Below are 115,343 nucleotides of genomic sequence, written 5' to 3'. Positions count from 1 at the left end.
GCGCCTGCGCACGATCCTGACGAAGCGCTACGGCACGCCCGTTGACCTGGCGATCTCGGTCGATCCTGAGCTCATCGGCGGCTTCCGCCTGCGCGCGGGCATGACCGCCATCGACGCCTCGTTGGCCAGCCGAATCAGTGCAGCGCGCGACGCGATCGCCAGCTAGCACCTCCCGAACACACATTTATTTCTTTTACCAAGTTAGGAATCCTCATGGCTGACCTCAGCATCTCCCCGGAGGAAATCCGCGGAGCACTGGACTCCTTTATGGAGTCCTACCGTCCGGCGGACGTGGCCACTGAAGAGGTGGGTCACGTCATTGAAACGGCCGATGGTATCGCGCACGTCGAGGGCCTGCCCGGCACCATGGCGAACGAGCTGCTGCGTTTCGAGGACGGCACGCTGGGCCTGGCCATGAACCTCGACCAGCGTGAGATCGGCGCCGTTGTCCTCGGTGATTTCGGCGGCATCGAAGAGGGCCAGGTCGTGCATCGCACGGGCGAGGTCCTCTCCGTCCCCGTCGGTGACGGCTACCTTGGCCGCACGGTCGATCCCCTCGGCCGGCCGATCGACGGACTCGGCGAGATAACGGACCTGGACGGGCGTCGCGCGCTCGAACTGCAGGCCCCCGGCGTTATGGCGCGTAAGAGCGTCCACGAGCCCCTCGCCACCGGCCTGAAGGCCATCGACTCGATGATCCCGGTTGGCCGCGGCCAGCGTCAGCTCATCATCGGTGACCGCAAGACCGGTAAGACCGCGATCGCGCTCGACACAATCCTCAACCAGCGTGAGAACTGGAAGAGCGGCGACCCGAACAAGCAGGTGCGCTGCATCTACGTGGCGATCGGCCAGAAGGGTTCGACCATCGCCTCTGTGCGCTCCACGCTTGAGGACGCCGGTGCCATGGAGTACACGACCATCGTCGCCTCCCCGGCCTCGGACCCCGCCGGCTACAAGTACATGGCCCCCTACACGGGTTCGGCCATCGGCCAGCACTGGATGTACCAGGGCAAGCACGTTCTCATCGTCTTCGACGACCTGTCCAAGCAGGCCGAGGCCTACCGTGCGGTGTCTCTGCTGCTGCGTCGCCCGCCGGGCCGTGAAGCCTACCCCGGCGACGTCTTCTACTTGCACTCCCGCCTGCTGGAGCGTTGCGCGAAGCTGTCGGACGCCCTGGGTGGCGGTTCGATGACGGGTCTGCCGATCATCGAGACCAAGGCGAACGACGTGTCGGCCTACATCCCGACGAACGTCATTTCGATCACCGACGGCCAGATCTTCCTGCAGTCCGACCTGTTCAACTCGAACCAGCGCCCCGCCGTCGACGTGGGTATCTCCGTGTCCCGTGTTGGCGGCGCGGCCCAGCCCAAGGCCATGAAGAAGGTCGCCGGTACGCTCAAGCTGACGCTCGCGCAGTACCGCTCGATGGCAGCCTTCGCCATGTTTGCCTCCGACCTGGATGCTGCGACCCGCCGTCAGCTGACCCGCGGCGAGCGCCTCATGGAGCTCCTCAAGCAGCCCCAGTCCACGCCCTACGCGATGGAAGACCAGGTCGCCTCGATCTGGATGGGCACTAAGGGCTACCTCGATGACATCGAGGTCGAGGACGTCCTGCGCTTCGAGCGTGGCCTGCTTGACCACCTCCACGCTAACTCGACCGTGCTCGACACGATCGCGGCGACCGGTGACCTTTCCTCCGAGACGGAGGAAGCACTGAAGAACGCCGTCGAGGAGTTCCACCACCAGTGGATCAGCGCCGGACGTGGCACCGCCGAACTCGAGGACGGCGAGGTCGTGGCTGAGCGTACCCGCGAGGAGATCTCGCGCGGTCGCACGAGCGAGAAGGCCTAAGCGATGGGTGGACAGCAGAGGATCTACAAGCAGCGTATCGCCTCGACGACGACGCTCGCGAAGGTCTTCCGCGCCATGGAGATGATCGCTGCGTCTCGCATTGGCGCGGCGCGGCGCGCTGCCACCGAGGCAGGGCCTTACGAGAAGGCCCTGACACAGGCGGTCGCGGCGGTCGCGGTCCATACGGACCTCGACCACCCGCTGACCGAGGAACGCGAGGACACCAGTCGCGTCGCCGTCCTGGTCGTGGCATCGGATCGCGGTATGGCCGGAGCCTACTCGGCGACCATCCTGCGCGAGTCGGAGAAGCTCATCGCGGACCTGCGTGAACACGGCTACCAGCCCGTTCTGTACACCTTTGGACGCAGGGCCTCGGCGTACTTCCGCTTCCGCGGCGTCGCGATCGAACGCGAGTGGGAAGGTGAGTCGGATTCGCCGTCTCCCGAGACCGCGCGCGAGATGGCGACCATCTTGCTCGAGCGTTTCCTGGACCCGGACCCGGATACGGGCGTTGGCGCGCTGCACCTCGTGTACACGCGCTTCAAGACCGTCATGAGTCAGGTGCCCGAGGTGCGCCAGATGCTGCCCCTGACGGTCGTTGATGCCCCCGAGTCGGATTCGGAGCGCGCGACAGAACGAGGCTTTGCGGACGACCCGTCCTCGGCCCAGCCCGAGTACGAGTTCATCCCGTCTGCGGAGGCGGTACTGGACACGCTGCTGCCGATGTACGTTCAGGCTCGTATCCATAACGTGCTGCTTCAGTCTGCGGCGTCTGAGCTTGCATCACGCCAGCGCGCCATGCACACCGCAACGGACAACGCGAACGAGCTCATCACCAAGTACACGCGTCTGGCGAACTCGGCCCGCCAGGCGGAAATTACCCAGGAAATCACCGAAATCGTGGGCGGGGCCGACGCTCTTAACGCGAGCTAAGCCCTTCGAGACACGGAGTAACACCATGACTGATACACATGCAATTGCCGAGGGACGCGTCGCCCGCGTCGTCGGCCCTGTCGTCGATGTCGAGTTTCCCCCGGACCGCATCCCGCCGCTGTACAACGCGCTGACCGTTGACGTGAACCTGGCTGGCCAGGGCGAGGGCGAGTCGACCTTCACGATGACACTCGAGGTCGCCCAGCACCTCGGTGACAACCTCGTGCGTACCATTGCGCTCAAGCCCACCGACGGCCTCGTGCGTGGCGCCCCCGTCACCGACACCGGCGCGCCGATCACCGTACCCGTCGGCGACGTCACCAAGGGCCACGTCTTCAACGTGACCGGCGACGTGCTCAACCTCGAAGAGGGTGAGACACTCGAGGTGACCGAGCGCTGGCCGATCCACCGTCAGCCCCCGGCCTTCGACCAGCTTGAGGCTCGCACCAAGATGTTCGAGACCGGCATCAAGGTCATCGACCTGCTGACCCCCTACGTGCAGGGTGGCAAGATCGGCCTCTTCGGCGGTGCGGGCGTCGGTAAGACCGTCCTCATCCAGGAGATGATCCAGCGCGTGGCCCAGGACCACGGCGGCGTCTCCGTGTTCGCCGGCGTCGGCGAGCGTACCCGTGAGGGCAACGACCTCATCGGCGAAATGGAAGAGGCGGGCGTCTTTGACAAGACTGCCCTCGTCTTCGGCCAGATGGACGAGCCGCCGGGCACGCGTCTGCGCATCGCCCTGACGGGCCTGACCATGGCGGAGTACTTCCGCGATGTTCAGCATCAGGACGTCCTCCTGTTCATCGACAACATCTTCCGCTTCACCCAGGCGGGCTCCGAGGTTTCCACGCTGCTGGGCCGTATGCCCTCCGCTGTGGGTTACCAGCCCAACCTGGCCGACGAGATGGGTCTGCTCCAGGAGCGCATCACCTCGGCTGGCGGTCACTCGATCACCTCGCTGCAGGCGATCTACGTCCCCGCCGATGACTACACCGACCCGGCTCCGGCGACGACCTTCGCTCACCTGGATGCGACGACCGAGCTTTCCCGTGAGATCGCTGCCAAGGGTATTTACCCCGCCGTGGATCCGCTGGCCTCGACCTCGCGTATCCTTGACCCGGCCCTCGTCGGCCGCGAGCACTACGACGTCGCCACGCACGTCAAGGCCATCCTGCAGAAGAACAAGGAACTGCAGGACATCATCGCCATCCTCGGTGTCGACGAGCTGAGCGAGGACGACAAGGTCACCGTCGCGCGTGCGCGCCGCATCGAGCAGTTCCTGTCCCAGAACATGTACATGGCCGAGAAGTTCACGGGCGTGCCCGGCTCGACCGTGCCGCTGTCGGAGACCATCGAGGCGTTCAAGCGCATCGCCGAGGGCTACTACGACGATGTGCCGGAGCAGGCGTTCTACAACTGCGGTGGCATCGACGATCTGGAGCGCAACGCCCACGAGCTGGCCAAGGAAGCCTGATGGCATCGGGTAAGTCCTTGCAGGTCGAGGTCGTCTCTCATGAGGGACGGCTGTGGCACGGCGCCGCGTTGTCGGTTCAGCTGCCGACGGTGGACGGAAGCCTGGGTGTGCTGCCTGGGCGTCAGCCGTTGCTCTCCCAGATGGGCGAGGGCATTGTGACGGTGACATGCTCCGACGAGGTCGTGTCTTTCCAGGTCACTGGGGGATTCGCCTCAGTCGACTCCGATTTCGTCACGGTCGTGGCTGATCACGCTACAGTGACAGAACAGTAATTCGACGCAACGCGAGGAGGACCTCATGAGCCTGATGACAATTGTGATCTGGTGCGCGGTTCTCCTCGCGTGTGTCGGGGCGGTCCTGTGGGTGTACATGAATGTGCGCGCCCGCAGGATCGTTTCGCGTTTGGGTGCGTTCCGCTGTTGGTCGCGCCCGGACGTTCATTCGGGGTGGACGGCCGGCATCGGCGTGTATGGCGTCGAGGAACTCTCCTGGTATCGGCTGGTGGGATTTACTTTCAAGCCGGTGTATTCGATCCCGCGTCGAGGTATGGAGGTCTCGGCACCGATCGCGCACTCGGCCGACGGTTCCGTCGTCGAGGTGCGCCTGGCGTACGGTGAGCATCGTTACGAGGTCGCCGTGGAACGCTTGACATATAACGGATTGGTCTCCTGGGTGGAGTCCGGTCCTCCGCGCCTGGTCTGAGCAGGATTGGTAAGCTCGCGGGGTGCGTATTGTTATTGCTACTTGCACCGTTGATTATTCCGGTCGTCTGAGTGCCCACCTGGATCCCGCCAAGCGCGTCATCATGCTCAAGGGGGACGGCTCGGTTCTCATTCATTCCGAAGGCGGTTCTTACAAGCCTCTGAACTGGATGACCGCTCCCTGCACGGTCTCCACGGGGGAGCCCGGCGAAGACGAGGAGGGCGTCGAGCAGGTCTGGACGGTTCAGGCCGACAAGACGGATGACAAACTGATTATCCGCATCCACGAGGTCATCGCGGACGTATCTGAGGATCTCGGAGTGGACCCCGGCCTCGTGAAGGACGGCGTCGAGGCGCACCTTCAGGAGCTTCTTGCCGAGCAGGTGCCCCAGATCCTCGGCGAGGGCTGGGAGCTGGTACGCCGCGAGTTCCCAACGCCCGTCGGGCCGGTGGACCTCATGGTGCGCGACGCCGACGGCGCTCACGTGGCGATCGAGGTCAAGCGCCGCGGCGGCATCGACGGCGTCGAGCAGCTGACGCGCTATTTGGCGCTGCTCGGGCGCGATCCTCTCCTCGGCGACGTGACCGGAATCTTCGCTGCCCAGGAGATCACGAAGCAGGCGCGCACTCTCGCCGAAGATCGTGGTATCCGCTGCGTGGTCCTGGACTACGACGCGATGCGCGGGGTGGACGACCCCGAGTCACGACTGTTCTGATGGTGCTTTCTCGGCGGGCGAGCCTCGGGCGAATCGTTGCCCAGGGCCTAGTCTCGGCGACTGCGGCGCGCTCACCGCTGGATGCCGTCGAGAACCTGCTGGCACTGCAAGGTCAGCAAGCGAGTGCGATCCCATGGGCGATTGGCGTGCGCTGCACGGGAGTGTCGCGCGCTCGCGTCGAGGAATCATTCGCACGTGGTGAGCTGGTTCGCTCCTGGCCGATGCGCGGCACCGTTCACGTCACGAGCGCCCGCGACCACCATTGGCTGCGCCGGCTGCTGCGCCACCGGCGTGCGGCGTGGGAACGCCAGGCGCTTTCTCTGGGCCTCACCGATGCTCTCGTCGAACGTGCGGCACAGGTTACGTGTGACCTGCTGGAGACCTCACCCCTGGGAGTGAGCCGTGCGGATTTGGTGAATGCGTGGGAGAGCAGTGGGATCGACACTGTGACGGCGTCTTCTTCACAAACAGGTCTGCGGCGTCGCCACCTCATCATGCGCCTGCATTTGGATGGTGTGCTCACCGCCGGGCCTGTGCGCGCGGGTGAGCATCTGATCGTTGACGCGCGCTCACTTCCGGCCGCCCCCGGGGTCGCGAAGGGAGAGTCCGGGCACGAAGAAGCCCTCGCGGTCTTGGCAGCGCGTTACGCTTGGGGACACGGTCCCATCGACGAGGCCGACCTGGCTAGATGGACCGGGCTGACTCTCACCGAGGCACGTCGAGCGTTGGCTGGAGCGCGTGTGGCGGGGGAGAGTGTCGGCCTTCCTCTTGCAGAATATGGAGGCGGTCTGGCTCGCGCAGATCTCGCAGATCTCGTGGAAGACTTCCGCGCTGAGGCGGAGGCGATGCACGCTCTTCCTTCATTTGATGAGCTACATGTCGGCTACAGGGACCGTTCCTGCCTGACGGACGAGGCCGGGGAGGCGTTGATCTGTCCGGCGAAGAACGGCATGTTCCGTCCAATCGTCGTCGAGGGTGGTCGAGTGGTGGCCGTGAGAGCGCCGGGGCGCGAGATTGTGATGGTGAAGGGATGCGAGTCGGGGCAACGACCTGCTGCGCGTGCGTTCGACGACTGGGAGAAATGGTTGTCCGAGACACAGCAGTGAAGTGTCAGGTGTGCCACAATTAATGCATGACTACTTCTGTGTTGCGTGGCCGTCTGGTCCGGGAAGATTCCGTCGTTGAGGACGGCATCATCGAGTTCGACGGCACCACTATTACCCGTGTGTGTCCCGTTTCCGAGTACGAGGGCGAGACGCCCGAGGCCAGCGATGCGACCTACCTGCCCGGCCTCGTCGATGTGCACTGCCACGGCGGCGGCGGAGAGTCCTTCCCCAACGCCGAGACCGCTGAGGAAGCCCTTGTTGCTGTCCTCGAGCATCGCCGTCACGGCACGACGTCTCTCGTCGCGTCCTGCGTGACCGCCTCCGCCGAGGTGCTGCGTGCGCGCGCAAAGACCCTGGCCCAGCTGGCTCGAGCCGGCGAACTCGCCGGCATCCACTTCGAGGGGCCCTTCGTGTCTCACGAGCGCTGCGGCGCCCAGGATCCGACGTACATCGTCGATCCCGACGCGGACCTGACGCGCACCCTCATTGCGGACTGCCAGGGGTTTGCGCTGTCGATGACGCTTGCCCCCGAGAAGCCGAACGCCTACGGCCCCGGATCGGTGGCCGAGGCCCTCATCGACGGGGGAGCGATCCCGTCCTGGGGCCACACGGATTCCAACTCCGTGAAGGCCCGCGAGGCGCTGGCCTATTCGCGCGAGCGCTTCTCGCAGGTCGAAACCAAGCGTGGCCCGCGTGCGACGATCACCCACCTGTTTAACGGCATGCGTCCGCTGCATCACCGCGACACCGGCCCGATCGCCGAGTTCCTCTCGGATGCCGCACGCGGAGGAGCTGTCGCCGAGCTGATCTGCGACTCGATCCACGTCGATCCCTCCCTGGTTCGCGACGTGTACGAGCTCGTGGGACGCGAGCACGTCGTGCTCATCACCGATGCGATGGCGGCCGCAGGCATGGCTGATGGTGAGTACACGCTCGGCCCCCAGGACGTCATCGTGAAGGACGGCGTGGCACGGCTGGCGCAGGGAAACGCCATTGCGGGTGGCACCGCACACCTGATGGACTGCGTGCGCGTGGCCGTCACTCGCGGCGGCATCCCGCTTGTGGATGCCGTGTACATGGCGTCCGTTCAGGGTGCCACGATCCTGGGCGACGATTCGATCGGTTCGCTCGCGGCTGGAAAGAAGGCCGATATTGTCGAGGTCGACGCTGACCTCGCCGTGCGCCGCGTGTGGCGTCGTGGCACTGTGGTTGCGTGAGAGGCAAACGAAGCAAGAAACGACCGTGGGGCGAGGCGCGTCGACTGCAGATGGACCGCCTCGCCTCCGTGCCGCGCACGGAGCGGGGACCGGACGGCCTGGACTATCAGGTGCGTCGTCTGCCCAGCGCTGCGAAGCAATACACCTGCCCGGCCTGCCTGCGTCCGATCCCCGTGGGTGCAGCGCACGTCGTCGCGTGGCCTGAAGAAGCGCCTTTTGGTTTGCCTCAGGGAGTTGAGGGGCGTCGGCACTGGCACTCGGAGTGCTGGCGTCGTGGTCTGCGTCCGCTGTGATGTGCGGATGTGATGCATCACTGCCCGGGCCGCGGATTCTGCCGTGCCCGCAGTTGGCACGTAAAGTGGGGACTGAAGAATGCCCGCAGTGTGGGCATTGGATGTGAGGAGCAACCGTGGAACTCTTTAAGCGATACATAGCGGCATCGTCAATGGGCGTTGTCGCTCTTGTATGCGTGCTCGTCGGGCTACTCGGCGTGACCGTCCTGCGGCCGCCGACGCATCAAGCGTCGTCCGTCGATTCTGCGACGGATCTGATTATGACGCGCGGTAACGTGCTGTCAATCGTGAAGGATGACGTGACTGTCACCGCGACGTCGAAGTCTGGCGCGCCCGTGACCCTGAGCATCGGTACGACGCAGGACGTGAAGGGCTGGATTGGCGACGCCGCCTACACGGAGGTCATTGGCGTCGAGTCGGATCGCACGAAGCTGAAGGCCGAATCCCACGATGCGGTATCGACCGGTAAGACCGCTCCTGCTGCTCCCTCCAAGCCCGCCCAGTCGGGTGCTCAGTCCGGGGTCCAGTCTGGCGCCCAGCCCCTTGCGGATCCGACCTCTGCTGACCTGGTGACGCAGCTGGCCTCCTCCGACATGTGGTTCAGTCAGGCTAGTGGTGAGGGTACCGTAAGCCTGGACCTGGAGAACGTGCCCTCCGGTCGTTCCGCTCTGGCTGTATCTGCGGCCGGTCCCAATGACCTCACGCTGACCCTGACCTGGAAGGTCGAGCAGACCAACACCCTCGCCATCATCGCGTTCCTGGCCGCGTGCGTTTTTGCGCTGATTGCCCTCGCACTGTTCCTCACACGTTGGCAGCTCCTGCGCCTGCGCAAGATTCGTGCGGCGCGTATAGAGGAACGTCGCAAGGCTGACGCCCTCGAGACTTCCTCGATCAACTCCGCGGCCGTCGCCGAGCGCGTCGCTGCCGCCCGCGATTCGGCCGCTGCGCCCGCTCCCGTTAAGGAGCCTCAGGCCGTGGATGAGGTCGATGCGTCGAATGAGTCTCCTGCTGAGGCTGGTGGCGCAGAACCCAACGAGGAGAAGACTCAGTGGGGTGCCGCGGCCTACGCGCCTGCAGCCGATGAGTCCAGCGAGAATGCGTCCTCCGAGGAGGATGCGGCCGAGGGGTCTCCCGTCGAAGACGAAGTAATCGAGACACCCGCCGAGACCGCAAACGATGGTGCCGCCGACGACGCAAAGAGCTCCGACGATGCGGCGACCAACGAAGCTGCTCAGGACGAAGACTCTCCCGACCCACTCGCGCACACCGCCGAGCGCCGCGGACGCCACGGCCTCGACAACGGGCCGATCGATCAGGATCCGCCGGAGCGCGCCACGACCGACACCGGTGTCATCGACCTGTCTGGTATCCGGGGAGGACGCACGCTGCCCTCGCGCCGCGCCCTGCGAGAAGCCCGTAACAACGGCGAGCAGACTGTCGTGGTCGATGGCCAGGAGTTTAACACGGGCCTGATCCCGATCACCCGTCCTCGCGCCGCAGAGCCGGCCGCCCCGACCTCGGCACCCGACGACGACGCATCGAAGACCGGTGGCTGGACATCGATCATGTCCGGCTGGCTCAAGGACCGTGAGGAAGGTAAGTGATGAAGAGAAAGACCGTCGCGGTGGCGACCGCCGCGCTGCTCATGGCTTCGACGCTGGGACTGAGCGCGTGCTCCAACGAGATCGTTGCACAGTCGGGCGAGGAGGCGCAGAGCGCCGCGAACCTGGACTTGGAACGTATCTCCTCGGTCCTGGATGCAACCGGACAAGCGATGACGACGGCCGATGCGTCGCTCAACGCTTCCGACCTGTCGGGGCGTGTGGCCCAGGGTGCGCTGGACTATCGCACTGCGCAGTACGCGCTGGCCACGGCCTCGGGACAGGCTCCCCAGGCGTTGGACTTCACCCCGGCATCCCTGGCCATCACGAACTCTGATTCGTGGCCGCGCGCGATCTTCAATATCTCCGCATCCTCTACGACGGCACTGCCCGTCGTGCAGGTGTTCGTCCAGGACTCTGCTCGTTCGGATTATCAGCTGACGAACTTCGCTCGCCTGCTAGGCGGCACGCAGCTGACCTTGCCCCCCGTGGGCACCGGCTCGGCCTATGTCACCGGCACTTCCGATGGCTTTGTCGTTGCTCCTGAGACTGCTCTCGCGCAGTACATCACGATGCTGAACTCGGGTACCCAGGACACGTCGCAGTTCCTCGCCGACGAGTTCACGAAGACTTATCTGTCTGCCGTGAGTGACCTGAACTCGTCGGTCAGTGCCGCGGGCAGCGTGACCGCCGCGGCGACCGCGACGGATCACCCGATATCGGGCCTGGTGTTGCAGGACGGCTCGGCTCTCGTGGCCGCTAACTTCAAGTACACGCTGACCTACCAGCGCACGGTCGCGGGCGCGACCATGAACCTGGGTGGTAAGACCGCGACCATGAGCCCGGGCGGCACGACGGTGGAAGGCACCGCCACCGCGGAGTATATCGCTACCGTTCTCATGCGGCTCCCCTCAAAGACCGCGGGCGGAACACCTCAGGTTGTCGGCGGTGAATACACGATCGTGTCCGTGGCCCTCGACCCCTCGACGAGTCCGGGCTGATTTTCACCCACAGCGCACAGCTCGTCCCCGCGGCTCTACGTCGCGGGGACGACGCATATCATCGTTCCTAGCAACACTGTCGTCACGAAGAGGACACCATGAACACGCCTGACCCTCGCTCCGCATCCGAGGCAGTCCCGACTCCCGTCGACTCGCATGGAGCCGTCGATCTGTCGGCTCGCGCGAGTGCGCCTGCCGCCGCGGGCTCCGACGCGCCCGCAGCCGCGGGGGAGGGCCTGCACATCCCGCTGATCACCACCACGGACGAGGAGAACTTCCAGGACGTCATGTCCACCTCGCAGGCCGTGCCGGTCGTCCTGGTCATGTGGTCTGCGCGATCGCTCGAGTCCAAGCCGACCCTGGCGATGCTTGAGGAGATCGCCCGTGAGCAGGCGGGAGCATTCCAGCTGGTCGAGGTCGATATTGACCAGGCCCCGGCGATCGCCCAGGCATTCCAGATCCAGGCAGTGCCCACGGTCGTTGCCCTCGTGGGAGGGCGTCCGGTTCCGCTGTTCCAGGGGGCTGCTGCAAAGGAGCAGGTGCTTCCCATCGTCTCGCAGATTCTCGAGGCCGCAGCGCAGATGGGCGTCACCGCGCGTATCGCCGTGGCCGCCGAAGACACGGTCGCCCCGACCCCGCCCGAGCACGAGGCCCCGCTTGCCGCAGAGGAGAACGGTAACCTCGACGAGGCGATCGCCCTGTGGGAGCATGTCATCGAGTTGAATCCCCGCGACGAGGAAGCGAAGTCCCACCTGTCCCGCGTGCGTTTCGCAGCGCGCGCCTACGGTGAACAGAACACGGATGACCCTGCGGCCCGAGCCGACGCGCTCTTCGCCGCAGGCGACGCCGCCGGAGCTTACGAGGTGCTTCTCGATCTGCTCGCCGCCTCTACGGACGCGAAGGAGCGCGAGGCGCTGCGCCTGCGTCTCCTGGACCTCTTCCGCGTGGCAGGCTCGTCTCCCGAGGTCTCCAAGGCTCGCACGCGCCTGGCGATGCTTCTCATGTGAGAGCGTCGTCGAGCCCGGCTGCGCGCCGCGGCACCTACGCGGCCTGATTGGGGGACGGGTGAGGCCGGAGTGGGTGGTCCTGCTCCGGCCTCGTCGTATTGATCGATGCGTTTAGCGTGCCTGGGAGGCGGGTGCCAGCCACACGACGACCTCGCGGTTGCCCTTATTGTCCGAGCCCTTGCGTAGGTAGGAGATCAGGTTGTGGTCGCCGTCGGAGGCGTCGATCCACTCAAAGCCCGTGTAGTCGTCGTCCCACATGGCCGGGGAGGACGCGTAGATCCTGTTGAGACGCTCCACCAGAGCCGCGACATTCGCGTGGTGACTAGACAGATTTCTTCATGATGCCTTCTTGACAGTTTCTAGAAAGTCTCTTTACAGTATCAATGACGATGACGTTCGAAGAAGGGAGGGCTGGAATGGGGATAGCAATGCAGCCCTTTGTTAGCGTGTTTGTCATTGGCGTGATGGTGTTCGCGCCCGCAAGTGCTTCGGCAAGCGTGGCTTCGCCTCTCGACGTGCTGAATAACTGTGCGTACTACTCGGAGAGTGGATACTGTGTCGACTCGTACCCCAATCAGTGGACATGCCACAACATGTGGAATCGTCCGCATGAGGATTATCAGATTGCGCAGTGCCTGGCTTGGCTGGGCTATGGCTCGAGGGGATGAGACCGGTGAAGTGGTTCATTATCGCTGCCGTCTTCGTTATAGTCGTCGCGTGGTACGGGTGGCGCTCCACGCACAACGAACTGACGAAAAGGATCAACCGTGAGACCGACCCGGATGCCCGCCGCGAACTCATCAAGCTACAGGGCCAGATCGATCGTGGGCGGGCGGGCTTCTAAACTCCGCCCACGCTCATGCTGCCGTGCGCCGCGGCACCTACGCGACGTGAATGGGGGACGGGTGAGGCCGGAGCAGGTGGTCCTGCCCCGGCCTCGTCGTATTGGTCTATGTGTTTAGCGTGCCTGGGAGGCGGGTGCCAGCCACACGGCACCCAGCGGGGGTATGCGCAGTGAGGCGGAGACCGGACGGCCGTTCCAGGGAGTGTCTTCGGCGATGATGGTGCCGACGTTGACCACGCCTGAGCCGCCGAACTCTTCGGAGTCGGTGTTCAGGATTTCGACCCACTCGCCGCCGAAAGGCAGGCCCACGCGGTAGCCCTCGTGTGGGTTGCCGGCGAAGTTGGAGATGCACACGACGACCTCGCGGTTGCCCTTATTGTCCGAACCCTTACGCAGGTAGGAGATCAGGTTGTGGTCGCCGTCGGAGGCGTCGATCCACTCAAAGCCCGTGTAGTCGTCGTCCCACATGGCCGGGGAGGACGCGTAGATCCTGTTGAGACGCTCCACCAGAGCCGCGACACCCGCGTGGCCCTCCTGATCCAGGAGCCACCAGTCGAGGGAGTAGGACTCGTTCCACTCCTGCTCCTGGCCGATCTCCTGTCCCATGAAAATGAGCTGCTTGCCCGGGTGGCTCCACTGGTAGGCGTACAGGGAACGCAGGCCTGCCAGGCGCTGCCACTTGTCGCCGGGCATCTTCGAAATCAGTGACCCCTTGCCGTGCACGACCTCGTCGTGCGACAGCGGCAGCACGTAGTTCTCGGAGAAGGCGTACACGAGGGAGAAGGTGAGCTCGCCGTGATGCCAGCGGCGGTTGACCGGGTCCTCGCTCAGGTAGCGCAGGGTGTCGTTCATCCAGCCCATGTTCCACTTCATGCCGTAGCCCAGGCCACCGCCCGACGTCGGGGCGGTCACGCCCGGCCACGCCGTGGACTCCTCGGCGATCATGATGATGCCGGGGTGGCGGCGGTACGCGGTCGCGTTGGCTTCCTGGATGAACTCGATGGCCTCCAGGTTCTCGCGGCCACCGTACTGGTTGGGACGCCACTGGCCGTCCTTGCGCGAGTAGTCCAGGTACAGCATCGAGGCCACGGCATCGACACGCAGGCCGTCGATGTGGAAGTCCTCGAGCCAATACAGGGCGTTGGCGACCAGGAAGTTACGCACCTCGCGGCGGCCGAAGTTGAAGACGTAGGTGCCCCAGTCGGGGTGCTCGCCGCGCAGCGGATCCGGATCCTCGTACAGCGGGGTGCCGTCGAAGCGGGCCAGCGCGAAGTCATCCTTCGGGAAGTGGGCGGGCACCCAGTCCAGGATGACACCGATGCCCTCGCGGTGGAAGGCGTCCACCAGGTAGCGGAAGTCGTCCGGGGTGCCGTAGCGCGAGGAAGGCGCGTAGTAGGAGGTCACCTGATAGCCCCACGAGCCGCCGAAGGGGTGCTCGGCCAGCGGCATGAACTCCACGTGCGTGAAGCCCATCTGCTTGACGTAGGGGACCAGCTCGTCGGCCAGCTCACGGTAGCCCAGGCCCTGACGCCACGAACCGGCGTGGACCTCGTAGATGGACATGGGGCCCTCGTGGACGTTGCGCTCACGGCGCGCGGCCATCCACTCGGCGTCGGTCCACTCGTGGAAGTAGTCGGTGACGACCGAGGCCGTGGCCGGGGGAATCTCGGTGGCGCGAGCCAGCGGGTCGGCCTTCTGGAACCAGTTACCGCCGGGGCCCTGGATCTCAAACTTGTAGCGGGCACCCACGCCGACCTCGGGAACGAAGATCTCCCACACGCCGGACGAACCCAGCGAACGCATGGAGGTCGCCGTGCCATCCCAGTAGTTGAACTCGCCGACGACGCGCACGGCGCGGGCGTTGGGTGCCCACACGGCGAAGGAGGTGCCGGTGGTCTCGCCCAGCTCGTCGGAGTAGGTCTTCACGTGAGCGCCCAGGACCTTCCACAGGTCCTCGTGGCGGCCCTCGGAGATCAGGTAGGTATCCATCTCACCCAGGGTCGGCAGGTAGCGGTACGCATCGTCGCGAACGTTCGTGTCCTCGCCGTACGTGACTGACACGCGATAGGTAGGGATCTCCTTGCCGGGTAGGGCTGCCACCCAGATGCCGCCGCGCTCGTGGCTGGCGGCGTAGGCACCGGTGGGCGTGATGATGTCGACCGCGTCGGCAAGGTGCGCGGCGACACGAATAGTGACGCCGGCATCGCTCAGGTGAGCGCCAAGAACGGAATGCGGCGAGTAGTAGGAGCCTGAGGCAACGGCGTCGAGGATGTCGTCATTGACCGGGATCGGCGTAAGTTCGCGGCTCATGGATTTTCCTTACTCCTAAGGTGTGTGAACCACTCAGTTCACTGGTGTTCGTAGTCTACCGTCTGACCGGCAACATAGGGAGCCGGGTCTCATTTTGATGGGGGTTTGATAGGGGCGTCGTGTGCCCGACGAGGCCATGGGGTGCGCCGGGCACACGAGCCTTGTTAGGCCTGCGCCCAGGGGGACGTGTGGGCGGGCTCGACCTTGAAGACGTGGCCGAGTCGCGTCACGGGGGATAGGGACACCCAGTTGGATGCGCCCCACACGTAGGAGCGTCCGTCCAGCTCGTCGACGACAGTAATGTGACCGCCCGGGGTGGACAGGCCCATCGCCTCCAAATCGAGCTCGACGGAGCCGTCCACGCCCTGGTGCGGATCCAGCGAGATCACGCAGATCACGGTGTCGGGCTTGCCGTCCGCCGTGAACTTGCCGGGCACCTGGCGTGAAAACGCGATCAGGCGATCCGAGGAGGTGGGGTGAATGCGGATCTGGTGGAGTTGGCGCAGCGCCGGGTGCTTGGCGCGAGCGGCGTTGAGCAGTGTGAACAGGCGAGAGATACCGATCTCGTCCGCGTCCTCCCAACGGCGCGGGCGGAACTCGTACTTCTCGTTGTCGTTGGGTTCCTGGTAGGTGCCGCGCGGCTTGTTCTCGACGAACTCGTAGCCCGAGTAGATGCCCCAGGTGGGCGCGCCCAGCGCGGCGAGCATCGCTCGGATCGCGAAGATCGCGGTGCCGCCGTCCCACATCTGCGGGGTGAGGATGTCGTGCGTCGTGGGCCAGAAGGACGGGCGCATGAGGTGCGCGGTCTCTTCCGACACCTGCTTGAGGTACTCCTCGATTTCCTGCTTGTGGGTCCTCCACGCGAAGTAGGTGTAGGACTGGTCGAAGCCGACCGCGCCGAGGGTGCGCATCATGGCGGGGCGTGTGAAGGCTTCGGCGAGGAAGAGCGTGCCCGGGTACTGCGCCTTGATGTCGGCGAGCAGGCGCTCCCAGAAGGGGATGGGCTTGGTATGCGGGTTGTCGACGCGGAAGATCGTCACGCCGTGGTTGATCCACAGCTCGATGACGTCGCGTACGGCCTGGTAGATGCCCTCCGGGTCGTTATCGAAGTTCAGGGGGTAGATGTCCTGGTACTTCTTGGGTGGGTTCTCCGCGTAGGCGATCGTGCCGTCGGCGCGGGTCGTGAACCACTCGGGGTGCTCGGCGACCCACGGGTGGTCGGGGGAGCATTGGAGAGCCAGGTCGAGTGCGACCTCCAGGCCGAGGCCACGAGCGCGCTTGACGAAACGGTCGAAGTCGGCGAAGTCGCCCAGCTCAGGGTGGATGGCGTCGTGGCCACCCTCGGGGGCACCGATGCCGTAGGGTGAACCCGGATCGCCGGGGGCGGCTTCCAGGGAGTTGTTCTTGCCCTTGCGATGCGTCGTGCCGATCGGGTGGATCGGGGTTAGGTAGACGACGTCGAAGCCCATGCCGGCGATGCGTGGCAGATCCTCGGCGGCACCGGCGAGCGTGCCGGACACCCACGTGCCGTCGGGGCGTTGGAAGGCACCCGCTGAGCGTGGGAAGATCTCGTACCACGCGCCCGCCAGGGCCTTTGTGCGGGCCACGTCAAGCGGGTAGACGCGCGAGGAGTCCAGCAGGTCGCGCAGCGGGTGGTCGCGGAAGATGAGGCGCACGCGAGAGGAGATACCCGCGGAGAGGCGCTGCTGGGCGGAGTGGCTGGTGTCGCGCAGGCGACGTGCCGCGTCGTTCAGGACCTCGATGTCCGAGGCCGGGGGGCGATCCTGGGAGGGGCTGCCGTAGGCGGTACCTTCCGCCGCGCGCTCCATGAGTAGGGCACCCTCCTCGAGCATGAGCTCGACGTCGACGCCGGCACCGACCTTCACGGTCGCGTCGTGGCGCCACGTGGCGTAGGGGTCCGACCAGGAGTCCACGCGGAAGCTCCACGCGCCGGGGGTGTCAGCGGCCACCCACGCCTCGTACCTGTCGAGACCGGGGGCAATGTCCACCATGCGCGTGCGGGAGTATTCACCTCCGTTCGGGCGCAACAGGACGGCCTCGGCGGCGAACGCGTCGTGTCCTTCGCGGAACACGGTCGCACGAATGGGGAAAGGTTCGCCTTCGGTGGCCTTGGCGGGAAGCGTGCCGTCTTCGATGACGGGGAACACTTCGATGATCGGGATACGGGGCAACAGTTTCTCGCTCACGAGACACACACTAGCCTATGGATACGCGCACGTGAAAGTGAGTCCAACGTCTCGGCACCACGAACGATGCTCAGATGATCTGTCAAAGATTCAACTGCTGTTCAAAATAGCGGTATTTCGCCCAAAATGACGGAGGATAGCCCCTGGATGTCCAGGAACTACCCTCCGCGAAGAAGCGATACGCTCAGGAGCCGCCGCTACTCTGTAGTCCAGCGAAGATGGTGCTGCCGAAAAGGATGAATATCGCGACGGACGCGATGATGCCGATGATCTGCCAGATGAATACGGCGCGCGCGAAGTTACGCTTCGAAGGCGAGCCGCCAGAGCCCAGGGCGAGAATCAGCAGATAGATGAAGCCGATCACCGGCATGCCGACCAGGAACAGGGTCAGCATCCATCCGCCGACGGAGTCGTCGGGGTGCTCGGGGAACCGGTTGTATGCCAACAGCGTCTCTACAAGTTCGGGGGTCAGTAGACCATCTGCATGGCGGTGCGGACCTCGGACAGGGTCTGATCCGCCTGTTCGTTGGCGCGTTCGTTGCCAGCGTGCAGGATGGACAGCAGATAATCCTCGTTGGCGATGAGCTCGGCGCGGCGCTCGCGCAGGGGAGCGAGCATCTCGTTGAGGGACTCGGTGACGAGGTTCTTCAGCATGCCTGCGCCAGAGTCGCCGATGCGGTCCGCGATCGCCTCGGGGGCCTCGCCCGTGGCCAGGGAGGCCAGCATGAGGAGGTTGGAGACCTCGGGGCGTCCCTCTGGGTCGAAGGTAATGCGGCGCTCCGCATCCGTCTTTGCCTTCTTGAGGATCTTCGCGGTCTGGTCGGCGCTCATGCGCAGCTCGATCGTGTTGCCGCGGGACTTCGACATCTTCTGGCCGTCCGTGCCCAGCAGCAGCGGGACCTCGGATAGGAGAGCCTCGGGGCGGGGGAACACGGGGCGTTCCGGGGTGGCGCGGCCGTAGCGCTTGTCGAAGCGCTGGGCGATCAGTCGAGCCTGCTCCAGGTGGGGGAGCTGGTCCTGGCCCACGGGTACGATGTTCGCTTTGCAGAAGAGGATGTCGGCGGCCTGGTGGACCGGGTAGGTCAGCATGAGGCCCGTCATCGCGCGGCCTTCGGTCGCCTCCAGCTCGGCCTTCACTGTCGGGTTGCGGTGCAGCTCCGACTCGGTGACCAGGGAGAGGAAGGGCAGCATCAGCTGGTTGAGGGCCGGAACCCCCGAGTGGTTGAAGATCGTAGACCGCTCGGGGTCGATGCCTGCGGCCAGGTAGTCGGCGACGAGGCCGAGGACGCGCTCACGGATCGGACCCACGCCGTCACGGTCGGTGATCACCTGGTAGTCGGCGACCAGAACCCAGGTCTCGACGCCGCGGTTCTGCAGCAGTACGCGGTTACGCAGTGTGCCGAAGTAGTGGCCAAGGTGCAGATGCCCCGTCGGGCGGTCGCCCGTGAGGATGCGGAATCGCGAGGGGTCCTGGTCGATCGCCAGGTCAATCTCGGCGCTGCGGGCCTTCGAACGGGCCAGCGAGGCATCGGAGGTTGCGGTTTCCAGGGCATCTTCACTGCGAGTCATGTGTCAATCCTAACGAGTGGGGGGAATGAATGAAACTTCGGGGCGCTCAGTGTTCGGGCTGGAACGCGACGTCGGACAGGAGGATTGTCACGGACAGCGCTTCGATGGAGAGCGTGGAGCGCGGGGTGACGTGTTCGACCTCAAGGGAGAGGTCGCCCGGGTCGTGCGTCTCGCCGACGCCGCCCTGCGCGGGGGTGCGCCATGCGGTCGAGTATGCGATCAGCCAGTCCAGTTCGTGGCCCGCTGGCAGGGTGACCTCGGCACCGTCGAGGTTCGCGTTGATGATGATGAGCGCGTCGCGGTCGCCCCACGTGACGCCGGAGCGCAGCATCTGGAACGTGCGGTGACGCGCGTCCGTCCAGCCGTAATCGGGCATCGGTGTGCCCGAAGCGGTGTACCAGGACAGGTCGGGGATCGTGTCCCCGCCGTAGGGCGTGCCGGTCGCGAAACGGTCGGGGCGCAGCACCGGATGCGCCTTACGCAGCGCGATCAGCCACGAGGCCGTGTCGATCTGCTCGAGCTGTCCCTCGGCAAGGTCCCAGTCGACCCACGAGATCGGATCGTCCTGACAGTAGGCATTGTTGTTGCCGTACTGGGTGCGGCCGAACTCGTCCCCGCCCGTCAGCATCGGAGTGCCCGACGAGACGAACATCGTCGCCAGGATGTTGCGCTGAGAGCGCGCACGCAGCTCCGCGACCGTCATGTTGGACAGGATCGCGTAGGGCGTCATCACGTTGGGGTGCGTGGCGTTGACAGCCAGTGTTCCTTCGACGCCGTGGTTCCACGAGCGGTTATCGTCGGAACCGTCGCGGTTATTCTCGAGGTTCGCGGTGTTGTGCTTACGGTCGTAGGCAGTCAGGTCCGCGAGGGTGAAACCGTCGTGGGCGGTTACGAAGTTGATCGAGGCGCGAGGGCCACGCAGGCGGCCCAGGCCGTGCTCGAAGACATCCTGGGAGCCGGACAGACGGGTTGCCAGGTCGTTCGGACCGGACACGATGTGGCCCGAGGCCTGGGCGCGCACGTCCGCCAACCAGAAGTTACGCAGGGCACCACGGTAGTGGTCGTTCCACTCGGAGAAGGGGACCGGGAAGTTGCCGGTCTGCCAGCCGCCCGGACCCACATCCCAGGGCTCGGCAATCAGCTTCGCGTGCGTCAGGACGTCGTCCGTGGCCATCGCGATGAGGAGTGGGTGCATCGGGCTGAATCCCGTCGCAAAGCGTCCCAGGGTGGCCGCGAGGTCGAAGCGGAAGCCGTCTACGCCCATCTCGCGCACCCAGTAGCGCAGCGAATCGAGCACCATCTGAATGGTCTTCGGATGGTCCATGTTCAGGGTGTTGCCGGTGCCCGTCACGTCGATCGTCTGGACCGGACGCGAGGTGGTGTGACGGTAGTACATGTCGGAGTCCAGGCCGCGCCAAGACAGGGAGGGGCCGGCGTCGCCGCCCTCGCACGTGTGGTTGTAGACGACGTCAAGGATGACCTCGATGCCGGCCTGATGGAGGAGTGAGACCATGCCTCGGAACTCGTCGACGACCGCCTGGGCACCGCGTCCGCGCGAGGCCTCGGTCGCGTAGGAGGGCTCGGGGGCGAAGAAGGAGAGCGTCGAGTAGCCCCAGTAGTTCGTCAGGCCTCGTTCGGTCAGGAAGGGCTCGTCGCACTTGGCGTGCACGGGGAGCAACTCGACGGCGGTGACGCCGAGGTCCTTCAGGTAGGACACGGAGGCCGGGTGGGCCAAGCCCGCGTAGGTGCCGCGCAGCTCAGGGGGCACGCCGGGCATGTTCTTCGTGAAGCCCTTGACGTGGATCTCGTAGATGACGGTGGTGTCCCACGGCACGCGGGGCTGCGGGGCGATCGGGAAAGACGGCTCGACGACGACCGATCGCGGCATGTACTGCGCTGAATCGATGGGGGAGCGGCGCAGAGGATACTCGGAGGGATAGAGATCGTCGTCGACGCAGTGCGCGTAGACAGCAGGCTTCATGTCCACGAAGCCCTCCACGCCTCGGCCGTAGGGGTCAAGGAGAAGCTTGCGTGAGTTATAGAATCGGCCGCCGTCAGGATCCCACGCGCCGTGCACGCGGAAGCCGTAGCGGGTGCCCGCACCATAACCGGGAATATGACCGTGCCAGACGCCCGTCTTTGGGCCGAGCAGGGGGAAGCGGGTCTCGGCCCCGACCTCGTCGAAGACGCACATGTCCACGCCGGAAGCGCCCCTGGCAACCACGGCGACATCGAGACCGTCGCCCGACGGGAAAACCCCAAGACGGGTGGGAACGGGATTAGGCTCGGTGACGCGCACGGTGGGGACGGTGGGCGAGCCGGAAAGCTCGGACATAAAAAAGTGCCTCTTTCTCACAGTCGATTGGCTGCACCAAAGCCTGATAGATGCAGCCATCCTCCATCATACGTGACCGTCAATTAAGCGGTTGGATTAGGCGGGTGGGCCAAGGGTATGAAGAGCGGCACGTGCCGGTGAGGCAACCCTCATATATATGGGCGTGACGCTCGGAATGTGGCACGCTAGAAGTCATGAGAATTGTCGTGTGTGTGAAGCATGTCCCCGACATGCAGTCCGAACGCCGTTTCGAAGGCGGCCGCCTGGTACGCGGTGAGGACGATGTGCTCAACGAACTGGATGAGAATGCCATCGAGGCCGCTGTCCAGCTCAAGGAAACCGAAGAGGACGCGGGTCGCGAGGCCGAGGTTGTCGCGCTGACGATGGGTCCCGAGGACGCCGAGGATTCCCTTGTGCGCGCCCTCCAGATGGGTGCCGACCGTGCCTACATCGTCTCAGACGAGTTCCTTGAGGGCTCTGACGTCATCACGACCGCCTCCGTCCTGTCCGTTGCGATCGCGAAGATCAGCGAAGAATGCGGCCCCGTTGATCTCGTGATCACCGGCATGGCCTCGCTGGACGCGATGACCTCCATGCTTCCCGGCGCGCTGGCCGCCAAGGCTCACATGCCACTGTTGGGACTGGCGCGTTCCCTGAGCGTCGACAGCGGTGCCGTCACGATCGAACGTGCCGTCGACGGCTACACCGAGACCGTGCGTGCCGCGCTGCCCGCCGTCGTCTCGGTGACCGATCAGATCAACGAACCGCGTTACCCGGCCTTCGCCGCCATGAAGGCAGCCCGCAAGAAGCCTCTGGATCAGTGGGGCATCGACGACCTCGTCGAGGTTCCCGGTGGCGAGGCCCTCGTCATGCGCCGCGCGCTCACCGCCGTCACCCATGGCGAGGAGAAGACCCGCGACGGGGCGGGCACGATCATTCAGGACGCCGGTGAGGGCGGGCGCGCTCTGGCCGACTACATCCTTTCGGTGGTGAAGTGATATGACGCAGCAGCAGATGAGTTCCCCGATCCTTGTTCTGGCCGATCAAGCGGGCGATCACCTGACGCCCCTGGCCCGCCAGGCGCTCACGCTGGCCGCGTCGCTGACCTCCGCCGACGTCGTCGCCTTGTCTCTGGCCGCCACCCCGGATGTGGCCGCGCTGTCTGAGCTGGGTGCGACCCAGCTGCTGCACGCCGACCTGGGCCAGGCCGCGCGTTCATCGGTCGTCGCCTCCGACGCGCTTATTTCCGCGCTGGCGACCGACAACTTCGGCCTGGTGCTGCTGTGCTCGGACTACCGTGGCCGTGAGATCGCAGGCCGCGTTGGTGCCCTCACCGAGGCCGGGGTCGTCTCCGGTGCCTCCTCCGTCGGTTTCGAGGGCGGAGTCCTGCAGATCGGCAAGACCGCACTGGGTGGTTCCTGGTCGATGCGTATCGTCCTTGAGGGGCAGACCCCGATCGTCGGCATCGCCTCCGGAGTCATCGACGAGGCAGAGGTGGCCTCTCCCGTTGCCCTGACTCCGCAGGCGCTGTCGGTCGAGCTGAGCCCCGAGGCCTGCGCGATCGAGGTGATCTCCTGCGTGCCCGACGAGGAGGAGGGCGTGAGGCTCACCGAGGCTTCCACCGTGGTGTGCGGTGGTCGCGGCGTGGACGGCGATTTCGAGCTGGTTCGTTCCCTTGCCAACGCGCTGGGTGGTGCCGTGGGCGCAACCCGCGTCGCCTGTGACGAGGGCTGGGCTCCGCGAGCTGAGCAGATCGGCCAGACGGGACTGACCGTCACCCCGAACCTGTACATCGGTTTGGGCGTCTCCGGTGCCATCCACCACACGGTGGGTATGCAGTCCTCCCAGCACATCGTCGCCGTGTGCGACGACCCGGATGCCCCGATCTTCGAGATCGCGGACTTCGGCGTGGTCGGCGACGTGACCGAGGTCGTGCCTGCTGCTCTGGCCGCCATCGAGGAGGCGCGCTCCCAGGCGTGAGCGTCTACCTCGACCACGCGGCCACCACGCCGCTGCGCGAATGTGCCCTCGATGCGTGGACGCGCGCCCAGCGTGACCTGGCCGCAAGCCCTGGTAATCCCGCCGCCCTCCACTTCGGAGGGCGGCGGGCCCGTCGCATGCTCGACGACGCGCGAGAGCAGGTTGCAGCCGCCCTCGGTGCCGACATTCACGAGGTCATCTTCACCTCCGGTGCTACCGAATCGGATGCCCTGGGCGTCATGGCTGCCGCCCGAGGGATGCGCGGCCGCGACGGAGCTCGCGAGCTGATCGTCGTCTCGGGTCTCGAGCACGACGCGGTCGCCCATCAACGTGAGGTTGCCTCGCGCGAGGGCTTCGAATGGGAGGTCCTTGCCGTGGATGCGGCAGGGGTGTCGGAGCTGCCCGAGACCATGAACGGCGGCGCTCCCTCATCCTGGGATGGACGACTCGCGCTTGGCTCCATGACCCTCGTGTCCTCAGAGATCGGCACGATCCAACCCGTCGCGTACTTTGCAGCCCTCGTTCACGCCAGTGGAGGCCTCGCACACTGCGACGCTGCCCAAGCAATCCCGACCCTGGACGTGTCCTTCGCTGATCTCGGCCTGGATCTCATGAGTGTGGGTGGACACAAGGTCGGCGCGCCCGCGGGTGTTGGCGTTCTCGTCGCCCGTCGCGGCATCCCCATGACGACCGACCGTCCCGGCGGCGGCCACGAGCGCTCAATCCGGTCGGGCACGCCCGACGTCGCGGGTGCCTGCGCGCTCGCCGCAGCCCTGACCGAGGTGGTCTGCGAGCGCGACTCCTTCGCCGCCCGCGCGGCAGCCCTGCGCGCTCATCTGCTGGCCCACCTGCCCCACGGCGTGAGTTCGACGGTGGGGGAGCCGGCCTCGTCGAGCGCTATCATCCATCTGTCCCTGCCCACTGCGCGCCCCGAGGCCGTCCTCATGGCCTTCGACATGGCAGGCATCGCCGTATCCGCCGGGTCTGCCTGTCATGCGGGGGTCACACGCCCCTCCGAGATCGTCATGGCGATGGGCCGAAGCGAGGAACAAGCCCTCGGTGTCCTGCGCGTGTCCCTCGGCCACGCGACGACCCGTGACGACATCGACGCCTTCCTGGCGGCGCTGCCCGCCGCGATTCGCGCCGGCGCGGCACTGGAGGGCATCGCCCACGTGCGCAACGAACGAAACGAGGAACGCTAGATGCGAGTTCTGGCAGCACTATCTGGCGGCGTGGATTCCGCCGTCGCCGCCGCGAAGGCGGTCGAGGCCGGGCACGACGTCGTGGGTGTCCACATGGCCCTGTCCTCCCAGCCTCAGGAATGCCGCATCGGCTCGCGCGGCTGCTGCTCGATCGAGGACGCCGGGGACGCGGCGCGTGCCGCCGAGATCATCGGCATACCGTTCTACGTGTGGGACCTAGCCAGCGAGTTCGAACAGACCGTCATCACGGACTTCATCGCCCAGTACAAGGCTGGGCGCACCCCCAACCCTTGCGTGCGATGCAACGAGTTCGTAAAGTTCCGTGAGCTGGCCACCCGCGCTCGCGCCCTCGGATTCGACGCGGTGTGCACCGGCCACTACGCCGCCGTCGTCGACGGGGAGGCCGGACCGGAGCTGCACCGTGGTGCCGACAACCTGAAAGACCAGTCCTACGTGCTGGCCGTCATGGGCCCCGAGGAGCTGTCCCGCGTGGTCCTGCCGCTGGGCGACGCCCCGAACAAAGCGTGGGTGCGATCCGAGGCCGAGCGACTGGGCCTGGGCGTGTCCAACAAGCCCGATTCTTACGACATCTGCTTCATCCCGGACGGAGATACGCAGGGCTTCCTGCGCTCGCACCTGGGAGTATCCGAGGGTGACATCGTCACGCCGGACGGACAGGTGCTGGGGCGCCACGAGGGCTATTGGAACTATACGGTTGGCCAGCGTAAGGGCCTCGGCATTGGTGCTCCCGCGCCCGACGGCCGCCCCCGCTATGTCCTCGAGACGCGGCCCGGGAGTAATCAGGTTGTCGTGGGTGCCTCCGAGCTTTTGACGATTTCGCGCATCGCGGCCACGGATGCCGTCTGGCTTGCCTCCGACGACGACGGCTCCGACCCCACCGACCTTTTCGTGCAGCTGCGCGCACACGGAACGCCCGTTTCCGTGGCGTCGTTGGCACGCGACGTGGAAGGCGGAAGAATCAGGGTCGTTCTCGAAGGAAGTGCGCGAGGCGTTGCTCGCGGCCAGTCGATGGTCGTTTACCGGGGGACTCGAGTCCTCGGCGAGGGCACCATTGACGCGACCGGGCGCTGAGCGAGTCCCGGATGTACCTCGCGCGGACGTGGGCGAGGGCATTCGGACGGTCTGGCGTACATCCGTTAGACTAGGCTACGCGCGCGAGTGGCGGAATTGGCAGACGCGCTGGATTTAGGTTCCAGTGTCTTTGACGTGTGGGTTCGAGTCCCATCTCGCGCACAGTTGCCCGTGCCCGGTCGCTTCTTGAGGCTCCGCGTACGCGAGCCGGGCGGTGCCCGCGGGCCGCCTCTGAAGGGCATCGAAGCGGGGTGAGTCGCTATACTCGCTGTAATGGAGCGCAGTCCCGTGTACAACCACGTCCCCGACCTGTGCGTCCTGGGACTGAGTGGCGTGGCCATAGCCTTGCCGTGGTTTTTCCCGTGGACCATTCTTTTCCCTCTCTCACTGAGGCTGGTCGGGGGGATCCTGATCGTCGGCGCGGCTCTCATTGGCGCCGTGACGCTGGGTGCGCTGCGGGCCGCCGCGACCTCGACCAATCCGGTCGATGCGCCGACCCAGATGCTCACCACGGGAGCGTTTCGTCTGTCGCGTAACCCGCTCTACCTGGCCTATGTCCTCGCCGTCCTAGGCTGCGCGCTACTGGGTGGGTCCTGGGCCGCGCTCGCCTGCCCGCTGGCCTGTTTCTCGATTCTCAACTGGCTCATCGTCCCCATCGAGGAGCGCGCGATGCTCCGGGCATTTGGCCAGGAGTACGAGCGTTACCGCCGCGAGGTTCGGCGCTGGCTGTAACTGGGGGCTGCGTGGAACGGGCGCTCGCATGAGGTGCGCCCGGTCCGGTCGCGCCGGGCGAGGTCACGCCGATACACTGGCGCTCATGAATGCTTTGGAAACTGGCTGCAAGGCCCCCGACTTTACCGCTGAGACCACTCAGGGCACCCTGTCTCTGTCCGACCTGCTCGCTTCTTCGAAGCGTGGTGTCATCATCTACTTCTACCCGAAGGCCTCCACTCCCGGCTGCACGAAGCAGGCATGCGATTTTCGTGATTCCCTGGCCTCGCTGACCGGTTCTGGATACTCCGTCATCGGTGTGTCCGCCGACTCGATGGCTGCCCTCGAGCGCTTTACCGAGAAGCAGTCGCTTACTTTCCCGCTCGCCTCCGACCCGGATCACGAGATCCTCCAAGCCTACGGTGCGTGGGGTGAAAAGAAGAACTATGGCCGTACCTACGTGGGCATCATCCGCTCGACCGTCGTCGTTGACCCTGACGGTACGGTGGCTATGGCGCAGTACAACGTCAAGGCGACGGGTCACGTGGGTCGATTGCGGAAGACTCTCGGCATCGACTAATGCCCTTGCTTTTTCAGTAACTTGCAAGTATGGTAGTTGAGAAATAAACCGCTTGTTACTGATGGAGGGTTCATGGGGGGCGCTACGCCTGATGCGTATCGGATCGGCACGGGACAGGTGGTGCGGGACTATCCGGCCGATGCTGCGCCTGTTCGCCTGCGCACGCAGCCGAGCCTGCCTACGGTGGCCCGCGCCCCCGAGTCATCTCTCGTCGAACAGGTTGTGAGCGCCGAAGACGCAGTGGTTCGGGGAAAGGCCCCGGGTTCACCTCGCCCGTCGAGGAAATCTCGACCGTCGAAGGAAGCTGCTACGGTGGCGCAGCAGGCCGCGGTCGTGCGCGACGTGGTTTCCCCGCAGGCTGGGCGCGTCGCCCAGCCTGCCACTCCCGTTCGCGAATATGCGCATCGGGACGAGGCGGCGGCGACCTACGGGACAGATCCACGCCCCGGCGTTCCCGTCCACCGCAACTGGCATCGCACGACTATGCGTGTTGTGGGCGCGCCCGAAGATCGAGATGGCGGGCAGCGTCGTGCGCTTGCCGAGGCTGCGTCGCCGTCGGAGCAGGGGGGTGTTCAAAGCTCTCGTGTCGGAGGTGCCTCTCGGCGCCAGGCCGAGGCTCGTCGTGCCAGCCAGATTGAGTCGCGCCTGGATCGTCGCGAGCGTACGACGCATCGCGGGCGTGCCATTGTCATCTTCGCGCTCGGCTTCGTGTCCGCCCTCCTCATCGTAGCCGCCGTGCTGGGAGGCCTGTTCTACGCGCGTTCATCCTCCGTTTCGGGTCTGGCCGGTGCCGTCGATTCGTGCCATGCCGGGGGTGTGCATGCTCGCCTGGCCAGCGACGGCACCTCCCTCACCCTCGAAGCGTTTTCCGATCGTGGCGACAGCCTGACAACCCCGATTTTTCAGTGCGTTCTCGCCAAGCTGGAAGCTCCTTCCTCCGTGCGTGAACGCATGTATGCAACGCGTGCGATCGACGGAACCCGATCGGAGGAGTGGGGCTCCTATAAGGCCACCTGGACGTACGAGACGGAGCAGGGGTTGACCGTCATCGTCAGCTCCAGGTAGGCGCTGAGCTGGCTCAGAACAAGGTCGTTCTCTGAGATTTACTTCGCAGTATTGGCGGTATCTCGTAAAATAGGGGGGGTATTTCAATGCGTGAAGGAGAAACTCGTGTCCGATTCGCAGCCCTCAGCCCCTGCGGCACCCATCGCCCCCGCCGGAGACGACATCGCCCTGGCGATTCGAGGCCTCGTCAAGATCTATGGTAACCTCGTCGCCGTCGCTGACCTGTCCCTCGATATCCCCACCGGATCCTTCTATGGGATCGTTGGCCCCAACGGTGCTGGTAAGACGACGACGCTGACGATGGCCACCGGCCTGCTCACCCCTGACCGAGGCACCGCCTACGTGCATGGTGTTGACGTGTGGGGCGACACTCAGCGAGCACGAAGCCTCCTCGGTGTCATGCCCGACGGCATGCGCCTGCTTGATCGTCTCTCCGGCCCGGACTTCCTCGTCCACGTCGGAATGCTGCGCGGCCTCGATGCCGCCACCGCCCGCGAGCGCGCCCAGGAACTCCTCGCAGCCCTTGACCTGAGCGAGGCCGGCAAGAAGCTCATCGGCGACTACTCGGCCGGCATGACGAAGAAGATCGCCTTGGCCGCAGCCCTCATCCACTCCCCGCGCCTGCTCGTCCTCGATGAGCCTTTCGAGGCCGTGGATCCCGTGTCTGCGGCCAACATCCGCCAGATCCTCACCGACTACACGCATCGCGGCGGCACCGTCATCCTCTCCTCACACGTGATGGCCACCGTCCAGCAGCTGTGCACGCACGTCGCCATCATCGACAAGGGGCGCGTGCTCGTGGCCGGAACCACCGACGAGGTCGCCCAGGGTGGCGACCTGGGCGAGCGCTTCACCTCCCTGGTCGGCGGCGTCCACTCGGAGGAGGGCCTGTCGTGGTTGGGCAACTGATTCGCCTGAAGTTCCAGATCATCTGGAATACGATCCGTCGCCAGACCGCCATTTTGGTGCTGGCGATCCTGGGCGTGCTGTACGTGGCGTCCGTGGTGGCAAGCGCCTACGTGGGTCTGGCGTTCCTCGCCCGCTCCGACGCCGCCGCCCAAGCGGCTCCGCTCTTTGCTTTTGCTGGCCCTCTCGTCGTGGCCGCCTGGCTTGTGATCCCGATCCTTTTCGCCTCCATGGATAACTCGGTGGACCCGGTCCGCTTGGCACCTTTCGTTGGGCCGAGCAAACGCCTCGCCACAGCACTGGCGGCTATGACCGCGATCGGCCCAGGAGGTGTCATCTCTGCCCTCGTACTCGGCCTACCGACGTGGTTTGCCCTGTGGCGCGCCCAGTGGCTCGAGGCGATCGGCTGGCTGCTCGCCTCCGTCGTATCCCTCGGCATCGCGGTCCTGTGGGCGCGCGCCGTCGGAACATGGTTCGCAGTTCGGCTGAATACCTCGGGAAAGAAGGATCTGGTCACGCTCGCTGGCGTCACCGTCTTCATGGTGGTCGTCACTCCGATGGGCTACTGGATGAGCCTCCTGGGTCGCAACTTTTCAGTTGATGCCTTTCAGGCAGGCGTCAACGTCGCGCTGTGGACTCCCTTCGGTGCTCCCTTCGGCGTCGTCGCCTCCCTCGTAGAGGGAGCGTGGGTGGCGGCACTAGTGCGCGCAGCCGTCAGCGTGATCACCGCCTACGTGGGATGGCGCGCGTGGGTGAAGGTCCTGGGTCCGGTCATGAGCGGATACGCGAACAAGGTGTCGGCCGATGCTCAGCGAGCAATCGACGAGGGGCGCCACCTCGTCGACGATTCCATCGAGGTGGCCGAGCGTACCCAACGCGTCGCGCAATCGCGTTCCGCGGGGCTTCGTAGCGTTGACTGGTTTACTCGCCTTGGCCTCGGGCATCGTAGCGCATCCCTCGCTGCGCGTACCCTGCGCTACTGGATCGTCGATCCGCGTCTGAACATGAACTGTGTCCTCGCTGTGATCTTCCCGATCATGGGGATTCTCATGGGACGCATCGATCTTGGCGCTCAGACGGTCGTGTTCACGGGAGTGTTCTTGTACCTGGTGCCCATCACGTTGGGCCTGTCCACCGGGGCGCTCATGCAATACGACTCCACGGGTGCGTGGATTGTCATTTCCTCGGGGATGAGTGGGCGCGAGGAACGTCGGGGGCGCCTGATCGGTACTCTCCCGGCCCTCCTTCCTCAGGTTCTGGGATACCTGATTCACGATGTCGCCGTTGGAGCGAGCGTCCAGGACTTCCTGTTCCACCAGGTGATGGGCGTCGTGTTCTTTGCTGGAGCGGCCGCCACGACCCTCATCGTCAATGCGCGGTGGGTCTACCCGGTTCAGCCGCCGGGCACCTCGCCCCTGTCCACCAAGGGAACGGGGTCCTTCCTCATGACGATGCTGATGCAGCTCGTTGGCTTCGCGGGCACCGCTCTCCTTCAGGTGCCCTCGTACGTTCTCCTGGCGCTGGCGGCCTTTGGGGTCCTTCCCCAGTGGGTGGCGTTCGTCGTTGCCGTTGTCTGGTCTGTCATCGTCCTTGAGGCGGGTGTGCGGATCGGAGGGCGAGTGTGGGATCGTTACGCCGTGTCAGCGCTGACAACGATCCGCAGCTGGCCCGGGCACTGATCGCGTGCCTGCACGAGGCCGGGGCTATCCACTGGGTTTCCCCGGCCTCGGTTTTGTGCGACGAGAGTTCTAATGTCATTGTCCTGCGTGTTATCGCAAGCAACTAAGAGGCGAATCTGCGCTCTGTGCCCATCATTGAGGGATTGACATCGAGCTCAAACGAGGATCATTGGTCGTGTGCCGTTGGATAGTTCTCATGGGCCCGTGGGCGGAGGGGAGCATCGTTGGGTGAGTCAGATGTGACTTGTTAATCAGATGATCCTCTTCATTGAGTCTTTCTACAACGAGAGCGCTGTTCGAATGACAATGACATGTCCAATGTGGCATCGGCAATATTTCTCACATGATGATACTGATGTTCATGTTGCTTGAGTTGATCGTCGAGTTTCTGTATCTTTGCTCGAACTTGTTCTCAAATACGCGCTAGATAAGGATGCCTGTCCCAGCGTCGAACAACTTTTACAGAGTGCGCGACAAGAGCAGAGCTTAAGAAGGTAATGAGGAGAAAAACGGAGCTTCCGTTGCGGATATAGTGGCCGAAAGACGCCGAGAGGCCTGTGAGCCCTGCTGCGATAAGTAGTGCGTATTTGATTTCCCTCTGCGTACCGCCTTCCATTTGAGACAACAATCCTATGTTGACTGGGTGTACAGGGTGGTCAGTGTAGTAATCGGATGCGCACCTGCGTCTTTCTAAATACAAACGTATTGTTCTCCGAAAGCTCATGGTGAAAAGTAAAAATGTTAGTAGAGTCAAGAGGTGAGGCTGATTCTTGAGAAGTTGTGCTAGAAATCCAACTGACGATAGGCCGATTGGCTCCAGGAAGATCCATGCAGGGACCAGAGTGGAGGCCACTACTTCAGACTCGGCCCATTTTTTCATCAGTTGCAAGTGACGTCTGTGTTCTCCGGCGGTGTTGTCTATTTGTTGTTGTGCCCAACTTGCGGCTCGCATCATGCGGCGTCGATATGAGAGTTGGGTAGCAGCAGCCCCAGCAGCCAGGAGACCAGTTGCTGCGGTGATAGCGGGAAGCAGAGTATCGAGAGAAAGAGCGTTGATGTCCATGTGCGTGCGACGTTGTGCGACGTGGCCAAGTGGCGTCTGTGATGTTCCTGGTTCGCATTGTAGCTTCTCCGAGTCGCGAACTGAGTGAGGTTGTGGATTGCGTGTCGTTGCTCCTTCTGGGAAGGTGGATCTCGTTGCAGCATTGGGTGGGCGTACATTGATGAGTCTTGGAGCTGATGGTTGAAGTGTGCCTCTGTGACACTAGAATCTTCACAACGTGGATAAGCAGACGGCAGCCGGGCAGCGTTGTGGGCACGGTCTGAGTCTCGGTGTACAAGTTATCCACCTGTGCCCATATCGTCCGTACGCTTCGTAGTCTCCGGCTCTTCGTGTTTTGCAGTACTTCTGGTCGCAGCGATGTACTTCATTGACAGCTGTGGAGGCTGTAGAATCCATGAAAGTTCTACCTTGCGGCGCGGCACCGTGTTGCATTGGTGCACTTGGTAAGACAGACGCCTGACGGTAAGGTTGCGAGCTCATCGTGCGATGGAGACCTTGTGTGCCCTCCGTCGGTGAATGACGCGGATAGGTTGCCCGCTTGCGGATAGCTGAGGAACCTATCGGCGTGGGCGTCAGCTATCCGCGCTAGCCTCGGATCACGCTGGTGTGAGACCGCGTTGGTGCGGTAATGCTGGTCTGCCGTCGCCCACGCGTAAGGCGATGCGATCGCTCGCGGAGTGATCGCGCGGGATGCTGTCGTGGTGGCGTGGAGCCGAGGAATCGTGCGAGGGCTGTCGCGGCGCTGCTTTGGAAGCCGCGTCACGATGTGGGGACAAGACTGCATTTTAGATAGGAGAACAACCCTTCCAGAGGTGGCGCTGCTATCCAGTACAGAAGCTCCTATCCAGAACGCACCGCTGCGCAGGCTCGGTGGGTGTGTGGATGCAAAGGGCATGGCTGCGACAGCGAGGCTGAGCTGCACGTGGGCCTCTTAAGTTGCACGTAAACCCGATATCCCGCACGTAAACCCGATATCCCGCACGTAAACCCGATAGGTTGCGTGCTGGTGACCCCGCCCACGTGCGAATCAAGAGGCCCACGCGCATGTCTAGGGGTTAACGTGCGAATCAGCGGGTCAAGTAGCGTCTCGCATAGTGGTGTAACCGTGTGGTGGTCGGCTCGTTTGATATGGGTGCGGTCACCGTGTGATCCTTCGAGAAAGCTCTCTACTTCTGACTCGAAACGATTTGGAGGCACAACGATGACCGCTCCTCATATTATCGACCCTGCTGGCATGCTTGGCGAGGCGTTGTCCCAGGCATCCCCGGATTTGATGCGTTCCTTGCTCCAGCATGTCATTAACGCGTTGTTATCAGCGGACGCTGATGCGGTGTGCGGGGCCCAGTGGGGTCAACAAGATCCGCAGCGTCAGGCCAGGCGCAATGGGTATCGCCACCGGCCCTTGGACACCAGGGTCGGCACCATTGACGTGGCGATCCCCAAGCTGCGCTCAGGTACCTACTTTCCAGAGTGGTTGTTGCAGCGCCGCAAACGCTCCGAAAGCGCCTTGATTACAGTGGTTGCTGGCTGCTACCTAGCAGGAGTGTCTACACGCCGTATGGACAAGCTCGTCAAAACCCTGGGGATCACAGGACTGTCCAAGTCCCAGGTCTCACGGATGGCAGCCGACCTGGACGAGCACGTGGATCAGTTCCGCAACCGGCCCCTCCACGATGCCGGGCCTTTCACCTTCGTTGCCGCTGACGCGCTCACCATGAAAGTGCGCGAAGGAGGACGCGTCGTCTCGTGCGCGGTTCTGGTTGCCACTGGAGTCAACAATGACGGACATCGCGAAGTGCTGGGGGTACGCGTATCTACCAGTGAGACCGCTCCAGCCTGGAAGGAGTTCTTCTCTGACCTGGTCGCCCGGGGCCTCACTGGCGTGCGCCTGGTGACCAGTGACGCCCATCTGGGCCTGGTTGAAGCCATCGCCGCCAACCTGCCCGGAGTCACCTGGCAACGATGCCGCACCCACTACGCCGCTCATCTCATGTCGGTCACCCCCAAAGCACTATGGCCCGCCGTCACAGCGATGCTGCACTCGGTGCAGCCAGCCTGACGCCGCATCGGTCAACGCTCAATACGACCGGCTCTTGGACTACCCCCGCGATAAGCTCCCCGCTGTGTGTGATCACCTCGATCAAGCCAGGGCAGATGTCCTCGCGTTCGCGTTCTTCCCCACCGGGGTGTGGACCCAGATCTGGTCCAATAACCCCAATGAACGCCTCAACCGCGAAATCCGCCGACGCACCGACACCGTGGGAATCTTCCCCAACCGCCACGCAATCATCCGCCTGGTCGGAGCCGTCCTAGCCGAACAAAACGACGAATGGGCCGAAGGCCGACGCTACCTCAGCCTCGACATCCTCACCAGATCACGACTCACACCACAACCCACCCAACAAGAGGACACCCCACTCCAACTCAGCGCATAACCCAACCCGAAGGACACAAAACGATTACACCACTCCACAGGACTTGACCGCGGGTCACCGCGCGCCGGGACACGTCAGCTGGTTGCATGGTCGGAGATCTAACGGGGCAGCAGCCGTGGTAGGAGGAAAACGAGGCGGGGCGGTGGGCCTTGTGAGAGGCTAGCCGGCGCAGCAGGGAGAGCAGATAGGAAAAACCGGCGACTTGAAGGCCGCCGGTTGTTTGTGCGTCATGGGGGACTTGAACCCTCAACCCGCTGATTAAGAGTCAGCTGCTCTGCCAATTGAGCTAATGACGCGGGAACTCTCACCAGGCGAAGCTGGGAAAGCTGTGCGTCATGGGGGACTTGAACCCTCAACCCGCTGATTAAGAGTCAGCTGCTCTGCCAATTGAGCTAATGACGCGGGGGTTTTGCAACCGAGAATTAAATATACAGGCGCACCTCGCCCTGTGCAAGTCAATGAAGGGTGCCGTGTCCTATGTCGCACGAGTGGCGGGCCCGTGGTGCGCTGCCGCATACAATTAGGGTGTCAGACGAAAGGGGAATGCCATGTCGGACGCGTCGAGCGCATATTCAGCGGTCGTGGAGGACATCCTGAAGCTCGTGTGGGGTGCCGAGGAAGCCGGCCGCGACGGCGTCAAGCCTAAGGACGTCTCCGAACACATGGGGGTCGTACCCTCGACTGCGACCGAGAATATCCAGCGCCTGGCCCGCCAAGGCCTCGTCACCCACGAGCGATACGGCCGTGTGCGCCTCACCCCGCAGGGGCGCGCCGTCGCCCTGGGAATGGTGCGCCGCCATCGCCTGCTTGAAACATACCTGCACGAGGCCCTGGGATTCTCCTGGGACGAGGTGCACGAAGAAGCAGAGATTCTCGAACACGCTGTCTCCGACCGTCTTCTCAACCGCCTCGACCGCGTACTCGGCTACCCGAGCCGCGACCCGCACGGGGACCCAATCCCGCGCGCCGACGGAACCAGTGACGATGTCGCCGGATACCCGCTCGACACGCTCGAGGTGAGCGCAGGGGGAGTTATCGATCGACTGCCCGACCGTGATCCCGATGCGCTGCGCGCATGGGAGGAGGCAGGCCTCGTGCCCGGCGCTCGCATCACCGTCGTTGCCTCCGGGGGCGAGGGTGTGACGGTCCTCCTCGAAGACGGGAACATGCTCATCCTCGATCCGGCCCAGGCCTCGGGCGTTGTCGTGCGAGATTGACGCGACCGAGATGTAACCGTCCGCGAGACAATCGCGAAGCACTCACGCGCGTCCGGCTGATGTGAGGCGCTCAGGCGTGGCTCGATTTCCAGGCCTAGATACGTTCTTGCCCGCCCGGCCCACGAATGAACCCAGCGGGCCGGAGGGAGCCTTGTACAATCTCGACGACCGCAGCGGGGAGCCGCGACAGGGGAGCGGGATCGCTCAGTCGAGAGCGGCGGACTTCATCGACGAAGGCACGTGAGCGCCGTGACCAGCCGCCAGCAGAGCCTCACGCAGCGTCGTGATCGCGGCATCGAGCTCGTCGTCGCTCGCCGGTGCCGCCTTCGAGAGCAGCACGTCGGACTCGTCGCGCAGAGGGATGACGTGCAGGTGCGTGTGCGGCACCTCGAAGCCTGCGATGACGAGGCCCGACCGCGCCACGCCGAAAGCCGACTTCTGGGCCAGCCCGATTGCGCGTGCCACCTTCATCAGGTGCGCGGCCACGTCGGAGGGAGCGTCGGTCCAGGACTCGTAGGGAGTGCGAGGAACGACGAGGACGTGCCCGGGCGAGGTCGGTTCGATCGTCGCGAAGGCGACGCACAGATCGTCGGCCCACACGAAGCGACCGGACCAGGTGCCGGAGATGATGTTTTCGAAGACGGTGCTCATGCGACTATTGTCACCCATTCGCGTCTGCTTCGGTAGGTGAGCGCGTCCGGCGGGGCGGGCGGGCGTGAACTACCCTGGTGGGGAATATTGTTACGCGACCCATCGTTAAGCGAGGAACGCATAGATGAGCGAAAATCCGCACAGTGCCCCTGCTCAGCGCTATACCGCTGAGCTCGCAGGTCAGATTGAGACGAAGTGGCAGGACCGCTGGGAGGAGCTGGGCACTTTCCACGCGGACAACCCCACGGGTGATCTGGCCGGGCCGCTGGCCTCCCGCAACCCCTACTTCATCCTCGATATGTTCCCCTACCCCTCGGGTAAGGGCCTGCACGTGGGTCACCCGCTGGGCTACATTGCGACCGACACGCTGGCGCGTTACCGCCGCATGTTGGGCGACAACGTCCTGTACACGATGGGTTACGACGCCTTCGGCCTGCCCGCCGAGCAGTACGCCGTTCAGACCGGCCAGCACCCGGCCATCACCACGAACCAGAACATCGCGAACATGCGCCGCCAGCTGCGCCGCATGGGCCTGTCCCACGACTCGCGCCGCTCCTTTGCCACGACCGACATCGAGTACGTGCACTGGACGCAGTGGATCTTCCTGCAGGTCTTCAACTCCTGGTTCGACCCCGAGGCCACGGCGCCCGACGGCTCCCAGGGCGCGGCGCGCCCGATCACCGAGCTGATCGCCAAGCTCGAGTCCGGCGAGATTCGCCCCGAGGACGGCTCTGACTACAACTCGCTCGATCGCGCCGCCCGTGCGAAGGTCATCGACTCCTATCGCCTCGCCTACGTGTCTGAAGCTCCCGTCAACTGGTGCCCCGGCCTGGGCACGGTTCTGGCAAACGAAGAGGTCACCGCCGATGGCCGTTCCGAGCGCGGCAACTACCCGGTGTTCAAGCGCAACCTGCGCCAGTGGATGATGCGCATTACCGCCTACGGTAAGCGTCTCTCCGACGACCTCGACACGATCGACTGGCCCGAGAAGGTGCGCACCATGCAGCGCAATTGGATCGGCCGCTCCGAGGGAGCGACCGTCCGCTTCGACGTGCCCGGCGCGCGCGAGGCCGGTGCCTCCCTCGACTCCCTGGATGTCTATACGACGCGTCCAGACACGCTGTTCGGCGCGACCTTCATGGTCGTGGCTCCCGAGCACCCGATCCTCGGAGGAACCGTCGGCGGCGACGCGGCTGACGAGGCCGCCCTCACCGTGCCCGCCGCCTGGCCCGAGGGTACGAAGGACGCGTGGACGGGCGGCGCTGCCTCCCCGAAGCAGGCCGTGAGCGCCTACCGCGCCCAGGCCGCAGCGAAGTCCGAGGCCGAGCGCGCAGACGACGAACGCACCAAGACCGGCGTGTTCACCGGCCTGATGGGCATCGACCCCGTCAACGGTCGCGCGGTCCCGATCTTCGTCGCCGACTACGTCCTGTGGGGCTACGGCACCGGCGCCATCATGGCCGTGCCCGCCCACGACGACCGCGACTGGGCCTTCGCGCGCGCCTACGACCTTGACGTTGTGCGCACGATCGGCCCCGCTTCCGACCCCTACGGTCACGACCTCGAGGCTGGCGCGTACACGGGTGACGGCGTGGCCGTGGACTCCGCGAACGACGAGATCGACCTGAACGGCCTGGCCAAGGACGAGGCTAAGGCCGCCATGATCGAGTGGCTTGTCGCCAAGGGCCTGGGCCACGCCACCGTCACCTACCGCCTGCGTGACTGGCTTTTCAGCCGCCAGCGCTACTGGGGCGAGCCTTTCCCGATCGTGTGGGACGAGGATGGTGTCGCGCATGGCCTGCCCGAGGACATGCTTCCCGTCGAGCTGCCCGAGGTCAGCGACTACAGCCCGCGCACCTTCGACCCGGACGACGCCGACTCCTCGCCCGAGGCCCCGCTCGGCCGCGCCGAGGAATGGGTGAATGTCACTCTGGACCTGGGCGAGGGACCCAAGAAGTACCGCCGCGAGACCAACACGATGCCCCAGTGGGCGGGCTCGTGCTGGTACGAGATGCGCTACACCGACCCGACGAACTCTGATCGTTTCGCCGGTGAGGAAAACCTCGCCTACTGGATGGGCCCGCGCGAAGGCAAGGTCAGCGGCGGCACCGACATGTACGTCGGCGGCGTCGAGCACGCCGTGCTGCACCTGCTCTACTCGCGCTTCTGGCAGAAGGTCCTCTTCGACCTGGGCCACGTGCCGGACTCCGAGCCCTACCACACGCTCTTCAACCAGGGCTACGTCCAGGCCTACGCCTACACGGACGAGCGCGGCCAGTACGTGCCCGCCGACGAGGTTGAGGGCGACGAGACGAGCGGCTTCACCTACAAGGGCGAGCCCGTTAATCGCGAGTACGGCAAGATGGGCAAGTCCCTGAAGAACATCGTCACGCCCGACGAGATGTACGACGCCTACGGTGCCGACGTCTTCCGTGTGTACGAGATGAGCATGGGGCCCCTCGATCTGTCGCGCCCGTGGGAGACCCGCGCCGTCGTCGGCTCCCAGCGCTTCCTGCAGCGCCTGTGGCGTAACGCGGTCGACGAGGAAACCGGCGATCTCACGGTCACGGACGAGCCCGCGGACGACAAGACTCGTCGCCTCGTGGCCCGTACGATCGCCGAGGTCACCGAAGATTATGAGAACCTGCGTATCAACACCGCGATCTCCAAGCTCATCGTCCTCAACAACCACCTGACCAGCCTGGACGCCGTCCCGCGCGACGCCATCGAGCCCCTGATCCTCATGCTTGCCCCGGTCGCCCCGCACCTGTGCGAGGAGCTGTGGAGCCTGCTGGGTCACGAGGATTCCCTCGCCCGCGTTCCTTTCCCGGTCGTCGAGGATTCCTCGCTCCTGGTCGAAGACACGGTCACCGCCGTCGTCCAGGTCAACGGCAAGGTGAAGGCGCGCATCGAGGTCGCCCCCTCCATCTCCGAGGCCGACCTCATCGCGGCAGCCCTGGCCGAGTCCCCGATCGTGAAGGCCCTCGACGGCAGCGAGCCCCTCAAGGTGATCGCTCGCGCGCCGAAGCTGGTCAACGTCGTCGTCAAGAAGTGAGGTCACATGCCTGAAGGCGATGCAGTCCGTCGCCTAGCCGGTACCCTCGACGAGCTTTTCGTCGGGGGTACCGTCTCGGCTTCGTCCCCGCAGGGGCGCTTTGCGTCTTCCGCGGCCCTCCTGGACGGGTGGGTCATGCAGCGGGTTCGCGTGCACGGCAAGCACATGTTCATTGGCTTCGTCCCGCCCACCCCGGGGGAGACATACGAGGCCGGGGTGGCCCTCCTGGAAGGTGCCGCTGCAGGCAGCGGGGAACCCCTTCTCGGTGAGGAAGCCCCCTGGCCCGATCGGTGGGTACACATCCACCTGGGCTTGTACGGATGGTGGCGTTTTAACGGCGACGAGACCGTCGTTGACGAGGGCCACGGCGTCGCCCACCGCATTCCCAACATCCCGAAGGGGGAGTGGAACGGTCATTCCGAAACCCGCTGGGGCGAGGGATTTGGAGAGGCCAAGGCGGGGGAGTGGGAGCCGCCGGAGCCGGTCGGAGCCGTGCGCCTGCGCCTGTTCAACGACCACGCTGTCGCCGACCTGGTGGGGCCGAACCGCTGCGACCTGATCACCGACGAGGAGCGTATCAAGGCGGAGGCGAAGCTGGGACCGGACCCCTTGGATGCCGGGGCCCGAGATGATCGCGAGGCGATGGATCGTTTCGCCAGCGTCGCCCACGCCAAGAAGCGCGCGATCGGCGAGATCGTCATGGATCAGTCGATCATCGCGGGCGTGGGAAACATCTACCGCGCCGACGCGCTGTTCCTTGCGGGCATCTCTCCGCACCGAAAGGGAGCCAACATTTCGCTCAAGCGCCTGCGCGAGCTGTGGGTCCTCGTCTGCGACCTCATGAACCGCGGCCTGGCCGCTGGTCGCCTCGACACGATGGACCCGCAGGAGGCACCCAACCCGCCCATCGAGGGCGACGAGGAGGCCTCGCGTTGGTATGCGTACCACCGCACCGATCGGCCGTGTCTGCGGTGCGGGACGCCGATCCGTGAGGCGCTCATGCAGAACCGACGCCTGTTCTGGTGTCCGTCCTGCCAGCGCTGAGGGCACAACGCGACGCAGGAGGGGAGTGCGGGCCGGCAGGCTCGCACTCCTCGCCTTCTATCAGGCGATCTCTTCGAATCCGAGGACCGAGTAGAGTTCGTGTGCCCCGCCGTGGCGCGTATCGAGACGCAGGGTGAGGGTGTCGAATCCCCACTGCGAGCATCGCGACGCAACCTCGGACACGAGGGCGGTTGCGATGCCGCGCCTGCGGTAGTCGGGGGCGACGATCAGGTCGACCACGAAGGGGCCGTCCGGCGCGTCATCCCAGGGGGATTCGCGCACGACGAGGATCGCTCCGATGAGCGTCCCTCCGTCCCACGCGCCGATGAACGAGTCTTCCGTGGTGGCCCCGAATGCGCCCTCAAACGTCAGGCGTAGCTCTTCGGAGGTTTCCAAGAGCGCCTCTGGCGTGACGGCGTCGTCGTACGCCTCGAGGGTGAGCACCGCGAGCGCGGGGATGTCGAATGTTGTGAGCGTGGCGATCTCAATACCCTGGGGCCGATTCGCCGCTGACAACGCGTCCAGTGGGGCATGTAGAGTTCGAGCTTCCATAAACCAACTATAGGTGAGGGTGCTCACTTTGTCACGGCTCTTGAATGTTATTCGTGAGCCGTGGGCGAGACAAGGGCACGCATCTCAGATGTAGAGGGCTGGTTCCTCGAACATGCAGTTCGGATCGACAATCAGGTCGCGATCGTGGGTGTCCTTTTCGGGCTTGGGAAGCAGGCGCGCGGGCACTCCGATCGCGACGTTTCCGCAGGGCACGTCCTTGACGACGACCGCATTCGCGCCGATCTTGACGCCCGTGCCCACGTTGATGGGGCCGAGGACCTTCGCTCCGGCACCGATCATGACGTGGTCGCCGACGGTGGGGTGGCGCTTGCCCGGCCTCATGGCTACTCCACCCAGGGTGACGCCGTGGAAGATAACGACATCGTTGCCGACTTCGGCCGTCTGGCCGATGACGACGCCCGTTGCGTGGTCGATGAAGACGCGTCGACCGATCCGTGCCTCGGGGTGAATGTCAACGCCGGTGAACGCGCGGGCGAGGGAGGACAGGGCCCGGGCGGGGGTGCGGGCACCATGGGTCCACAGTGCGTGCGAGACGCGGTGTGTCCACAGTGCATGCACACCCGGGTAGGTCAGTGCGATCTCCAGGGCGGAGGTGGCCGCAGGGTCGCGGCGATGCGCCGTCACAAGGTCCTCACGGAAGAGCCCGAGCGCCTTGGTGGGCAGGGCGCGCGACAGGGTCTTCGACAGGGCGTTAACGGTGAGCTTCACTGGTTCCTCCTGGATGGTCGGCTAGGCGGGAAACGCTCAGGTGGCCCCGGATATTCCATCCGGGGCCACCTTAGCGCGTTACGAGGAAAACATCAGTCCTCGAGGCCCGCGAAGAGCGCGGTCGAGAGGTAACGCTCACCCGTGTCGGGCAGGAGCGTGACGATCTTCTTGCCGGCCAGCTCAGGGCGAGCAGCGACCGCAGCGGTGCCGGCGAGGGCAGCGCCCGACGAGATGCCCACAAGCAGGCCCTCCTCGGCGGCGGCGCGGCGCGCGAACTCAAGCGCGTGGGCGGTCTCTACGGAGATGACCTCGTCGACGATGTCCGCGTCGAAGGTCTCGGGCACGAAGTTGGGCATGAGGCCCTGGATGCCGTGTGGGCCGGGCGTGCCGCCGGTCAGCAAAGGAGACTCGGCGGGCTGAACGGCGATGATGCGCACGTGCGGGTTCTTGGCCTTGAGGACCTTCGCGACGCCCGAGATGGTGCCACCCGTGCCCACGCCGGCAACGAAGACGTCGACCTGGCCGTCGGTGTCAGCCCAGATTTCCTCGCCCGTGTGCGCCACGTGCGCGGCGGGGTTTGCGGGGTTGGCGAACTGGGAGGCGATGATGGCGCCGGGACGCTCGGAGGCGATGCGCTCTGCCTCTGCGACGGCTGCGGAGACGCCGCCCTTGGGGTCGGTGAGGACCAGTTCGGCGCCGAATGCGCGCACGATCGCGCGGCGCTCGACGGACATCGAGGCGGGCATGACGATGACGACCTTGTAGCCGCGGGCCGCGCCCACCATCGACAGGGCGATGCCCGTGTTACCGGAAGTTGCCTCGACGATTGTGCCGCCGGGGGCGAGAGCACCCGAGGCCTCGGCCGCGTCGATGATCGAACGGGCGATGCGGTCCTTCACGGAGGAAGCCGGATTAAAGGCCTCGACCTTGGCGACCACGTCGACGCCGTCACCGGCCACGTGGTTGATTCGGACGAGGGGGGTGGCGCCGATCAGATCGGCGACGGTGGAGGCAATACGAGCCATGAGAGGTCCTTCCACGATCAGTAGTACCCCTGAATTGTCATCCCGCGTTCTCGGCCTCGTCTAGTTCAATCCGACGTGTTTCCACGTAGCGAAACTTTGCAACACCGGACGAGGCCTGGGCCAGGCATGCCTCAATCGATTCGCGGGCGGCCGGATCGATCGCGACGCGCAGCGTCACGTTCGCGCCCCAGATGGTGTCGACGATCGTGGCTCCGCGCCCACGCAGCTCGGCCTCGATGCGCCCCGCGTCACCGGGGTTCAGCTGTGTTTCGAGGACGTCTCGCCCGACCAGGTAGGCGATGGGGGCATTGGCGAGGGCTTCGGAGACAGACGTTGAGTAGGCGCGCACAAGGCCGCCTCCGCCCAGGAGGATGCCGCCGAAGTAGCGGGTGACCACCGCCGTGGCGTTCCATGTGTCGGAGGCGCGCAGCGCCTCGAGCATCGGGGTGCCCGCCGTGCCCGAGGGCTCTCCGTCGTCCGAGGAGTGCTGCAGCGGTGCGGCGTCCGGCGGATCAATGAGGTAAGCGGAGCAGTTGTGGCGGGCCTGAGGATGCTCGGACTTAACCGCGTCGATGAGCTCGCGGGCCTCCTCGGGGGTGTCCGTCCTGGCCAGCGTCGTGATAAACCGGGAACGCTTGATCTCGATCTCGTGGGTGAGAAGCGTGCCGGAGGCAAGCGTGCGAAGAGCGGACATGCGCCCAGTCTAAGGGAGAGAGCGCTTCGCTAGTCTGTAACCAGGATCGCAGGCGCGTAGCCTTCCGCGATGTGCTTCAGTGCCCGGTCCGTGGTAGTCTTGTCGGGTTGTCGCCGTGCGCCCGCGTGGCGCACCGATCAGAATCGTCGTCGAGAAAGAAGAGGAGCGGTAAGACATGGCAGTTCCCAAGCGCAAGATGTCCCGTGCGAACACCCGCACCCGCCGGTCTACCTGGAAGGCTGATCTTACCGAGCTGAACACCGTCAAGGTTGCCGGCCGTGAGATCCGCGTGCCCCGCCGCCTGGCCAAGGCCTACAAGAACGGCCTCCTGGACATCGAGGGCTGACCTCGCATCCACGCTCAGGCCCGGGACTTGTGGTCCCGGGCCTTTGTCATGCCCTCAAGCCCTGAGCGTGCGCCAACAGACCTGATGGTCGGCACCGCACACTCGGCGCGACGACCCGAAAAGGAATGCACATGAGCCTGCCGACGTCTTGTCTTGCCGTGAGCGGGGGAGTGGGTCACAGCCTCGTCGCCGCATCGACGACGAGCGATACGGAGGGATCGATCGTCTCCATCTTCGTGATTGCCGCAGCTGCTGCGCTCTCACCCCTCCTGTCGTCCCTGACGCGCAAGCGTGTGCCCGACGTCGTGTGGCTGCTGATTCTCGGCGTCCTCGTCGGCCCCAACGTGGCGGGGCTGGCCACGCTCACCGAACCTGTTTCGGTGTTCCGTGAGGTCGGCATGGGTATGCTCTTTCTGATCGCGGGCACCGAGATCGACGTGACGCAGGTGCATGGGCGCGCTGGTAAGCGCTCCCTGCTCACGTGGCTCGTTTGTTTCGCGATCGGACTGGCGGTGTCGTGGGCTGCGGTCGCCGCGTCGGGCACGACAGGGGTTGCCGGCGCCACGTACGTTGCGCTCGCCATCGCTCTGACGTCGACTGCGCTCGGAACCCTGCTCCCGATCCTCATGGAGGCAGGAGTCATGAAGACCACGATCGGCAAGGCCGTCCTCGTCCACGGTGCCGTCGGTGAGCTCGCGCCCATCGTCGCCATGTCGCTGCTGCTGTCGGCTCGCAGCCCGTGGGCGTCGGCGATTGTGCTCCTGGTCTTCGTGCTCGCCACCATCGTCGCCGTCGCGATTCCTACCCGCTTCGTCCTGCGCCACCCCGAGATTGGGCGCACGATCCTGCACGGCTCGCAGACCTCGCAAAAGACGCTCATGCGCGTCGTCATGGTGGTGCTCACCGGCCTGATGGCCCTGTCTGCGGTCATGGACCTGGACATGGTACTCGGTGCCTTCGCGGCCGGCATCATCGTGCGGGCTCTGGCACCCGGAAACTTCACGATGGTCGAGGCAGAGCTGCGCACGCTCGGATTCTCCTTTCTCATCCCGATTTTCTTCGTGACCTCCGGCATGAACATCTCGATCAGCGCGGTGGCCAGCTACCCCCTCCTGCTCATCGCCTTCGTGGGTGCCATCCTTCTCGTACGTGGCGCCCCCATCGTCGTCCTCGAACGCTTCCACGGCTCGATCGAAGGGGTCGGATGGCTGGATGCGACGCGTATCGGCCTGTACGGCGCGACTGGCCTGCCCATCATCGTCGCCGTTACCGAGGTGGGGGTCGCGACGGGCGTTTTACCGTCGTGGCTGGCCTCGCTGCTCGTCGTCGCGGGTGCCATGTCGGTGCTCCTGTTCCCACTGCTTGCTTTCCTGCTCGGGCGTGCTGGTGGAAAGGCGCGCTAACCTCCGCTAGTCTTACAGGCGGCGCACCGCGCTATGCCTCCGTAGCTCAATGGATAGAGCAAGGGCCTTCTAATCCCGAGGTTGCAGGTTCGAGTCCTGTCGGAGGCGCCACTGGCGTTGACATCTCTCGATCTCCTGTGAGACGGTCCTGTCACAAATGCTCGTTGTGCGGACCGCGAATGCACGGTGCATACGAACCCGGACATACTGGGAGCATGAACGCACGAACGAACACCACTCGTCGCATGTGCGGGTCGATTCGTGCCCGAATGTGCAACTGACTGACACCGCCGTCCGCCATTGCCCAGGCTCGCTCCCGCCACCACATCACCACCAGCGCCGATGCGCACCCACGTGAGGGCCAGCCGCTACCCGAGAGTCCCATCGTGCCCTTCTCTGACGACGCCTACGCCTGTCCGTGTACCCACGACCACGAACCCACGCTCCTGTCCTTCGAGGTCATGCCCCCGCGCAAGCCCTCCCTGGAAGAACCCTTCTGGAAGACGGTCGATGAGCTGCTGCGCGTGCGCCCCGACTTCATGTCCGTCACCTACGGTGCAGGCGGCAAAGATCGCTCCAACGCCCGCTCGACGGTCCATCGCCTCGTGAGAGACACCCCGATCCAGCCGATCGCGCACCTGACCTGCGTAGGTAACTCGACCGACGAGGTCGTCTCCGCCGTCTACGACTACCTGGACTCGGGCGTGCGCACCTTCCTGGCGCTGCGCGGCGACCCGCCGGTCGGACAGGAAGACTGGGAGCCCGGTCCCAGCGGCGTCGCCAGCGCTACCGAGCTGATCCACCTGATCCGCACCGTTGAAAAGCGCCGCTGCGACGCCCACCCGGGTGAGGCCCTGCGTTCCGCCTTCAAACCCCTGACGATCGCCGTCGCGGCTTTCCCCGCGGGCAACCCTGCCGCGGGAACCACGCCCGCGCAGGAAGTCGAACGACTCCTCGTCAAGCAGGCTGCCGGCGCATCCTTCGCCATCACCCAGCTTTTCTGGGACGCCGACGTTTATTCCTCTTTCGTCGATCGCGCAAGGCGCGCCGGCGTCACCATCCCGATCGTTCCTGGCCTGCTGCCGGCCACCGACCCGGCGCGCCTGCGCCGCGTCCAGGACCTCACCGGCATTGAGGTCCCCGAATACCTGCTCACCACGCTTGCCGACTACCCCCATCAGGACGCGCGCGACGAGTTCGGTGCCGTCTTCGGCTCTCGCCTCATCCACTCCGTCTTGGAGGCGGGCGCACCCGGCGTCCACCTCTACACATTCAACAGGTCCAAGCCCGTCCTGGACATCTTGGCCCTCATGGGAGTCACGCCTGACCCACTTCGGTCCCAGGACTGTGCCCCCGACACCAGCGCCTGAGCGCTCCCACCATCCACCCTGCGGCAGGGTGCGGGGCTATCCCGCGCACGCCGAACGAGTAGCACACCCAAGGAGAACACCATGTCCGCTGCCCCCGCGCAGTTTCCCACAGCCACGATCCTGGCCTATCCGCGTATCGGACGCGGCCGCGAGCTCAAGCGTGCGCTCGAGGCCCGTTGGGCCGGGCGCATCACCGAGGCCGAGCTGACCCAGGCCGCCAACGATCTGCGCAAGGCCAACCTCGCGCGCCTCGTCGAGCTTGGCCTGAACCCCACCGATGCCTCCCTGGCCGACGCGCCCTCCCTCTACGACCACGTCCTGGACGCCACGATCCTCCTGGGTGCCATTCCGCCGCGCTTCGACGGCCGTACTGGCCTGGACCTTTACTTCGCGCTCGCCCGCGGCGACGACAAGGTCGGACCCGAAGAGATGACGAAGTGGTTCGACACGAACTACCACTACCTCGTCCCCGAGATCGGCCCCGACACGCCCCTGCGTTTCGCCGACGACACGGTCACCCGCCGCTTCATCGACGCCCGCGAATGGGGCTACGTGACCCGTCCCGTCCTGGTCGGCCCCGTCACCTACCTGGCGCTGGCCAAGGCCGACCCCGCCACCCCCGACTTCGACCCGCTCACCCGCATCGACGAGGCCGTGGCCGCGTACGAAGAGGCGCTTGCCTCCCTCCACGCCGCGGGCGCCCCGTGGGTCCAGCTCGACGAGCCGGCCCTGACCTCCGATAACCTCTCGCGCACCCGCGTCGAGCTGGGCGAGCTGGCCGCCCGCGTCTACGAGCGCTTGGCCGCCGCCACAGAGCGTCCCCAGATCCTGCTCACCACCCCCTACGGCGACGCCTCCCACGCGTTGCCCGCCCTGGCGAAGACCGGCGTCGAGGCCCTGCACGTCGACACGCTGCGCGGCTCGCTGCCCGAGGGCGCGGACCTGTCGGGCGTCACCCTCGTCGTCGGTGCCGTCGACGGCCGCTACATCTGGCGCGCCGACCTGGCCGAGCTGCGTGAGATCCTCAAGCGCGCGCAGTCCCTGGGTGCCGCCCGCGTCACCGTCGCGACGTCCAACTCCCTCCAGCACGTGCCCCACGATACCGCGCTGGAGACCTGGGACGATGCGACCCTCGACGAGAACCTGCACGCCTGGCTCGCCTTCGCTGACCAAAAGGTTGTCGAGGTTGTCGCCCTCGCCCGTGGCGTGGACCAGGGCTGGGAGGTCATCGACGCAGAGGTCGCCGAGGCCACCCGAATCCTGGAAGAACGCGCCGCCGCCCCCGGCGTCGTGCGCCCCGAGGTCCGCAGCCGCACCGCTGCCCTAACCGACGCCGACCGCACCCGCGAGCCCTATCTCGAGCGCGAGGCGGCGCAGACCGAGCGCCTGCACCTGCCTGCGCTGCCCACGACGACCATCGGTTCCTTCCCGCAGACCACCGAGATTCGCAAGGCCCGTGCGGCCAACGCGCGCGGCGAATTGTCCGACGCGGACTACGAGGCACGCATGCGCGAGGAGATCGCATCGGTCATCACGCTCCAGGAGGAGCTGGGACTCGACATGCTCGTTCACGGAGAGGCCGAGCGTAACGACATGGTTCAGTACTTCGCCGAGCTGCTCGACGGCTTCGCGGCCACCCGCAACGGCTGGGTGCAGTCCTACGGCTCGCGCTGCACGCGCCCGTCCGTCCTGTGGGGTGACGTCTCGCGTCCCGCGCCCATGACCGTGGGATGGACCAGCTACGCGCAGTCGCTGTCGGACAAGCCCGTCAAGGGCATGCTCACCGGCCCCGTCACCATCATTGCGTGGTCCTTCCCGCGCAACGACCTGGCGCTCGGCGAGATCGCCGACCAGATCGGCCTGGCACTGCGCGACGAAGTGTCCGACCTCGAGGCCGCCGGCATCGCCGCCATCCAGGTGGACGAACCCGCCCTGCGCGAGCTGTTGCCCCTGGACGCCGACCGCCACGCCGACTACCTCAACTGGTCCGTGGGTTCCTTCCGCCTGGCCACCTCCTCGGTGCGTCCCGACACCCAGATCCACACGCACCTGTGCTATTCCGAGTTCGGCCAGATCATCGACGCCATCAAGGGGTTGGATGCCGACGTCACCTCGATCGAGGCAGCGCGCTCCAAGATGGAGGTCGTACCCGAGCTGGCCGAGGCCGGCTTCGACCACGGCATCGGCCCCGGCGTGTGGGACATCCACGCCCCCCGCGTCCCCGGCACCGAGGAGCTCGCCGAGCTCATTGGCCTGGCCGCCGACGCCGTGCCGGTCTCACGCCTGTGGGTCAACCCCGACTGCGGTCTTAAGACCCGTGGCTACGAGGAAACGAAGGCGTCGCTGGACAATCTTGTCTCTGCTACTCGGCAAGTGCGTGCCCAGCGCGGCCTGGAGAGCTGAGTGTTCTTCTAGGCGATAGGTGAGGGGCGGGCCCGATGGGTCCCGCCCCTCACCGTATACGCATCAACGGATGTGCACGATGGGTCAACGCCCACCGGCGTGTGTGGGTATGCACCCCTGCCCGCCAACGTAACGGTGTGCGAAAGCGCCGGCCCTCGGGGCAGTGCGCTCACGCTGTTCGATATGGCTTCTCATCCCCGTCATCTCGCCGATTTGTCGTCATTGTGAGGGTGGCTTGGGGGAGTCGCGGCTCGGCCGCCCCGTCAACACAGGCTGTTACACAGTCTCGCTGTGTGGACATTGTGTTGCTCGGACGTAAACCGTCCGACAGACTTGAACCATGACGACCTTCGCGAACCCCATGTGCTGCCCCTGCGGTGGCATGATGTCGCGAATGTGTATGTGATTGACGCCCCAGATCCCCTGTCAATCACCGCCGCAGTGATATACCCACGCCGATAGTGGGAGTGCGGCCCCGAAGAATCGGATACACCCATGCCACTCGTCAACACCCCTGCCGCCTCCGTCCGCGCCGACAACGACACCCCCACCTCCTACGAGGATTTCCTTGATGTGCTGGCCGGCCTGCGACTGAGCTCCTCCCGCATCGACATTGACCTCGACCGCGGACAGGTGATCCTCGACGGACGCGACGCAGGCCTGTCCGCCAAGGAGCACGACCTCCTGGCCCACCTCGCCGCCAACACCGATCGTTGCGTCACCCGTGACGAACTCTTCGCCTCCGTGTGGGCGGACTCCGAGCTCGGCTCCGACTCGCGCACCGTCGACGCCCACATCCGCCGCTTGCGTAAGAAGCTGTCCATCCTGCCCGACCTGATCTCCACGGTCCGCGGCGAAGGCTACCGCTTCAACTCCACACCCTCCGTGCGCGTGCGCGTCAGCCGCCCCGTCACCCTCGCCGCCTGATCTCCTCTCGGCGGCGGACCCAGCCGCCGCACCCTGCCGCGCCCCGCTCGCGGGAGCGCAGCATCGACCTCGGGCGGCTCCCAGCCCAGCCACGCAGCGGGACAGACGAAAAGGGGAGAGGGGCCACGGCCTCGTCCGGAGAAACCGCGCCCCTGTGTGCTTCTCTGTCCGATCCTGTTAGATCACGAGCCGCGTGATTTCCGAATCCAGTGGCAGTTCTTCCACGTGTAGAGGCGAGGACTCCATGCGGTGTCGAAGCCCGTCGATGTCATCCGGGTTCGACAAATCGATTCCCACCAGTGCGGGCCCGAGCTCGCGGTTGTTCTTCTTCGTGTACTCGAAGTGAACGATATCGTCCGCGGGACCCAATACATCGGACAGGAACACGCGCAGCATGCCCGGCTGCTGCGGGAAGGTCACGAGGAAGTAATGGCGCAGACCCTCGTGGCGCAGCGAACGCTCCATCACCTCCGCGTAGCGCGTCAGGTCGTTGTTACCGCCCGACACGACACACACGATCGCGCCGTCGGAGCGACCCAGCAGAGCCTTGCGATCCGCCGGGTCCGTCAGATAGACGTGCGCGGCCGTCGACGCGAGCGCACCCGCGGGCTCCGCGATGACGCCGTCGGACTGGTAGAGCTCCAGCATCTCCGTGCACACCGCACCCTCGGGCACGACCAGTACGGAGTCAACAAACTGGGAGGCGATATGGAAGGGGAGGGCACCCGTGCGGCCCACCGCCGTGCCGTCCACAAACGGATCGACCTTCGCCAGAGACATCGGCTGCCCCGCCTCGAGGGCGGCGTGCATCGACGCCGCGCCCGCCGGTTCCACGCCAATGATCTTCACCTCCGGGCGATTGGCGCGCAGCCACGTCGCGATGCCGGCGATGAGGCCACCGCCGCCCACGGGGATCAGGATCGCAGCCGTGTCCTCGGGCATCTGCTCCTCAAGCTCGACGCCGATCGTGCCCTGGCCAGCGATCGTGAAGGGATCGTCGTAGGGATGGACGTAGGTGCGGTCGGTCGCGCGCGCCGCCTCCTGAGCGAGTGCGTTTGCGCGGTCGAACGTGCCGTCGACGATGACCTGCTCGACCCACTGACCGCCGATCGTGGCGATACGGCGGCGCTTCTGGCGAGGCGTGTTCGAGGGCAGGTAGATGGTGCCGCGTACACCCAGGTGGGCGCAGGCGTAGGCCAGTCCTTGCGCGTGGTTACCGGCCGACGCGCACACGACGCCGCGCTCGCGCTCGGCGGGGGACAGGAGCGACATGCGCGCGTAGGCACCGCGCACCTTGAAGGAACGGCACTTTTGCTGGTCCTCGCGCTTGAGCAAGATGTCGACGCCGGCCTCATCGGACAGGCGCTCAGAACGATCCAGGTTCGTGCGAACGGCAACCCCCTCCAGCGCGGTGGCGGCTTGGCGGATGTCTGTGGGTGAGGTCGCGCGAGAACTAGCGGTCATGAGAACTCCTTCCAATACCCCTCTAGTGTAGTAGTGGCCACCGCACATTCGGCCCACCCAACCGTATGACCCAGAGCGCACTAACATAGAGGGTGTGAAAACTCTGAAAGACCCACTGGTCTGGATTGACTGCGAAATGACCGGCCTGGACGTCGAGCGCGACGCCCTCATCGAGGTGGCCGTGGTCGTCACCGACGGCGACCTGCGAATCGTCGACCCCGGCATGGACGTGCTGATCACGCCGCCCGCCGAAGCCCTCGATAACATGAACGACTTCGTGCGCAACATGCACACCTCCTCCGGGCTGCTCGATGACCTGCAGACCTCGGCAGTGTCGATGGAGGAGGCAACCGAACAGGTCCTGTCCTACATCAAGCGCTTCGTTCCCCAGCAGGGCAAGGCACTTCTGGCGGGCAACTCGGTGGGTACCGACAAGATGTTCCTCGAGGCCAACATGCCCTCCGTCACCGACCACCTGCACTACCGCCTGGTGGACGTCTCCTCCATCAAGGAGCTGGCCAAGCGCTGGTACCGCGCCGCCTTCGCCGAGTCGCCGGACAAGCACGGCGGCCACCGCGCGCTGGCCGACATTCTTGAGTCCATTCAGGAGCTGGAGTACTACCGCCGCGTGCTGTTCCCGGCCGAGTCGGTCACGACGGAGCGCGCCCGTGAGGTCGCCCGCGAGGTCCTCGCCCTTGGCATTCCCGCGATGGGCGAGGCCACCGAGGCCTGAACTCCATCTTGACGCCCAGCGGCGGCACCCTCACGGCGGTGTCGCCGCTTTGCTGTCCCCGCTATGCGGGAGTGCCATCCACAGGCAGTGCCGACGGCCGTGCCCTATCCACAGGGGTGCGCTTTGTACGCCCGTCGTCCACAGGGCGTGCCCGAGCGCTTGAGGGGCACGACTCGCGGGGCTTTCCTGGATGCATCCGGCCAGCGCCGGCCAGAACGGACAAAGGATGCAACGATGCAGGACATATCGACGACCCTGAAGGGGCGAATCGGATCGGAACCCATGATGAAGCACGTCAAGGGTGACATCTGCGTGACAACCTTCCGACTCGCGATCACGAAATGGCGCTTCACGAGTGACACCGGGACGGGTAAGGCCTCCTACGTGGAGGACGGTGCCTACTGGTACACGGTCGAAACCTGGGACACCCTAGCAGCCAACGTGTTTCGCAGCTGCCGCAAAGGCGACCCCGTCATCGTGGTCGCCCGCCCCGTGCCCAACGGTTGGATCGACGGGGCGGGGCAGGTCAGATCATCGATCGTCTACCGGGCCTCCTCGGTCGGCCACGATCTGGCACGGGGGACCTCCCAGTTCACGAAAAATGGCACGCACTCGACCGACGTCGCGGCGGGCGGGACGGAGGGGGATCCCTACTCGACGAGGGCGGGGTCGGATTCCCAGGTCACGTCCCAAGCCGGGAGTGCCCAGGGCGAGCTGACGCACGAGCCGCACTCCCAAGCGGTCGCGCCAGGCGAGGGGACAGGCATCCCACTGGATGATTCAAGGACCCCGGGCATCGTACCCACGATTCATGCTCCGAGTGCCGATGCTCAAGGCACCCTCACTCCTGCGGTCACGTTGGAGGAACACACGGGATGCAAGGAGGATTCCTCGGGACTGGGTGAGAGTAGCTCGTCGTGCTTCGACTATTCGGCGCTGGATCGCGCCGGTGCTGAGGCACCGAAAAGCGAGGAGCTCGAGCCTATTGACGGCGGCGCGGACGCGCCGCCCGATGTCGCCTAGGCGGGCACGTCCACGACCGCAACCTGCGCGATGGCGCTCGTCCCGTCGTGGCTGATGGACACGAGCACCTTCCACGTGGAGGGCGCTCCGAGTGACTCCTCGCATGCTGCACCGATGCGTCCGTGCAGAGCCAGAGCGGGGCGGTTCCACTCGTCGTTGATGACCTCGATCTCGCGCCAGTCCACCTCGTCGGCACCGATTGGGGGAGGAGAACCAAACAGCGCGCACGACCACGCCTTAATGAAGGCTTCCTTCACCGCCCACAGGCCGCCCGCGTGGCGGGCAACTGCCTCGTCAAAGCGGGCGGAACCGGGCTGGGCACCGGAGGTGGCACCGGCGCGGGCGCGGACCCGGCGGGCCTCCCTAGGCGTCAGGACGCCGCTGAGGAAGGCCGAACCCGGCTCCCTCACCTGAGCGGCAAACTCAGGGAGGGAGACCAGGTCAACGCCGAGCCCGCGCATCGCTCACTTGTCTTCCGGCAGGTGGTAGAAGCCGTCCTCGCCCAGGCGAGCAGCAGGATCCAGCAGGATCGCGGCCTCGACCTCGTGAGCGTCACCCGCGACACCGGCAGCCGGGTCGTCGGGCAGACGGCGACCCTCGACCGAGGTGAACAGCGGGGCGTGACCCAGCATGCCCATCTCGATGTGGCGCTGGCCGTTGCGCAGTCGGCGATCTGACGCTGCGCGCCACGCTTCGAGGCGCTCACGTCCGGCCTCGCGCTCCACGATGGCCTCGAAGGCGGCCGGGTTGACCAGTGCCAGGAAGCCGGAGACGTGTCCGAAGCCAAGCGAGGTCGCGAACGCCGCGCGCACCGGTCCACGAGAGGACAGGTTGAGCGGGGAACGCAGCCACACGAGCGGGCTGTACTTTTCCATCGCGTCGTCGACGCAGTCCAGCGCGACGTTCGCGGGGATCAGACCCGTGCGGAACACGTCGATGATGCCGCCGACCTGGAACACGCAGGCACCACCCTTCGCGTGGCCCGTGAGGGTCTTCTGCGAGATGACGAGCAGCGGGTTACCCGGAGTGCGGCCCAGCGCCATGCCGACGCGGGTGTGCAGGTCGGACTCGTTGGGGTCGTTGGCGTTCGTGGACGTGTCGTGCTTGGACACGAAGGCCACGTCGTCGATGCCCACGCCCAGCTCCGCGAGGTTGCGGGCAATGACCGAGTCGGCTCCGCCGCGGGCCACCGCGAGTGCGCCCAGGCCGGGTGCCGGAATCGAGGTGTGCGCGCCGTCGCTGAAGGTCTGCGTGTGTGCCACAACAGCCAGAACCGGCAGGTTCATATCGAGGGCCACCGAGGCGCGGGTCAGCAGCACGGTGCCGCCGCCCTGTGCCTCGACAAAGCCGCCGCGGCGGCGGTCGTTAGCACGCGAGACGAAGCGCGAGGAGATGCCACGAGCGAGCAGCTCATTCGAGTTCGCCGTCGCGTTCATCGCGCCGAAGCCCACGATCGATTCGACTTGGATGTCGTCGATCGCGCCGGCCACGACGAAGTCGGCCTTGCCTGCCTTGATCTTGTCGAGACCCTCTTCGATGGAGACCGCGGCGGTCGCGCACGCACCGACCGGGTTGATCATCGAGCCGTAGCCGCCCACATAGGACTGCATGGTGTGCGCAGCCACGACGTTGGGCAGGGTCTCCTGCAGGATGTCCTGCGGGTAATCCTCTCCCAGGAAGCGGTCAACGAACAGCTTGTGCATCGAACGCATGCCACCGAAGCCGGTGCCCTGCGTGGAAGCAACGGTCGCCGGGTGAACGACGCGCAGCAGCTCGGCGGGGCTGAAACCAGCGGACACGAAAGCGTCCACGGCCGAAACCAGGTTCCACACGGCGATCGGATCGATCGAGTCGAGCATCGAGGCTGGGATGCCCCAGCGAGCCGGATCGAAGTCCGTGGGGAACAGGCCACCGATGCGGCGGTTCAGCGTCGCACGACGCGGCACGCGCACCTGGGCACCGGACTTGCGGGTCACCTGCCACTCGCCGAAGGCCGTCTGCTCGACCACGGTGAACTGCGGGTCAGCCTCGGCGTAGGAGCGTGCCTCTTCCTCGTCTTCAACCGTGAACGTGATGTCGCGGTCCAGGAAGACCATCGCGGACTCGGGCGTGTAGCCGTCGTGCAGTGGGCCGTCGTCGTGGAAGAAGCGCACGCCGGAGCGGGCCACGACCTCGTCGCGGTAGCGATCGAAGATCTCCGACTCAGGAACTAGCTGGTCGTCCTTGTCATACCAGCCACCCACGGGGGTGTCCGACCAGGTCAGCAGGCCGGTCATCCACGCCAGCTCGAGCACGCCCGCGGGGGTCAGCTCGACGCTGCCATCGGTGCGGATACCGAGCTCGGCCTGGACGCGGGTACGGGCGCTGCCCCACGGGCCGACCTCGCCGTGACCAACGATGACGACAGTGTCGGCCAGCGACGCGGTGGTGTCACCCCACTGGCCAGGCTCGACGTGCGGCACAGTCACCTGCGAGGGCGAGGGCAGCGCGGACACGGTCGCAGCCTTGTCTGCGGGGGCACTCTCGGGGGCGGAGGCCTCGGCCTGGGCGCGCAGGGCGCGCAGGTCGATGGAGGAGTCCAAGCCACCGGTGAGGTCCGCGTCCACGGGGGCGGAGGCGGCCCGGGCGCGAACATCGGCGCTCGACAGGTTCAGCAGCTGCTCGGCCATCTCTTCCGTCGACCAGGTGCGAACTCCCGCAGCCTCGACGGCCGCGACCATCGGGTCGTTGCCGCCCATGAGGCCGGTGCCGCGCACCCAGCCGATACGCGGGTGAGCGATGGACACACGCGAACCCCAGATCGGCTCGGCCGCCCAGCGGGTCGCGATCGCATCGAAGGAGGCCTTGGCCTCGGCGTACGCCCCGTCGCCGCCGAAGATACCGCGGTTGGGGGAACCGGGGAGCACGACGTGCAGGCGGTGGTCGGCGTGGGTGTCGGAACCGATCGCGCACAGGCCCGCGATGGAACGCTCGACGCTCCAGAGCAGCAGGCGCATCTGGTTCTCGGAGGCGGCACCGGCGTCAGCCAGCGTGCCCGAGACCCGCGGAGCCGCGAAGGGGTAGAACAGCGTCGGGACCAGGGCTTCCTTGGTCACCTTCACGTCGGCACCCACGGACTTGGTCTGCTCGGTGCCGATCCACTCCACGAGCGCGTCCACGTCGCGGTAGGAGGCCAGGTTGGCGGGAACCAGCCACAGCTTCGCGCCGCCCGCCGCGTGCGTACGGTAGAGGTCCTTGGCGAAGGCCAGACGTGAGGCGGAAATCGACGAGGAGGTCGCGATCACCGTCGCACCACCGGCGAGCAGACCGCCCACGACTGCGCCACCGATGGAGGCGGGGGTCATACCCGTGACCACTGCGACGTCGTTCGCGTAGGGCAGGTCGGCGGCGGAGGACAGCGCGTCGGCGGCGATCTGCTCCAGGCGAGCAGCACGATCAGCATCGCCCTCGGCGCGCAGGCGCTTGGCCCAGTACGAGGCCTGCTCGGCCACGGCTCGGCCGGTGCCGACGAAGGACGCGCCATCGGCGAGGGTTCCTTCGGCGACGAAGCGGGCGACGTCCTCACGGGCGGAGGCCCAGCGGTCGTCCAGCAGGACGGCGCGTGCGGCGTCGAAGCGAGGGGCAACCAGGTCGACCCAGCCAGAACCCAGCTCGGCGGCGACCGCATCGATGACGCGAGCGTCGTCGTTGGCCTCCTCCTCGGTGGGGGCGGGGGTGTTCAGTCCCAGATCGGACAGGATCGTGCGAGCGATCTTGGCCAGGACACCGTCCTCACCGGTGACGGAGGAAGCGTAGGCGTCCAGCGCGGCGGAGTCGACCACACCGCCGCCAGCGGAACCACCGGCGCTGGGCAGGGACACGGCGATGCCTTCGCGGGCCGCGACGGCGGCCACGGCAGCGTCGATGAGGGCATCGACCCCGGCGGCGTTCGTCGGGGCATCCATGGGCAGTGTCGCCAGGTCCCCGTCGCGGGTCGAGGCACCCTCGCGGGTGCCCAGGACGATCTCGGCGGTGACGTGCTGGGCCCAGCCTGCGCCCAGCTGCCATGTGCCCGTGACGCGCTCAGAGATGCGGTTGGCCTTCACGCCGGCGGCACCGAAGAGCTTGCGGGTGCGCTCCTTGACGGCTTCGGCCAGGACTGGGCCGAAGGGCTTGTAACCCTTGGCAGCCTTGTCGACCGTGGCGGACAGCGTGGCCACGTCCGCCTCGCCGGCGCCGTCGATGGAGTTCAGGCCCAGCTCGGAAGACATGTCCATGAGCAGCTGGTTGCGACGCGAGGACACGCCGTTGGTCAGCGACTCGGTCGTGTCGGTGGCACCGACCTCGTCGATGCGGATCTTTGCGGACAGGGCCAGCAGGGCCACAATCGCGGAGGACGCCGTGAAGGGCAGGTCCGCGACGTCGGCACCCGAGGGACCGCCGCTCGGAGCTGCGGGCGCGGGGGCCGCAGCGGCCTCGGCAGCGGGGGCAGCCGGAGCGGGAGCCGGAGCAGCCTCGGCGGCGGGAGCAGCCGGCGTGATCTCATCGTCGTCGTCCTCCTCGATCACGGCGACGTCGGTCGCGTAGACGCGGGACTCGTCGCGCTGGACGTTGAAGACGTCGACGCGCGAGAGAGCGAACTCGGGAGCGAGGAGAGTGCGGGCAGCCAGGTTCGCCAGTGTCGGGGCGGCACCCAGGCCCACCTCGATGACCTGCTCGACACCCAGGCCGGCAACACCGGGGGCGGCCTGTTCGGTCGAGAGCAGCACGCGCTGCGTCTCAATCCAGCGCACCGGGGATGCGAACTGCCAGCACAGGAGCTCGATGAGCAGGGTGCGGGTCAGCTGGCCGGGGTTGGCCAAGGCTGCGTCCCACGCGCCCTCCGTCTCGAGCAGCTCACGCACGGTCTCGGAGGGAACCTCGTCCAGGATGGACTGGGCGAACTCGCGGGTGAGCTCAAAGGGACGCGCCACCAGGTTGGGAATGTAGCGACCCACGAGCTTAGCGGGATCGATCTGCTCGGGCAGACGCTCGTCGACCTTCGTGCGGAAGTCCGCCACGCCGCCGCGCAGGACGCTGGAGTGGAAGGGCACGTCGATGCCGGGAACGTACATGAAGGGGCGCTTGCCACCCTGCTCGGCGGCGCGCTTGGTGGCATCGGCCTCGAGGGCCTTCAGACCCGCGACCGTGCCGGCGACCGCGTACTGCTGGCCAGCCAGGTTGAAGTTCACGATCTGGAGGAACTCGCCCGAGGCCTCGGCGACGGACGCCACGTACTCGAGGACGTGGGCGTCGTCGATGCCGAACTGGTTCGGACGCAGGGCACCCATACGGTAGTTCGAACGGCCACGCTCGTCGCGAGGCACGAGGGAGTGCATCGTGGAGCCGCGCTGGAAGACCAGATCAAGGACGGTCTCAAGCGGGAAAACGTCGGCGTAGGCGGCCAGCGCGTCGTACTCGCCGAGGGAATGGCCGGCGAAGGCAGCGCCGGGAACCAGGACTCCTTCTTCGCGCATGCGGGCCGTCTGGCCGATCGCCAGCGTCGCGAGTGCGACCTGCGTGAACTGCGTGAGGTTCAGGACGCCCTCGGGGTGACGGTAGGTCACGCCGCGCGCCACGATCTCGGTCGGGTTGTCACGCACGATCGCCAGGATGGAGAAGCCCATCGCGGAGCGGGTGTGTGCGTCGGCGCGGCGCCAGACCTCGTCCACGGCCTTGGACTTCGTGCGCTCGTCCAGGCCCATGCCGGCGCTCTGGATTCCCTGACCCGGGTAGACGTAGGCGACCTTCGGGGCAAAGGTGTAGGCCGACGCGCGAGAGACAACCTGCTTGTTGATGCGGCAGGTGACTTCGAGGGACAGGCCGCCGCCAACGACGCGACCCACGCGCTCAACGGTGATCTCGACCTCGTCGTTCAGGTCGACGGTGCCGTACATGTAGTACGTCCAACCCGCGATCTGCGCGCCGCCCTGATCGGCGACGACGGCCTCGGCCGCGTGCTGAGCGGTGGCCGACAGCCACATGCCGTGCACGAGCGGAGCGTCCATGCCAGCGACCTTGGCGGCCGCGTAGGAGGTGTGGATCGGGTTGTAGTCGCCCGACACGATCGCGAAGGGCGTCATGTCGTCGGGGGCCTTGACGCTCACTCGGCGCAGGACCGAGCGCGGCGTGTCCACGACCTCGACGTTCGCACCGCCGAAGGGCGCGGCCTCGGAGGGAGCGCGGTTGCCGGTGGCGCGGCCACGGATCGCGAAGCGCTCCTGAGTCGAGCCCACATACTGGCCGTTCGATGTCAGCTCGAGGGCGACCGTGACGATACGACCGGAGGAAGACTCATCGACGGCGGCCACGTGGCTGGTCACGTCGATCGAGGTGATACCGCGCGCGAGCATCTGCTCGGGCGTGGCCTCCAGCGTGATCGAGTGATCCAGGTGGACGGCGTTGAGCAGGCCCTCAATGACCGGGTAATCGTCGTGGATGGCCGATCCCAGGGCCGCGTAGATCGCGGGCCACGCCGGGCCGAGCAGGGCGTCGGGAGCCCAGGCGGCCAGCTCGTACGAGGCCGGAAGGGCAGCGCCGGTGGCCTCAGCGTGGTCGAAGCCCAGGGTGGGGGCCAGTGTGAAGGAGTAGTGGGCCTCTCCGAAGACAGACTTCTCGGAGGGCACCATCACGGGCAGCGCGTCGACGGTGTCACCGGCGACGGACACGGAGGTCACGCCGGCGGTGGCCGCGAGCATCGCGTACATGTGCTGGGGCAGCTTGGCCTCGTCGATGACGGGAACCGCGCCGTCCTCTCCGGACAGGACGAGCGGGAAGACCAGCTCGCGCACCGCGTGCTTCTCGGTGCCGCGCGGGTCGTTATCCCACGCGGTGTCCAGGTGGATCACCATGTCCACGCCGGTGTCGGTCGGGTTCAGGGAGACGCGCTCCTCGTCCAGGATCGCGGCCGGGTTGGTCATCAGGTGGCCGGTCCAGGAGATGAAGGGGACCTTACGCAGCCATTCCTCGCGGGTCGCGGCGGGCTTGCCGTTGCCCAGACGCGCGGCGACCGGGGTCGCGATGGTGCCGGAGGCAGCCAGGCGCTCGGCGGCGGCAGCCTCGAAGCGACCCAGCAGGGACGCGACGGGCTCGTCGACGCGGTCGATGCCGGCCACGGAGACCGGGCCGGGGATGATACGGACCTGGTCGGCGGTGTAGCGCTCGTCCTGGGCCTGCCACAGGCAGTCCTGGCCCCACCAGCGGATCAGGTCGTCATCCAGGATCGGGACGAAGGGCATCGGCTTGGGGTAGGAGCGGCACAGGGCCGGGAACCACGCCGCGTCAATGGGGGTGACGTGGGTGGTCGCAGCGTTGGGGTAGGCGGCCATGAGGCGATCAGCCGCGGCGTGCGCGTCCGCGGCGTCCTCGACGCTCGGGAAGAGCGTCTCCACCTCGCCGTGATCCACGGGGGCCAGACGCGCCTCGACGCGCTGAAGCAGGTCGTGGTAGCGGATCTGCCACGTGGGATCGACCCACGGGTAGGACAGGTCGGCGAAGCGACGCACCCAGGCCTCGTAGGTCATCTCTTCGAGGTCACCGAAGTACGGCTTGGCCGTGTGCGAGAGGATCTCGACGATCTCGTCCTTGCGGGCGCGCACCTGGGCACCGTCGGATCCGATCTCGGCGATGATGCGAGCGGCTGCGGCAGCAGCATTGGACACCTCGTGCATGTCGGCACGCAGGTGGGACAGGCCCGAGGTCATACCGCCGCGGGTCTGGCCCTCGCCGACCCAACCGCCCAGGTCGTCGCTGTCGGGCACGCCCGGGGTGGCGACGAGGAGTTCCTTGACGGCCTTGGTGGTGTGCGCTTCCTTCGTCGTCATGGCGGCGGTACCCACGAGGACGCCGTCGACGGGCATGGGCGGGCGGCCGTAGCGGGCCGACCAGTCGCCGGTCAGGAAGTCGGCGGCGCGCTCGGGGGTGCCGATGCCGCCGCCCACGGTTAGGACGATGTTGGACTGGGCGCGCAGCTGGGCGTAGGTGGCCAGCAGCAGGTCGGACAGGTCCTCCCACGAGTGGTGGCCGCCGGAGTGGCCGTCCTCCACCTGGACGATGACCTTGATCGGGTCGGCCTCGCGGGCGATCGCGATGACCTTGCGGATCTGGTCAACGGTGCCGGGCTTGAAGGCCACGTAGGGGAAGCCGTCGGCGCGCAGCTGTTCGATCAGGGCGAGAGCCTCGTCCTGCTCGGGAATACCTGCGGAGACAACGACGCCGTCGATGGGGGCACCGGATGCGCGCGAACGCGACACGATGCGGGCCTGGCCGAACTGGAGGTTCCACAGGTAGCGGTCCAGGAACATGGAGTTGAACTCGGCGGTGTGACCGGGGCGCAGCTGGGCGCGCAGGCCCGCCAGATTCTCGTTGTAGACCTCTTCGGTGACCTGGCCGCCACCGGCCATCTCGGCCCAGAAGCCAGCGTTCGCAGCTGCCGCGACGATCTCGGGGTCCACGGTTGTGGGGGTCATGCCGGCCAGCAGGACGGGGGAGCGGCCGGTCAGACGCGAGAACGCGGTGTCGACGACGGTCTTGCCGTCGGGCAAGGTCACGAGGCCGGGGCGCAGGTGCGACCAGTCGGTGCCGGGCTCGGGGGCCCAGCCGGGGGTCGCGACCTGGTCACGGTCCGCTGCGGTTCCGGCGGCGACGACGCCGACGCCGGTGCCCTCGACGAGCGCGCGGGTCATGCGCACAGTCGTGGCACCCGGGCCCATGTCAACGATCCAGGTCGCGCCGGACTCGGCAGCCGCGCGGATCTGCGCCGGCCAATCCACGGGCGTGGTGAGGACCGCGGAGGCCAGGGTGTGGGCGAGCTCAGCGTCGATGCCGCACTGGGCAGCCCACTCGTCCACGAGGGCGAGTGCGTCGGCAAGCATGGGGGAGTGGAAGGGCACGTAGACCGGCAGATACTCGCACACAGGGGTCAGCGGGCGGCCGCCGCGCTCGTGGGCGTCGTGAGCTGCCTTGTCCTTGGCGGCAGCGCGCTCGATGGCGGCAACCAGGGACGCCAGGTCGTTCGGAGCCCCCGACACCACGTGAGTATCGGTGTCGTTGCGCAGCGCGATCGACACAGGGTGCGAGGTAGAGGGCAGGGAGGCGATGATGCGCTCAAGGAGTGCATCGGACACTCCGCGCACGGACACCATGTAGGTTGCGTCCCCGGCGTGCGGCGCGCGGGCACGGCGCGTGACACGAGCTGCGGCCGCACCGATCAAACGGGCGAGCGCGAACACGGAAGCTGCCCTGGCCTCGTCCCCTGCGATCCACGCACGGGCGATCTCAACACCGAGCACACCCTGAGAATGTCCCTCGAAAGCGGTGGGCTGGTTGCCCACGATGTTCAGGCCGGCGCGCGTCAAGTCGATGAGCGCGGCCAGCTGAGCGGCAACAATACCCGGAACAGACAGGGCCGCCTCGTCGGGACCGCCCACCGCACGAGTCACAGCCTCCTCGCCAGCCTCGGCCGGAATAGCGAAAGGCAGGGCAGCAACCGACTGTGTGGCCAGTGAACGGCGCACCGGGGAGAGCACCTGGTCCGAGGCCTTGATGACTCCGGCGACGATCGCGGCAATCTCGGGATCATGAGCGATCTCGTCGAGGGCAGCGCGCCACGGAGTGGCCTGACCGGCAAAAGTCAGCGCGTAGGGGGTCTCATTCAGAGAGGACACAAACGACATGTTCTTACTTTCCTTCGGGGACAATTCTTCTCAAACGATGCCGGTCACAGGGGACCGTTGTCGTGACGCTTGACGTGGGGAGCGCGCTGATCCTTGGAGGCCAGCAGGTGCAGGGAATCGATGATGGTCTGGCGGGTGTCGGCGGGAGCGATAATGCCGTCGAGCTGACCGGAGGACACCGACACCTCGGGGTTGACGGTCTCCTCCTCGTATTGGGCAACAAGTCGCGCCTTCGTCTCTTCGAATGTCCCGTTCTCACGGGCACCAGCGAGCTCGCGGCGATACATGATCGACGCCGCACCCTCGGCACCCATGACAGCGATCTGCGCGTCCGGCCACGCGAACGCGAGGTCGGCGCCGATCGACTTCGAGCCCATAACGATGTAGGCACCGCCGTAGGCCTTGCGCAGGATGACAGTCACCATCGGCACGGTCGCGTTCGCGTAGGCGACGATGACCTTCGCGCCGCGACGAATGATGCCCGCCTGCTCCTGCTCGGTGCCCGGACGGTATCCCGGAACATCCACGAAGGTGACGATCGGCAGGCCGAAAGCATCGCAGAAACGCACGAAACGCGCCGCCTTTTCCGAGGCATCCACGTCCAGCGTTCCCGCATCATTCATCGGCTGGTTCGCCACGATGCCCACCGACTGCCCATCGACGCACGCGAAACCGATCGTCACGTTGGGAGCAAACAGGTCCTGGATCTCCACGTACTCACCGTGGTCGACGAGCGAGCGTACGACGTCGCGCACGTCGTAGGGCTGACGCACCGAGGTTGGGACCAGCTCCGCGACACCTCGTGCCGCGGCCTCATCCTCGGGGTTGGCGATGTACTCGTACTTAGGGGGAGCAACCTCGCACGAGGAGGGCAGGTAGTCCAGGAGCGAGCGAACGTAATCGATCGCCTCTTCCTCGGTATCAGCCATGTGGTGGGCGACGCCGGACTGGAAGTTGTGGATCGCCGCGCCGCCCAGCTCATCGAGCGTCACCTTCTCGCCGGTCGTCGCTGCGACGACGTCAGGACCCGTCACAAACATGTGCGAGTTCTCGCGCGTCATGACGATGAAATCGGTGAGGGCAGGCTGATACACAGCACCGCCCGCGCAGGGGCCCAGGATGATCGAAATCTGGGGAACCAGGCCAGAGGCCTCGCACGTCTTCTTAAAGATGCGCCCGTACTGGGCCAGGGCGACGACACCCTCCTGGATACGGGCACCACCCGAATCCTGAATGCCGACAATCGGAATACGCATGCGGATGCCGCGGTCAATCAGGTCGACGATCTTGTCGCCCTCGACCTTGCCCAGGGTTCCGCCCAGAACCGAGAAGTCCTGCGCGTAGGCGGCGACCATGCGCCCCTGCACGCGGCCATAACCAGCTGCCACCGCTGATCCAATGCGACCTGCGCGTACCGAGCCGCCGATAAACTGGCCGACCTCATGCCACACGCCGTCATCAAAGAATAGAGATAGGCGCTCGCGGGCCGTCAGCTTCTTCTTCGCGTGCTGGCGCTGGGCTGCCTTTTCTTCGGCAGCCTGCGCGATTGCGTCCTGGGCCTGAATGAACCCGTCACGTGTGAGCGGGCTGGGTGTGCTCATTGTGCCTCCTCTTCAGTGGCGATGTGGGCAATGCGGGTTCCGGCGGTCACCGTGTCACCCTGCGCGATCGACAGGGAGGTGACGGTGCCCGCGCGCGGAGCCAGTAGTGGCTTTTCCATCTTCATGGCCTCGAGAACGGCCACGAGCTGGCCTTCCTCCACCTGGTCGCCTTCGGCAACGCCCAGGGCGACGACGATTGCCTGCATGGGGGCGACGACGTCGCCGGGAGCACCCTGGTGGGCTCCAGCCTGGACCGCAGAGGCGCCCGCGCGGCGCGGGGCCGAACGCAGTGGCTGCGGCGGACGCGGGGCCGTGGCGGCAGGGGCGCTGAACATGCCCGCCGGCAGCGTCAGGGTTACGCGGCGCCCGTCCAGCTCGATGATGTAGGTCTGACGCGGCAGGTCAGCCGTCGACGAGGCCTCGGCGGGCACAGCCAGATCCGAGTAGTCGTGCCGGGGCATGAAAGTCGTTTCGAACCAGCGAGTGGATACGTTGAAGCCGCCCACCCCGCAGAAGTCGGGATCGTTGATGATGTCCTGGTAGACGGGCACCGGGGTGGCCACACCCTGCACCGAGAACTCGGCCAGTGCGCGGCGCGAACGAGCCAGCGCCTGCTCGCGATCTGCGCCCGTCACGATGATCTTGGCGATCATGGAATCGAAGGCCGTCTGGACGGAGTCGCCCTGATCGATGCCGAGCTCAAGGCGGATGCCGGGGCCCAGGGGCCAGTGCACCTCGTCGAGGCGTCCGGCTGTGGGGGTCAGGTCCTTCGACGGATCCTCGGAGGTTACGCGGAACTCGAAGGAGTGTCCACGAGGCTGTGGGGGAGTGGTCAGCGGCAGGCCCTGGGCGATGCGAATCTGTTCGCGCACCAGGTCGATGCCCGTGACCTCCTCGGACACGGGGTGCTCGACCTGCAGGCGCGGGTTGACCTCAAGGAACCAGATGTTGCCGTCCGGCTCCAGCAGGAACTCCACCGTACCGACGCCGACGTAGTCCACGTACTCGAATAGCGCCCGCGATGCGTTCACGAGCGTCTCGTGCGCCCCTTCGGGCAGGAACGGCGCGGGTGCCTCCTCGACGAGCTTCTGGTTGCGTCGCTGCACCGAGCAGTCGCGCGTCGAGATGACGTGGAAGTTACCCAGCGCGTCGCGCGCCGACTGGGTCTCCACGTGGCGTGCGACCTCGACGAAACGCTCGACGAAGTGCGCGCCGAGGTCAGCGGCATCGGTGTGGCGCGCGAAGAAGAGGTCGAGATCAGCCTGAGAGCGGATGATGCTGATGCCTCGGCCGCCGCCGCCATCTGCACGCTTGAGCACCACGGGGTAACCGGCTGACTCGATAAATGCTTCGACCTCCTCGCGCGAACTCACGGGCTCGGACACACCCGGGACCGGAGCCACGCCGCATGCCTCGGCGACGCGTCGCGCCTTGATCTTGTCGCCCAGAGCGTCAATGACGCTCGACGCGGGACCGAGCCATGCGATACCGGCATCCTCGACGGCGCGCGCAAACTCAGAGTTTTCCGACAGGAAGCCGTAACCCGGGTGAATCGCATCCGCACCCGTCTCCAGCGCGATTGCCAGGATCTTCTCGCCGTTCAGGTACGTCGATGCCGCATCCTCACCACCCAGCGACAGCGCCTCGTCGGCTTCGCGCGTGTGCGGGGCGGCCATGTCCTGATCGGCGTAGACCGCGATCGTCGCGATGCCCATATCGGTGGCCGTGCGGCAGACGCGCAGAGCGATTTCGCCACGGTTGGCGACGAGGATTCGATTAATTGTTCGCACGCTTCTCCTTGGTGTCGTGAACGGTTGTCAGAGGAATTCCAGTGGCCAGGACATCCCCGGCGTTGACGGCGTGGGTGCTCCCGTCGTCCGTACGCACGAGGAGGGCACCGGTGGGCGTCAGTGAGACCGCGACCCCCTCCATCGCCACGCGCCCGCTGGGGTCGGTCGGTGCTGCGAGTGCGATGCGCTGCCCGAGGAGGGGCAGGGCTCGGGCGGCCTCGTCCGCGAGGCCGGATTCGGTGGCGTTTCCGTTGCTGATCAGGGAACGAATACGCTCATCGAGGCCACGCAGAACGTCGGCGAGCACAGACAGGGTGACACGATCGGGGGCCTGTGCCGCCTCGTCGTCGCCTTCTGCGTACAGGGAGGTTGCCTGCGCGGTGGCGAGGTTATCGGGGCCTTGAGCGATGTTGATGCCGTAGCCGAGGATGACCGCCGTCGTAAAAGGGGACGAGGAAGGGGCAAGCTGGGCAAGAATGCCGCAGATCTTACGTGCCTCGTCGACGAGGACATCGTTGGGCCACTTGAGGCTGACCGTGTGGCCCAGAGGCTGAAGCCGCGTTGTGAGTGCGTCGCGAACGGAGAGCGCGCAAGCGTAGACAAGCCATCCCAGTTGTTCGGGGGGCAGTGACGTGGGCAGGGAGACGATGGTGGAAGCGAGGAGGGCTTGGCCTTCGGGGGCGATCCATGTGCGTCCGAGGCGGCCGCGGCCCGCGCTTTGGCTATTGGCGATGATCGTCGTCAGATGCGGGGTGGGCGTCGTGGTGTCGGCGAGGAGGCTCGCAGCGAGGTCGTTCGTTGAGGGGGTGGAGCGAATGTAGTAGATGAGCGCACTGGTGCCGTCGACCGTGATGCGTTCGGGTTTATCCAAAGCCGTCCCTCCCTTCGGGTCATGCTGTTTGATAGTGGAGACACTCGTCCCCGGTTACTTAAAAGTTTGTCTTAAAACTCAAACCTACGCTCGCGTTTTTTAAAACATTGCAATAGTTTCCGGAAAATCACTACGCGTCCGTAACCAAGGCATAACCCTTGTGGGAAGCGGAAGGCGCGAATGCTGGGAAATAACGCCCTGAGATGAGGATCACCGAGGCTTGTGTTCCGGTGGGTGGCTCGCTGCCCCACGTTGGGTCGCTACCATAGGTGTGAATACGCGTGCGCGAGCGCGCCCCGAACCACCCGAACGGAGTAACGTGGCGGAGTTTATTTATCAGATGATCAAGGCTCGCAAGGCCATCGGTGACAAGGTCATCCTCGACGATGTCACCATGAGCTTTTTCCCGGGCGCCAAGATCGGCATGGTCGGCCCCAACGGAGCTGGTAAGTCCTCGATCCTGAAGATCATGGCTGGCCTGGATGAGCCCAGCAATGGTGAAGCTCGTCTGACACCCGGCTACACGGTCGGCATCCTCATGCAGGAGCCGGTCCTTGACGAGACGAAGACCGTCATCGAGAACGTCCGCCTGGGTGCCGCCGAGATCTTCGGTAAGCTCGCCCGCTTCAACGAGATCTCCGAAGAGATGGCGAATCCCGACGCGGACTTCGACGCTCTCATGGAGGAAATGGGCAAACTGCAGACCGAAATCGACGCGGCCAACGCGTGGGATATCGACTCCCAGCTCGAACAGGCGATGGACGCCCTACGCTGCCCGCCGCCGGACCAGCCCGTCTCCGTTCTTTCCGGTGGTGAGCGACGCCGCGTGGCGCTGTGCAAGCTGCTGATTGAGGCACCCGACCTGCTCCTCCTTGACGAGCCCACCAACCACCTCGACGCCGAGAGCGTGCTCTGGCTTGAGAAACACCTCGCGACCTACCCCGGAGCGGTCATCGCCGTGACCCACGACCGCTACTTCCTCGATCACGTCGCCGGCTGGATCGCCGAGGTCGATCGCGGCCACCTCTACCCCTACGAAGGCAACTACTCCACCTACCTGGAGACGAAGGAGAAGCGCCTCGAGGTTCAGGGGCAGAAGGACGCCAAGCTCGCCAAGCGCCTGAAGGAAGAACTCGAGTGGGTTCGCTCCAATGCGAAGGGTCGTCAGGCCAAATCAAAGGCGCGTCTGGCTCGCTACGAGGAGATGGCTGCTGAAGCCGAGCGCACCCGCAAGCTCGACTTCGAGGAAATCCAGATCCCGCCGGGCCCGCGCCTGGGCAGTGTCGTCATCGAGGCGAAGGACCTGCAGAAGGGCTTCGGTGACCGCTCACTCATTAATGGTCTGTCCTTCTCTCTGCCGCGCAACGGCATCGTTGGCGTCATCGGCCCCAACGGCGTCGGCAAGACCACGCTGTTCAAGACGATTGTAGGCCTCGAGCCTCTCGACGGTGGTGACCTGACGATTGGTGAAACCGTCAAGATTAGCTACGTCGATCAGTCGCGCGCCGGAATCGACCCGGACAAGACCCTGTGGGAGGTTGTCTCTGACGGGCTGGACTTCATTCAGGTCGGCAACGTCGAAATGCCGTCGCGTGCCTACGTCTCCGCCTTCGGCTTCAAAGGCCCGGATCAGCAAAAGCCCGCCGGCGTTCTCTCCGGTGGCGAACGCAACCGCCTGAACCTGGCCCTCACCCTCAAGCAGGGCGGCAACCTCCTCCTGTTGGATGAGCCGACCAACGACCTGGATGTCGAGACTCTCGGCTCGCTGGAAAACGCACTCCTTGCGTTCCCCGGCTGCGCTGTCGTCGTCACCCACGACCGTTGGTTCCTCGACCGCGTCGCCACTCACATTCTTGCGTGGGAGGGCACTGAAGAGGCACCCGACAACTGGTACTGGTTCGAAGGCAATTTCGAGGCGTACGAGAAGAACAAGGTGGCCCGCCTCGGCGAGGCCGCTGCGAACCCGCACCGTGTCACGCATCGCAAGCTGACGCGCGACTGAGTCGTGTAATAAGTGGGGGGAGGGCCGGGCGGTCCTCCCCCCACCTGTGTCTTCTCAGGTGGCCGAGTGGCCTGCTCGCCCGAGTCGGGCATGGTTGACGAGAAATGACAGAGTCGGTGACTGTAGTGGTGCGCAGTGGATCTCGCTTCTGTCAGCTTACTTTCGCCGGACGTTTGTTCATGTAGTGAATCCCACTTGCCTTTTGCGCAGGTCACATCTAGCATGTGACAGGAATCGCAAACTTTCGACGGCGCGAAAGGGGCTCCGATGGCGATTGAAGAAGCGCTCATCGACGCGCTGGGTGGACACCTCAACATTGTCGAGGTCGAACCCTGCACGATGCGTATCCGTATTCAAGTAAGATCTCAGCGGGACGTTGATGAGGCCGCGCTGCGGGTGGATGGTGTGTTGGCCGTTGTGCGCTCCGGCGATGTTGTTCAGATCGTGTGTGGTGCTCAGTCCGACGATGTGGCCGCGGCGATGATGGGCATCCTCGATGGCGTGGTCCATGACACGTCCGCGGATTCTTTGTCACAGCGCGTTCACGCCTAGAATTAAAACTGTCATCAGCCCGCAACGTAGAAGGCTTTTTCGTGGATATTCACGCACCCGCATCCGACAACATCGATGAGCTGCGCCGTATCGCCGATGCTAATGGCGTGGCTACCGGATTCTGGGACTGGTACGGGAATTGGGTGGGCGTCAGTGCGTCTACTCTTCTGAAGGTCCTTGGCGCTCTCGGACTGCCGCTCGACGAATCTTCGACCGTGGGCGATGTGCACGAGGCGCTGCGCCTCACCGAAGAGCGCGAATGGCGCCGTACCCTCCCTCCGACCATCGTCGCGCGCCAGGGCGGCGGCTACATGTTCCCGGTGCACGTGCCGGACGGCTCATGGGTGAACGTCCAGTGGGTGCTTGAGGACGGTCGTAAGGGTGCGTGCGATCAGGTGGATCGCTACGTCGCCCCGCGAATGATCGACGGAGAGATGGTCGGCCGCGCCACCTTCGATGTCCCGCACTGGATCCCGCTCGGCTGGCACCGGCTTGTGGCCACCGTCGAGGGCGGCCACGTGGAGTCCGCAACCCTCATCGTCGTGCCGAACGCTCTGTCGTTACCGCTCTTAGAGTCGTCGCGTCGCGTGTGGGGCGTCAATGCTCAGCTCTACTCAACGCGATCGGCGTCCTCGTGGGGCATTGGCGATGCCACAGACCTGGCCGATCTGGCTGCGGTCTGTGCCGACAAGGGAGCGGACTTCCTGCTCATCAACCCGGTTCACGCCTCGCAGCCGGTCTCTCCGCTGGAAACTTCTCCGTACCTTCCGGTGTCGCGTCGGTGGCTGAACCCGATCTACGTTCGCCCCGAGAGCATCGAGGAATACTCGTCCCTGCCCGAGGCCTCGCGCGCGGCTATCGAGCAGCTTCGCGACGAGACACGCCAGTTCGCTAGTCGTGAGGATCTGATCGATCGCGATCGCTCGTGGGAGGCCAAGCGCAAGGCTCTCGAGATCATCTTCGCTGCCCCGCGCTCGTATCATCGCCAGAGCCAGCTCGATCGCTTCATCGAGCGAGGCGGCTCTGAGCTGTCCAACTACGCGCTGTGGTGTGCACTCGTTGAGCGCGAGGGAACGATTGAGCTTCCCGAGGACTTGGCTCGTTCCTCCGCGCCTCGTGTTGAGCTTGAGCGCCTCGAGCTCGCCGATCGTGTTGACTTCTACCAGTGGTGCCAGTGGGTCGTCGCCGAGCAGCTCGAGCATGCACAGCTGGTGGCGCGCGAAGTTGGCATGGAGATCGGCATCATGGCCGACCTGGCCGTCGGTGTGCATGGCTATGGCTCCGAAAAGTGGAGCCGTCCCGAGCTCTTCGCCTCCGGCATGAGCGTGGGAGCTCCGCCGGACGTCTACTCTCAGCAGGGGCAGAACTGGTCGCAGCCGCCGTGGTCGCCGCGTAGCCTCGCAGAGTCGGGCTACCTGCCTCTGCGAGATATGGTCCGCGCCGCTTTGTGTAACTCCGGTGCAGTGCGCATCGATCACATCCTCGGCATGTTCCGCCTCTGGTGGATCCCGGATGGGCGCGCTGCCACCGAAGGCACATACGTGTACTACGATCACGAGGCCATGTTGGGCGTCATCCTGCTGGAGGCCCAGCGTGCCGGTGCCGTCGTGATCGGCGAGGACCTTGGCGTCGTTGAACCGTGGGTGCGAGACTATCTGCGCGAGCGTGGGGTCCTGGGCACCTCCGTCGTGTGGTTCGAGAAGGAGGGCGGCGGCTGGCCGCTGCGCCCCGAGCACTACCGCGACCGCGCACTGGCCGCCGTCAATATCCACGACCTGCCGCCCACCCTCGGCTATATTCGCGGGATCCAGACGACGCTGCGCTCGGAGCTCGGTCTTCTGACCGATGACATTGAGACCGTGCGCGCGGGCGATCGCCTTGAGCTTGAACAGGTTGCCGTCCGACTGCACGAGTACGGCTGCATTGACGGTGCCGAGCCTAGCGAGCGTGAGACCGTCGAGGGGCTGTACCGCTATGTTGCTCAGACTCCGTCGAAGCTCGTTGTGGCATCCCTCGTCGATGCGGTGGGCGACGTGCGCCCGCAGAACATGCCGGGCACGGGTGCCGACCTGTACCCGAACTGGTGCGTGCCCCTGTGCGATTCCGATGGTGAAGAGGTCTTCATCGAGGATCTTCCGACCGATGAGCGCCTGACCTCGCTGTTCTCGCTGCTGAGCGGAACCGTTCGCTGACGGCCAGCGCGTGTTCAACGTGTGAACCCCGCGCCCCTTTCGGGGCGCGGGGTTCACACGTTGAAGCGGAACTTAGCTGTCGTTCACCGAGAACAGAGGGTCGAGGATCGCCACGCTGCTCGCTGTCTGATCGAGCGCGGAGGTGATCGACGTGCCGGGCGGATTGACGACGATGACGGGCACACACGGGGACAGGGCGGCTTCGCGGACGGGGCCGAGATCCCAGTGGATGAGGGGTGTGCCCTCGTCGACGATCTCACCCTCGTCGACGAGGGGAGCAAAGCCTTTACCGCGCAGGCTCACGGTGTCAATGCCCAGGTGAATGAGGATCGAGACGCCGCGTGTCGACGTCACGATGGCCGCGTGTGACTTGAGCTTGGTAACGACTCCATTGATGGGGGAGCGGACGGTCACGCACGACGCGTCGGCGTCGGGTATGAGCGCCTGTCCGTCCCCGACGACGCCGCTGGCGAACACGGGGTCGGGTACCTGCGCGAGCGCTTGGACGTGGGCGGCGAAAGGCGCTCGGACGAGGAAGCTCACCGGCTGGCGTTCATCTGCTCGACGAGATCCTCGGAGTCGGGACCCATCACGACCTGAACGGCATCGCCGACGATAACGACGTCGAAAGCTCCCGCCTCTCGTAGCTTTGCCTCGTCGATGAGGTCGGTGTTGGCGGCGTCAAGGCGAATGCGGGTAATGCAGGCTTCGAGATTGGTGATGTTGTCCCAGCCGCCCAGTGCTTCAACGAGGGTCGTTGCGGTGTCCATGGTGTCCTCCTTGGCTCAGTCACCAAAACCATTGCGTTTTGCCTCACACTTATGGTATCGCGGAGCTGCACAATTGAACACTATTGCGGGCACCGAGCGCGTCACATTATGAGACGGCGACACAAGCGCTAGATCCGCGGATTCTGGCCGCGGGAGTGAAGCCCATGGCGACCCCTGCGGCGATGGCAGCTGTCGTGAACACATACAACGCGGCTTCGATACCGATGCGTGACGCAACGATGCCTGCGGCGAGGGAACCCACCGGCATGACCCCCCAGACGGCGAAGCGGAAGATGGCATTCATGCGGCCAAGCATGTCGGGTGGGCAGATTTCCTGGCGCAGGCTCATTTGCGTCACGTTGTAAACGGTGAGGAAATAGGAGGAGACCACTGCGCTGATCGCGATGATCCACGCCGCCGCTGCGGGCACGTGAATCGAGACAGGTTGGACGAGGAGGATCGCTACCCCGCCAATGTTGGTGATGACGATGCATCGCCCCACGCCCAGGCGCGCAACCCACGCGGGGCGCGTGAATGCTCCCAGGATGCCACCGATCGCTCCGGCGCTGAGCAAGAGCCCGAGCTGGGTCGCGTCCATGCCGAGCGTGCGCAGCACGAGTAGCGGCAGGAGCACCTGGATACCCGCGCCGGCAAAAGCCATGAACGCGGTGCAGGTGAAAAGAGGGAAGAGGATGCGCTGACCTCGGACGAATGAGAGCCCCTGCGCAATTTGCGATCGCAGTGAAGCGTCGGTGTGGGTGGGGCGAGGCTCGGGCGCGCTGATGCGCCAGATCGCCCACGTCGAGAACACGTAGGTTGAGGCGGTGAGCAGATACGCCAGGGGAGGGGCGATCACCCCGAGGAGCCAACCGCCCAGGCCCGGGCCTCCCGCGCGCCCCACCTGGTAGGAGGCCTCCAATCTGCCGTTTGCCGCCCCGATGTAGCGGCGCGAGGCGATGAGCGGGACGTAGGACTGGTAGGCGACGTCGAAGAAGACGGTTGATAGGCCCAGGAGAGCGGCAACCACCATGAGGTGGGTGAGCGTGAAGGAAAAGAACGAGTAGGCGATCGGAATGGACACGAGGGCGCCGATGCGCGTGATGTTCGCGATGATCATGATATTCCGTTTGCGCCAGCCGTCCACCCAAGCCCCGGCTGGCAATCCGACGAGGAGGAATGCGAGGGTCTGAAGTCCCGCAAGGATGCCGGTCTGTGTCTCGCTCGCGTGGAGCACGGTGATCGCAATCGCCGAGGTGGCCAGGGAGCCTACTTGAAAGCCGACCTGCGCTGCTGTCTGGCCCGCCCACAGGTGCATGAACGCGGAGTTACGCGTGAGGGGATGGTGCAGCCAGCGCCGAATGGTTGCGATCACAGCGCATCGCGGAGGCCGTGGCCCCAACCCCGATCACCGTCTGTTAGGCCAGCGGCGGTGAGTGCCCAGGCAAGGCCGTCCTCGTGTACGGACGGCGCGACGATGTCCGCGACTTCGAGGAGGGCCTCGCATCCATTCCCGATGCTGATGCCGAGAGCGGCGGTGGCCACGGCCTCGACGTCGTTGTTGGAGTCACCGATGGCCACGGATCGCCCCACGGGGATGCCGATGTGCTCGCAGACTGCCTTAACGCCTACCGCCTTGGACAGATGATTCGGGAGGATCTCGAAGGGAATGAACCCGGCTGCGCCCACCGAGCCGATGATCGCCCGGTAGCCCGCTGGCAGCGCCTCTTCGATTCGTTGCACGGATGCGTTTTCCGGCGGTACGTAGGCGGTGACCTTCGTGAAGGAACCACCGTCAATGTCGACGATGAAAGGAGTGATCGACTGAGCGTATTCGATCCAGTCCTGCGGGTCGAGACCCGCCCGGGGCACGAAAAAGTCGAGGTAGCCCTCGGACGGCCCCATCTGGTCGGGGCCCTGCCAGACGTAGAAGGCGTCGAGATCTTCCCATAGGCGCGTCAGGGTCGTGACATGTTCGGAGGGCATTCGATCGTCGAGAAGGACGGCCTCGCCGACGGCAACGTATCCTCCTGCGCCGCTGACGGTGCCCTCGAAGCCAAGATCGAAGAAACGAGTGTAGATCTCCGGAACCGAGCGCCCGGTGCAGATAAACAAGCGGTGGCCCTCTCGCCGCACCTGCGTCAGAGCCTCGATTGCTGACTGTGGGATTCGCTGGCGCGAATCGCACAGCGTTCCGTCGATGTCGACGAATACCGCGCGGGGTGGGGCAGTGTCGTTGTGGACGTATGTGGGACCATCCGTGTCACTCATAGAGCCATTTTATCCCAGCTGAAGGAAGGCCTCACACGTGCAGAACACGCTCCCCAAACGACAGATCATGCACGCGGTCGTTGACGGAGCGCGGTCGTGGACCACACTGGAACCATTGACGGCACCCGCGATGGAGCATGAAAGGCAGTTCACGACGATGGAACACTCAGTACTGACGGACGCCAACGACCTCACCCTCCTACAAGCGGCGGCTCTCCTGTCCGGAGCGAGTGCCTGGGACTCGCGCGCGATCCCCTCCGCGAACGTGCCCTCCTTCGTGATGAGCGACGGCCCCCACGGCGTGCGCCGACAGCTCGGGGACGCCGACCACCTCGGCATCGCCGAGGCCGAGAAGGCGACCTGTTTCCCGACGGCCTCCGCCCTCGCGGCCACCTGGAATCCTGACCTCGCTCGTGAGATGGGTCAGGCTCTCGGCCTCGAAGCGCGTGGACTGGGCGTCGACGTCCTGCTCGGGCCCGGACTCAACATCAAGCGCTCCCCACTGTGCGGACGTAACTTCGAGTATCTCTCGGAGGACCCGATCCTCGCCGGACGTATGGCCGCCGGCCTCGTCGACGGAATCCAGTCCACCGGTACCGCGGCGTGCCCCAAGCACTTTGCGGTCAACTCCCAGGAGCTACGCCGCATGGCGTCGGACTCCATCGTGGACGAGCGCACGATGCGCGAAATTTACCTGACTGGCTTCGAAATCGTGTGTCGCGTTGCCAAGCCGCGGGCGATCATGAGCTCCTACAACCTCGTCAACGGCGTTTACGCTCACGAGAACAAGCACCTGCTCACCGACATATTGCGAACCGAGTGGGGTTTCTCCGGCATGGTCATCTCCGACTGGGGCGGTTCGAACAGTGCGGTGGAGGCTGCACGCGCGGGCGGCAGCCTCGAGATGCCGGCCCCCGGCCTGGCGGGTGCCCGACGGATCGTCGCTGCCGTGGAGGACGGAAAGCTGGATGCGGCCGACGTATACGCGCGTGCCCAGGAGGTTCTCAACGTTGCTGCCGCGAGAGCGGTCCTTCCGGCGCCCACTCCCTACGACCCCGATTCGCACCATACGCTCGCCACGCGCATTGCCTCCGAGGCGATCACGCTCCTACGCAACGAGGACGAGTTCCTGCCCCTGAGCGCTGGGACCAGCGTCGCCCTCATCGGTGACCTCGCCGCTACGCCGCGCTTCCAGGGCTCGGGTTCCTCCCAGGTGAATCCCACGCGCGTTGAGGCCCCGCATGAGCTCCTCGCCGCCGGGGGCGAGGCCGCCCGAGGACTCGTCCTCGCTGGATACGCGGTCGGATACGAGCGCCACGGTGGCACGAGCGACGCTCTCGTTGCCGAGGCCGTGGACCTCGCCGTGCGCGCTGACGTCGCGCTCGTCTACGTCGGACTTGACGAACTCGCCGAGTCCGAGGGCATGGATCGTCCCCACATGCGCCTGCCCGAGGGCCAGGACCGACTCGTTCAGGCCGTCGTTGCGGCCAATCCCCGCACCGTCGTCGTCCTGACAGGTGGGGCTAGCGTCGAGATGCCGTGGGCGACCTCGGTGCCCGCGCTCGTCAACGGATACCTGACCGGCCAGGGAGGTGCCGCGGCGATGTTGGACGTCCTCACCGGCGCCGTCAACCCCTCGGGACGCCTGGCCGAAACATACGCTCTCTCCTACGAGGACCACCCGACCGCCGCCTGGTACCCGGCGACCGGCCCGCTGTCCTACTACCGCGAGGGCCCATTTGTCGGTTACCGCTATTTCACGTCCGCGGGCGTGGACGTGGCCTTCCCATTTGGATTCGGCCTGTCGTACTCGAGCTTTCACTACTCCGACCTTTCCCTGACCGAGGAGGGGGCATCCCTCACGCTTACCAACACCTCCTCGCGCGACGGCGCAGAGGTCGTCCAGCTGTACGTGAGTGCCCCTGGAGGCGTGTTTGGTCCCGACCGGGAACTCAAGGGTTTCGCCAAGGTCGAGGTCGGTGCCGGTCAGTCCGTCAGCGTCACGATCCCCTTCGACCAATACACCTTCCGCCACTGGGAGAGTTCGCGAGGCGCGTGGGAGACCGAGGGCGGCACATGGACGATCCATGTGGGGCCTCACGTGGCCGACACGCCGTTGAGCGCCACCCTCGAGGTCTCCGGCACAACCCCCGAGCCGATCGATCCCGCCTTGGGGCACTACTTGAGCGCCGACGTCGCAGGGGTGACCAATGGTGAGTTCGCCGTCCTGCTCGGTCGAACGATCCCCACCGCCCACCGGGCAGACGAGCTGTCGGCCGCCGACCCGCTCTCCGAGATGACGCGAGCCAAGACCTGGCTCGCTCGCGTCGCCGGACGCAGGCTCTGGGCCCTCAAGGCGAAGGCGGACGCGAAGGGCACCCCGGATCTCAACAGCCTCTTTGTCCTTAACATGCCCTTCCGCGCCATCGCCAAGATGAGCAACGGCGCAGCAAGCCCGGAGATGGTCGACGCGATCCTCGACGCGGTCAACGGGCGACCGCTGCGCGGACTGACCCGCGCAGCCCTCGGCTTCATCTCCAACGCGAGGGCCAACAAGGTAACCGCGCGGGAACTCGACCAGACCCGATGACGCGGCCCCGGCCTCGTCGGGCATACTGACGGAAAGGAACACCCATGCAGGCTCTCAAGCGCTGGTGGAGCGCCTTCGAAGACAAGCACATGACGGCGGCCCAGTTTATCGTCTTCTTCATTCTCTCCAACGGCATCACGGTGCTGCAGCTGGTGCTCATGCCCGTCTTCAAGTGGTTGTTTGTCCAGATGTCGCTGTCGAACATCCCCGTTCAATTCCTGCCTGTCGGAGTCTCGCATGGACACACCGTCTACCTCTTCGACTACCCGGCGGGAGTCCTCCAGTTCGGTGGCGGCGGAGGTCTTGCCTATTTCTTGGCCGTTGAGATCACGCTGCTCATCGCGCAGGTTATCAACTTCTTCGCCCAGCGCAACGTCACCTTCAAGTCGAACTCCTCCGTGGGCAAGGCAGCCTTCTGGTATGCGATCGCCTACGTCGTCATCACGATCGCCGCGGCCGCCCTTCAGGTTCTGTATAAGGACCCGATCTACGCGTGGTCAATCGACAAGATGGGCCTGACCGGAGAAATATTCGCGGATGTCGTCACGATGATCATCAACGCCGCGATCTCCTTCTGGGTGTTCTTCCTCATTTTTAAGGTGATCTTTAAAAAAGAAGCCGCGGAGGAAGACGCGCAGGTCAGCACGGCACAGTAGACTACTCCCAGACCAGGGAGAGGAGACCCCATGAGTGCGCCGTTGCTGACGGTCATCGTGCCCGCATACAACTCCGAGGATTACCTCGATCGGGCGTTGACCACGCTCGTCGGATACGGCGACGAGCTCGAAGCGATCATCGTCAACGACGGGTCGAAGGACCGCACCGCGCAGATCGCCGACGAGTGGGCTTCTCGCTACCCTTCCGTGAAGGCTATCCACCAGGAGAATAAGGGCCACGGCGGTGCCGTGAACGCTGGCCTGGCTGCCGCCACGGGCACGCATGTGCGCGTCGTCGACTCCGACGACTGGTTGGACCGCCGTGCCACGAACGCCGTGCTCGATGTCCTGCGCGAGGAACGCGAGGCCGGGCGCGACCTGGACCTGCTGGTGACCAACTACGTGTACGACAAGCAGGGCAAGTCGGTGAAGGCTGTGATCCGCTACCGCAACGTCCTGCCACGCGGGCGCACCTTCGGCTGGGCGGACCTGCGTCGGTGCCGCTACGACCAGTACCTCATGATGCACGCTCTCACGATGCGCACAGAGGTCGTGCGCGCCTCCGGCCTGGTTATGCCCGAACACACCTTCTACGTGGACTACCTCTACTCCTACGTGCCGCTTCCCTATGTGTCCACGATCCGCTACCTGGACGTGGACCTGTACCACTACTTCATCGGGCGTGACGATCAGTCCGTCAACGAGAAGGTCATGATCACCCGCCTGGACCAACTGGCCCGCGTCAACGAGGCCATGACACGCGCGCTGCCCCCGCGCGCCGAGGTCGAGGATAAGCTGTGGCGCTACATGGTGCACTATCTACGCATCAACGCCGTGATCTGCTCTGTTATGGCCCAGCTGTCGGGCACTCCCGAGCATCTTGCCCTCAAGGAACGGATCTGGGAGAACATGGACCAGATCAACCCCGAGGCCACGGACCGCCTACGCCAGGATCTGCTCGCAGGCATCGTGCGTCACGCCTCCCCGACGATCGTGCGCGGCGGCTACAAGGTCGCGGGATTCGTCCTCGGTTTCAACTGAGCGTGCTGCGCCGGTTCCTTCAGCTACCGCGACGCAAGCTCTAGCGTCATACGGTGGAGGGTGAGGTGCCTGTTGATGAGGGGAAACTCGACGTTCTCGTCGCGCTCAATCCATGAAAAATGGAGTTTATCCGCGACCCTGCGAGAGGCCTCATTGCCGTCGAAGTAGCCCAGAGTTAGCATCGTCATGCCCAGCGCCTTCGCCCGCTCGACGATCGCTGCACCTGCCTCGGTGGCGTAGCCGCGGCCCCAGTACGGTGAGCCGATCCAGTAACCCAGGTCCGCGACCCCGGGGACATCTGGATCATCTATGCGCAGGCCGATCGCTCCGACGAGCTCGCCGCCGTTGAGCTGGGTCACCGCGTAGGTTTCGGGGGACGATAACACGGTGGACAAAGCCTGGTGGGCGTCCTCGATGCTGGTGTGGGGTGCCCATCCGCACGCCAAGCCGATGCGGGGATCCTTCGCAAGCTCGTAGAGGTGGGGCGCATCGGTGGCGCGCCATGGCCGCAAGCGCAGCCGCGGGGTATCGATGATGGTCATGCGTGTTCCTTTGGGGTGGTCGAGGGCAGTAGGATCGTCAAGGTAAACCGGTGGTTCTCAACCTGCGTTATTGCCTGACCACCGTAGTGTCGTGCCGTCCATTGGATCGATTTTACACCCCATCCGTGACGCACGGTGTCCTGCTTAATCGTCGTCAGCCGACCACCCGCGTCTGTGTTCAGATGCCCGTCGAACCAGTTCTCCACGCGGATCACCGTCATCTGCCCCCGCTGAAAGAGGGCCAACTTAATGAGGCGTCTATCCGGATCCGGTACGCGGCGCGAGGCCTCGATCGCGTTATCGAGGGCGTTTCCGAAAAGCGTCGCGATATCCATTGAGGACATGCGCTCCAGCAGCGTTCCGTCCGCGACGACCGTCAACGTAATACCCGCCGCCGCGCAAGCCCGTCCCTTCGTCGTTAAGACCACGTCAAGCACGGCGTTGCCACTGTGGTACTGCTGGCCGATCGCTTCGATGGAGGACTCGAGCTCCGCAAAGGAACGGGCGGTCCGCCCGGGATCGAGCTCCGCTCGGATGGCCTCGACCCGGTGCTTGAGATCGTGGTGGGCGCGGGCAACCTGCTCCATGTCCTCCTTGGCTGCCAGATACTGGTGGTGCTGGGCGTCCAAAGACGCCTGGATCGAGGCTAACTCGCGCTCGGTGGCGCTTTGCTGGATGCGTTCGAACTGGGTAAAGAGGATCGCGTAGCCAGCCAGATCGACGAGCGTTCGAATGCAGACAACCTCCAGGCCGGCACGGCCCGAAAAGGGCGTGGCCGTCGAGAGGAAGCTCAGATTCGATAGGGCGAAGATCGCGATACCGATGAATAGTCCGGAAGCGAGGTCCGCCAGGCGCAGGATGGGCAGCGCTCCCTGGCAGAAGACGCGCCGTTCGAAAACGTATGCGACGCCCAGACACGCTGAAGCGATGACCGCGTAGCCGCCGAAAGACACCGGATGCCAGAAGGGCTTGTCGGCATGGGAGTAGACGACGACCTGCCAGGCGAGAGAGGCCGCAAGCTCGGCCACGATGAAGGCGCGTGCGCTCATGTGTGTCACCCAGCGCCAGTCCAGTGCGGTTCCCACGCGGATAACGACCCACACGAGGGCGTACGCCACCATCATGCCCGGCACCCACAGGGTCAGCGGAGCGCGGCCCAGCAGTTCGTGTGCGGTAGCGAGCACGGCGAGGCCACCGAAGGCGGCGGCAGCCAGACGCCAGCGCGGTGCGGCCGCATCCGGGCAGAGCGCATGGGTGGATGCCTAGCGCGCGACGACGAAGACGTAGACGAGTGCCGCGCCCCACTCGGCGAGGGCAGTGAACAGGCGAGGAATGTCGGGCAGGGAATCGAACACGTCAGTGGATCCCGCCCGCGTAGGCAGCCAGGGCGCTCATGAACGCTTTCTTAGGGGGGAGGGAGATGCGCAGGCTGTGCCCGCCGGTCATGAGGCACTCCTGGTCGGCGACGCCGCGCACGTGCGCGAGGTTGACGAGGTAGCAGGAGTTCGAGCGGAGGAAGTTGTGCCCGGCGAGCTGAGTCTCCATGGCTTTGAGAGAAGAGGTAATGGAGTAGGTGTCGCAGACCGTGTGGATGTCGAGGCGGTGCTTGATCGACTCGCCGTAGACGATGTCTGCGATGTCGATGCGGTGCGTCGAGGTGCCCGACTGGAGCAGAACCGAGGTGCCGCGCCGCTTGGCAACGGCCCTGAGACATCGGTCAAGTTCCTGGGAGAAGGCGAACCATGGCAGGGGCTTCATCAGGTAGGACAGCGCCCCCACCTGGTAGCCGTGGATTGCGAACTGCGCGGCCGAGGTAATGAAGACGAGAACAACCTCTCGGTCCACCTCGCGGATTGCACGAGCTGCGCTCATCCCGTCCACGTGCGTCATCTGGATGTCCATGAAAATGATGTCGTACACCGGCTTGTAGTCGCCGATAATGGCACCGCCGTCGTCGAAGTAGGTGAGGTCGAAAGAGACACCCTTCTCCTCGCTGTAGCGTCCAAGGTAATCGGCCAGGAGCTGGCGCGAAGCGGCTTCGTCCTCGACGACTGCGATGCGAACCATGCCCGATCCTCCCCGATGTCTCAGCTGATAGAAACAAGGATGATCGAGTGCGGCTGCTCGCCTTGAGCGAGTCCACGCGCCGGCCTCGTTGATCACACGGGACGCACCCGCAGGTGGGGGCCGCTACGATTAATCTGACTGACGTGAAAGGGGAGTGGAGTGGATCTGCTCGTTGTTGGATCGGGCTTTTTTGGCCTGACGTTCGCCCGCGAAGCTGCGGAGCGATTCGGCATGAACGTGACCGTCATTGAGCGACGCGACCACATCGGAGGCAACGCCTACTCCTCGGTCGACGAGGACACCGGCGTCGAAGTGCACCGCTACGGCACCCACCTCTTCCACACCTCGAACGAGCGCGTGTGGTCCTACGTCAATCGTTTCACGGCGTTCAACGACTACCGTCACCGCGTCTATGCCAACTACCGGGGTGTCGTCTACCCGCTGCCCATCAACCTGGGCACGATCAACCAGTTTTTCGCAGCCGCCTATTCACCCGCAGAGGCCCGCGCACTCATCGACGAGCAGGCTGCCGAGATCACGGGTGAGCCCGGTAACCTCGAGGATAAGGCGATCAGCCTGATTGGGCGCCCGCTCTACGACGCGTTCATCGCGGGGTATACGGCGAAGCAGTGGCAGACGGATCCACGCGAGCTCGCCGCGTCCATCATCACGCGCCTGCCCGTGCGCTTCACATACGAGAACCGATACTTCCAGGACCGCTACGAGGGCCTGCCCCTGAATGGTTACGGCGCGTGGATCGCGAACATGGTCGAGCACCCGCGCATTAGCGTGCACACAGGCGTGGACTTCTTTGATGAGAAATCGCTCTTCTCGAAGGCCGCGACGCTTGGCCAGGTTCCCATCGTCTACACGGGCGCGATTGACCGGTACTTCGACTACGAGGCCGGCGAGCTCGGCTGGCGCACCCTCGATTTCGAGACCGAGGTTGTGGACGTTCCCGACTATCAGGGATGCTCGGTCATGAACTACTCCGACCGCGACGTGCCCTTCACGCGCATCCACGAGTTCGCGCATCTGCACCCCGAGCGTGACCGATCGGGTGCGACCAACACGATTATTCAGCGCGAGTACTCCCGCTTCGCGCACCCCGGCGACGAGCCCTACTATCCGATCGCATCGCCATCCGATCGTGCCACGCTCGGTGCCTACCGCGATATGGCGGCCGGGGAGAAGAACGTGCTCTTCGGCGGGCGTCTCGGCTCGTATCAGTACCTCGATATGCACATGGCGATCGCCTCGGCCCTGACCAGGGTCGACGAGGCCGTGGTGAGCTGGCGCTGACGGGTTTTCTGGCCCTATGGCATCGATCGTCTGGTCGGTCCTGTCGATCGCGCTGATCATCGCGATCGGCTGGGTGGCTCGCCGCGCTGGTGCACTCGGCCCGGAGGCGGCAGGCTCCCTCGCCTCTGTCACGTACTGGGTGGCCAGCCCAGCGATGCTCTTTCACGCTATCGTCTCGACCGGGACCTCCGGAGTCTTCGGAGCGCCGCTCGGGGTGGCCGCCGCCTCGGGTGCGGGAACTGCGCTGATCTTCGCTCTCGTCGCACGTGTTTTTCTGCGCCTGAGCCGTGGAGAGGCGACTCTGGGCGCCATGGCCTCGTCGCTGAATAACGGTGCCTACATGGGTATCCCGATGGCCGTCTACGTGCTGGGCGATGCCTCGGCCGTTGTGCCGATCCTCGTGTTCCAGCTCGGCTTCTTTACGCCGATGTTCTTCGTGCTGGCCGATGTGGCCGGATCGGGGCAGCGCCCTAGCGCTGCCGGTGTTGCTCGCGTGATCGCCTGCAATCCGATGGTGATTGCTGCTGCGTGCGGGTTTGTGTTCTCCGCAGCTGGGTGGTCGATGCCGACGCTTCTCGATGTCTCTAGCTCCATGCTGGGGGCGGCCGCGCCGCCGATGATCCTCCTGTCATTCGGTGCCGCTCTCGTGGATCGCCGCCGCGCCTCCGGCGGTAGGGGCGTGCCTGCCGTAGCAGTGGCAGCGGTCTGCAAGCTAGCGGTGCAACCTGCGATTGCGTTCGGGGTCGGGTCGTTGCTCGGGCTGCGCGGTCCGGCCCTCCTTTCCGTCACCGTCATGGCGGCACTGCCTTCCGCGCAGAACGCGTATATCGCGGCCACGCGTGCTCAGGCGGGGGAGCGTATCGCGCAGGGCACCGTCCTTGTGACCACCTTTGCTTCCCTTCCTGTTGTCGTCGGCATAGCGGCGCTTTTCCACGTGTTGAGGCTTGTTTCCTAACTCGGGTTTGCCGGCAAGAATCAGGTGTTGAGGGCTCCTCACGGCGTCTCTGTCGGCAAAGTCTACGCAAAAGAGGTCAAAAACACGTTCTGTATCGTGGACTGTGGCTGACATTGTCATGTAGTGGCCATAGTCTGGCTGAGAATTATCCCGAAAACATACGAATGCAAGGACTTCACTTCATGTCATCCTCCGCATCCAGCCCCGCGCCTCGTGCGCGCGACTCGTGGAGCGGCCAGACTGGCTTCCTCCTGGCAGCCATTGGCTCGGCCATCGGCCTGGGCAACATCTGGCGTTTCCCCGGCGTCTCCTACTCCAACGGCGGCGGCGCCTTCCTGATCCCGTACCTGGTCGCCCTGGTATTCGTCGGCATCCCGATGCTCTGGCTCGACTACGCGGTCGGACACAAGTTCCGGGGTTCACCGCCGTGGGCACTGCGCAAGATCATCGGTGGCGGCGAGTTTATCGGCTGGTTCCAGACCTTCGTCTGCTTCGTCATCATGGTCTACTACGGCGCTGTCCTCGCGTGGGGCGTGCAGTACACGATCTACTCCGTGAACGAGGCCTGGGGTGCCGATCCGACGGCGTTCTTCCTGGAGTCCTTCCTTGAGAAGGTTCCTGGCGACACCTTCTCGTGGGCCCCTGCATGGGCCGTCATGATTCCGCTCGCCCTCGTGTGGGTCCTCGTGCTGCTCGTCATTGGCCGCGGCCTGTCCAAGGGCGTTGAGGCGGCGAACAAGGTCTTCCTGCCGCTCCTCGTTATCCTCTTCCTCGCGCTCGTCGTTCGCGCCCTCTTCCTGCCCGGCGCCGTCGAAGGCCTCAACGCCTTCTTCACGCCGAACTGGGCGGCGCTGGCCGACCCCAAGGTGTGGCTGGCGGCCTTCGCGCAGATCTTCTACTCCCTGTCCGTGGGATTTGGCATCATGCTGACCTACGCCTCCTACCTCAAGCCCAAGTCGAACCTGACGGGTACGGCGCTCGTTGCAGGCTTCGCGAACTCCTCCTTCGAGATCCTCGCGGGCATCGGTGTGTTCAGCGCCGTCGGCTTCATGGCCCACCAGCAGGGCGTCGCCGTCGCCGAGGTTGAGGGGCTGACTGGTCCGATCCTGTCCTTTGTGACCTTCCCGCAGATCATTTCGATGATGCCCGGCGGCCCCATTTTCGGTGTCCTCTTCTTCTCCTCGCTGGTCCTGGCCGGCATCACCTCGCTGCTGTCCCTGCTCCAGGTGGTCTCCGGTGGCCTGCAGGACAAGTTCGGCTGGTCGCCCGCCCGCTCGGCCCTCGTCTTCGGCGTTCCCGCGACCGTCGTCTCGCTGGTGCTCTTCGGTACACGCTCGGGCCTGAACAACCTGGACATTGTCGACAACTTCATCAATTCGATCGGTGTCGTCTCCTCCGCGATCATGTTCGCCGTCCTGTGCGCGGTGGCTGGACCCCGCCTGGGTGCCTTGCGTGCCCACCTCAACTCGGTGTCCAGCGTGAAGGTCCCCAAGGTGTGGGAGCCCCTCGTCGGCATCGTCATCCCGCTCGTCCTCTTCATCATGATGGCCATGTCAGTCGTCGATCTCGTAACGAATGGATACGAAGACTACCCGGGCGGCTACGTGATGCTCTTCGGATGGGGCGCGGTTGCAATCGCCGTCATCGCCGCCCTGATCTTTACCTTCATCCCGTGGAAGCACCGCACGGTGGACACCCACGCGACGGTCACCCGGATCCTCGCGGATGACGCCGACGCAATTGCTGCGACCGAAGGAGATGCCCAGTGACCGCTCCCGCTATTGCTCTGATGATCCTGACGATTCTGCTCGTCTGGGGTGGACTTGTCGCCTCCGTCGTCCTACTGCAGGTCCTGTCGGTGCCCTCCGACGAGGAGACCGAGGCCGCGCAGCGCGCTATCGATGCCACTGCAGCCGCGAAGCGGTAGGGGGGAACGTGAAGCTCGTAGCCTTTGATCTCGACGACACCCTGGCGCCTTCAAAGTCGCCGCTGCCCGCACGCATGGACGTGGCCCTGCGTTCCCTGTTGGACCACGTGGAAGTGTGCATCATCTCCGGCGGCCAGATGGGCCAGTTCCGCACCCAGGTGCTCGACAACCTGCACGCCACGGACGAGGAACTCTCTCGCCTGCACCTGATGCCCACCTGCGGCACGCGCTACTACCGCTACGAGGGCGGCGCGTGGGTCGAGCGTTACGCGCACGACCTGGATCCCGAGGTCGCCGCCCGCGCGATCGCATCGCTTGAGCGTCACGCGCGTGAGCTCGGCCTGTGGGAGTCCAACCCGTGGGGCAACATCATCGAAGACCGCGGCTCGCAGATCACCTTCTCTGCCCTGGGGCAGGAAGCCCCGCTCGACGCCAAGCGCGCCTGGGATCCTGACGGCACCAAGAAGGCCGCCCTGCGCGACGCCGTGCAGCCTGACGTGCCGGAGCTGGATGTTCGCGGCGGTGGCTCGACCTCGGTCGATATCACGACGCGCGGCATCGACAAGGCCTTCGGAATGGGCAAGCTCGTCGAGGAGACCGGGATTTGCGCCTCCGAGATGCTCTTCATTGGCGATCGCCTGGATCCGGAAGGCAATGACTACCCCGTCAAGGCCGCCGGTTACGCAACCCGTGGCGTGTCCGGTTGGGAGGAGTGCGTGGACGTCATCGACCAGATCGTGGCATCCATGAGCTGACCCGCCGGAACACAGGACGAGGCCGGGGCTGGGAAACCAGCTCCGGCCTCGTTGTGGGTTAGCGTGGCGGTCGCGGCGCGAGCCTGCGGTTCCTATTGGGCTAGGAAGCTCCAATGCCCCTGGTCGCCCAGAAGACGACGGCGGAGGCGGCGGCGACGTTAAGCGAGTCGACCCCGTGGTCCATGGGGATCTTGACCGTGTAATCACAGGCTGCGATGGTGCGCCAACCCAGTCCGTCGCCTTCGGTGCCCATCACCATTGCCAGGCGTGCTGCCGGCCCCTGGAGCGCCGGCAGCGAGGCAAACTCGTCGAGAGATACTGAGTCGTCCGACAGTGCCAGCGAAGCGACGGTGAAGCCAGCCCCCTGAAGCGTGGCGATGTCGCCGGGCCAGGAATCCAGGCGGGTCCACGGCACCTGAAACACCGTTCCCATCGATACGCGCACCGCTCGCCGGTAGAGCGGGTCCGCACACTGAGGGGTCACCAGCACGGCGTCCACGCCGAGCGCGGCCGCGCTGCGGAACGCGGCCCCCACGTTCGTATGGTCGACGAGGTTTTCCAAGACGACGACGCGGCGCGCAGGCTCACCGGAGCGCGCGGTGGCGAGCAGGCCATCGAGGCTGGGAAGGACGGGCCGCTGCATGGCGGCGAGGGCACCGCGATGCAGGTGGAAGCCTGTCATCTGCTCCAGGACGTGCTCGTCGGCCACGAACACTGGGACGTCCGCGCCGTCGCGAGCGCCCGTTGCTGCCTCGATGAGCTTGTCCAAGGTCGGGAGCCAACGCCTCGACATGAGGAAGGAGCGTGGGCGGTGACCTGCGCGGATGGCTCGTTCGATGACGTTCGCGGATTCGGCCATGTACAGGCCTCGTTCCGGTTCAATCTTGGAACGAAGCTTGACGTCTTTGAGGCGCGTGTAGTCGTCCAAGCGCGAATCCGCAGTCAGCTCCGCGCTCGTGAGCTCAATAATCATGACGCTCCCTACGCGTGCTGGAGCGCGCGGGAGACCTCGCCAGGCCAGGACGGGCCCTCGAAAATGAAGGCAGAGAAGGCCTCCACGAGGTCGGCACCCGCGCCGATCATGCGCAGAGCATCCTGCGGGGAGGAAATGCCGCCGGTGCCGATGAGGATCTGGTCGTCGTTGAGGTGATGAGCCACGAGTGAGACCACCTCAATCGCGCGAGGGAGCAGGGGAGCGCCGGAGACGCCGCCTTCCCCCAGGTCGTGGTTGATCGTTGTGTTCGTGGCGACGACACCGGCCAGGCCGAGTTCCTTCGTCAGCTCGACGATGGCGACGATGTCCTCGTCGGCCAGGTCGGGCGCGATCTTGACGAAAAGGGGCATAGCTCGATCGGGCGCACCGGCCTCGCATCCGCGGCGGGCGGCCTGCAGGATCGGGCGGAGGTGATCGACCGACTGCAGGTCGCGCAGGCCCGGCGTGTTAGGAGAAGACACGTTGACGACGACGAAGTCGACCCATTTGGCCAGCGCCTTGGCGCAGTACTCGTAGTCGGCGGGGGCGTCCTGTTCGGAGGTCACCTTGTTCTTGCCGATGTTGGCACCAACGATCGCGCGGCGACCGGCGGGCGTTGCGCGCAGCTCGCGCAGCTTGTCGGCTGCCGCGTCCGCTCCGGCGTTGTTGAAGCCCATGCGGTTGCGCAGGCCTCGCTCCTCCATGAGGCGCCACAGTCGCGGCGCGTCATTGCCCGGCTGCGGGTGTGGCGTGACGGTGCCGATCTCGACGAAGGCGTAGCCGAGCGCGCTCATGCCGAGCACTGCCTGCGCATCCTTGTCCATTCCGGCTGCCAGGCCCAGGCGCGAAGGCAGGCGGCGCTGACCCAGCATGAGGGGGACCTCGACGCCTCCGACCACCCGCGTGGGGCAGTGAGTCGGATCGAGGTAGCCCAGCGTGGCTCGCATGAGCCCACGCGTCGGGGCGAATCGGCCGGCCATGGAAATCGCTCCCAGCCCCCAGTGGTGTGCATCCTCCGGATTGGAATGCGAGATGAAGTGTGTGAAAGCCCAGTTGTACGCGCGACGGATCATGCTTCCTAGGATAGATGATCAGTCCCACCATGCCCACCACCACCGCGTCGATGATCCGTCCCGAATGAGGACGCGCATCTCATCGGGAGGGATCGCGTCCTCGCCCAGGCCGAGGACCGAGGCAAGCGTGAGCCAGTGCTGGTAGCTCGGATAGCGGTCGTCGTCGATGGGGGTGGCGGTGTGTGCGACGATCGCCGACTCCGGTACGAGGACCGTGTCGATGCTGACCCGCTCGTCGCGACGAGGCGCGCGGACGACGTATCCCTCGAGGGTGAGACCCTCGACGCGGGAGGCGGCTCGCAGTAGATCGACGATGCGTGGAGCGTTGTTTTGCCGGTCGTCGCGCGCTTCCTTCGGGAGCAGCGAAGCGAGTCGACGCGCGTCCGTGCCCGACAGGTCCGCGAAACGCGCGTAGTCGCCCAGATCCCAGCCGTCGCACAGGTACGGAGCCAGAAGCGTTGACACGCCACTGTCATCCAACCAGTGCGAGGGGCCGTACATTCCCTCGGGGTGTAACGCCTCCTCGTCGCACGCGGTATCGCGGGTGGGGGTCGGGGCGGTCGTTGTGTGCATGGTGCATCCTCCTGTCCGTGTCGGAGCCTCGATGCTCCGACATAGACAGGATCGCGCGGGCGATCACGAGATGGCCAGCGACAAGGCGGCACCTGTGGATACGTGTGCCGCCGCCGCAAGCCCTGTGGATACAACACGTCGGCCCCGCACCATGTGGATGGGGCCGACGTGCTCAGCGATTACTTCGGGAATTCTCCGCGAGCAACCTGCGGGCGCGGCGAGCGCCAGCGGCGCGGCATGATCATGCGGGAGAAGGCGTAGTAGCCCGTGCCGGAAGGAATGTCCTCACGGGGGTGAGCCTCGGCGAAGGCGCCCTTGAGCTTGCGCCACACGAAGAAGGCCTCGATCGCGGTGATGATGAACGAGCCGTACATGAGGGCCGAGGATCCGTAGAGCATGTACGCCTGATACTGCAGCGGGATCTTGTTGCCGAGCATCGACAGCAACATGATGAGGATGATGGACGCCATCATGACGGCGAGGATCCACTCGGAGAAGGAGTGGCGTGCATCCACGTAGTCGCGCACGAAACGGCGTGCGCGGCCCTTGTCTCGTGCGGGCAGGTACTTTTCCTCGCCGGTGATCAACGCGCGCTGTTCGGCGTCGAAACGCGCGTTGCGGGCGGCGCGGGCGGCGCGCTTGGCTTCCTTGCGGTCCTTGGGAACCAGCGGGCGGATCCGTGCGGCCTCGGCGGTCTTACGCTTCGGCGTGGGGCGGCCTTTTTTGCCGTCGGGCGTCGTTGAGACGGGCTCGATGTTCATCGAGGTCTCATCGTTGTTGTTCTTGCTTCGTCCAAACACGCTTCAAGGCTAACGGATAGCCTGCCCGCCGTGCACTCCCATGGTCTACCCTGGGCGTATGGCTGATACTTCACACGCATTGTTGTCCACGTCCGTTTTGCGCGAGCGCCTGGAGGCGGCTTTCCCGTCCCTGCTGGATGAACTCACGCAGATCGTTGCCATTCCGTCGGTGTCGTCGGATCCGGCGCACGCGGCTGACCTTGAACGCAGCGCCGAGCACATTCGTGAGCGTTTCGCAGCCCTCGGGCTTGATGCCAAGGTCCTGCGCGAAACCGGCGAAGACGGCACCGAGGGCAAGCCCGCCCTCGTCGCCCACACGCCCCACATCGAAGGCGCACCGACCGTCCTGCTGTACGCGCACCACGACGTGCAGCCGGTGGGCGAGCTGGACCGTTGGAGCATGGACCCCTACAAGGCCGAGGTTCGCGGCGACCGCATCTACGGCCGTGGCTCCTCCGACGATGGTGCCGGTATCACGGTGCACCTTGGTTCGCTGTCGATCCTGGGTGAGGACCTGCCGGTCAACGTCGTCGTGTTTATCGAGGGCGAGGAAGAAATCGGTTCCCCGTCGTTCACGGCATTCCTCGATGCGCACAAGGATGAGCTTGCTGCCGACGTCATCGTCGTGACGGACTCGTCTAACTGGAAGGTGGGCCAGCCCGCCGTCACCTCGACGCTGCGCGGCAATGCCATCGTGACCGTCGACGTGACCGTCGCGGACCACGCCGTTCACTCGGGTGCCTTCGGTGGCCCGCTGCTCGACTCTGTTGCGATCTCTTCGATGCTCATCGCCTCGCTCTTCGATGAGAAGGGCGACGTCGCGGTTGAGGGCCTGGGCGGCTCGGATCAAGCCGACGTGGACTGGCCGGAGGAGGAGCTGCGCGAGGCGGCCGGAATGGTTGACGGCCTCCAGCTCGCCGGTTCCGGTGACATCGCGGCCCGCATGTGGACCAAGCCGTCGATCTCGGTCATCGGCTTCGATGCTCGCCCCGTTTCCAACGCTTCGAACACGATCGCGCCGCACACGCGCTTCCGCCTGTCGATGCGCACCGTGCCGGGCGTGGATCCGACGCAGGCCCAGGCCAAGCTCGTCGACTACCTGCTGGCCCATGCTCCCTTCGGCGCGCGCGTCGAGGTCACGGCTGAGGATGCGGGTGCCGGCTACCAGGCCGACATGGATTCCCCCGTGACGAAGGCGCTGCACGAGTCCCTCACCGAGGCCTGGGGCGTGCCCTCGGTCAACATCGGCGTGGGCGGCTCAATTCCCTTCATCTCGGACTTCCAGCGTATCTTCCCGAACGCGCAGGTTGTCGTCACCGGCATCGAGGACCCGATGACGAACGCCCACTCGGAGGACGAGTCGCAGTCGATCTCGGACCTGAAGGCCGCGATCCTCGCAGAGGCTCTTCTGCTCACGCGCGTGGCGACCCTGTGAGTCGTGTCGTTGTCGCCGGTCGGTGGGACGGGGCAACCCCCGACCTGCCGACCGGGGAAGCGCTCAATGCCATCGGCCGGGGCGTTCTGGGTGCCTCGGACTCGACGGTGGTGACGGTTCCCGTTGGGACCGGTCCCACCTTCGAGGAGGCGATGGCCGCCTCGCGCTCTCAGGCCTTGTTCGTGCGCGTGCCCACCGAGGCTTCCTCGTCGCTTGAGGCAGGCCGGCGCGTATTGGATTCGCTGCGCGACGGGGGCACGGTGGTCGTCGAAGGGGGACACAATGCGTCTGTCGATTGCGGCGTGGGCTTTCTCGAAGGGCTCCTGGGTTGTTCCGGCATTGATCCGAGGAACACGGATTTGCTTGGCGACGCTCTGACGCGTGCTCAGGGCCTGATTGCCGACACCGACCTGGATCTCGTATGCGCGGCGTCGACCGCGCGCCCCCTGCTCGGCCTCGATTCCGTTCTCGCGGTTGCACCCGATCTTGAGCCTATCGAGACTCAAGACACCGCACTGACCGCTGCCCTCACACAGGCGTTTGCGAACCGCCCGCTGGGACGGCGCCAGCTCCTGACGGGTCAGGATGCGCACCCTGCCCGCCATCGGGGCTCCGGTGCCGGTGGTGGCGTCGGTGCTGTCATTGCTGCCATTGGTGGACGCATCGTGCCCACGGGCGACCTGCTGTCTCAGGTGCTCGCCTTGGAAGACATCCTGGCAGATGCCGACCTCGTTATCGTCGCGGAGCCAGAGCTGTCCTCCCCGCTCCTCGCTGAGTCCACCCTCGACGCCGTGACAAGCGCTGCTGGAGCGAACGCGCTGCCCGTCGTCGGCGTCACCCACAGGTCCACCCTGTCGCACTTTGAGAAGGCTGAATGGGGGATCCACGGCGTCTTTGAGACGGAGGGATCCGTCACGCTTGAAGACGCAGGATGCCGGATCGCCCGCACCTGGTTACGCTGAGCGCGCATCTCAGCCGTGGCGCGAGGCTGCGGCGGGGGAGTAGTGTGTCAAAGGAATACGTCTATTCGTCACGAAAAGGAGCGCCATGTCCGAGTCCGCAACTCAGGCTCCCACCCACGAGGTCATTCTGACCGATGTCGCAGCCGCGAAGGTCAAGAGCCTCCTCGAGCAGGAGGGTCGCGACGACCTGCGCCTGCGCATCGCCGTTCAGCCCGGTGGCTGCTCCGGCCTCATCTACCAGCTGTACTTCGACGATCGCGCGCTCGATGGCGACGCGATTCGTTCCTTCGATGGCGTCGAGGTCGTCGTCGATCGCATGAGTGTTCCCTACCTGAGCGGTGCCACGATTGACTTCGCCGATTCGATCGAGCGTCAGGGCTTCACGATCGATAACCCGAACGCCCAGAACACCTGCGCCTGCGGCGAATCCTTCCACTGAGCCGAAAGAAACACCATCTCATGATGTCCTCCCTGCGCCGCTTCGGCGCTCTTGCCGGTGCCGCCGCCCTCGCCTTCGGACTTGCGGCATGCACCGACGCCTCCTCGTCGTCTTCCTCCTCCCAGATCGACTACTCCGCGTGCTCGGTGGACGACTCCGCCGAACAGAACGCGAACGTCGACCGCAGCGGGAATGGGAACTTCCCGTCCATCTCGGGCGAGGAGACTCCCGTGATCGCCGCGGGTAGCGGCTCCGAGCCGACGTCGAAGGTGCTCGTCAAGACCCTCAAGCAAGGCGACGGCGCGCTCGTGTGTCCGGGCGCGACGATCAAGGCGAACTACGTGGGTACCCTGTGGGACGGCACGGTCTTCGATTCGTCCTTCGAGCGTGGCGACGCCATTGAGTTCTCCCTCAACCAGGTCGTTAAGGGCTGGACCTACGGGCTCGCACACACCCACGTGGGTGACCGCGTCGAGCTGGTGATCCCGGCCTCGCTCGGCTACGGCGGCCAGGCTCGTGGCAACATTCCCGCGAACTCGACCCTCGTCTTCGTCGTAGACATCGTGGGCGTTGCGACTCAGAAGCTCGCGGATGACGCGGTCCTCAGCAGCGGCGTGGCCACCGGCGAGGAGCTGCCCGGCGGCATCTCGGTCACCGGCGAGCCGGGCGTCGAGCCGACCCTGGCGATCGACGAGAGCGTTGCCGCTCCCACCGAGCAGAAGATCTACACGATCTACAAGGGGTCGGGCGAAGCGCTCACGGACGATCAGGCAGTCCTGTACAAGCAGGTCGTCGGCGGCTTTGGTACCAACGGACAGACCCAGTCCTCCTGGGCGCAGGATCCTCTCCAGGCTCCCGTGAAGGAAGCTGAGCTCACGGGCGTGACCGTCGGCTCGCGCCTCCTCATCGTGGCACCGATTCCGGGCGAGGAAGCGCAGTCCGGCCAGGAAGCGACGCCTGATCGGGCAACCGTCTTCGTCGTTGACATCGTCGGTACATCATCGATCCAGTGATCGCGCGCCGAGTTCGTTGATCATCAGCGGGCGGCTCCCTGTGTGGGAGCCGCCCGCTAGCCGTTAGAATGGGAACATCGCGTCGATTTGGCCGACATATGCAAGGAGAGCTTCCATGAGCGAAGAAACCGTCACCATCCTGGTTTTCAGCGACGACAAGGACAAGCGAAGCGCCGTGATCAACGGCATCGGGCTGCGTGCGTCGAAGGACACGCCCCGCATTGAATGGGTTGAGGCCGCCACGGGCTTCGGCGTCCGTGACGCTTTCGATCAGCAGGATTTCGCGATGCTGATCCTTGACGCTGAGACGAAGAAGGAGGGTGGCATGTCCGTCGCCCAGGATCTGCGTGAAACCCGCGACGACGTTCCCCCGATTGTCTTCCTGACCGCGCGCGCGCAGGACGAGTGGCTGGCGACTTGGGCCGGAGCGAGTGCGATCGTGGCCGATCCCATCGATCCGATTATTCTTCAGGAGACAGTCGCCGACGTTCTACGCGGAGCCGAGTGATGGCCGCGCATGAGTGGGCACCTATTATCGGCGCTCTGACCGCGGGGGAGAGCCTCGACTACGGCCAGTCGTACTGGCTGATGGACCAGGTGATGAGCGGCGAGCTCGGCGAGGCGCGCCTGGCTTCCTTCCTGACGGCGATGGCTATCAAGGGTGCCACGGTCGACGAGATTCACGGTCTGGCCGATGGCATGCAGGATCACGCGGCACACGTTGACCTGCCCAGCCGTGCCCTCGACATCGTGGGTACGGGCGGCGACGGCTACAAGACCGTCAACATATCGACGATGTCCGCGATCGTGCTCGCCGCCATGGGGATCCCGCTGGTTAAGCACGGTAACCGCGCTTCCACGTCGAAGTCGGGTTCCGCCGATGTCATCGAGGCCCTCGGAGTCAACCTGGACCTCGAGGCCGACGCGCTGCGTCGCGTCTTCGATGACGTTGGAATCGCCTTCCTGTTTGCGAATAAGATGCACCCCTCGATGCGTTTCGCCGCTCCCGTCCGCCGTTCTCTCGGTTTCCCCACGGCGTTCAACGTCCTGGGACCGCTGACGAATCCGGCGCGCGTCCAGGCATGCGCGATCGGTGCCTCGCGCGAGGAAAACGCGCGTCTCATGGCGGGCGTCTACGCCTCGCGTGGCCTGAGCGCACTCGTCTTCCGCGGTGCCCACTGCGGCCTTGACGAGCTGACGACGACCGACGTGAACCAGGTGTGGATCGTTACGGGCGGAGCCGTCACGCCCACTCAGTTCGACGCGCGCGAGTCCTTGGGCATGGCCTCCTCGACGATCGCGGACCTCGCCGGTGGAGAGGCCGCGGATAACGCTGCCGTGGCGCGCGACGTTCTCTCGGGCGGTGGAGCAGACGCGGTTCGTGACGCCGTTGCGCTCAATGTCGGCGCGGGTATCCTGGCCTGGGAAGGCCTGGAGACTCCTGTGACGGAGGAGGATTTCGAGCAGCGTATGCGCGGTGCCGTCGAACGCGCCCTCGGCGCGCTGGCCGACGGGGACGGAGCCCGACTCATCGAACGTTGGGTGGCTGCTTCGAACGCATAGGGAGCGAGCCTGCGTCACGAACGCGGGTCGAAAAGCCGATGGGCGGTTGCGTGGGCCAGGAGGTCGCGCAGCCGTCCGTCGCTTAGTGGGCTGTTGGTGGGCTGAGACCAGGGAAGCGGCCCGTTCCATTCGACCAGGCGCGTCCCCTCGCGGCATAGCTCCGCGCACAGGAGAGCGGTTTCGGCCCACGAAGCCGCCTGCGCGGCCATCCCGTCCGTCTCAAGTGGGCGCGTGGAGGAAAGAACGTCGATCCAGGGAGAGGGATCGGAGCGCGGGGGCACGACGACGGAGTTGATGTGGCGGCCGTGGGAGGCGACGTGCAGGATCCAGCCAGGTTCGCCGCCGTCGCGGCGCGTACCCCACACGATGCGTGGAGCGGCCAAGATCGGGCGCATCGTCGAACGCTCGACTCCGGTCATGTAGGCGCTCAGGTCATCTCGCGCGGCAGCCGCAGGCTCGAAGAGGCCTTGGGCGGACAGCCTCTCCATCACGTTGGTGAGCGCGTGGGGAACGCGAAGCGTCGAGGCTTCCATGGCCTCGTCAAGGATCTCATGGGCGTGGTCGGGTTCGACCTGCGCCAGCACCCGCTCGATTGCTGCCGCTGCCCGCTGGGCGTGCGCACGAGTGCCAAAGGGGCCGAGGGCGCGCGCAAGCTCCGTGAGCATCACCCGTGCCACCACCCGAGGCAGACCGTCCTCGGCGACAACCCAGTGCTGAGAACCCTGCCGCCTCGAGGCGGAGTTGTAGGGCGGCGTGAGAGCCTTGATGTCGCGCAGCTCCCGGATCCTCGCCTCGAGGACTGATGAGGTCGGATAGTGGCGCACTCCCGAGGCCAGGGAGACCATGCGCTGGACCTTCGGGCGTTTCTCGGCCTTCGTGTAGTAGCTTCCCACGCGTGAGCGCAGGGACGAGGCCGACCCCACGTAGAGGGTGTCGCCCGCGGCGTCGACGAAGTGATACACCCCGGGGGAGCTTGGCAGCGCGGAGACGAAAGGGGGAGTGGAAGGGCGTCGTGACGGTGCCTGCTCGGTGAGTGCGATGAGGTCCTCGACATCGGTCACTCCCGCACCCGACAGCAGGTCGATGAAGCCCAGGAGGATCTCGGCCGTCGCGCGGGCGTCTCCGAGGGCCCGGTGCCCCGGCACGGTGGCCGTGCCAAAGTACGAGGCGACCGTCCCGAGCTTATGGTTGCGCACGAGTGGGCGGGGCAGGGCCAGCCGCGCGAGAGCAAGCGTGTCGACGACGCGGACTTTAGGCCAGGGCAGCGAGCTCGCGCGGGCCGCACGGCGCAGGAATCCAACGTCGAAGGCCGTGTTGTGCGCGACGAGGACGGGGGACCCCTGCGTGCCGAGGCCGGACCAGTCCATGAAGCGCTGCAAAACGGTGGCGATCGCTTCGGCGTCGGCCACCATGGCGGGCGTGATGCCTGTCAGCGAAGTGATGAATGGGGGAATGGGGCGCGAGGGTTTGACCAGAGAGGAAAACTCGTCCGCGACCGCTCCGTCGCGTAGGCGCACCGCGCCGATCTCCGTGATTTCAGCGCCCGCTCCTAGGCCGGTGGTCTCGAGATCGACGACGACCCAGTGCCCGCTTGACGCCGGGGTTCCCACGGCCTCGAGGCTCGGGGCGAGCTCGACGGATGACGCCCTCGTTAGGGCATCCGAGACCACCGATCGCGCGAAGGGACGGGCCGACTCGCCGGGCGCTATGGTTTTCCCACAATTGCGCACGGGAGTTCGTTTCGTCATAGAGTTGATACTAATTCGTTCGCGCGCTCGCGCGCCCGTCGAGACTCGAGGAGTGACAGTGGCGTTCTATCAGGCTCTCAAGGCGACAGGAAGCCCCGTTCTTAAGGCGGCCTATCACCCGTGGATCCGCGGCAAGGAGAACATCCCCGCCGAGGGACCCGCCATCCTCGCATCCAACCACAACGCTGTGTGGGACTCCGTGTTCCTGCCGATGATGCTCGATCGCGAAGTAGTCTTCATGGGCAAGGCCGACTACTTCACAGGCACCGGTCTCAAGGGATGGATGACGAAGGAGTTCATGCGCGCTGTCGGTACCATCCCCGTGGACCGCACCGGCGGTCGCGCCTCCGAGGCCGCTCTCAATGCCGGTCTCAAGCGCCTGCGTGAGGGCGAGCTCTTCGGTATCTACCCCGAGGGCACCCGAAGCCCCGATGGTCGCCTCTACCGTGGAAAGACCGGCGTTGCGCGCCTCGCGCTTCTGTCCGGCGCACCCGTCATCCCTGTGGCAATGATCGGAACCCACGCCGCGCAGCCGATCGGCCAGAAGATTCCGTCGCGCACGAACATCGGCATGGTCATCGGCGAGCCCCTGGACTTCTCGCGCTACCGCGGCCTCGACAAGGATCGCTACGTGCTGCGCGCTATCACCGACGAGATCATGTACAACCTGATGCTCCTGTCCGGCCAGGAGTACGTGGACCTGTACGCCGCCGACGTCAAGGCGCAGCTTGCCGCCGAGGGTGCTTTCGAGGGGCCCGTCCCCTCCAATGGTCGCCCCGCACCTGGCGGACGTACCGCTCCCGACGTCCCCGTTCCCACCGCTCCCGAGCAGGAGAGCGAAGACGAGGAGAAGACGTCGGACAAGGAATAATCGAGGCCGACCGACCTCATCGGTCGGCGGCACGCACAAGCGTTTCGTGGGACGGGCGTCCTTGGCGAAACGTGATGTGGGACGGGTAGAATGAACGTGCTCTGCGCCTGCGCGCGGCTTTGAAGGTCAGGCAGCCCCATCGGGCAGCCGGGACGCCATAGTCTGCGGGCGCGGGCGCTTACCTAACCAACCTGAGAAAGGTGACATTCATGTCGGTCCGTCGTGTTGCCCTGCTGACCGCAGGTGGCTTCGCCCCGTGCCTGTCCTCCGCCGTCGGCGGACTTATTGAGCGCTACAACGAAATTGATCCCACCGTTGAGATCATCGCTTACCAGAACGGCTACCACGGCCTGCTCACCGGCAACTACGTGCTGGTGGACGAGGAAGCGCGCAAGCACGCTGCCGTCCTGCACCGCTTCGGCGGCTCCCCGATCGGCAACTCCCGCGTCAAGCTGACGAACAAGAAGAACCTTGTCGAGCGTGGCCTCGTCTCCGAGGATGAGGATCCGCTGCAAAAGGCCGCCGAGCAGCTGCGCGCCGACGGTGTGGACGTTCTGCACACCATCGGTGGCGACGACACCAACACGACGGCGGCCGACCTGGCCGCCTACCTGGAGGAGCACGACTACCACCTCACCGTCGTGGGCCTGCCCAAGACGATCGACAACGACGTTGTGCCGATCCGTCAGTCCCTGGGTGCCTGGACCGCGGCTGAAGAGGTCTCCGAGTACTCCCAGAACGTCATCGGTGAGCACCGCTCCAACCCCCGCATGCTCATCATCCACGAGATCATGGGCCGCCACTGCGGTTGGCTGACCGCCGCCGGTTCGAAGTGCTACCACGACTGGCTGAAGACCCAGGAGTGGGTGCCCTCCATCGGCCTGTCGCAGGAGCGTTGGGATATCCACGCCATCTTCCTGCCCGAGATGAAGATCGACCTGGACGCGGAGGCAGCGCGTCTCAAGGCCATCATGGACGAGCAGGGTAACGTCAACATCTTCCTGTCCGAAGGCGCTGGCGTCCCCGAGATCATCGCGGAGATCGAGGCTGCCGGTGGCGAGGTCCAGCGGGACCCCTTCGGCCACGTCAAGCTCGACACGATCAACCCCGGCCAGTGGTTCGCCAAGCAGTTCGCCGAGAAGATCGACGCCGAAAAGGTCATGGTCCAAAAGTCCGGCTACTTCTCGCGTTCCTCTCGCGCCAATGCCGACGACCTGCGCCTGATCAAGTCGATGACCGACCTCGCCGTCGAGTGCGCCTTCAAGGGTGAGTCCGGCGTTATCGGCCACGACGAGGAAGACGGCGACCGCCTCAAGGCCATCCCGTTCCCGCGCATCGCGGGCGGCAAGCCCTTCGACATCTCCGCCCCCTGGTTCCTCGAGATGATGGCCGAGATCGGCCAGAGTGTCGAGCCTGCCGGCGAGTGAGTCGCTTCGCGTGATTCCTTCGATCACTCCCGGACGCGGCGGCGAGCCTGTGCGCAAGCCTCGCTCCCGCCGCGTCCCCGAGCGTCTGTGGTCGCCCGAGTCCGGGGAGCTAGCTCCCTGGGACACGTGGCGCGGCCTGGACGCTGCCCAGCAGCCTACCTATGCGAATGATGAGCACCTCCTTGAGGTGACGGCTCAGCTGCGCCGTCAGCCGCCGCTTGTCTTCGCGGGGGAGGTTGACGACCTGCGCACGTGGATGGGCGCGGCCGCCCGCGGCGAGGCCTTCGTCCTCATGGGCGGGGACTGCGCCGAGACCTTCGCTGAGGCGACGGCGGATCACGTGCGCCTAAAAATTCAGACCCTGCTCCAGATGGCGGTCGTGCTCACCTACGGTGCCTCGCTGCCGGTCGTTAAGGTCGGACGTATCGCGGGCCAGTACGCCAAACCCCGCTCGTCCGACATGGAGACGCGCGACGGTGTCACGCTGCCGAGCTACCGCGGCGACGCCGTCAATTCCTTTGAGTTCACGCCCGAGGCGCGCGAACCCGATCCGCAGCGCCTCCTGTCGCTGTACAACCACGCGGCCTCGACGCTGAACCTGATACGCGCCTTTACGAAGGGCGGCTACGCGGACCTTCGTCAGGTACACCGTTGGAATCAGGGCTTCATGTCGAACCCTGCGTACGCGCGCTACGAGTCGCTGGCGGAGGACATCCACCGGGCGATCAAGTTCATGGGCGCTGCGGGCGTCGACTTTGAGACGCTGCGCGACGTGGATCTATTCTCGTCGCACGAGGCGTTGCTTCTTGAGTACGAGTCGGCCATGACCCGCATCGATTCGCGTACGGGCGAGCCTTACAACACGTCTGCCCACTTCCTGTGGGCAGGGGAGAGGACGCGCGAGGAGGAGGGCGCTCACATTGAGCTGCTGTCGCGCGTTCGTAATCCGATTGGGGTCAAGCTCGGTCCATCGACCACGCGCGACCAGATGCTCTCACTCATCGACCGCCTCAACCCCGACGGCGAGGAAGGACGACTGTCCTTCATAACGCGCATGGGTGCCGACCGTATCCGTGAGGTGCTTGTGCCGCTGCTGGAAGCCGCTCGGGAGGACGGGCGCCCGGTGACGTGGATGACCGACCCGATGCACGGCAACACGATCACGTCCTCGACCGGCTACAAGACGCGGCGCTTCGAGACGGTGATGGACGAGGTTCGTGGCTTCTTCGAGGCTCACGAGTCCGCGGGCACGGTCCCGGGTGGATTACACGTCGAGCTCACCGGAGATGACGTCACCGAGGTGATCGGCGGCAGCGAGCATATCGATGACGAGTCCTTGCACGACCGTTACGAGACTCTCGTGGATCCGCGCCTTAACCACCAGCAGAGCCTAGAGATGGCCTTCCAGGTCGCCCAGTACCTCGCGAAGGTTTCCTCCTCCGAAGAGTGAAACACTAAGCGCCAAGAACCGTGGCCTCGTCCCTCATGGACGAGGCCGCGGTGTTGTAGGTGCGCGCGAGTGCGGCGGGTGGGCTGCGCGTCAGACAACCGTGATCGTGACGACGCTGCCCTTCTTGAGCATTGTGCCGGCGGCGGGATCACTCTGGCGGACGGTGCCGAAGAATCCGCCGAGAATCGCTTCTTCCGAAACGGAGAAGCCCGCGTTCTCAAGGATTGTGCGTGCCTCCTGGCGCTGGCGCCCCACGACGTCGGGCACCGCGACCTTCTCGGGGCCCTTGGAGACCGTGTAGGCGACGGCGTCACCGCGGTGCAGGATCGTACCCTCGCTGGTCTGCTGGGAGATGACCTGGCCCTCCGCGACCGTGTCGGAGAACGCTTCGGTTGGGGTTGCGACGAGGCCGAGCGATTCGATGGCGCTCTTCGCGGCGTCGGCGGTCATGCTGCTCAACGATGGGACGCTGAGGGGCTCGCGGCCCTTGGACAACACGACGTCGACAGCCGTGTCATGCGGTATCGACGTTCCGGATGCCACGGACTGGGAGATGACCTGTCCGCGCGGCACATCCTCGGAGTAGGCGTCTGTGATCGCGCCGAGGGCCAAACCCGCCTCGGTGAGCGCCTTCTTCGCGTCATCCTGAGTCTTAGCGGTCACGTCGGGCACGACTTTCATGTCCACACCCTTGGATACGTAGAGCTGTACCTCAGCACGTTTGTGGACGGGTTCGCCGCCCCGGGGATCGGAACGGGTGATCGATCCGGAGGCGACGTCGTCGGAAAACTCTTCCTCAACGGTGGAAGCAAGGCCCATCGAGTTCAGCTCGGCCCGGACTTCAGCGAGTGGTCGACCGTCGGTCGCGGGCATGGTCACGTAGGAGCCCGGTCCGTACTCGGTCCACCACCAGCTGCCCCCGATACCCGCCGCCGCGAGCAGCAGGATGACGAGGCTCACCCACAGGGCGGCGTGCCCGTAGGGCTTGGTTGTGCCCTTGTCGTGCACCTCGGGAACTGGTGCCGAGGTGTGGACCGTGGCAACGGTGGAAGGAGTGGGGCGTGGCAGCGGCCTCGTGAACTGAGCGGAGATGACCTCGGTGTTGAGCGCGCTGGTCTGTGAGGCACCGCCGCGATCGGCAGGCGCAACGTCTGCGCGTTGGCTAGAGAGCTCCGAGGGGATTGACGCAGCTGCGCGCGTAACCAGGTCAATTGCATCCGATGCGTCGACGGGCCGTGAGGCGCGATCGCGGGCCGTCAGAGCGGCGACGAGGTCGTCGATCTCGCGGGGTATCCACGGCTGGGTGATGGATGGGCTGGGAACGTCGTCGGAGACGTGGTGCGTCGCGATCTGCAGGGGAGACTCGCCGGCCCAGGGTACGGCACCGGTCAGCATCTCGTAGAGCATGATACCCACGGAGTAAATGTCTGAACGAGCGTCGGCCTCGGCGGTCGTTGCGATCTCGGGTGCGATGTACGCGACCGTACCAAGCATGTTGCCCGTCGACGACATCGACACCTCAGAGGCCGCTCGTGCCAGGCCGAAGTCGGTCACCTTCGCAGGGCCATCTGTGGGAACGAGAATGTTCTCCGGCTTAATGTCGCGGTGTATGACGCCGACGCGGTGAGCGGCGCGAAGCGCCTCAAGGGTGTCAGTCGTGTATCGCAGTGCCTGGGGGATCGTGAACGCTCCCTGCGCGCGCAGCAGCTGGCGCAGATTAGTTCCGTCAATCAGCTCCATTACGAGGAAGCCCTGCCCGGTGATCACGCCCTGATCGAAAACGGACACGACACCCGGGTGAACGATGCGAGCGGCGGCGCGTGCTTCGCGGCGGAAACGCGCGACAAAATCTTGGGAGTCCGCCAGGTGTGGATGCATGACCTTGAGGGCGACGGGGCGCTCCAGGCGCTCGTCCTGGGCGATGTACACGGTCGCCATGCCACCGCGCGCTAACCGACGGGTGACTCGGTATCGTTCGTCGACCAGGAGCCCGATCAACGGGTCGGTCTGGTCGAATGTCTGTTCGTCGCTCACCTGGTCGATTCTATGAGAGTTTTCGCGAAAATACGGGAAGTGAGGGTGTCGGTGCGGCGCGCGAATGGGGTAATCTTGCGCTCATGACCAGTGCTGATATCACCGTGTTGCCCATCGACGAGGTCTGCCGACTGCTCGGCATCGAGGAGCGTCGCCTCAAGCAGTTGATCCGTGACCGTGTCCTCATTGAGGCACGCGGAGCGAGCGGTGTGCGCGGCGTCCCTCAGGAGGTGCTCGTCAAGGGCACGAACGGGTGGGAACCCCTTCCGTTCCTCCAGGGCACATTGACGCTCCTGGCTGACGACGGCTTCACCGCGCAGGAGTCGCTTGCGTGGCTGTACACCATGCAGGACGAACTGGGTGAGCGCCCCATTGACGCGCTCATCTCGGGCCGCCACCATCGCGTCAATCGGATCGCCTCGACGCTGGCCTTCTGAGTTTCCGCCCCCTCGGCGGATATTCAGGAGCGCCGGGTGGTGAGGATCGAACAGAGCTCGCGAAGCAGGGTACGGGAGTCCTCGTTGAGGCTGGAGGTCTCGAGTGCGGCGTGCCCGTCGGCCACGAGGCGCGCAATCTCCGCCTCGTGCGCGGCGCGCCCGTTGCGCTCGACGATCTGGGTAGCGGTCGCGATCTGCTCCGCCGAGGCCCGGGCTACCCCGAGTACGTCGGTGAGGGCGCGTCGCTCGGCGGGGGAGGAGGCCTCCCACGTGAGCGCCAGGAGAGCGGTGCGTTTTCCTTCCCGCAGGTCGTCCCCCGCGGGCTTACCGGTGACTGCCGGGTCTCCGAACACGCCCAGCTCATCGTCGCGCAACTGGAATGCCAAGCCCCACGGGGTGAGGATCGTTTCGAGGACGTCCACCAGCTCGGTGACACAATCAAACGACTTGGCTCCACAGATCGCGCCGAGGATTGCCGGGTGGACGACCGAGTAGTGTGCGGACTTGTGAAGCGCGACCTCCAGCGAGTCGTTCGTGCTCAGTGCGTCCGTGCGCTGAGGGTCCAGCGGAGTCTGCTCGGCTGTGATGTCCAGGTACTGGCCGAGCGCCACCTCCGCGTGCATGTGCGCGAAGCGCCTGGCGAAGGCGCGTGCGCAATCCTCGCGTAGCGTGAGCGCCTGCTCGTCTGCCGCCGAGGTCGCTGCGGAGAACAGGAAGTCGCCGACGAGGATGGCGGCGTGACGACCGAAGTCCGTCGAGGATCCGATCCATGACGATGACGCGTGATGGTCTGCCAGCGTCCGGTGCGGCGTCGGCATGCCGCGGCGCTCATCCGCCTTGTCAATGATGTCGTCGTGGACGAGGGCGCTGGCCTGGTAGAGCTCGAGAGCCGCGCTGAGATGGGGCAGCGAGACCGTTTCGAGTGCTGTGTCGGAGCTAATCGCGTAGCCGACGTGCGCCATGAGTGCGCGGAACCGCTTGCCTCCTGACACCGACGTCACAACGGCGCGGGAAAACTCCTCGGATCTGCCGGAAGCGCCGACGCGAGAGAGGAGATGGGTGAGGCTAGCAGTCGTTGCCTCATCGATGTGGGCACGCAGCGTTGCGAAACTGTCGCTCAGAGTCATGTGGCCACTCTAACCGAGGAGTGCGCTGATGTGCGGCCTTAAGGTGGGGCATCCTCACACCTACCGCCAGGAAAACTACGTGGCAAGGCACTAGACTGGCGGTGGTATGCCGATTTGCAATCGGCTCTGTTGTGCATGCCCATCAATGAAAGGGACCCGTGTGAGTGCATCTCGCGCTTCGGCAAAGGACTCCGCGACGACTGAGGAAAGCACGGAGGTGACGACCCCCGCCAAGAAGACGGCGCGCGCCAAGAAAGCCACGGCGGACGCGGCTAGCGCCCCCGCCGGGGACAAGAAGTCTGCCGCGAAGAAGGCTCCCGCGAAGAAGGCTCCCGCGAAGAAGACGACCAAGAGGGCCGCCGACGCCGAGGGTGTCGAGGAGAAGGCTCCGGCTAAGAAGGCCGCCGCCAAGAGGACGACCAAGAAGGCTGCCGACGCCGAGGGTGTCGAGGAGAAGGCTCCGGCTAAGAAGGCCGCCGCCAAGAGGACGACGAAGAAGGCTGCCGACGCCGAGGGTGTCGAGGAGAAGGCCCCGGCGAAGAAGCCCGCGAAGAAGGCTCCCGCGAAGAAGACGACGACGAAGGCCGACGCGGCCGAGGGAGATGTGCCTGCGGCTAAGAAGCCTCGCGGACGCAAGAAGAAGGAAGAAGAGGTCGTCCCCGACATCGAGGATGCCGAGGACGTCGACTTGGAGCCCACGGGTGAGGATCTCGAGGATCCTGATCTCGAGGCCGACGCCAACGACGAGGACGTGGCCGGCACCGAAGAAGAGACCGAAGAGGAAGACGCGAAGGTCTCTGAGGGTGCGGCTCTGCGCGAGCGAACGAACGCGGGCATCCATGTCAAGGGTGGATTCGTCGTCTCCGATTCGGACGAGACTGACGAGCCTGTCCAGCAGGTGACGGTCGCCGGCGCAACCGCCGACCCGGTGAAGGACTACCTCAAGCAGATCGGCAAGGTCTCCCTGCTAAACGCCGAGCAGGAAGTGGACCTGGCCCGCCGCATCGAGGCAGGCTTGTACGCCGAGTACAAGCTGAAGAACCTGGCCGACGAGATGACCAGTCGCGAGCGTCGCGAGCTGCACTTTCTGGCCCAGGATGGACAGCAGGCGAAGAACCACCTGCTCGAGGCAAACCTGCGTCTCGTCGTCTCCCTGGCGAAGCGTTACACCGGACGCGGCATGCAGTTCCTGGACCTCATCCAGGAAGGCAACCTGGGCCTTATTCGCGCCGTTGAAAAGTTCGACTACACGAAGGGCTACAAGTTCTCGACCTACGCCACCTGGTGGATTCGTCAGGCGATTACCCGCGCGATGGCCGACCAGGCCCGCACGATCCGCATCCCGGTTCACATGGTCGAGGTCATCAACAAGCTGGCCCGCGTCCAGCGCCAGATGCTGCAGGACCTGGGACGTGAACCGACTCCCGAAGAGCTTGCCAAGGAACTCGACATGACCGCTGAGAAGGTCGTCGAGGTTCAAAAGTATGGTCGCGAGCCGATTTCGCTGCACACGCCGCTCGGCGAGGACGGCGACTCGGAGTTTGGCGACCTCATCGAAGATTCCGAGGCTATCGTTCCCGCTGACGCGGTGTCCTTCACCCTGCTTCAAGAGCAGCTGCACCACGTGCTCGACACGCTGTCCGAGCGTGAGGCGGGCGTCGTGTCGATGCGCTTCGGTCTGGGCGATGGTCAGCCGAAGACCCTTGACGAGATCGGTAAGGTCTACGGCGTGACGCGTGAGCGTATCCGCCAGATTGAGTCCAAGACGATGTCGAAGTTGCGCCATCCGTCGCGCTCGCAGGTTCTGCGAGACTACCTCGACTGACTCATTCGAGACACCCATGGGGGCCAGGAACAATCGTTCCTGGCCCCCATGACAATATCATCACAATGTGTGGCTGTTCGGGTGGCATCGTCGCGCATCAAGGCTTCGATGGGGCAGGATGATCTCATGTTTGAGGGTGCACTGATTCTAGTTCTGACTGTCGCTCTGGTTCTCGTCGTCGCCGGTGGCGTCGTCGCAGTCCTGGCGCTCTCGCGCCGAAGCGCCGACGAGTGGAAGGGCGTCATCAAGCGTGAGAGCGAGGAAATTGCAGCCGAAGTGAAGACGCATCACTCGCTGCCCAAGCGTGCTGCCACATCGCCGGATGGTCCCATCGTTCCGCGCACTGCGTCCCTAGACTCGTTGCTGCAGGGTGGCGAGCCTAAGAGTGCATACTTCGATGCCGATCGCCTGCCCGGCATTGACCGGCTCGAGACGGTGACAGGCCGCGTGAGCGAGCGTCTTGACCGCGGACGGCGTAGCGGCAATGGCGGTGGTGTGAGTACGCAGTAGTTACCGCGGGCGTCACTCAGTGATGCCGCACTCAGGTTTTCTGTGACAAGTGTTCATAGGGGATAATGGCCCTATGGACGCTTTTATTTCCTACCTCCAGTCGCCGTGGGCGATCGTGATCGCCCTGGCGGTCGCTGTGCTTATCGGTGTGCTCATCCGTGTCGCCGTCAGCTCGCGGCGACGTTCCCCCGACGATGTGAGCCTTCAGCCTCAGGTTCAGGCTCCGGCAGAACCTCGTTCCGACGCGCCAGCCGACGCTCCGCGCGACGAAGCCGACCAACCTCGAGCAGGTCCGGCCGATGCCGCTGAGCCCACCGTCGAGGAAGCGGCTCCGGCTCCCGAAGCCTCCGCCTCCTCGATCGAGCGCCCTGAGCCGCTTCGCGGCCGCATGGAGCGCCTGCGTGAACGCCTGGCATCGTCCGGTTCTCTGGGCCGCGCCATTTTGGGTGTGCTGAGCCGAGGCCAGCTCGGTGCCGCGGATTGGGAGGAGATCGAGGAATCTCTCCTCATCGCCGACCTTGGACTTGAGGCCACTGACACGCTGATGGAGGCGCTGAAGCGCCGTGTCGCCGTCGAGTCCGTCACCGATGAAGCACGCATCCGAGAGATTCTTCGCGAGGAACTTCTCGCCCTCGTTGACCCCGACATGGACCGCTCCATGAACCTTGAGCGCCCGCAGGTCGATGGTTCCACCAAGCCTGCCGTCGTCCTGATGGTGGGCGTGAACGGCACAGGCAAGACGACGACCGTTGGGAAGCTGGCCCGTATCCTCGTCGCCGAAGAGAAATCCGTGATCCTGGGCGCCGCCGATACCTTCCGTGCCGCTGCTGCCGACCAGCTGGCCACGTGGGGTGAGCGTGTGGGTGTGGATGTCGTGCGCAGTGAGCGCGAGGGTGCCGATCCGGCATCCGTCGCCTTCGAGGCCGTACGTGAGGGCGTCTCCCGCGACGTCGACGTGGTCCTTGTCGACACCGCTGGCCGCCTGCAGAACAAGTCCACGCTGATGGACGAGCTCGGCAAGATCAAGCGCGTCATGACCAAACAGGCCCCCGTTTCGGAGGTCCTGCTCGTTCTTGACGCCACGACCGGCCAGAACGGCATGAAGCAAGCCGAGGTCTTCGCTGAAGCGACCGGAGTGACCGGCATCGTCCTGACGAAGCTCGATGGCTCCGCCAAGGGCGGTATCGTCGTGTCCGTCCAGCGCGCGCTGGGCGTCCCGGTGAAGTTTGTCGGCCTCGGTGAGGGTGCCGACGATCTGGCACCCTTCGACCCGCGGGGATTCGTCGACGCGATCGTCGGTTCCGCGCAGGGCTGAACCCTCCGTCACGACATGGCCTGGGCCCCGGTGAGGCGACTCTCGGGGCCCAGGTGCGCTAACCTGTGCCTAGTACAGCCGCCATCTTGGGAGTAAACACGTGTTTGGAAACCTGTCAGATCGCCTGACCCAGTCCTTCCGCAGCCTGCGCAGCCGCGGCGTCCTGACCGAGTCGGACGTCGATCACGCGATTTCTGACATTCGCCGCGCCCTCATCGACGCGGACGTCGCGCTCCCGGTCGTTCGTCAGTTTACTTCGCAGGTTCGCGAAAAGGCTTACGGCGCGGCTCGATCGAAGGCCCTCAACCCTGGCCAGCAGGTCGTTTCCATCGTTCACGAGGAACTCGTTGAGATCCTCGGTGGTGCGACGCGTGAGCTGACCTTTGCCGAGTCCGGCCCAACCGTCTTCATGCTCGCTGGTCTCCAGGGTGCAGGTAAGACCACCCTGGCGGGAAAGCTGGGCAAGTGGCTGCGTGAGGAAGGCAAGACCGTCCTGCTCGTTGCCTCCGACCTCCAGCGCCCCAATGCAGTCCAGCAGCTGCAGGTCGTCGGCGAACGCGCCGGTGTCAAGGTGTGGGCTCCCGAACCCGGTAACGGTGTGGGTAACCCCGTCGAGGTTGCGCGCTCCGGCGTCGAGTTCGCCCGCCAGAGTGGCATTAACGTGGTCATCGTCGATACCGCTGGTCGCCTCGGCGTCGACCAGGAGATGATGGACCAGGCGATCGCTATCCGCGATGCCGTGAGCCCCCACGAGATCATGTTCGTTCTCGACGCGATGGTCGGTCAGGACGCGGTCTCCACGTCCACGGCCTTCCGTGATGGCGTCGGCTTCACGGGCGTTGTCCTGTCCAAGCTCGACGGTGACGCGCGCGGCGGTGCAGCGCTGTCCGTGCGCGGCGTGACCGGCGCTCCGATTCTTTTCGCTTCGACGGGCGAGGGCCTCGACGACTTCGAGCGCTTCCACGCCGACCGCATGGCTGGCCGCATCCTCGACATGGGTGACATCCTCACCCTCATCGAGCAGGCTGAAAAGAAGATGGACGCTGAGGAGGCGGAGAAGGTCGCGGCCAAGGCGATGGCAGGCCAGCTCACCCTCTCCGACTTCCTGAACCAGCTGCAGCAGATCAAGAAGCTCGGCTCGATGAAGAAGATGCTCGGCATGATCCCGGGTGCGGCTCAGATGCGTGACCAGATCGAAAACTTCGACGAACGCGAGGTGGACCGCGTCGAGGCCATCGTTCGTTCGATGACCCCCGCCGAGCGCGAGGATGTGTCGATCCTCAACGGATCCCGTCGCGCCCGCATCGCTCGCGGTTCCGGCACGACGGTCACCGAAGTCAACCAGCTCGTTCAGCGTTTTGAGGCCGCGCGCGAAATGATGGCCCAGATGGGGCAGATGGGTGGGGGCATGCCCGGCATGGGTGCCCTGCCTGGTCGCGGTGGAAAGGCCAAGCAGAAGGCCAACGCCCGTAAGGCGCAGGCGCAGCGTGCTCGCATGAAGAAGAGCGCGCGCTCAGGTAACCCCGCGAAGCGTCGTCAGCAGGAGCTCGAGGCCATGCTGCCCCCATCGGAGCGTGGCTCCGCGCAGGGCTCGTCCTTTGGTGTCGCCCAGGAAGCGCCCGCCCCGCGCCCGACGATCGACGATCTGCCGGACGACGTCAAGCGCATGCTCGGCCAGCTCTGAGGCATGGAATTCTCCGGTCTCGCCCTGTGGGCGGATCACACGTTAGAGCGTCCCCGGTGGGTGCGCGGCACGTGGAGGGTCGACGGCGGAGTGATTCGTCGCATCAGTGATGATGAGACCGCGACGTCGGTGGGCTTCATCGTGCCAGGCATGGTCGATACACACTGCCACATCGGATACTCGGATGTCGGTTCCGTGTCTGAACGCGACATGGTGGAGCAGGCCCGAGTCACGCTCGCGAGCGGTGTGACCGTGGTGCGGGACTGCGGTGTTCCGGTCGACAACTCGGCCGCCGCTCGTGCCACCGGCCTGCACCTGATTCGATGTGGTCGCCACGTCGCGCGTCCCAAGCGCTATATGCGTGACCTTCCGCTGGACGTACAGGACCAGCGCGAGCTTCCTGATGTCCTCGCGACGATGGCGCGTTCTGCCGACGGATGGGTGAAGATCGTCGGCGACTGGATCGATCGCAGCGCCGGCGCTGACTCCGACCTCATGCCCCTGTGGGATACCGCTGTGCTAACGGATGCTGTTGCCGCCGTTCACGACGCCGGGGCCAGGATCGCCGTACATGCCTTCTCTCATCGCGTCATCGACTCGCTCATTGAGGCTGGCGTCGACGACATCGAACACGGCAGCGGCATCGATGCAGATCAGGCCAGCGAGATCGCGGCTCGCGGCATCGCGGTGACGCCGACGCTGCGCCAGGTTGAGCTTTTCAGGGACTTCGCAGCCCAGGCCGGGGAGAAGTACCCCGTGTACGCGGCGACGATGCAGCGCATGTACGACACGAGGTGGGACCACTTCCAGATGCTCGTCGACTCCGGCGTCGTTCTTCTCATGGGAACTGACTCGGGCGGCTACCAGGATCATGGGACAATCGCGGGTGAACTCGAGCTCTGGCTGCGCTGGGGTGCGCCCGCCCAGGCCACGATCGATGCGGCCACCTGGGTGAGCCAGCACTACTTGGGCTACCCCGGCCTCGTCGAAGGCGGCCCTGCCGACTTCCTGATCCTGGATGAGGATCCGAGGAGTAATCCGCTGGAGTTGTCCAGGCCAGCGCGGGTCATCCTCGACGGAGGTAGCGTGTGGGAGCGAGCGTCCGTCTGAACGCGCGGCAGTGATGGATTTAACCGATTCGCGCCACGCGCCGCAGCTCCCTGACTTGGGATATGCGCGCGAAATATGGCATAATCGCTTGCTGTACCCGGCGGTTCGTAGACCCTCTCACTGCGTGCCGTCGTGTCCCGGTCCGATGCGACCCCTGTGTTTCCCACCTCGGGACGCAAAGGTCCACACCAATCTGAAATGGAGAGACCACTCAAGTGGCAGTTCGAATTCGCCTGAAGCGCGTGGGTAAGATCCACGCCGCCCAGTACCGTGTTGTCGTCGTCGATTCGCGCAAGAAGCGTGACGGACGCGTCATCGAAGAGGTCGGCTACTACGATCCTCAGCCCAACCCGTCGATCGTTCGCATCGACTCTGAGCGCGCCCAGTACTGGCTCGGCGTTGGCGCTCAGCCCTCCGATCAGGTCCGCAATCTGCTGGTCCTGACCGGTGACATCGCCAAGTTCAACGGCAAGGCCGATGCGGTTTCCCGCGTCATCGTCTCCGAGAAGGACAAGGCTGCCCAGGCCGAGCAGGCCATCAAGGACGCCGAGGCAGCTGCCGAAAAGTCCAAGGCCGCCGCTTCCGCCAAGAAGGCCGAGGAAGAGGCCGCTGCTGAGGCCGAGGCTGCCGAGCAGGCTTCCGAAGAAGCCGCCGGAGAGGATGCCTGAGCATGCTCGCCGACGCGTTGGAGCACCTGGTCAGCGGCATCGTTGACCACCCCGAAGATGTCGAGGTGACGCCTCGCTCCATGCGACGCGGCCAGCTTCTTGAGGTTCGCGTGAACCCCGAGGACCTGGGGCGCGTCATCGGACGCGGCGGTCGGACGGCTCGCGCGCTGCGCACCGTCATGGGTGCGCTGTCCACGCGTGGCACTGTCCGCGTTGACGTCGTCGACACGGATCGCGAGTAAGACTCGCACACGTCACGAAGGGGTCCGGTATTGCCGGGCCCCTTCGTTGTATCCTTCGGGGGAGTCCCCGTTCATCGTGAGGAGAACACATGCAGCTCACAGCAGCTATCGTCGGCCCTGCCCACGGCCTGCGTGGCGAGGTCATCTTGGACGTGCGCAGCGACGACCCTGAGGTTTTGGCGCCCGGTGCCAGTCTGGACGTGGCCGGGGATCGTCGAACGCTCACGGTCCGCGCAGTGCGCGTTCACAGGGACCGCGTGCTCGCCTCCTTCGAAGAATGTGTGACGCGCGAGGACGCCGAGGCCTTGCGAGGTTCCCGTCTGCTCGTCGATGCCCACCCCGAGGAAGACGCCTGGTATCCGCACGAGCTCAAGGGGCTTGAGGCGCGCACTCCCAACGGCGATGTCCTCGGAACCGTCAGCGGTCTGACGCCCGGTGCCGCTCAGGATCTCCTGCTCGTCGCCACCGGTCGCGGCACTGTCATGGTGCCCTTTGTGACGGCGCTCGTCCCTACGGTCGACGTTGAGCGCGGAGTCGTCGTCATCGATGCGCCTCCCGGCCTCTTCGATGATGAAGCCGTTTCGGAGCGCGAGGACCGCTAGGCTCGTGCGTTTCGATCTTATCTCTATTTTCCCCGACTATTTTGCGTCGCTGCGCCTGTCCCTGATGGGAAAGGCGGAGGATGCCGGGCTCGTGCAGCTGCAGGCGCACGACCTTCGCGATTGGGCCAGCGGTAAGCACCGCAGCGTGGACGATACCCCCTACGGTGGGGGTGCCGGCATGGTGATGCGCGCGGATGTGTGGGCACGCGCCCTGGACGAGGTTCTTTCCGTGCCGCTTACGCGCGGTGACGGTGAGCGCACCGATGCCTCGCCCCGGCGCATTCTCGCGATCCCGACCCCCTCGGGCACGCCGCTCACCCAGGCGCGCGTGGAGGACCTCGCGCGTGCGCACCAGATCATTATCGCCTGTGGGCGCTACGAAGGCATCGATGCGCGCGTCGCCGAACACTACCGCGGCAGCGGTGTCGAGGTCGTCGAGTTCTCGATCGGCGACTACGTCCTCAACGGAGGCGAGGTTGCCGCAATGGTTCTTACAGAGGCGGTCGCGCGCCTTCTCGAGGGCTTCATGGGCAACCCGGATTCCCTCGTTGAAGAGTCGCACTCCGGCGCGGGACTCCTCGAGTATCCCGTGTATACCAAGCCCCGGGAGTTCCGCTCACTTGAGATTCCCGAGGTTCTTCTCGGCGGCAACCACGCGGCGATTGAGCGCTGGAGGCGCGATCGTGCGATAGAGAAGACGGTGCGCGTTCGCCCCGACCTTGCGCTTCGTCTCGACTCCTCATCTCTGACGCACGAAGACCGTGCTGCGCTCGCCGCATGCGGCATTGCCTACCCGCGTGCGGGTGCTGCGGAACGCCTGGAGATACGCCTGGCCACGCTCGAGGACACCGTCGCGGTTAGTGAACTTGCCGCGCGGACGTTCCCGGACGCGTGCCCGGCGAACCTGCCCCGAGAAGCAATCGACGAGCATATTGCCACTCAGCTCAGCGTCGACGTTTTCGAGGCCCTCATCTGTGCGCCCGACCATCATCGCCTGTTCGTCGCCGAGGTGTGGGGTGGCCTTATCGGTTACGTGCTCACTCACGTCGGGGTCCACGGGCTTCCGAGTGAACTCGTGCGCCCCGGACGCGTCGAGGAAGGCAGCGCCTACCTGTCGAAATGTTATGTGGACGAGGCGTGGCGGGGCAGCGGCGTTGCGGATGCGTTGCTCGAGCGCGCCGTTGCCGATGCCCGCGAGATTGGGCACGTAGCCGTCGTTCTCGGGACCAACCGCGGAAACAAGACCGCGCAGGCTTTCTATAAGCGCCACGGGTTCCGCAAGCGTTCGAGCCGAACCTTCGCGGTGGGCGGTGTGCAGAACTACGACTTCGTCATGGTGCGTGATCTGGGCGACTGACGGGTCTTCACGCTAGCCGACCGCCGGGTGGGTATGTGATAATAGCGAGGATTGTGCGCGGTTCATCCTGCCGCAGGGGGACACCGCGGCGCACAATCAAACGTTCATGAGCGGGCTTGACCCGCCCAACCAGGCGCATGTGACCTGCGGCAGATGCGTCAAGGAGAAACAATGCAGAAGCTGGACGCCGTTGATGCGGCATCGCTGCGCGATGACATCCCTTCGTTCCGAGCTGGCGACACCCTCAAGGTGCACGTCAAGGTTATCGAAGGCAACCGCTCTCGTATCCAGGTCTTCCAGGGCGTCGTGATCGCGCGTCGCGGCCACGGTGTGTCCTCCACGTTCACCATCCGCAAGGTTTCCTTCGGTGTGGGCGTCGAGCGTACCTTCCCTGTTCACGCCCCCACGATCGACCACATTGAGGTCGTCACCAAGGGCGACGTGCGCCGCGCTAAGCTCTACTACCTGCGTGAGCGTCACGGCAAGGCTGCGAAGATCAAGGAACACCGTTCCGGCAAGGCCGAGTGAGGCCAGCCGGGCTCAAGCCTTGGCATTTTTCACGGAAAGGCCCGACATCGCGCGCCGGTGTCGGGCCTCGCCGTATCCTGGGATGGTTGATGCGACGATAAGGAGATTGCATGACCCGGAAGCCAGTCCCGACGCTCGGACCCTTGCACTCGCCTTCGCTTCGTGATCGTGATCGCGCGGAGGCCCGTGCGCGGCGTAACCCCCTCGTCTGGCTGCGCGAGATCCTTGTGATCATCGTTGTCGCTTTGATCATCTCGTCGCTTCTACGTGCCTTCATCGTTCAGGTGTTCTGGATTCCCTCGCCGTCGATGCACAACACGCTCGTTGAGGATGACCGAATCGCGGTCTCACGCATCGATGCGTTGCGTTCGAACGTGCGCCGCGGCGACGTGGTCGTTTTCGACGACGCTCTTCATTGGCTGGGCTCGACTGAGACTGCTTCGCCCTCCGTCCTGCGGCGCCTGGGTGAGTTCACCGGTTTCGTTCCCGGTGGTGGCGAACAGACCCTCGTCAAGCGCGTGATCGGCGTCGGCGGTGACCGTGTGACCTGCGCGAACGCGACCGGCAAGGTCAGCGTCAACGGCGTGGAGATCGACGAACCATACGTCCCTGACGGGCAAGTGCCGTGCGGTGAACGCACCTTCGACATCGTCGTTCCCGAGGGGCACCTGTGGGTGATGGGGGACAACCGCTCGAACTCCGCCGATTCTCGTTACCATATGGGCGCCGGACAGTCGCCCTTCGTGCCGGTCTCCTCCGTCGTCGGCACTGTCCAGGCTGTCATCTGGCCCTCCGCGCGCTGGACGACAGACATCGCGCACCACGAAGTTTTTGCCGCCGTTCCCGCCGCCTCATGACGACCGCTTCGCGAGATCTTGAGGTGTCCCTCGCCCGGCGGTGGGGAATTGTCGCAGGGATGGATGAGGTGGGCCGCGGGGCTCTCGCCGGCCCCGTCGCAGTTGGCGTGGCTCTGGTGAGTGTCGAAGCGGAGCCCGTCCCCGAAGGGCTCACCGATTCCAAGGCGCTGACGCCGCGTCGGCGAGAGGCGCTTGTTGAGCCCGTACGCTCGTGGGCGCTCGGCTCGTCCGTCGGTTACGCGTCGCCGCGAGAGATCGATCAGTGGGGCATTATCGCGGCGTTGAGGCTCGCGGGTCGCCGGGCCCTCGCCGACGTCGCCGGCCGCGGCCTCGTCCCCGGTGGCGTTCTCCTGGACGGATCCCACGACTGGCTGTCTGCTCCGGATGATCTCTTCGGCGCGTTCGGTGGCCCCGAGGATCCTTTCGGCCGTGAGCTTCCCGTCCACATGCAGGTCAAAGCCGACGCGTCCTGCGCGGCCGTAGCGGCGGCTTCTGTCCTCGCGAAGGTCGCGCGCGATCGCCTCATGCAGGACCTCGACGATCCCGGATACGGGTGGGCATCGAACAAGGGGTACGGGTCGGCCGCGCACGCGCGAGCCATCGTGGAGCTCGGCGTCTCGGATCACCATCGTC

At 65.4% G+C, this 115,343-nt stretch carries 97 protein-coding genes, 4 tRNA genes and 2 pseudogenes (2 of these 103 cut by a window edge); 69 read left to right on the top strand and 34 right to left on the bottom strand.

Features of this window, described 5'->3' with window-relative positions:
* From RDV55_RS00765 to RDV55_RS00705, 13 genes are all read left to right on the top strand, one after another.
* Positions 1-166, top strand: partial view of a F0F1 ATP synthase subunit delta gene (locus RDV55_RS00765; protein ID WP_111822985.1) — the final stretch only. It extends 653 nt beyond the left edge of the window; only the last 166 of its 819 coding nucleotides appear in the window; its start codon lies beyond the left edge, outside the window; it ends in the stop codon at positions 164-166.
* 47 nt (positions 167-213) lie between these two features.
* Positions 214-1,851 carry a F0F1 ATP synthase subunit alpha gene (gene atpA, locus RDV55_RS00760; RefSeq protein WP_111822986.1) on the top strand — a complete coding sequence of 546 codons (1,638 nt, stop codon included), beginning with the start codon at positions 214-216 and terminating at the stop codon, positions 1,849-1,851.
* Positions 1,852-1,854: 3 nt separating this feature from the next.
* Positions 1,855-2,784 carry a F0F1 ATP synthase subunit gamma gene (locus tag RDV55_RS00755; protein WP_111822987.1) on the top strand — a complete coding sequence of 310 codons (930 nt, stop codon included), beginning with the start codon at positions 1,855-1,857 and terminating at the stop codon, positions 2,782-2,784.
* Positions 2,785-2,809: 25 nt separating this feature from the next.
* On the top strand, positions 2,810-4,258 hold the full coding sequence (gene atpD, locus RDV55_RS00750) for a F0F1 ATP synthase subunit beta (protein WP_111822988.1): 1,449 nt from the start codon (positions 2,810-2,812) through the stop codon (positions 4,256-4,258).
* Positions 4,258-4,530, top strand: a complete 273-nt coding sequence (locus tag RDV55_RS00745) for a F0F1 ATP synthase subunit epsilon (RefSeq protein WP_111822989.1) — start codon at positions 4,258-4,260, stop codon at positions 4,528-4,530. The genes atpD and RDV55_RS00745 overlap by 1 nt, the downstream gene beginning before the upstream one ends.
* Positions 4,531-4,555: 25 nt before the next feature.
* Positions 4,556-4,960, top strand: coding sequence for a DUF2550 family protein (locus tag RDV55_RS00740; RefSeq protein WP_111822990.1), 405 nt, complete (start codon positions 4,556-4,558; stop codon positions 4,958-4,960).
* A gap of 22 nt (positions 4,961-4,982) precedes the next feature.
* A complete protein-coding gene (nucS, locus tag RDV55_RS00735) occupies positions 4,983-5,675 on the top strand; it encodes an endonuclease NucS (protein ID WP_111822991.1) in 693 nt (230 codons plus the stop codon).
* On the top strand, positions 5,675-6,781 hold the full coding sequence (locus RDV55_RS00730; protein WP_111822992.1) for a DNA glycosylase AlkZ-like family protein: 1,107 nt from the start codon (positions 5,675-5,677) through the stop codon (positions 6,779-6,781). Before nucS ends, RDV55_RS00730 begins: the two co-directional genes overlap by 1 nt.
* Positions 6,782-6,807: 26 nt before the next feature.
* On the top strand, positions 6,808-7,998 hold the full coding sequence (locus RDV55_RS00725; protein ID WP_111822993.1) for an N-acetylglucosamine-6-phosphate deacetylase: 1,191 nt from the start codon (positions 6,808-6,810) through the stop codon (positions 7,996-7,998).
* A 50-nt stretch (positions 7,999-8,048) separates the two neighbouring features.
* Entirely contained in the window at positions 8,049-8,291 is a 243-nt protein-coding gene (locus RDV55_RS00720) for an Rv1322 family protein (protein WP_111822994.1), read from the top strand.
* A 152-nt stretch (positions 8,292-8,443) separates the two neighbouring features.
* Positions 8,444-9,895: a hypothetical protein gene (locus RDV55_RS00715; RefSeq protein ID WP_111822995.1), complete on the top strand. Its 1,452-nt coding sequence runs from the start codon at positions 8,444-8,446 to the stop codon at positions 9,893-9,895.
* Entirely contained in the window at positions 9,895-10,893 is a 999-nt protein-coding gene (locus RDV55_RS00710; protein WP_111822996.1) for a hypothetical protein, read from the top strand. The genes RDV55_RS00715 and RDV55_RS00710 overlap by 1 nt, the downstream gene beginning before the upstream one ends.
* A 98-nt stretch (positions 10,894-10,991) precedes the next feature.
* Positions 10,992-11,900, top strand: coding sequence for a tetratricopeptide repeat protein (locus RDV55_RS00705; RefSeq protein ID WP_111822997.1), 909 nt, complete (start codon positions 10,992-10,994; stop codon positions 11,898-11,900).
* Between the two features lie 111 nt (positions 11,901-12,011).
* On the opposite strand, the gene RDV55_RS00700 is transcribed toward RDV55_RS00705, so the two are convergent.
* Positions 12,012-12,197: a hypothetical protein gene (locus RDV55_RS00700; RefSeq protein ID WP_111822998.1), complete on the bottom strand. Its 186-nt coding sequence runs from the start codon at positions 12,195-12,197 to the stop codon at positions 12,012-12,014.
* Positions 12,198-12,564: 367 nt separating this feature from the next.
* Between RDV55_RS00700 and RDV55_RS00695 the strand changes: the two genes are divergently transcribed.
* Positions 12,565-12,744, top strand: a complete 180-nt coding sequence (locus RDV55_RS00695; protein WP_111823138.1) for a cation transporter — start codon at positions 12,565-12,567, stop codon at positions 12,742-12,744.
* A 114-nt stretch (positions 12,745-12,858) separates the two neighbouring features.
* Here RDV55_RS00695 and glgB read toward each other — a convergent pair whose 3' ends face one another.
* The 5 genes from glgB to glgX all read right to left on the bottom strand — a co-directional run bounded on the left by glgB (position 12,859) and on the right by glgX (position 21,165).
* The gene (gene glgB, locus RDV55_RS00690; RefSeq protein ID WP_111822999.1) at positions 12,859-15,054 is read right to left on the bottom strand and encodes a 1,4-alpha-glucan branching protein GlgB; all 2,196 of its coding nucleotides are present in this window, start codon (positions 15,052-15,054) and stop codon (positions 12,859-12,861) included.
* Between the two features lie 164 nt (positions 15,055-15,218).
* Positions 15,219-17,261: a maltotransferase domain-containing protein gene (locus RDV55_RS00685; RefSeq protein WP_111823000.1), complete on the bottom strand. Its 2,043-nt coding sequence runs from the start codon at positions 17,259-17,261 to the stop codon at positions 15,219-15,221.
* A 184-nt stretch (positions 17,262-17,445) separates the two neighbouring features.
* Entirely contained in the window at positions 17,446-17,706 is a 261-nt protein-coding gene (locus tag RDV55_RS00680) for a hypothetical protein (protein ID WP_111823001.1), read from the bottom strand.
* Between the two features lie 23 nt (positions 17,707-17,729).
* Positions 17,730-18,830 carry a tryptophan--tRNA ligase gene (gene trpS / locus RDV55_RS00675; protein WP_111823002.1) on the bottom strand — a complete coding sequence of 367 codons (1,101 nt, stop codon included), beginning with the start codon at positions 18,828-18,830 and terminating at the stop codon, positions 17,730-17,732.
* Positions 18,831-18,876: 46 nt separating this feature from the next.
* A complete protein-coding gene (gene glgX / locus RDV55_RS00670) occupies positions 18,877-21,165 on the bottom strand; it encodes a glycogen debranching protein GlgX (protein WP_111823003.1) in 2,289 nt (762 codons plus the stop codon).
* A 194-nt stretch (positions 21,166-21,359) separates the two neighbouring features.
* Between glgX and RDV55_RS00665 the strand changes: the two genes are divergently transcribed.
* The 10 genes from RDV55_RS00665 to RDV55_RS00620 all read left to right on the top strand — a co-directional run bounded on the left by RDV55_RS00665 (position 21,360) and on the right by RDV55_RS00620 (position 30,380).
* The gene (locus RDV55_RS00665) at positions 21,360-22,163 is read left to right on the top strand and encodes an electron transfer flavoprotein subunit beta/FixA family protein (protein WP_111823004.1); all 804 of its coding nucleotides are present in this window, start codon (positions 21,360-21,362) and stop codon (positions 22,161-22,163) included.
* A 1-nt stretch (position 22,164) separates the two neighbouring features.
* A complete protein-coding gene (locus RDV55_RS00660; protein WP_111823005.1) occupies positions 22,165-23,145 on the top strand; it encodes an electron transfer flavoprotein subunit alpha/FixB family protein in 981 nt (326 codons plus the stop codon).
* Positions 23,142-24,347, top strand: a complete 1,206-nt coding sequence (locus tag RDV55_RS00655) for a cysteine desulfurase family protein (protein WP_111823006.1) — start codon at positions 23,142-23,144, stop codon at positions 24,345-24,347. The genes RDV55_RS00660 and RDV55_RS00655 overlap by 4 nt, the downstream gene beginning before the upstream one ends.
* Positions 24,348-25,439, top strand: a complete 1,092-nt coding sequence (gene mnmA / locus RDV55_RS00650; protein ID WP_111823007.1) for a tRNA 2-thiouridine(34) synthase MnmA — start codon at positions 24,348-24,350, stop codon at positions 25,437-25,439.
* Between the two features lie 81 nt (positions 25,440-25,520).
* Positions 25,521-25,601: transfer RNA gene (locus tag RDV55_RS00645), tRNA-Leu, on the top strand.
* A 111-nt stretch (positions 25,602-25,712) separates the two neighbouring features.
* Complete coding sequence (locus tag RDV55_RS00640; protein ID WP_245907624.1) at positions 25,713-26,171, top strand: methyltransferase family protein; 459 nt, start codon at positions 25,713-25,715, stop codon at positions 26,169-26,171.
* Between the two features lie 85 nt (positions 26,172-26,256).
* Entirely contained in the window at positions 26,257-26,730 is a 474-nt protein-coding gene (locus tag RDV55_RS00635) for a peroxiredoxin (protein WP_111823139.1), read from the top strand.
* 72 nt (positions 26,731-26,802) lie between these two features.
* Positions 26,803-27,795 carry a hypothetical protein gene (locus RDV55_RS00630; RefSeq protein WP_165835825.1) on the top strand — a complete coding sequence of 331 codons (993 nt, stop codon included), beginning with the start codon at positions 26,803-26,805 and terminating at the stop codon, positions 27,793-27,795.
* Between the two features lie 105 nt (positions 27,796-27,900).
* The gene (locus RDV55_RS00625) at positions 27,901-28,704 is read left to right on the top strand and encodes an ABC transporter ATP-binding protein (RefSeq protein WP_111823009.1); all 804 of its coding nucleotides are present in this window, start codon (positions 27,901-27,903) and stop codon (positions 28,702-28,704) included.
* Positions 28,689-30,380, top strand: a complete 1,692-nt coding sequence (locus RDV55_RS00620) for a hypothetical protein (protein ID WP_111823010.1) — start codon at positions 28,689-28,691, stop codon at positions 30,378-30,380. Before RDV55_RS00625 ends, RDV55_RS00620 begins: the two co-directional genes overlap by 16 nt.
* A gap of 412 nt (positions 30,381-30,792) precedes the next feature.
* Here the strand turns inward: RDV55_RS00620 and RDV55_RS00615 are convergent, their stop codons facing one another.
* Complete coding sequence (locus tag RDV55_RS00615; protein ID WP_133256508.1) at positions 30,793-31,443, bottom strand: hypothetical protein; 651 nt, start codon at positions 31,441-31,443, stop codon at positions 30,793-30,795.
* A 1,201-nt stretch (positions 31,444-32,644) separates the two neighbouring features.
* Here RDV55_RS00615 and RDV55_RS00610 point away from each other — a divergent pair.
* Positions 32,645-33,878: pseudogene (locus RDV55_RS00610) on the top strand (IS256 family transposase).
* A gap of 223 nt (positions 33,879-34,101) precedes the next feature.
* On the opposite strand, the gene RDV55_RS00605 reads toward RDV55_RS00610, so the two are convergent.
* Positions 34,102-34,174 (bottom strand) — tRNA-Lys (locus RDV55_RS00605).
* A gap of 33 nt (positions 34,175-34,207) precedes the next feature.
* Positions 34,208-34,280, bottom strand: a tRNA-Lys gene (locus RDV55_RS00600).
* A 146-nt stretch (positions 34,281-34,426) separates the two neighbouring features.
* Between RDV55_RS00600 and RDV55_RS00595 the strand changes: the two genes are divergently transcribed.
* Positions 34,427-35,095 (top strand): metal-dependent transcriptional regulator, encoded by a 669-nt coding sequence (locus RDV55_RS00595; protein ID WP_111823011.1) that lies wholly within the window; start codon positions 34,427-34,429, stop codon positions 35,093-35,095.
* 204 nt (positions 35,096-35,299) lie between these two features.
* On the opposite strand, the gene RDV55_RS00590 is transcribed toward RDV55_RS00595, so the two are convergent.
* Complete coding sequence (locus RDV55_RS00590) at positions 35,300-35,746, bottom strand: HIT family protein (protein ID WP_111823012.1); 447 nt, start codon at positions 35,744-35,746, stop codon at positions 35,300-35,302.
* A gap of 124 nt (positions 35,747-35,870) precedes the next feature.
* Between RDV55_RS00590 and RDV55_RS00585 the strand changes: the two genes are divergently transcribed.
* The gene (locus RDV55_RS00585; RefSeq protein WP_111823013.1) at positions 35,871-38,801 is read left to right on the top strand and encodes a leucine--tRNA ligase; all 2,931 of its coding nucleotides are present in this window, start codon (positions 35,871-35,873) and stop codon (positions 38,799-38,801) included.
* Positions 38,802-38,807: 6 nt separating this feature from the next.
* Positions 38,808-39,845, top strand: coding sequence for an Fpg/Nei family DNA glycosylase (locus RDV55_RS00580; protein WP_111823014.1), 1,038 nt, complete (start codon positions 38,808-38,810; stop codon positions 39,843-39,845).
* A 60-nt stretch (positions 39,846-39,905) separates the two neighbouring features.
* Here the strand turns inward: RDV55_RS00580 and RDV55_RS00575 are convergent, their stop codons facing one another.
* From RDV55_RS00575 to RDV55_RS00560, 4 genes are all read right to left on the bottom strand, one after another.
* On the bottom strand, positions 39,906-40,397 hold the full coding sequence (locus RDV55_RS00575) for a GNAT family N-acetyltransferase (RefSeq protein WP_111823015.1): 492 nt from the start codon (positions 40,395-40,397) through the stop codon (positions 39,906-39,908).
* Positions 40,398-40,481: 84 nt separating this feature from the next.
* Positions 40,482-41,126, bottom strand: a complete 645-nt coding sequence (gene cysE / locus RDV55_RS00570) for a serine O-acetyltransferase (RefSeq protein ID WP_111823016.1) — start codon at positions 41,124-41,126, stop codon at positions 40,482-40,484.
* A gap of 92 nt (positions 41,127-41,218) precedes the next feature.
* Entirely contained in the window at positions 41,219-42,151 is a 933-nt protein-coding gene (gene cysK, locus RDV55_RS00565; RefSeq protein ID WP_111823017.1) for a cysteine synthase A, read from the bottom strand.
* 37 nt (positions 42,152-42,188) lie between these two features.
* Positions 42,189-42,845 (bottom strand): YigZ family protein, encoded by a 657-nt coding sequence (locus RDV55_RS00560; RefSeq protein ID WP_111823018.1) that lies wholly within the window; start codon positions 42,843-42,845, stop codon positions 42,189-42,191.
* A gap of 175 nt (positions 42,846-43,020) precedes the next feature.
* On the opposite strand from RDV55_RS00560, the gene rpmF reads away from it, so the two are divergent.
* From rpmF to RDV55_RS00530, 6 genes are all read left to right on the top strand, one after another.
* On the top strand, positions 43,021-43,191 hold the full coding sequence (gene rpmF, locus RDV55_RS00555; RefSeq protein WP_111823019.1) for a 50S ribosomal protein L32: 171 nt from the start codon (positions 43,021-43,023) through the stop codon (positions 43,189-43,191).
* Positions 43,192-43,322: 131 nt separating this feature from the next.
* Positions 43,323-44,594, top strand: a complete 1,272-nt coding sequence (locus RDV55_RS00550) for a cation:proton antiporter (protein WP_111823020.1) — start codon at positions 43,323-43,325, stop codon at positions 44,592-44,594.
* A 35-nt stretch (positions 44,595-44,629) separates the two neighbouring features.
* Positions 44,630-44,705 (top strand) — tRNA-Arg (locus RDV55_RS00545).
* Positions 44,706-44,980: 275 nt separating this feature from the next.
* Positions 44,981-45,964, top strand: a complete 984-nt coding sequence (locus tag RDV55_RS00540) for a methylenetetrahydrofolate reductase (protein WP_111823021.1) — start codon at positions 44,981-44,983, stop codon at positions 45,962-45,964.
* Between the two features lie 81 nt (positions 45,965-46,045).
* The gene (gene metE / locus RDV55_RS00535; protein WP_111823022.1) at positions 46,046-48,367 is read left to right on the top strand and encodes a 5-methyltetrahydropteroyltriglutamate--homocysteine S-methyltransferase; all 2,322 of its coding nucleotides are present in this window, start codon (positions 46,046-46,048) and stop codon (positions 48,365-48,367) included.
* A 495-nt stretch (positions 48,368-48,862) separates the two neighbouring features.
* Positions 48,863-49,294 carry a winged helix-turn-helix domain-containing protein gene (locus tag RDV55_RS00530; protein ID WP_111823023.1) on the top strand — a complete coding sequence of 144 codons (432 nt, stop codon included), beginning with the start codon at positions 48,863-48,865 and terminating at the stop codon, positions 49,292-49,294.
* Positions 49,295-49,471: 177 nt separating this feature from the next.
* On the opposite strand, the gene ilvA is transcribed toward RDV55_RS00530, so the two are convergent.
* Entirely contained in the window at positions 49,472-50,758 is a 1,287-nt protein-coding gene (ilvA, locus tag RDV55_RS00525; RefSeq protein WP_111823024.1) for a threonine ammonia-lyase IlvA, read from the bottom strand.
* Positions 50,759-50,843: 85 nt separating this feature from the next.
* Between ilvA and orn the strand changes: the two genes are divergently transcribed.
* A complete protein-coding gene (gene orn / locus RDV55_RS00520; protein WP_111823025.1) occupies positions 50,844-51,491 on the top strand; it encodes an oligoribonuclease in 648 nt (215 codons plus the stop codon).
* A 234-nt stretch (positions 51,492-51,725) separates the two neighbouring features.
* A complete protein-coding gene (locus RDV55_RS00515; RefSeq protein ID WP_111823026.1) occupies positions 51,726-52,514 on the top strand; it encodes a single-stranded DNA-binding protein in 789 nt (262 codons plus the stop codon).
* Here RDV55_RS00515 and RDV55_RS00510 read toward each other — a convergent pair.
* The 5 genes from RDV55_RS00510 to RDV55_RS00490 are packed head-to-tail and all read right to left on the bottom strand — an operon-like array spanning position 52,511 to position 66,468.
* Positions 52,511-52,975: a holo-ACP synthase gene (locus tag RDV55_RS00510; RefSeq protein ID WP_111823027.1), complete on the bottom strand. Its 465-nt coding sequence runs from the start codon at positions 52,973-52,975 to the stop codon at positions 52,511-52,513. The two genes, RDV55_RS00515 and RDV55_RS00510, sit on opposite strands and share 4 nt — an antisense overlap.
* Positions 52,976-52,978: 3 nt before the next feature.
* A complete protein-coding gene (locus tag RDV55_RS00505) occupies positions 52,979-62,206 on the bottom strand; it encodes a polyketide synthase (protein WP_309187974.1) in 9,228 nt (3,075 codons plus the stop codon).
* A 44-nt stretch (positions 62,207-62,250) separates the two neighbouring features.
* Positions 62,251-63,807 carry an acyl-CoA carboxylase subunit beta gene (locus RDV55_RS00500; protein ID WP_111823028.1) on the bottom strand — a complete coding sequence of 519 codons (1,557 nt, stop codon included), beginning with the start codon at positions 63,805-63,807 and terminating at the stop codon, positions 62,251-62,253.
* Positions 63,804-65,597, bottom strand: coding sequence for an acetyl/propionyl/methylcrotonyl-CoA carboxylase subunit alpha (locus tag RDV55_RS00495; protein WP_111823029.1), 1,794 nt, complete (start codon positions 65,595-65,597; stop codon positions 63,804-63,806). Before RDV55_RS00495 ends, RDV55_RS00500 begins: the two co-directional genes overlap by 4 nt.
* On the bottom strand, positions 65,584-66,468 hold the full coding sequence (locus RDV55_RS00490) for a biotin--[acetyl-CoA-carboxylase] ligase (protein WP_111823030.1): 885 nt from the start codon (positions 66,466-66,468) through the stop codon (positions 65,584-65,586). The genes RDV55_RS00495 and RDV55_RS00490 overlap by 14 nt, the downstream gene beginning before the upstream one ends.
* Before the next feature lie 319 nt (positions 66,469-66,787).
* On the opposite strand from RDV55_RS00490, the gene ettA reads away from it, so the two are divergent.
* The 3 genes from ettA to malQ all read left to right on the top strand — a co-directional run bounded on the left by ettA (position 66,788) and on the right by malQ (position 71,214).
* On the top strand, positions 66,788-68,470 hold the full coding sequence (gene ettA, locus RDV55_RS00485) for an energy-dependent translational throttle protein EttA (protein WP_111823031.1): 1,683 nt from the start codon (positions 66,788-66,790) through the stop codon (positions 68,468-68,470).
* Positions 68,471-68,737: 267 nt separating this feature from the next.
* The gene (locus RDV55_RS00480) at positions 68,738-69,022 is read left to right on the top strand and encodes a PTS sugar transporter subunit IIB (protein WP_111823032.1); all 285 of its coding nucleotides are present in this window, start codon (positions 68,738-68,740) and stop codon (positions 69,020-69,022) included.
* Between the two features lie 41 nt (positions 69,023-69,063).
* Positions 69,064-71,214, top strand: coding sequence for a 4-alpha-glucanotransferase (malQ, locus tag RDV55_RS00475; RefSeq protein ID WP_111823033.1), 2,151 nt, complete (start codon positions 69,064-69,066; stop codon positions 71,212-71,214).
* Between the two features lie 72 nt (positions 71,215-71,286).
* Here the strand turns inward: malQ and RDV55_RS00470 are convergent, their stop codons facing one another.
* The 4 genes from RDV55_RS00470 to RDV55_RS00455 form a co-directional block, all read right to left on the bottom strand.
* Positions 71,287-71,757, bottom strand: coding sequence for a PTS sugar transporter subunit IIA (locus RDV55_RS00470; protein ID WP_111823034.1), 471 nt, complete (start codon positions 71,755-71,757; stop codon positions 71,287-71,289).
* A complete protein-coding gene (locus tag RDV55_RS00465; protein WP_111823035.1) occupies positions 71,754-71,984 on the bottom strand; it encodes a PTS sugar transporter subunit IIB in 231 nt (76 codons plus the stop codon). Before RDV55_RS00465 ends, RDV55_RS00470 begins: the two co-directional genes overlap by 4 nt.
* A gap of 106 nt (positions 71,985-72,090) precedes the next feature.
* On the bottom strand, positions 72,091-73,356 hold the full coding sequence (locus RDV55_RS00460; protein WP_281267693.1) for an MFS transporter: 1,266 nt from the start codon (positions 73,354-73,356) through the stop codon (positions 72,091-72,093).
* A complete protein-coding gene (locus RDV55_RS00455; protein ID WP_111823036.1) occupies positions 73,353-74,252 on the bottom strand; it encodes an HAD hydrolase family protein in 900 nt (299 codons plus the stop codon). Before RDV55_RS00455 ends, RDV55_RS00460 begins: the two co-directional genes overlap by 4 nt.
* Before the next feature lie 130 nt (positions 74,253-74,382).
* Between RDV55_RS00455 and RDV55_RS00450 the strand changes: the two genes are divergently transcribed.
* From RDV55_RS00450 to RDV55_RS00440, 3 genes are read left to right on the top strand one after another with little or no spacing between them, the layout of a single operon-like run.
* Positions 74,383-76,842 (top strand): glycoside hydrolase family 3 C-terminal domain-containing protein, encoded by a 2,460-nt coding sequence (locus RDV55_RS00450; RefSeq protein ID WP_111823142.1) that lies wholly within the window; start codon positions 74,383-74,385, stop codon positions 76,840-76,842.
* A 44-nt stretch (positions 76,843-76,886) separates the two neighbouring features.
* Positions 76,887-77,498 carry a hypothetical protein gene (locus RDV55_RS00445; RefSeq protein WP_111823037.1) on the top strand — a complete coding sequence of 204 codons (612 nt, stop codon included), beginning with the start codon at positions 76,887-76,889 and terminating at the stop codon, positions 77,496-77,498.
* Between the two features lie 30 nt (positions 77,499-77,528).
* Positions 77,529-78,539: a glycosyltransferase family 2 protein gene (locus RDV55_RS00440; RefSeq protein WP_111823038.1), complete on the top strand. Its 1,011-nt coding sequence runs from the start codon at positions 77,529-77,531 to the stop codon at positions 78,537-78,539.
* 23 nt (positions 78,540-78,562) lie between these two features.
* Here RDV55_RS00440 and RDV55_RS00435 read toward each other — a convergent pair whose 3' ends face one another.
* From RDV55_RS00435 to RDV55_RS00425, 3 genes and pseudogenes are all read right to left on the bottom strand, one after another.
* Positions 78,563-79,081, bottom strand: coding sequence for a GNAT family N-acetyltransferase (locus RDV55_RS00435; protein WP_111823039.1), 519 nt, complete (start codon positions 79,079-79,081; stop codon positions 78,563-78,565).
* Positions 79,078-80,436 (bottom strand): annotated as a pseudogene (locus RDV55_RS00430) (sensor histidine kinase). The gene RDV55_RS00435 and the pseudogene RDV55_RS00430 overlap by 4 nt, the downstream one beginning before the upstream one ends.
* A gap of 1 nt (position 80,437) precedes the next feature.
* On the bottom strand, positions 80,438-81,148 hold the full coding sequence (locus tag RDV55_RS00425) for a LytR/AlgR family response regulator transcription factor (RefSeq protein ID WP_111823040.1): 711 nt from the start codon (positions 81,146-81,148) through the stop codon (positions 80,438-80,440).
* Between the two features lie 159 nt (positions 81,149-81,307).
* Between RDV55_RS00425 and glf the strand changes: the two genes are divergently transcribed.
* The 5 genes from glf to RDV55_RS00400 all read left to right on the top strand — a co-directional run bounded on the left by glf (position 81,308) and on the right by RDV55_RS00400 (position 86,087).
* Complete coding sequence (gene glf, locus RDV55_RS00420) at positions 81,308-82,450, top strand: UDP-galactopyranose mutase (RefSeq protein WP_111823041.1); 1,143 nt, start codon at positions 81,308-81,310, stop codon at positions 82,448-82,450.
* 16 nt (positions 82,451-82,466) lie between these two features.
* Entirely contained in the window at positions 82,467-83,405 is a 939-nt protein-coding gene (locus tag RDV55_RS00415) for an AEC family transporter (RefSeq protein WP_111823042.1), read from the top strand.
* 182 nt (positions 83,406-83,587) lie between these two features.
* The gene (locus tag RDV55_RS00410) at positions 83,588-85,174 is read left to right on the top strand and encodes a sodium-dependent transporter (RefSeq protein ID WP_111823043.1); all 1,587 of its coding nucleotides are present in this window, start codon (positions 83,588-83,590) and stop codon (positions 85,172-85,174) included.
* Positions 85,171-85,332, top strand: coding sequence for a methionine/alanine import family NSS transporter small subunit (locus tag RDV55_RS00405; RefSeq protein WP_111823044.1), 162 nt, complete (start codon positions 85,171-85,173; stop codon positions 85,330-85,332). The genes RDV55_RS00410 and RDV55_RS00405 overlap by 4 nt, the downstream gene beginning before the upstream one ends.
* Before the next feature lie 8 nt (positions 85,333-85,340).
* Positions 85,341-86,087 (top strand): HAD-IIB family hydrolase, encoded by a 747-nt coding sequence (locus RDV55_RS00400; protein ID WP_111823045.1) that lies wholly within the window; start codon positions 85,341-85,343, stop codon positions 86,085-86,087.
* 100 nt (positions 86,088-86,187) lie between these two features.
* Here RDV55_RS00400 and RDV55_RS00395 read toward each other — a convergent pair whose 3' ends face one another.
* The 4 genes from RDV55_RS00395 to RDV55_RS00380 all read right to left on the bottom strand — a co-directional run bounded on the left by RDV55_RS00395 (position 86,188) and on the right by RDV55_RS00380 (position 89,467).
* The gene (locus tag RDV55_RS00395) at positions 86,188-87,060 is read right to left on the bottom strand and encodes a TrmH family RNA methyltransferase (RefSeq protein ID WP_111823046.1); all 873 of its coding nucleotides are present in this window, start codon (positions 87,058-87,060) and stop codon (positions 86,188-86,190) included.
* An 8-nt stretch (positions 87,061-87,068) separates the two neighbouring features.
* Complete coding sequence (locus RDV55_RS00390; RefSeq protein ID WP_111823047.1) at positions 87,069-88,133, bottom strand: quinone-dependent dihydroorotate dehydrogenase; 1,065 nt, start codon at positions 88,131-88,133, stop codon at positions 87,069-87,071.
* A gap of 18 nt (positions 88,134-88,151) precedes the next feature.
* Complete coding sequence (locus RDV55_RS00385; protein WP_111823048.1) at positions 88,152-88,706, bottom strand: hypothetical protein; 555 nt, start codon at positions 88,704-88,706, stop codon at positions 88,152-88,154.
* 179 nt (positions 88,707-88,885) lie between these two features.
* Positions 88,886-89,467 carry a DUF3043 domain-containing protein gene (locus tag RDV55_RS00380; RefSeq protein ID WP_111823049.1) on the bottom strand — a complete coding sequence of 194 codons (582 nt, stop codon included), beginning with the start codon at positions 89,465-89,467 and terminating at the stop codon, positions 88,886-88,888.
* Between the two features lie 97 nt (positions 89,468-89,564).
* Here RDV55_RS00380 and RDV55_RS00375 point away from each other — a divergent pair, with 97 nt between their 5' ends.
* From RDV55_RS00375 to trpD, 6 genes are all read left to right on the top strand, one after another.
* Entirely contained in the window at positions 89,565-90,941 is a 1,377-nt protein-coding gene (locus RDV55_RS00375) for a M20/M25/M40 family metallo-hydrolase (protein ID WP_174703783.1), read from the top strand.
* The gene (locus tag RDV55_RS00370; RefSeq protein ID WP_111823050.1) at positions 90,938-91,903 is read left to right on the top strand and encodes a glycerate kinase; all 966 of its coding nucleotides are present in this window, start codon (positions 90,938-90,940) and stop codon (positions 91,901-91,903) included. Before RDV55_RS00375 ends, RDV55_RS00370 begins: the two co-directional genes overlap by 4 nt.
* Positions 91,904-91,988: 85 nt before the next feature.
* Positions 91,989-92,342, top strand: coding sequence for an iron-sulfur cluster insertion protein ErpA (gene erpA, locus RDV55_RS00365; RefSeq protein ID WP_111823051.1), 354 nt, complete (start codon positions 91,989-91,991; stop codon positions 92,340-92,342).
* 20 nt (positions 92,343-92,362) lie between these two features.
* Positions 92,363-93,355, top strand: a complete 993-nt coding sequence (locus RDV55_RS00360; protein ID WP_111823052.1) for an FKBP-type peptidyl-prolyl cis-trans isomerase — start codon at positions 92,363-92,365, stop codon at positions 93,353-93,355.
* A gap of 115 nt (positions 93,356-93,470) precedes the next feature.
* Positions 93,471-93,863: a response regulator transcription factor gene (locus RDV55_RS00355; protein ID WP_111823053.1), complete on the top strand. Its 393-nt coding sequence runs from the start codon at positions 93,471-93,473 to the stop codon at positions 93,861-93,863.
* Positions 93,863-94,918 (top strand): anthranilate phosphoribosyltransferase, encoded by a 1,056-nt coding sequence (trpD, locus tag RDV55_RS00350; RefSeq protein ID WP_111823054.1) that lies wholly within the window; start codon positions 93,863-93,865, stop codon positions 94,916-94,918. The genes RDV55_RS00355 and trpD overlap by 1 nt, the downstream gene beginning before the upstream one ends.
* Positions 94,919-94,932: 14 nt before the next feature.
* Here trpD and RDV55_RS00345 read toward each other — a convergent pair whose 3' ends face one another.
* A complete protein-coding gene (locus RDV55_RS00345) occupies positions 94,933-96,666 on the bottom strand; it encodes an exonuclease domain-containing protein (RefSeq protein WP_111823055.1) in 1,734 nt (577 codons plus the stop codon).
* 58 nt (positions 96,667-96,724) lie between these two features.
* Here RDV55_RS00345 and RDV55_RS00340 point away from each other — a divergent pair, with 58 nt between their 5' ends.
* The 3 genes from RDV55_RS00340 (at position 96,725) to RDV55_RS00330 (ending at position 100,414) form a co-directional block, all read left to right on the top strand.
* Positions 96,725-97,537 (top strand): lysophospholipid acyltransferase family protein, encoded by an 813-nt coding sequence (locus RDV55_RS00340; protein WP_111823056.1) that lies wholly within the window; start codon positions 96,725-96,727, stop codon positions 97,535-97,537.
* 209 nt (positions 97,538-97,746) lie between these two features.
* On the top strand, positions 97,747-98,964 hold the full coding sequence (locus tag RDV55_RS00335; RefSeq protein WP_111823057.1) for a pyrophosphate--fructose-6-phosphate 1-phosphotransferase: 1,218 nt from the start codon (positions 97,747-97,749) through the stop codon (positions 98,962-98,964).
* 10 nt (positions 98,965-98,974) lie between these two features.
* Positions 98,975-100,414, top strand: coding sequence for a class II 3-deoxy-7-phosphoheptulonate synthase (locus tag RDV55_RS00330; RefSeq protein WP_111823144.1), 1,440 nt, complete (start codon positions 98,975-98,977; stop codon positions 100,412-100,414).
* 90 nt (positions 100,415-100,504) lie between these two features.
* Here RDV55_RS00330 and pknB read toward each other — a convergent pair whose 3' ends face one another.
* Entirely contained in the window at positions 100,505-102,448 is a 1,944-nt protein-coding gene (gene pknB / locus RDV55_RS00325) for a Stk1 family PASTA domain-containing Ser/Thr kinase (RefSeq protein ID WP_111823058.1), read from the bottom strand.
* A gap of 83 nt (positions 102,449-102,531) precedes the next feature.
* On the opposite strand from pknB, the gene RDV55_RS00320 reads away from it, so the two are divergent.
* Positions 102,532-102,885 carry an Rv2175c family DNA-binding protein gene (locus tag RDV55_RS00320; RefSeq protein WP_111823059.1) on the top strand — a complete coding sequence of 118 codons (354 nt, stop codon included), beginning with the start codon at positions 102,532-102,534 and terminating at the stop codon, positions 102,883-102,885.
* Between the two features lie 23 nt (positions 102,886-102,908).
* Here the strand turns inward: RDV55_RS00320 and RDV55_RS00315 are convergent, their stop codons facing one another.
* A complete protein-coding gene (locus RDV55_RS00315; RefSeq protein WP_111823060.1) occupies positions 102,909-104,012 on the bottom strand; it encodes a polyprenyl synthetase family protein in 1,104 nt (367 codons plus the stop codon).
* Between the two features lie 145 nt (positions 104,013-104,157).
* Between RDV55_RS00315 and RDV55_RS00310 the strand changes: the two genes are divergently transcribed.
* The 12 genes from RDV55_RS00310 to rnhB form a co-directional block, all read left to right on the top strand.
* Positions 104,158-105,837 carry an RNA polymerase sigma factor gene (locus RDV55_RS00310; RefSeq protein WP_111823061.1) on the top strand — a complete coding sequence of 560 codons (1,680 nt, stop codon included), beginning with the start codon at positions 104,158-104,160 and terminating at the stop codon, positions 105,835-105,837.
* A 126-nt stretch (positions 105,838-105,963) separates the two neighbouring features.
* Positions 105,964-106,347 carry an ABC transporter gene (locus RDV55_RS00305; protein WP_111823145.1) on the top strand — a complete coding sequence of 128 codons (384 nt, stop codon included), beginning with the start codon at positions 105,964-105,966 and terminating at the stop codon, positions 106,345-106,347.
* Positions 106,348-106,420: 73 nt separating this feature from the next.
* Positions 106,421-107,662, top strand: coding sequence for a signal recognition particle-docking protein FtsY (gene ftsY / locus RDV55_RS00300; RefSeq protein ID WP_111823062.1), 1,242 nt, complete (start codon positions 106,421-106,423; stop codon positions 107,660-107,662).
* 100 nt (positions 107,663-107,762) lie between these two features.
* Positions 107,763-109,346, top strand: coding sequence for a signal recognition particle protein (ffh, locus tag RDV55_RS00295; protein WP_111823063.1), 1,584 nt, complete (start codon positions 107,763-107,765; stop codon positions 109,344-109,346).
* Positions 109,347-109,349: 3 nt separating this feature from the next.
* The gene (locus RDV55_RS00290; protein ID WP_111823064.1) at positions 109,350-110,456 is read left to right on the top strand and encodes an amidohydrolase family protein; all 1,107 of its coding nucleotides are present in this window, start codon (positions 109,350-109,352) and stop codon (positions 110,454-110,456) included.
* 215 nt (positions 110,457-110,671) lie between these two features.
* On the top strand, positions 110,672-111,124 hold the full coding sequence (gene rpsP, locus RDV55_RS00285; RefSeq protein ID WP_111823065.1) for a 30S ribosomal protein S16: 453 nt from the start codon (positions 110,672-110,674) through the stop codon (positions 111,122-111,124).
* A 2-nt stretch (positions 111,125-111,126) separates the two neighbouring features.
* On the top strand, positions 111,127-111,366 hold the full coding sequence (locus RDV55_RS00280) for an RNA-binding protein (RefSeq protein ID WP_003792828.1): 240 nt from the start codon (positions 111,127-111,129) through the stop codon (positions 111,364-111,366).
* A gap of 89 nt (positions 111,367-111,455) precedes the next feature.
* The gene (gene rimM / locus RDV55_RS00275) at positions 111,456-111,968 is read left to right on the top strand and encodes a ribosome maturation factor RimM (protein WP_111823066.1); all 513 of its coding nucleotides are present in this window, start codon (positions 111,456-111,458) and stop codon (positions 111,966-111,968) included.
* Between the two features lie 4 nt (positions 111,969-111,972).
* Positions 111,973-113,325, top strand: coding sequence for a tRNA (guanosine(37)-N1)-methyltransferase TrmD (gene trmD / locus RDV55_RS00270; RefSeq protein ID WP_174703784.1), 1,353 nt, complete (start codon positions 111,973-111,975; stop codon positions 113,323-113,325).
* 171 nt (positions 113,326-113,496) lie between these two features.
* Positions 113,497-113,853: a 50S ribosomal protein L19 gene (gene rplS / locus RDV55_RS00265; RefSeq protein WP_007588732.1), complete on the top strand. Its 357-nt coding sequence runs from the start codon at positions 113,497-113,499 to the stop codon at positions 113,851-113,853.
* A gap of 110 nt (positions 113,854-113,963) precedes the next feature.
* Positions 113,964-114,710, top strand: coding sequence for a signal peptidase I (gene lepB / locus RDV55_RS00260; RefSeq protein WP_165835826.1), 747 nt, complete (start codon positions 113,964-113,966; stop codon positions 114,708-114,710).
* A protein-coding gene (gene rnhB / locus RDV55_RS00255) for a ribonuclease HII (RefSeq protein WP_111823067.1) crosses the window boundary here: on the top strand, positions 114,707-115,343 show its 5' portion. Its footprint extends 35 nt past the window's final position; 637 of the gene's 672 nt are visible here — the first part of the coding sequence; it begins with the start codon at positions 114,707-114,709; the stop codon falls past the right edge of the window. Before lepB ends, rnhB begins: the two co-directional genes overlap by 4 nt.

The sequence above is a fragment of the Schaalia odontolytica genome (genome assembly GCF_031191545.1).
Taxonomy (GTDB): Bacteria; Actinomycetota; Actinomycetes; order Actinomycetales; family Actinomycetaceae; genus Pauljensenia; species Pauljensenia odontolytica.
This window is presented reverse-complemented; position numbering and strand designations above follow the sequence as displayed.

Bases quoted from the DNA above. Each gene is read 5' to 3' on its own strand.
- atpA (WP_111822986.1), top strand. From the start codon at position 214: ATGGCTGACCTCAGCATCTCCCCGGAGGAAATCCGCGGAGCACTGGAC.
- RDV55_RS00755 (WP_111822987.1), top strand. From the start codon at position 1,855: ATGGGTGGACAGCAGAGGATCTACAAGCAGCGTATCGCCTCGACGACG.
- atpD (WP_111822988.1), top strand. From the start codon at position 2,810: ATGACTGATACACATGCAATTGCCGAGGGACGCGTCGCCCGCGTCGTC.
- RDV55_RS00745 (WP_111822989.1), top strand. From the start codon at position 4,258: ATGGCATCGGGTAAGTCCTTGCAGGTCGAGGTCGTCTCTCATGAGGGA.
- RDV55_RS00740 (WP_111822990.1), top strand. From the start codon at position 4,556: ATGAGCCTGATGACAATTGTGATCTGGTGCGCGGTTCTCCTCGCGTGT.
- RDV55_RS00730 (WP_111822992.1), top strand. From the start codon at position 5,675: ATGGTGCTTTCTCGGCGGGCGAGCCTCGGGCGAATCGTTGCCCAGGGC.
- RDV55_RS00725 (WP_111822993.1), top strand. From the start codon at position 6,808: ATGACTACTTCTGTGTTGCGTGGCCGTCTGGTCCGGGAAGATTCCGTC.
- RDV55_RS00720 (WP_111822994.1), top strand. From the start codon at position 8,049: ATGGACCGCCTCGCCTCCGTGCCGCGCACGGAGCGGGGACCGGACGGC.
- RDV55_RS00715 (WP_111822995.1), top strand. From the start codon at position 8,444: ATGGGCGTTGTCGCTCTTGTATGCGTGCTCGTCGGGCTACTCGGCGTG.
- RDV55_RS00710 (WP_111822996.1), top strand. From the start codon at position 9,895: ATGAAGAGAAAGACCGTCGCGGTGGCGACCGCCGCGCTGCTCATGGCT.
- RDV55_RS00705 (WP_111822997.1), top strand. From the start codon at position 10,992: ATGAACACGCCTGACCCTCGCTCCGCATCCGAGGCAGTCCCGACTCCC.
- RDV55_RS00695 (WP_111823138.1), top strand. From the start codon at position 12,565: ATGAGACCGGTGAAGTGGTTCATTATCGCTGCCGTCTTCGTTATAGTC.
- glgB (WP_111822999.1), bottom strand. From the start codon at position 15,054: ATGAGCCGCGAACTTACGCCGATCCCGGTCAATGACGACATCCTCGAC.
- trpS (WP_111823002.1), bottom strand. From the start codon at position 18,830: ATGACTCGCAGTGAAGATGCCCTGGAAACCGCAACCTCCGATGCCTCG.
- glgX (WP_111823003.1), bottom strand. From the start codon at position 21,165: ATGTCCGAGCTTTCCGGCTCGCCCACCGTCCCCACCGTGCGCGTCACC.
- RDV55_RS00665 (WP_111823004.1), top strand. From the start codon at position 21,360: ATGAGAATTGTCGTGTGTGTGAAGCATGTCCCCGACATGCAGTCCGAA.
- RDV55_RS00660 (WP_111823005.1), top strand. From the start codon at position 22,165: ATGACGCAGCAGCAGATGAGTTCCCCGATCCTTGTTCTGGCCGATCAA.
- mnmA (WP_111823007.1), top strand. From the start codon at position 24,348: ATGCGAGTTCTGGCAGCACTATCTGGCGGCGTGGATTCCGCCGTCGCC.
- RDV55_RS00640 (WP_245907624.1), top strand. From the start codon at position 25,713: ATGGAGCGCAGTCCCGTGTACAACCACGTCCCCGACCTGTGCGTCCTG.
- RDV55_RS00635 (WP_111823139.1), top strand. From the start codon at position 26,257: ATGAATGCTTTGGAAACTGGCTGCAAGGCCCCCGACTTTACCGCTGAG.
- RDV55_RS00630 (WP_165835825.1), top strand. From the start codon at position 26,803: ATGGGGGGCGCTACGCCTGATGCGTATCGGATCGGCACGGGACAGGTG.
- RDV55_RS00615 (WP_133256508.1), bottom strand. From the start codon at position 31,443: ATGGACATCAACGCTCTTTCTCTCGATACTCTGCTTCCCGCTATCACC.
- RDV55_RS00595 (WP_111823011.1), top strand. From the start codon at position 34,427: ATGTCGGACGCGTCGAGCGCATATTCAGCGGTCGTGGAGGACATCCTG.
- RDV55_RS00590 (WP_111823012.1), bottom strand. From the start codon at position 35,746: ATGAGCACCGTCTTCGAAAACATCATCTCCGGCACCTGGTCCGGTCGC.
- RDV55_RS00585 (WP_111823013.1), top strand. From the start codon at position 35,871: ATGAGCGAAAATCCGCACAGTGCCCCTGCTCAGCGCTATACCGCTGAG.
- RDV55_RS00580 (WP_111823014.1), top strand. From the start codon at position 38,808: ATGCCTGAAGGCGATGCAGTCCGTCGCCTAGCCGGTACCCTCGACGAG.
- RDV55_RS00575 (WP_111823015.1), bottom strand. From the start codon at position 40,397: ATGGAAGCTCGAACTCTACATGCCCCACTGGACGCGTTGTCAGCGGCG.
- cysK (WP_111823017.1), bottom strand. From the start codon at position 42,151: ATGGCTCGTATTGCCTCCACCGTCGCCGATCTGATCGGCGCCACCCCC.
- RDV55_RS00560 (WP_111823018.1), bottom strand. From the start codon at position 42,845: ATGTCCGCTCTTCGCACGCTTGCCTCCGGCACGCTTCTCACCCACGAG.
- rpmF (WP_111823019.1), top strand. From the start codon at position 43,021: ATGGCAGTTCCCAAGCGCAAGATGTCCCGTGCGAACACCCGCACCCGC.
- RDV55_RS00550 (WP_111823020.1), top strand. From the start codon at position 43,323: ATGAGCCTGCCGACGTCTTGTCTTGCCGTGAGCGGGGGAGTGGGTCAC.
- metE (WP_111823022.1), top strand. From the start codon at position 46,046: ATGTCCGCTGCCCCCGCGCAGTTTCCCACAGCCACGATCCTGGCCTAT.
- RDV55_RS00530 (WP_111823023.1), top strand. From the start codon at position 48,863: ATGCCACTCGTCAACACCCCTGCCGCCTCCGTCCGCGCCGACAACGAC.
- ilvA (WP_111823024.1), bottom strand. From the start codon at position 50,758: ATGACCGCTAGTTCTCGCGCGACCTCACCCACAGACATCCGCCAAGCC.
- RDV55_RS00515 (WP_111823026.1), top strand. From the start codon at position 51,726: ATGCAGGACATATCGACGACCCTGAAGGGGCGAATCGGATCGGAACCC.
- RDV55_RS00510 (WP_111823027.1), bottom strand. From the start codon at position 52,975: ATGCGCGGGCTCGGCGTTGACCTGGTCTCCCTCCCTGAGTTTGCCGCT.
- RDV55_RS00505 (WP_309187974.1), bottom strand. From the start codon at position 62,206: ATGTCGTTTGTGTCCTCTCTGAATGAGACCCCCTACGCGCTGACTTTT.
- RDV55_RS00500 (WP_111823028.1), bottom strand. From the start codon at position 63,807: ATGAGCACACCCAGCCCGCTCACACGTGACGGGTTCATTCAGGCCCAG.
- RDV55_RS00480 (WP_111823032.1), top strand. From the start codon at position 68,738: ATGGCGATTGAAGAAGCGCTCATCGACGCGCTGGGTGGACACCTCAAC.
- RDV55_RS00465 (WP_111823035.1), bottom strand. From the start codon at position 71,984: ATGGACACCGCAACGACCCTCGTTGAAGCACTGGGCGGCTGGGACAAC.
- RDV55_RS00455 (WP_111823036.1), bottom strand. From the start codon at position 74,252: ATGAGTGACACGGATGGTCCCACATACGTCCACAACGACACTGCCCCA.
- RDV55_RS00450 (WP_111823142.1), top strand. From the start codon at position 74,383: ATGGAGCATGAAAGGCAGTTCACGACGATGGAACACTCAGTACTGACG.
- RDV55_RS00445 (WP_111823037.1), top strand. From the start codon at position 76,887: ATGCAGGCTCTCAAGCGCTGGTGGAGCGCCTTCGAAGACAAGCACATG.
- RDV55_RS00440 (WP_111823038.1), top strand. From the start codon at position 77,529: ATGAGTGCGCCGTTGCTGACGGTCATCGTGCCCGCATACAACTCCGAG.
- RDV55_RS00435 (WP_111823039.1), bottom strand. From the start codon at position 79,081: ATGACCATCATCGATACCCCGCGGCTGCGCTTGCGGCCATGGCGCGCC.
- RDV55_RS00425 (WP_111823040.1), bottom strand. From the start codon at position 81,148: ATGGTTCGCATCGCAGTCGTCGAGGACGAAGCCGCTTCGCGCCAGCTC.
- RDV55_RS00415 (WP_111823042.1), top strand. From the start codon at position 82,467: ATGGCATCGATCGTCTGGTCGGTCCTGTCGATCGCGCTGATCATCGCG.
- RDV55_RS00410 (WP_111823043.1), top strand. From the start codon at position 83,588: ATGTCATCCTCCGCATCCAGCCCCGCGCCTCGTGCGCGCGACTCGTGG.
- RDV55_RS00395 (WP_111823046.1), bottom strand. From the start codon at position 87,060: ATGATTATTGAGCTCACGAGCGCGGAGCTGACTGCGGATTCGCGCTTG.
- RDV55_RS00390 (WP_111823047.1), bottom strand. From the start codon at position 88,133: ATGATCCGTCGCGCGTACAACTGGGCTTTCACACACTTCATCTCGCAT.
- RDV55_RS00385 (WP_111823048.1), bottom strand. From the start codon at position 88,706: ATGCACACAACGACCGCCCCGACCCCCACCCGCGATACCGCGTGCGAC.
- RDV55_RS00380 (WP_111823049.1), bottom strand. From the start codon at position 89,467: ATGAACATCGAGCCCGTCTCAACGACGCCCGACGGCAAAAAAGGCCGC.
- RDV55_RS00375 (WP_174703783.1), top strand. From the start codon at position 89,565: ATGGCTGATACTTCACACGCATTGTTGTCCACGTCCGTTTTGCGCGAG.
- erpA (WP_111823051.1), top strand. From the start codon at position 91,989: ATGTCCGAGTCCGCAACTCAGGCTCCCACCCACGAGGTCATTCTGACC.
- RDV55_RS00360 (WP_111823052.1), top strand. From the start codon at position 92,363: ATGATGTCCTCCCTGCGCCGCTTCGGCGCTCTTGCCGGTGCCGCCGCC.
- RDV55_RS00355 (WP_111823053.1), top strand. From the start codon at position 93,471: ATGAGCGAAGAAACCGTCACCATCCTGGTTTTCAGCGACGACAAGGAC.
- trpD (WP_111823054.1), top strand. From the start codon at position 93,863: ATGGCCGCGCATGAGTGGGCACCTATTATCGGCGCTCTGACCGCGGGG.
- RDV55_RS00345 (WP_111823055.1), bottom strand. From the start codon at position 96,666: ATGACGAAACGAACTCCCGTGCGCAATTGTGGGAAAACCATAGCGCCC.
- RDV55_RS00335 (WP_111823057.1), top strand. From the start codon at position 97,747: ATGTCGGTCCGTCGTGTTGCCCTGCTGACCGCAGGTGGCTTCGCCCCG.
- RDV55_RS00320 (WP_111823059.1), top strand. From the start codon at position 102,532: ATGACCAGTGCTGATATCACCGTGTTGCCCATCGACGAGGTCTGCCGA.
- RDV55_RS00315 (WP_111823060.1), bottom strand. From the start codon at position 104,012: ATGACTCTGAGCGACAGTTTCGCAACGCTGCGTGCCCACATCGATGAG.
- RDV55_RS00310 (WP_111823061.1), top strand. From the start codon at position 104,158: ATGAAAGGGACCCGTGTGAGTGCATCTCGCGCTTCGGCAAAGGACTCC.
- RDV55_RS00305 (WP_111823145.1), top strand. From the start codon at position 105,964: ATGTTTGAGGGTGCACTGATTCTAGTTCTGACTGTCGCTCTGGTTCTC.
- ftsY (WP_111823062.1), top strand. From the start codon at position 106,421: ATGGACGCTTTTATTTCCTACCTCCAGTCGCCGTGGGCGATCGTGATC.
- RDV55_RS00290 (WP_111823064.1), top strand. From the start codon at position 109,350: ATGGAATTCTCCGGTCTCGCCCTGTGGGCGGATCACACGTTAGAGCGT.
- RDV55_RS00280 (WP_003792828.1), top strand. From the start codon at position 111,127: ATGCTCGCCGACGCGTTGGAGCACCTGGTCAGCGGCATCGTTGACCAC.
- rimM (WP_111823066.1), top strand. From the start codon at position 111,456: ATGCAGCTCACAGCAGCTATCGTCGGCCCTGCCCACGGCCTGCGTGGC.
- rplS (WP_007588732.1), top strand. From the start codon at position 113,497: ATGCAGAAGCTGGACGCCGTTGATGCGGCATCGCTGCGCGATGACATC.
- lepB (WP_165835826.1), top strand. From the start codon at position 113,964: ATGACCCGGAAGCCAGTCCCGACGCTCGGACCCTTGCACTCGCCTTCG.